We start from the raw sequence: 112,767 nt of genomic DNA, 5'->3' as shown, positions 1-112,767 counted from the left end.
CTGGTCAAGCTAGATCCTGCCTCGGCTGCAGCCTTGCGGTTGTTCATCCTCACCGGCGCCCGGCTGCGGGAAATCTTGCACCTCACCTGGGACATGGTGGACCTAGAGCGCGGCCTTCTGCTGCTGCCCGACAGCAAGACGGGCCAGAAAACAATCATCCTAAATGCGCCCGCCCAGATGGTGCTGGCCGATCTGCCTCGTACCGATCGATACGTTATTCCAGGCAAACCTCGGGCACTGAAAAACGGCAAGATGGAAAGCCGACCGCGCGCCGACCTCAAGCGGCCCTGGCAGATGATCCGCAAACGCGCCGGCCTGGCCGCCCAGGCAGACAACCCCGGCTTCAGGGTGCGCATCCACGACCTGCGGCACACACATGCGTCGATAGGCGTCGGCGCCAATCTCGGCTTACCTATCGTCGGCAAGCTGCTCGGCCATACGCAATCACGCACGACTGAGCGGTACGCGCATCTTGAAGCGGACCCGTTGCGCAAGGCCTCGAACGCCATAGGCAAGCGCATTTCCGAAGCCATGGGAGATGAGCAAAAGCCAAAGTCCGCTGAAATTGTTCAGATACGGCCCGCTCGATAAATGGCGAAGAAGCCGACAAAAGATCGCGAGCTGACTCTACCTGACGAGTACGCCCCGGCTGGCTCTTATGAGATTGACGGTGCCGTGGCCAAAATCCGGCTTCACCAGAGGTGGGAGACGAGAGCGGCGGCGCACGCCTTCGCGCGCCGCGCGCTGTTTGTTGCAACGATGAAGGCTATTGATTCCAGCGAGCTCAAGCTTCACGGCGAGTGGATAGACGTATGGGAAGAAGGCCATGCCCTTGTCATGAAGGCCTCCGTCGCGATGCCTGCTGTTGTAAACTTCCTCGCACGGGATAAGCGAAAAAAAGACAACTTGGCCAAACACGGCGCAGCGGCGCTAGAGGCACCACTTAGGCAGATGTGCGCCTACCTATACCCGAGCCTACCAGCGCCGGACCGGGCCACCTGGGCCACTGATCAGGCCCGCAACCTTGTCGCGACGCGCTATCTGTTAGAGCAGCTAGAGGGCCATATGCTGACCATGCGCGACATGCTGGCCGCGAGCAGGGAGAATGCCGGCAAGCCAGAAAAGGCGGCGTTTGTTCTTGCAATGGCAGAGGCGTGGGTCTTTCTGACAGGCAAACTGCCCGGGTCGAATCCTGACCCGAGCCGGACGCCCTTCTTGCGCTTTGTTGAGGCGGCGTGGGCAGACGTCGGCCCCGAACAGGACAGTTTTGTCAGCGCAACTCGTGGCGCAATCAACCACTTGAGAAAACAGCCCGATACCCTAGCCGGCGATTACCGGCCTTCGTGGCTAGGCGAAGGATAACGGACTCAGCCGCATTTCTTCCGGGGTCCGTCATCCCGGAGTGTCAGTGCAAGCCGGTAGCCTCTTGCGGATAGTCCAACCCGCTAGAGGAACCAAAATGCAAGCCAAAGTCGAAAACACCGCTGCAATGCTTCGCACTGAAGGCGCGGCGAAATTTTTGGGCCTTACTGCCTCAACCCTCGAAAAATTGCGCCTGACTGGCAACGGCCCTCGTTATGCGAAGCTCGGTCGCTCGGTCGTGTATGACCCCACCGATTTGTTTTCTTGGGTAGAGCAGAGAAAGCGGTCTTCCACTTCGGTTGCGGCGTGAGGTGCTGCGATGGATATGCAAGACAAAGCCGCCGGCCTGGCAGGGCTCGGCGGCTCGGTAGATAAGAATGCTGTCGCGGCATCTTTCTACTCCAACCACTGCTCAACCGCAATCCAGATCGATGATGGCTCGTACGCAATTGCTGTAGTCGCGGCGCGCTTTCGAGTTCCTCCAGCCACCGCATTCGAGGTCTGCCGCTTGGCAGGTTTGGGGGTGCGCTAATGGTCGCTCGTCCGCACCTGCCCTCTCTGACCGCTGAGCGCGCGAGAACGCTTCTGATCTACGATCCTGAAACCGGCGCGCTGAATTGGCGCGTCGCTAGACCCGGGACTTTTAGTGGCGCCCTCGCAGGTACGCGAACCAGCGAGGGCTACACGCAGGTCGAAATCGACTATCGCCTGTATCGGGCGCACCGTGTGATCTGGTTGATGCAGACGGGCAAATGGCCAAAGCATCACGTCGACCACAAGAACGGTATGCGCGCCGATAACCGATGGAAGAATCTACGCGAAGCGACACCGCTTCAGAACGCTCGCAATCGCCGCCCCGGCAAGAGCAACAGCAGTGGCCGCATCGGTGTTACGCAAACCGCCAGCGGCCGATGGCAGGCGTTCATCGGTATCGATCTACAGAACCTGGTCCTGGGGACATTCCCGACCTTCGATGAAGCTGCCGCCGTTCGGGCTGCCGCCGAACTCCTGCACTACGGGGAGTTCGCGGCCCAACCTCTTGAGGCCGCAGAATGAGCCGCGAATTCTCGAAGATCAGTCCGAAAGTCTGGCGGTCGAAAAGGTTTCGGGCGTTGCCGACAGACGATGCTCGCTTTCTCCTGCTTTATTTACTGACCAGCGAGCATCAGACCAGCGCCGGCTGCTTTCGAATGCCGGACGCATACGCGGCGTCAGATTTGGCTTGGCAGGTCGACAAGATGCAAACGGCGCGACGCCATCTCATCGAAGGCGGCCTAATCGCCTTCGATGCCTCCACAGACGAGTATTTTGTTATCGGCTGGTTCGAGCACAACAAGCCCATGAACACGAGCCATCAGAAGTCGATCGTTCGCGTCGTGTCGGATGTCGAGAGTGACCCTGTCCGAGAAATCGCTGAGGCCGAGCTGCAGCCCGCTCTCATTCCAAGCACGGTTGAAACGCTGAGCGGCGCCAGGCTGGGCAATTCGACTTATATGCAGAGGAGGGCTTCATGAGGATAGACCCTGCGGACACCGTGTCGAGACAGTGTCGACATAAGGAGACTGAGACGGAGACAGTTACACGAGACGGAGAAGAGACTGGAACCGATACTGATAAGGAGATTTTTACAAAGACCGTCAAAATCGCGAACGAAGGCATTCCCTCATCGTCGGCAAGGGGCTTGGGAGGGAAGAAAGGGCGCAAGCCTTCAACGGCAGCGCTCTACGGCCTCAGAAGCACCAACAGGGAAAGACGGTGCTACGAATGGCCGGAGCCTTTCTACCCTCTACGGAACTGGCTTCGTAGACACGGCGTCGATGTCGGCGCCCTCAAAAGCGACCGGCAGGCGCTATGCCTGGCCAAATCGCTCGGCCGCCAAGGTAAGAAGATGCCGCACCGGCTCGCGCCTCTGTTCCCTGCCCTGTTGAAGATCCAGCGGACACTCTGCCCGACGAAAGGCGAGGCCCGAATGCCCATGTCGGACCGAAAAGTTGTGGGGACGTTCGGCCCAGCCTCGCCGGTTCGCTCAGTCAGCATTGCGGCGTATTTGGCCGAAAAGGCATCTGCGCAGGATGGGGGCAATCATGGATAGATCAAAGCCCCTCACCCTTCAACAGGCGGCCGGCATAGCTGGCGTTTCACCGGACACGATTGCCAGGTGGTGCAAGCGATACGGGATTGGGAAGCAGCTTCATCGCAATGCTCCTTGGCGGGTAGATCCGGCTGGACTGGCAATCGTTATATCGGCAGACGCTAGTCGTCTCGCTTTGTATCAAGCAAACCTATGAGCAGCTTTTCAATCAGCGAGAGGCTCGATCTCGCGCAAAACGTACGCCTCTCGAACAACCTCGCCATTTCGGAGGATACGTTTCACCGAAGTCGAGGCAACGGCGTTGACCCCGACCATCTCCCGGTTCCAACGCTCAAGGTCGTCCGCCGTCCACTTAGGAGCGACTTTCCCCTTGATGGTGCCTTGGCCAGCATCAAGTTTGAACTCGAACTGATGGGCCGCAGGCAGCACACCGCTTAACTGTCCTCGAATGTCGCTGTCAGCTTCTTCCACTGACGTTGCGATAGCGCGTTCAGTAGCGCGCGTCACAGCCTCTGTTCCGAAGCTGAACTCATTTTCGCCTGTCACCAGCCTTAGGGTCGCTCCGTTGTGACGCATATGTTCGAAGAATTCCCGAGCAGTCGTAAGAACCCTTTGATCAATGCGCTCAACAGCGCTGCGAAACTGCTCTTCGTCGGGTTCACCAAACGCGTCCAGTAGCTCGGTTGTATCGTCCACCACGGACTTGAGGGTGGAGTCGAAAATCTGCTGCTGTGGCTGTACCTCCTCAAGGATGAAGCCGAAAGAACCACGCACTACGTTAGTGATGTGCATAGTCGCAGCGCCCTTGTTCGCTACCAGCCCGCGTTGCCCAAGCCCTGTTGTCTGCTGGGCCAAGACCTTTGCGATGAGGTCTTGAAATTTCGCTACGGCGTTCGTCCCAAATTCTGTTTCGATCCCAATTGACCCGACAACCGGACGACCTCCGAAGAACAAGGCAGCCGTTGCGTGAGCTTCCACGGGCTCGGCCCCTAGACGGGCGATACTGTCGTCAATCTCGCGCAGGCGCGATTCAAGTCCAATCCGTGTCAGAATGTCCTGGTCGGTTAGCCTGTCAATCAGACTGATTACGGCCGCACGATCAGCTTGGCCATAATCGCGCTCTGTCTTCTTCAACAAGTTCATGGTGCAGCAACTCCGCCAGCAGCGGGCGCCGGCCCAAGGATGGCCGTGGCCATTGCGTCATCGGCTACATTCTCCATCCTGACCTTTAACATACCCTTCCACAAGCCGTCGCCTCTGCGATGTGAGAACAGGCCGATATAGTATCGAGCCATGTCGATGGAAAACTCGGGGTGTCCGTGCAGATCGACAAGCAAGAAATCCACCTGAAAGCTCTGCTTTATCCGGGCTCGGTCAAAGAGCGCGGCGTGCGCTCTTGAAAACGCAGCCCAATCCGCCGGCTGTTGAGCCCCTTGCGGTCGATAGAAGAAGGCAACGGTATCCAGATCGGACGGCACTTTGTCTTCAACGAAGCTACCGTCCAGCCACTGAAATCCAGCAACAAAGCCGATACCGCGAAGTTCTTGGCGATGAGCCAGCCAGCCCCTCAGAATTGCCTGCCGATGTGGCGTGGTCCCAAATGTAGTAACGACTTCCAAGGATGTCACTTCGTATGGGCTCAGATCTTCCGCCCGTCCGCCAGGGCCACTGGCGCCTACAAAAGGGGGCAGTACTCCGTCATTTGTGAAGGGAGGTATTGGCATTCAACGCATCGCCCCAAGTTTTGCGGAAGATGCATGATATTGCTGAACTTGCGGAACGCCAACATTGATCGGCACTGCTAGATTTCGTGTGTTCGCCACAGGAGATCGAACTATGCGCCTCAGCGCAGCGATGATCGAAAACATCCGGCTTCGGATTTCGCCAGAAGAGAAGCACGCACTGCGCGCCGCAGCTCTGAAGCGCGGCCTCACGCTGTCCGAGTACATTCGCGAAGCAGCGACGGAAGCCTCTCAGCGATCGGCGGCCTAAGATGTCTTACGTCGCGGCGCCGCCCGTCACCCTGATGCAGCTCTGGCGCCTTCATAAGGCGGAATGTCGGGCCATCGGCTCAATCGTGGCCGATGCGCGCTCCGGCGCGCTGCCAGGGGTCAAGCCTCTGGAAAGTGGCTTCGGGTTTGCAGTGATCGATACCGACGCGACGTTTGCCGCAATGCAAAAGCTTCCCTCTCATTTTGTCCGCAGATAGGAATATAATCCTGTGCCGTACATTTCGAACGTATACAGCCTTCCCCCTGGAAGCACCGTAACCCCCAACACGCCGATCGAGTCGGCAAAATTTAATACGCTGATTAACGATCTGGCGACCGCACAGAACACGGCCCGCCCCGTCCTCGGCGGCGGCACTGGAGGGCAAACAGCGGTTGCGGGAAACGATGGATTGAATACTCAAGGCAGCAGCATGGCGTCCGCTGCGACCACAAACTTGGCCGCAGCAACCGGAGTGTTCCTTGATATAACCGGCACCACGACAATCAACAGCTTCGGCACGGTAGCTGCGGGCGCGGAACGCGTCCTGACCTTCACCGGCATTCTAACGCTCACTTACAACGCCACCAGCATGATTTTGCCTGGTGGGGCGAGCATCACGACTGCGGCAGGAGACACCGCAACCTTCCGCTCCCTCGGCGGCGGCAACTGGCGATGTGTGGACTATCTGCGGGCGAATGGCGCCAACCCGGCCAACACAATTACCAACGCGACAGTCGTTACACCCACCCTGACGCTTAAGCAAAGCGCCGCACCCGCGCCAACGGCAGAGGGTGATATCCAGTGGGACACTGACGACAACGTTGTACTGATCGGCGACGGCGCAACGGCAAAGACCTTTGTTCCATTCCCGGCTTCCGTCGTAGCGGGGGATATCTTCTATGCATCAAGCGCCAAGGCGCTCACACGGCTTGCGAAGGGAACAGCAGCCCAAGTGCTGCAGATGAACACCGGCGCGACCGCTCCGCAATGGACGACTGTGCCGTTCACCAAATCGTACGAGAGCACGCAGCAGACCATCACTGCCGGTGGCACGCTTACACTGGCCCACGGGCTCGGCGTTCAGCCGAAGCTCTATATGGCGGTTCTCCAGTGCACCACTGCAAACATCGGGTACTCGATCGGCGACGAAGTTGCCATCAACCCGATGTTGAACACCACCGACGCCAATGTCCAAGCTCTCAGCATGGTCCCTGACGCTACGAACATCAATGTCCGGTTCGGGGCGAACTCAAGCTCCCTGAAAATTCTCAACAAAGGCGGCACAGGTTTAACCGACATCACCAACGCTAGCTGGCGACTTGTCATAAGGGCGTGGGCATAATGGCAAACGGCAAAATCTCCGGCGATCCAATCGAGGTAGACCTCCCAGATGGCACCGTAGCGGAGTTCCCTGCGGGGACCTCGCCGGAGACAATGCGGGCAGCGCTCCAAAGAAAGTTTCCGATGCAGGATGAAGGCCCTTCGAAAGGCCCACGCTACCCTGGTGTTCCCGAGGGCGGCCCCTGGAGCAAATACAAACAGGACGTACCGGCCATAGGCTCGGGACCTTGGCAGAAGTATCAAAGCTCCAACGCCCCGGAGCCGGGCACTGGCGCTCGACAGTTTCAAATCACGGCACCGAACGGGAAGAAATACCGGGTCACTGGGGACAGCGAAGAAGGCGCTATTGCCGCACTGAAGAAGCATCTTGCGACATCGCCGGCCGGCCCCTCGCATCCTGAGTTCGATGGTTCCAATATCCCCGGCTACAATCCCGAAACCGGAATGGTTGAACACACCTCGGCGATGGACAAGTTGGGGGCTGCATCGGCGGGCACACTCAGCGGCGTGCCAATTGTAGGACCGATGCTGATGAAGGGCGCCAGTGCCCTCTCTGCAGCCACGCAGGCGCCGTTCTCGGACGAGAGCTTCGGGCAGTTGTACGACGACAGCAATAACCGTGCCCGCGAGGTGATGGCGGACAATCCCAAAACTACCTTCGGAGGTAACGTCGTGGGTGCGGTCGCCGGAACCCTTCCGGCGATTGCAGCCGCACCCGAGGCATTTGGGGCTGGTGCGGCGCCATTAGCGGTCCGTTCTGCAGTCAGTGCTTTGACTGGGGGCGGCATAGGCGGCGCGGACGCCGCCGTCAGGTCAGGTGGTGACCCGCATGCGATAGGAACCGGAGCGCTTGCAGGCCTGGCTACAGGGCTTGTAGCGCCCGGCCTTTCGGGTCTCCTGGGGGCCGGTTATCGCGCGACTGCCGACTTCATTTCACGCCGGGCCGGTGCCACTATCGGCGAACTGACGCCGCAGGCTATCAGCCAGCTCTCAAAGGCGATGCAGGCGGACGGCATACCGGCGGCAGAGGTCCAGCAGCGGCTTGCGCAGCTCGGCCCCCAGGCAACCCTTGCGGATCTCGGTCCCAATCTTCAGCAGCAAGCTGCCGGTTTGGTCGCGCGCCCCGGCCCAGCCCGAAGCATTGTACAGGATGCCATCAGAAGTCGGGATGCCGGCGCCAACAGTCGGATAACAGGCGCCGTGGACGACGCTCTAGGACCGGCCCCCATTCCCTCACGAATAGACGCCGGAATTCGCGCCGGTCAGCGCAGCTTGTCGCCAGCCTATGAAGCCGCTCTGCGGGATGCCCGGGCTGTCGACACGCAGCCGATTGCCGATGCGATTGACAGCCAGATTGTAAACCTTCGTGGGGATGCTCAGTCCGCACTCCAGCGTGTGCGCTCGATGCTGAACATTCACGGCACGGAGGTACTTGATCCGCATCCCGCCGCGCTCCTCCAAACCCGCCAGGCAATCGATGGGATGCTGGATGGCGTCACTGAGGGGAATGTTCGCCGAGTGCTCTCCTCTGCTCGTCAGCAAATTGACGATCAACTGGCGCAGTCTGTACCCGGGCTGAAGCAGGTCGATGCGCAGTTTGGGGAGTTCGCTCGGCAGCGTGAGGCATTGGAGAGGGGCCAGACGGTCCTGGACAGCGGCAGAGGCACGCCTAGGCCTCAGGAGCTAGCCGACGAGGTCCAGGCCGCCGCACAGCCTCAGGGGCGTGCCGTAGGGCCTTCTGCGGCTGCTGTGCGCCTTAGGGAAGGTGCAAGGGCTGAGATCGACCGTATCGTCGGGACGAATGCCAATGACCGGGTTGCCCTCCAGCGGCTTATCAAGGGCGAAGGCGATTGGAACGCTCAGAAGCTGGCGACGCTGTTCGGTGGTGAGAGGGCGCAGCGGATCCTGAATGTTCTCGATGCCGAACGGGTGTTTGCCGATACCAGCAACTTCGTCACCCGCAACTCTGCAACCGCCGCCCGCCAGGAGTCGGCCCGGGCATTGGGCGGTGAGACAGGGAGAGGCTTTGGCGTTCGCGAAGGCTACATGGCTGGCGGCACGTTAGGGGCTGCCCGATCAGCCGGGGTCACCGCCGTGGAGCGCATCGTACAAGCCCTTCGTGGTGCTTCCACAGACGCCAATCACGCCGCCCTTGCTCGTGGCCTCATGTCCAACAGCGAATCTGAGATTGCCCGTGCCCTGATGCGGGGGACACGTTCGCCGCGCCTGACCAATGAGATGATGACGGTGGCGAAGGCTCTAATGCTTGGCCCGGCCGCCACGCTGCTCGGGCCTGCCGTCAACGCGAGTGGAAGATAGGCGATGGGCTATCAAGACGGACACCGCGACGATAACCGCCAAGGTCACGATTATCCACGTACCGGTGGGGCCAACCCGGAGTGAAAAGGCGCTGGTGCTTTGATAAACGGCTACGAGAGCAGCGATAAAGATCAATGCGGTGAGAAGCTGAAGAGCTCGGATCATCCCGGCATTATGGAGCAAATCCGATGACAGGTGAAGGCGCCGCAGAAATCTGCATGTCGCTGGCAGCGGACGTTCGCGCCGTTAGATCATCGGCAAGTGGCTCGACGCTGGGTATGAGCCAACTGGTAGCTCAACTTTTGACAGCGCCTGCATCTACCCCGCTAGATGCGTTGGCACTCACAGCACTTGCGCGCCGGCTTCTGTCTCATGTGGTTGGCCAGTTCGGAGACGATATCGAGGCGCTGGATGACGACGAAACAACGACCGCATATGCCGCCATGCTCCTGTCCCGGGCCATCGCAATCCTAGAGACCGAAACGGGCTACAGCGCCGAAGGCTTCACTGGCGAGACCGACGCTACCAACTGAGTTTGAAAACAATCAGGAGCAACCAGATGCAGACCGTAAAGACGCGCGTGGTGAACCTTGAACGTCGGCTGGGCGACAGCAACGGCGCCGGGCTGTTTTGTGTTGTAAGCGGTGGTCCGTCCGATGACGAGATACAGGCTCTCCTGAAGGCACATGGCATCGATGATGCCAACCCGAACAACATGATTCTGATTTTCAAGACGATTTATGAGGGCAGGGACGGTGGCTTGGCTGCGATACAGCCCAAAGCAGCCCTGCTCTACTCGGAAGCCAGAACGCTTGCGGGGCAGGCTAGATCGAAATGGGCGAATTGATCTGATGGCGAAGGCAGGTGGTGCCAGACCCGGCGCAGGGCGTCCGAAAGGGAGCTTAAGCCAACGTCACGTCGAACTGTTGGCCGGCGCTGTGTCCGAAGGCATTACCCCTGTCGAGTACATGTTGGGCATCATGCGCAATGAGAAGGAGGACGAAAAGCGAAGAGCCTGGGCCGCAGAGAAGGCCGCGCCTTACATCCACCCGAGACCAGCCCCGATCGCTCGGCCGATCGAGATAGCGCTACCCGATACCAGCACGGTGGAGGGGATCAACGAGGCGCTCGCCTGCCTTGTCACCGCTACAGCCGAGGGCAGAATCGCTCCATCGGAAGCTCAAAGCATCTCGGCGCTGATCGAGGCTCAGCGGAAAGCTATTGAAACCGGCGATTTGCTAGAACGCCTGGAGGCCCTTGAAGCTTCAATGGCACGGAAGGAATAGCGATGCTCCGATATCACCAGCGGCTGCAGGATCTTGAGCGGCGACGTAGGCATACGCCTGATCGCCCGGCTAAGACCGACCGCGACGCGATTGTGGCCGAGGCCCTCGCGGGACAGATGTCATCGCTGGTCGGGTTGAACATCCAGCAGCGGGCTGCCGTTGAAGCTGCGTTCCGGGCCGATCTTTAGGCAGCGAGCCATATCCACGTTATTGCTGAAGCTTCCGACGAGTCCGAAGAAGCCTTTGACCGCGTGTTAAAGAAGGTAGTGAAGTCTACAGCACCACCTGAAATGCCGGCGCCGAAAGATAGGCCGGCCAAATAGCGGGACTCGATTCGACTCGAATCACTTTTTCAGGCAATAGCGCAAGTTGACGCGGTGCCGGAACGGTTAACGGGTGGCCCTTGAAAAGCCTAGCAGGGAGTGATGTCCCTAGTGGGTTCGACTCCCACTCGCGTCTCCAGGGGTAGTCTTGGGAGCAGTGCATAACGGGGCGAGAGCATCACACTCGCCCCACCTATCCCCTCCTGTAAACCACTTGTTCACACAGAATCGGGCCTATATAGGTGTACAGTAGTCAGCGGCTACATCACCGGGCTTGCCCGAGTCGTTGGCTATTGTGGGGATAAACCCCACTGGAGACGCGAGTCGAAATCAGAGCCTCACGATTCGAAAGAGTCGTGGGGCTTTGTTTTTACAAGTCCTGTAGCTGCCATTCCCCTACGGCTGGGTAGCGCCTTGGCATGGGCCTGTTCCCGATCATCAGTCTCTAGCAGGCATTGGGTCCACTCAAACGGGTCGTTTGTAGCCCACACCTCGTAAGCCGCCATCCATTCCTCCCTCGGATCACTTTGGCTCGTACCCGTACTGCTTAAGGCGCTTCCTCGCCTTTTCGATTTCCTCTGTTGTGAAGAGTGGATGCCATTTCGGCTGTTCCACTACTAGCGCCTCAACGGTCAGTTCGAGCCGTCCCATTCTATGCAGTGCCTCATAGCCATCTGAAGGGCGTGCAGCATTGATTAGGGTTTTAGCCGTCGCTTGCCCATGCCTATCGCTTAACATCTGCAGGAAAATAGTTGCGTGATAGCCAGCCTCTTTCGCCTTCCGGTAGATATCGAACATGGCAGTTGTAAATTTGGGATATGGATCTTCCGCCATCATTTCCCTCGTCGTTTGTAGACTGCGACGTTAAAATGTCGTGCAGTTCACTGTGTTGCCAAACCGATTGCAAGTAGTCGTTTTCGGCTGACTGTTCTGCATGCCGGCAAGAGCCGCATTCGCTCTGGCGGATGCCCTGCCGCGCCCGGAAATCGCCTCGTTCTGGATGCACTGCGCCATGGCCGGGGTGCCTGGCTCAAAGCCATAGGTGACACATCTGTTTCGGAAATAGGTCGCCTGTTCCGCCTCGGGTGTGGTTGCAAACCATGCTGGCGAACCAGGCCTGCCGATGCCAGAACCGGAGCAGCCGCTTACGAGAATGGTGGCCACTGTCACAACAATACTGATCTTGCGCATGCTGGTTTCTCCCTCGGCGCACTGAACGTCAAAAGCTTCGTGACTGCAAGGAGCTAAGATGTGACGACCGTCTCCACTTGTCCGAGGCTCAATTCCTATGCGAAACTTTGGCGATTGAAGTTGGAGGGGTCGATAGATGTCTCGTCACTATTTGTTCCCAAACGAGGGCGAACCGCTCCGCATGTCTCTAAGGTTGGTGCAGGGGCTGGTCTTCGGGAAGGATTTTCTTCCGCAGTTTGCCAACACTAAGCAGCGCGTACTCTCCGCTGCCTTGGAAATCGTAGACGGGAAACCTACTCGGATCAGCCGCACAGAAGGCTCGATCTGGGCATTTGACAGCGCTGGGGGTATTCGGGATGGGCTCCATGAAGCCATGACCCTGGTGATGCAGTCTATCGAGGATCCGCCGAGCGGCGGAACCGTAGTTGAGCTGCGCCCAAGGGCAGGCAAACAGAAGCTGCAAAGAGAATTTCGCTGGGAACCCTCCAAAGCCGATATCGAGCGGGTGCTTGCTGATATCTGGCCCAAAAAGAAGACCGATCGATTGAAGTCTGTCGGAGGCATTGCGCAGCGCCGGCCGCAGATGACCTTCGAGGCACGGCACGCCCTCGACGAGGTCTCGTCAACGTTCTGGAAGATTTCAAACGCAATCGAAGCGCTCAAGGAGCCCAGTCAGAAAGCGTTTGCTTTTGCCGCGCGGGAGCGAGCGCACACCGAAGTTGAATATTCTCATCTCTACCACGCGGTAGCCGAGATGTCAGATTGGCATCTGGAGGTGGAAAAGCGCCATCGGACCGGCAAGGGAGTCTGGTACGCCGTAATCGAGGTTCTGCGGTGGAAAGACCACACCGGAGACCCGATCGAGCGACATCATGAACGCTGCGAAAGTCGCGACAAGGCCGTCGCGGCTGCTCGCCGATTGTTGGCTCTACACTCGGATAAGTTCAACGCAGACACCACCGTTGAGGCCGAGACAATGACTGATCTGGAGTGGACGGCGCGCGCATATCCAGAGTGAGCGCGATTGAGTCTCCGTCGTTCTACTTCTTTCTCAGTCTTACGCCGGCGCCTCCTCCGTTCTCAGGGATGAATTCTATCCCTGCCACTTCAAGGGCAGACCTGATAGCCAGCTTTGCGTCATCGGAGATTTGCCGCCGACTTTTCTCAAAATCCACGATTGTCGACAGGCCCAGGTTTGAGGCTTGGGCGAGCGCCGGCTGGGTCCACTCGATAAGCGCTCGACCGGCGCGCGATTGACTTGGCGTTATCATTTCAACATTTTCTGTTGACGGGAATTGGCTTAGAGCGTATCAACATAAACTGTTGATTGCAACCCAGCCGGAGAAATCAAATGCCGAACACCTCTGTTCGGGCTGCCGCCGAAGGCATGCCCAATGTCAACCGCCGCAACCTCTTGCTTGGTGCGGCTGCTATCTCGACCGTTGCCGCCGTCGCGACGGTCACACCTCAAGCTCATGCCGCGCCGACCAGCCTGGAAGAGGCAATCGCCGCCTGTCAGCGGGCCGAACAAAACTACGGGGTCGTTGTGGCTCGGGAAAACGCCATCGCCAATGAATTGGACGACAGGCTCTTCCCGGAGTGGACGCCACCGGGCGGACTCACTTCGATCTGGTGGCACCATCGGCCCAAGGGCTTCCGGTCGTCCGCCGACCTCGAAGCCGAGATTGCCCGCAAACTAGCAAACGTTGAGCAGTCGTGGTCGTCGGGCTTGATGAACCGCGCCGCATACAATCGGTGGAAGACCACTCTTGCCACTGAAGGCCGCGAGGGGGTGGCATCGCTGCGCCAGCAGGAAGCCGTCATTGAAGCAAGCGGCTACCGTGACGCTATGCAGCAGGCTGACGAAGCCATCGCTGTCTGGAACACTGCATTCCAAGACTTGATCCGACATCCCTGCGGGACGATGGCCGAAGTGAGGGCGAAGTCAGCGGCTCTCATTCACGGCTACCAAGCCCTCGGCGTTGCAATCGATGACGTTGAGTTTGTCGCCTGTCTGGCATCCTTCGCCGGGGAGGGCTGACCATGGGCGTGGTCCTCGCTTTCCGTCCGAAGCCGGCGCCGGTCGGCGAACTGGACGAAATCATCGCATGGCTCAAGCCTGCCACTGACTGGCGGTCTGGCCGGATGCAGATCGAACTGGCGTATCATTTCCGCATGGTCGCCGATTATCGCCGGATACTCGCGACCGACATCTACGGCAAAGACAGCCCTGAAGCTGTCGGTGCCAGCGAGCTTTCCGAAAAGGCGTTTCGCGTCTGGCAGATTGAAGGCCTGAAGCAGATATTCATCCCGGCCGACTGCGTTCGCCATCTTCGCTGGAAGCAGGAATGGTTGCGGCGCAACGGCGGCGGCTCGCCTGAAACCGCGCTTGCCATCGCCCGCGACGAAGCCGCCTTCTCGGGGCGCATCGCCCTTTACGCGCGCCAGCAAGCCACGCGGCGGGGCAACAGGCTGGCGGTGCCGCTATGAACGCGCACGTTCGGCTATCAGACCCGACCGTCCGGCGCTCGATCGAAGACGAGATAGAGCGGCTGATTTCCCTGCTCGACTTTGTAGAGCCGGACCCGGATCTCGAACCTTATCTGGCTGGCGGCGCCGAAGTCGTCGGCACTGACGACAGGGAAGGGGACAGCAGCGACGACGAAGAGGGAGCCGACGCGGAATATAGCCTCGGCTGGACCGAATCGGGCAGCCAGGGCCGCGACGCTTGGGAGAGCGCCGGCTGCCAATACATTGCCGGGATCGACGGCGAACAGTGATCAACGGCACTTTCCCAAGATAGCCCGCTGCCTCACGGTCGCGGGCCATTTTGTTAGCCCGCGTTATGCGCGTCTCGCCGAGTATCTCGCACAACTGTGGAACGCGTGTGTGATGTCGTCACGGGAAATCCCGATGTCGCTGAGCATGTCGTCTGGTGACTCGCTGAGCTCGTCGGTTGCCTTCAACTGCGCCTTCTGTTCAGCTCGATGATGGAGCCAATCGGCAAGAGGACCAACTACGACAAGAGGAAGGTTCAGAAGCATAGGAAGGTTCACAAGCATCGGAGTACTCCCTTCACCGCTGCAGGAAACTACACGCTGCAAGCTAGGCCGATGCGTCGATGCGTCTGTGACAAAATTCACAGATGCCTGACGGACGGGCTTTTCATTTAGTGGAGCCTAACAGCGTGATCAGCGGGCATAACTCTAGATTGGGCGATTATATATTTGACAAACCCAAGCGGGTCCTCCGCCGGGATGGTCCCCGGTTAACCGAAGCGCAGGATCGCGCAACGCCGGGTTCAGGGCGGGTCCTGTGCTCGGTCTGGAGTTAGACCGAATCAGATAATATTCGATTCAATTGGGTCCGAGACTCCAACAAGGAGCCGTACCCGGTTTCCACAGGGGTAGACATTCCCTACGGCTGGTCAGGCCAGCTTGGATTTAACTCGTACCCTTGGGCACGAAGAAACACGTCCATCTGAATCTATGATAGGCCTCGTACTTCGTGTGGGGAATTATCGTCCGGTAGAACGTCATGAGGCGCTCACAGAGATGGTAGCGGTCATCAGCGGAGGCTTGGGCGCGTCCCTTGGGGATAAACCACTCTGGCTCTTGAGGCTCGTTCAGATAGGCGGGACGGGGCAGGCGGACGTAGTAGCCGTCTTCGGTCTCTCTCACAGCGCTAGCGTCTATCGGGTAGCAATCTTTGTTGCCGCAGCAATCATATAGCATCACCGGGTCTTTTTTGCCGGTATACCAATCGTGAGCATCTGCGTCGGCGGCCAAGAGAAGCCATGCCAGCGCGGCCAATCCCCGCTGTTTCATGATACCCCTCAAATTTGAGGAGGATGGTATATTAGCTATCGATAATTGTCAGCAGGGCCGCCTGTTGGGTTTGTCAAATATACAATCCCCCTAGATTGGGGATTAGCGACGGATGATCAAACGGCGGCTTCTGCGCGAGGAGGCTTCGCCGATGAACGCCATGCTCCCTAGCCTACCTTGATGCTCGCTGCCGGCGGCTTCTGCCGACCTTCGCGCCAATGTCTCACTTGCAGATAGGCAGCGGCTGCATGGTCGCAGCGTGCTCGGGATGGGCCATTGGCTTTCAAGAGCACTTCCGCAGCGCTTTGGGAGAGACCGTGCTTCTGGGCAAAAAAGTTCGGGTCGTAAGGGTGTTTGTCCGAGGTCGGATCGATGCTCTCTAATTGTCTACCCATGGCGCGGCTCCTCCATTCTAGCGCCACAAACACCCCGCCCCGTAAAAGGTTCCGGAACCATTTTAGCGCAAGCTAATTGAATCGCCGGGTGTGGGTGTGTTAATGCGTTTGAAGTTCATCGAGCCTTTGTTGCCGACCCTTGTAGATAAGCCTCCCGAAGGCAACGACTGGATTCACGAAGTCAAGTTCGACGGCTACCGCTCTCAGATCATCATTGACCACGATGTGCGCATCTTCACGCGCAACGGCCATGACTGGACGGCGAAATATCGGGACCTGGCCGGCGCCGCGAAAAGGCTGGGCGTTGAAAACGCCATCATCGACGGCGAAATAATCGTGCTCAATGAAGCCGGCCTTTCGGACTACCAAGCGTTGCGCAAGGCAATCACCCGCCGCCAGCACGACCTCTATTTCGTCGGCTTCGATCTCTTGCACCTCAACGGGCACGATTTGCGAGATATGGACCTCGAAGACCGGCGCGAAATCCTGGAAGGAATCATTCTCCCCGATGATCGAATTCAATTCAGCCAAGCGTTGCCCGGAGACGCCAAGGCCATCTTTCATCTAATTGACGAAGCCGGCCTTGAGGGCATGGTATCGAAGCGCCGCGACAGCAAATACCGTAGTGGCCGGTCCACCAGCTGGCTGAAGATCAAGAGCTACATGGTGGAAGAATACGACCTTCTCGGCGTCGAGCGAGAGCCAGGTAAGCCGGCCTTCGCCCTCATGGCCGACCGCGCAACCGGACAATATGTCGGCTCGGCCTTCATCAACGCGCGGGGCGCAATTCGAGACCGCCTATGGAAGCGCGTCCAGGAGCACGCCGGGCCTTCTCCGAAGGGAATGAAGCGGCCGGCGACGCAGTGGGTCAAGCCGGGCCTGATCGGCCGCGTGAAGCACTTGCGTGGAGAGGACGATTTGCGGCACGCTTCCCTGCAAGACTTCCGAGAGGAGGAGTAGAGACGTGTCGGCCGATCGATTGAAGGTCCGGGATGCCGGCGGGGATGGCTACCAAGTGCTCGATTATGACGGCGAGCCCATAGCCATTTGCGCCACCATCGTTGACGCTGCGAGGTTCGTGCACGGTCGAGCAGCGCGGTTCTGGCTAGACTGGGACCGCACCGTCATCGCTGGCCAAACGGCGCCAGGCGACTTTAGCCCAAGCTTCCTCGGCTCAGATGCAGTCGGGCGGATTCAGGCCGAGCGGCATGGACAGAGCGCCGGCAGTTGGTTCTGGTCCATATCCACCCATGACAATCGTTGGCGTAAGCATGGTGGACAGCGGGGCCGAGAGCCGAGCAAGGAGATGGCAGTGGTTGCGCTGGAGCACGAGTTCACCCGCTACCTTGCCGAAACACCGCCGGGCCCTTCGCCCTATGCCCTGGCCAAGGGTCTCTAATGCGGACACGAGATCGTAAAAACCGTACATTAGAATTCCATTGAATCCGCCATCAGACGCATTATGAATCCGCCAGTCACCATTCTGTTTCCAGCCCTTGTATGGGAGGTTGCACCATGGATAAGCGGGTTGTTACGGTCTCATCTCTCGACTGCGATATTGTTCGCAGCGCCTTCAGAAAATCCGTCATCGAAGAGAACATCCCCGAAGACCGGTGGCGAGAACACGCCGCGCTCTTGATCCGCGACTTTACAGGCAGCGACAGCGATGACATCGATCCCGAATTGCTGGAGTGGATCACACGGAAGTAGGGGCCAGAATGCGGGCTTCTCTCAAGAGCGACGACCAATTGTGTGGACCCAGAAAGGCGATTAGCTCGCTGGCCTGTGCGTAGGTAATTCCAGTTTCGCTGACAAGACGGCGAGCAGCACCATCCGTCGCCGGTGGCTTTCTTTGCTCGTCAACCATGATGGCAGTCCTTCCGTATCGCCTAACGGGGTGTAACACGGAATGGTTCCGAACGCTCAGTGGCTCGTGTAATTGCCGTCAACGACGCCGCCGAGATTCTCGTTAAGGCTTCCCTTTATGATGGCTACGCCCTTGCCATGCGAGTCGGCGGCATCGCAATACGCAGCGATAGCGATGCTCAGTTGCCCGTCTCGACCCGCAGCCATCCACCTTTCGGTCGAGACGTGGACGAATATCCCAGGTCCGCTGAAACCGGTAGCGTCGCTGCGCCTAATGCTGTCTATCGTGTTATCCCATGAAGCAAGCACGGCTTTCGCGTTGATCTTTGCGCAGCCCTCGTAGACTGGGGCATTGACGCCCGAAGAAGCGGCGCTGGCCGTCGGACTCTCGTCATGGCCTTTGAACATCCAAACAAGGCCGAACGCGACAATAGCGACGGCTGCAATCCTGGCTCGTTCGCCCATACTTCCCCTCCGTTCCCCAGGGCAGCATCGCGCCGGTAGAGCGCGAACGCAAGCCGGCTCCCGAGGGTCTTGGCGAGGCTCCAATCGCCGCGCTATATCGGCCGCATGGGCAAAGGCTGGACTTTCCAATCGCTGATCGATGACAAGATGACGGTGACGGCTCACTGTCACAATATCGCGTGCCACCATAGCCAGGCGCTCGACCCAAGCTTCGCGATCGGTTCGGGCCTGATGCCCCAGCGATGGCCGATGATCTCACTCCGAAGCTGAAGTGCGCCAAGTGCGGCAGCAAGAAGGTTGGGCTGATCTACTCGCCTGACACCACGCCGAACGCCTATCGTAAGGCCAGCCAATGACCGATAAGCCGGTGACCACGTACAGTTTTCAGTTACGGTTCGGCGGCTTGTAGCTCTCCCACCGCGATAGACGGGTCTCGATGTCGAAGCGGGACGCCTCGAAGTTGGTGCCGACCTTGTTTTTACCGTCGAGCCGATACATCTCGTCCTCGACATCGTCGACAGGCTGGGTCGATCGCACCACCCGCAGCCATAGCGATCGTGCTCGATCGCAAACGTCCTTGACCCGGCTCATTTCTTCCTCCTGTTTCCAGCGCTGCTAGCTCAGAGCAGTAAGTGAATTGCCAGAAGCTCGACGATCAGCAAAACGGCGCACACCGCGCCCCCAAGGGCATAGCCTCGCCAATATTGGCGAACATCCTGATCGGTTTGAAACGTTTCTACCCAAAGCCCGTCAGGGGCAATGCCAAGGCAAATGGGGATCGGCATCGTGGCCGGCACGATTGCAGCAGGCGCTAAAGCAGCTTGACCCGACATGCAGGCGGCCCTCTCGACCGCGAAGAAGTCTGCATATTAGTCCTCGCTAACCAATGGCGCAACGGCTGGCTTTGTGGCGCCACTGACGGCGCTGCGCTTAAAGTTGTACGGGCTTAATTAAGCCGTCGCTCATACGCAGCGTTCATTGTCATTGAGCTGACGGCTGGAGCGTCCCCTCCAGCCACTCCCAGCTTGGCCCGTTGCCGTGGCTCTCACTAAGCCGGCAGCGGGCTTTTTGTTCTCCAGCCCCCTTAGGCCCCTGCACAGCAAAAAATATTGTCGGGGGTCGAGATTCCATCTCGCGGTGCCCCGGCGGTGCCCCGACCGATCTACCGCTAGGCGGGCCTGGTCAGGCGGTGGTTTAACTATTTGAAAACATTAGAAGATGACTGGTGGAGCCAATCGGAATCGAACCGACGACCTCTTGAATGCCATTCAAGCGCTCTCCCAACTGAGCTATGGCCCCACTCCGGCAGTCAGCCGGCGCCGTTGCCGGCGTAGAGGTCCGGAGCGGTTTCAACACCGCGCCGTTTAGTGCAGGCGGCTTCTAACCCCGCCTTCCCTGAATATCAAGCCTGCAAGAACCGCTTTTTCGTCACAGCTCAAGAAAGCCTGCGGGCGCATATGCCCGCGGCCGATCAGACCTCGTCGTCGTCGTCGCCGACGCCGATCATGTCGGCGACATCGTCATCTTCTTCTTCTTCGTCGGCAAGGAACGTATCGTCCTCGTCGTCGCCGAGGTCCACATCGTCCTCGTCGTCGCCCAGATCCGGAAGGTCGTCGCCGGCCTTGACGTCTTCGTCGGCCTCTTCAAGCGAGACGACTTCAACGCCTTCTTCTTCCTCGGCGTCTACTTCCTTCTCGGCCACTTCCTCTTCCTCTTCGATGGCGGCGATCTTGCCTTCCTCGAAGTAGGAACGCGGATAGGTCTTGCCCGTATAGGGCGAGACGATCGGGTCCTTGTTCAGGTCGTAGAATTTTCGACCCGTCTCAGGGTCGACACGCTTTGTGCCAAGTTCGTTTTTTGCCACGGCAAGCCTCGTCAGTAAAAGAGTGGTCCCCATAACCACAGTTTACCGCGCTGTCAAAGCGAAAAGCCGGCGTCACAAAACCAAGTACTGAAAGGCCCCGCGCCAAGTGACGACCATGGGGATGACCATTTGTGCCCGCCGTGATACGAGACCGCCGCAACAAATGAAAAGCGCCGGTGCGCCGGCATTCCGTCCAGGGAAATTCCATGTCTCACGCCGCCGCTGCCAAGCCGGCCACCGCCCGCAAATCCCTAGCCCTTTCCGGCACCGCCCGCGTGCCGGGCGACAAGTCGATCTCGCACCGTTCCATGATGTTCGGCGGCCTGGCCTCCGGCGAAACCCGCGTCAGCGGCCTGCTGGAAGGCGAGGATGTGATGCGCACGGCCGCCGCCATGAAGGCGATGGGCGCGCATATCGAGAAGCGCGGCGCCGAATGGGTGATCCGCGGCACCGGTAATGGCGCGCTGCTGCAGCCCGAAGGCCCGCTCGACTTCGGCAACGCCGGCACCGGCTCGCGCCTCACCATGGGTCTTGTCGGCACTTATGACATGGAAACGACCTTCATCGGCGACGCTTCGCTGTCCGGACGGCCGATGGGCCGCGTGCTCGAACCCTTGCGCCAGATGGGCGTGCAGGTGCTGAAGGCGACGCCCGGCGACCGCATGCCGATCACGTTGCATGGGCCGAAGCACGCTGCACCCATCACCTACCGCGTGCCGATGGCCTCGGCGCAGGTGAAGTCGGCCGTGCTGCTGGCCGGTCTCAACACGCCGGGCATTACCACCGTCATCGAGCCGGTGATGACGCGCGACCACACCGAAAAGATGCTGAAGGGTTTTGGCGCCAATCTCTCGGTCGAGACCGACGAGCGCGGCGTGCGCCACATCTTCATCGAAGGCCAGGGCAAGTTGACCGGTCAGACCATCGCCGTGCCTGGCGATCCGTCCTCGGCCGGCTTCCCGCTGGTCGCGGCACTCATCGTGCCGGGCTCGGACATTGTCATCGAAAACGTGCTGATGAACCCGACCCGCACCGGCCTTTTGCTGACGCTCCAGGAAATGGGCGGCCAGATCGACATCTTGAACCCGCGCAATGCCGGCGGCGAGGACGTCGCCGATCTGCGCGTGCGCTACTCCGACCTCAAGGGCGTCACCGTGCCGCCCGAGCGGGCGCCGTCGATGATCGACGAATATCCGGTGCTGGCTGTTGCCGCGAGCTTCGCCGAGGGCGAGACGCTGATGCAGGGGCTGGAAGAATTACGGGTGAAGGAATCCGACCGATTGGCCGCGGTTGCCAACGGGTTGAAGATCAATGGCGTTGACTGCACCGAGGGTGAAGCTTCGCTCGCGGTGCGCGGCAAGCCCGGTGGCAAGGGGCTCGGTGGCCATCCCAATGGGCAGGACACGACCGTGCAGACCCATCTCGACCACCGTATCGCTATGAGCTTTCTGGTGATGGGCCTGGCGACGGAAAAGCCGGTGACCATCGACGACGCCGCCATGATTGCGACCAGCTTCCCGGAGTTCATGGGGCTGATGAAGGGTCTGGGCGCGGAGATCGGGTGATCAAGACTGAATTAGACCCGGCGTAAAGGAAGTATTGATCTGCAGCCCATATTTTTCTGACCGATGCAGTGCGCTTCACGGGTGGCATAGGTTGTTTTTGGTCGAAGGAAGGCTCAGCGCCGTCAAAGATCTCGCGGATGGTCGTTTTGCGTATTCGCGCGGTCCGAAAAAGCCTGCCGCAATCTTGACCCGAGAGCAACTCGACGAGGTTCAGCGCCTTAATGGCGTGCGTCAGATATTGCCGTACTGCTTTCTGGTTCTCGGTAGCGTTGTCATCTTTGTCCTCAACAAGGATCAGATGCCCTTGACTGCATCCGTGGCAGTCGGTGCGACAGTTGCCGCTATTAGCGCTTTTGTCGTCATCACAATGACGATGCGAATTGGTAAGATATTGGACGGGGCCGCCTCGCAAACCGACTTGCCAGATCGTATTCCCTTCGCAGCGTTCTTTGGGAGCTCGTTGCGGTCCAGCAGTGATCTCCGAGTACGCATGGGCAAATGGTTTTGGGGTTGTACGTGCGTAGCCTCCATCGTCGTCCCGATAGCAAAATATCTAAAGTCCGAGAACATAGGCTGGACCGACACCCTCGCCATGTTCGGATTTGCGATATTTTCCTATGTGTTGTTCAGAGCGTTTTCGGCAGAGCGCCGACGCAGGAAGACTGTCGCAATTACTGACAGGGACTGATCGATAGCCGCCAATTTCGTCCTTGATTTAACGGCCCGCCTCAGCTTCAAGCAGCGGTATGATAGCCGCTAACGAAGAAGCTGGTTTCACCATCGCCATCGACGGACCCGCCGGCGCCGGCAAGGGCACGCTCGCCCGCAGGCTGGCCGACCACTACCGCCTCAACCTGCTCGATACCGGCCTGACCTACCGCGCCGTAGCGCACACGCTGATCCGGCACGCGCTGCCGCTCGACAATGTCTCGGCGGCCGAAACCGCCGCCCGTCAGGTCGATCTGGCAAAGCTCGATCGTGCCGTGCTGTCGGCGCATGCGGTTGGCGAGGCGGCGTCGAAGGTCGCGGTTTACCCGACCGTGCGGCGCATCCTGGTCGAAAAGCAGCGCGACTTCGCCAAGACGCCGCCGGGTGCGGTGCTCGACGGGCGTGACATCGGCACCGTGGTGTGCCCAGACGCCGACATCAAACTCTATGTGACGGCGAGCGCGGAGGTGCGCGCGCAGCGCCGGCTGGCGGAGATCGAAAGCATCGGCGGCACCGCCAATTTCACCGAAATCCTCGCCGATATCGTGCGCCGCGACGAGCGCGACATGGGCCGCGCCGACTCGCCACTGAAGCCGGCGACGGACGCGCACTTGCTTGATACCTCCGAAATGGCTATAGAGGCCGCGTTTCTGGCGGCCAAAGCGATCATCGACGACGCCCTGGCCAAGAGAGATAAAGCCTGATTGAAGGTTTTCGTCGAGTTTCCGTTGCCGGAAGCGAAGAAAATACCCATATCGGGCACGAACCAGCCTGCCAGCATTCTTCATGCGCCGGAATTGCCGCTTAGGCGGCCCAGGGCTTTTGTAGCCCGGAACGCCGGCAGGCCAACGCAACGCTAACCCACGGCGCCCGTCCCGCTTCAGATGCGGGGCACTCCAGGAGAAAATATGTCAGCTGCAAATCCCACTCGCGACGATTTCGCGAGCCTGCTCGAAGAATCATTTACCACCGGTCACTCCGGCGAAGGTCAGGTCGTCAAGGGCACGATCCTGGCGATCGAAAAAGACATGGCCATCATCGATGTCGGCCTCAAGGTCGAAGGCCGCGTGCCGCTGAAGGAATTCGGCGTCAAGGGCAAGGACTCGACGCTCAAGGTCGGCGACACGGTCGAGGTCATGGTCGAGCGCATCGAGAACGCACTGGGCGAAGCCGTCCTGTCGCGCGACAAGGCCCGCCGCGAAGAGAGCTGGGTCAAGCTCGAAGAGAAGTTCACCAAGGGTGAGCGCGTCGAAGGCGTCATCTTCAACCAGGTCAAGGGCGGCTTCACCGTCGACCTCGACGGCGCCGTGGCCTTCCTGCCGCGCAGCCAGGTCGATATCCGCCCGATCCGCGACGTCTCCCCGCTGATGCACAACCCGCAGCCCTTCGAGATCCTCAAGATGGATCGCCGCCGCGGCAACATCGTGGTGTCGCGCCGCACCGTACTCGAGGAAAGCCGCGCCGAACAGCGTTCGGAAATCGTGCAGAACCTCGAAGAAGGCCAGGTTGTCGAAGGCGTCGTCAAGAACATCACCGACTACGGTGCGTTCGTCGACCTCGGCGGCATCGATGGCCTGCTGCATGTCACCGACATGGCATGGCGCCGCGTCAACCATCCGACCGAAATCCTCAACATCGGTCAGACGGTCAAGGTGCAGATCATCCGCATCAACCAGGAAACCCACCGCATCTCGCTCGGCATGAAGCAGCTCGAGTCGGATCCGTGGTCCGAGATCGGCACCAAGTTCCCGATCGGCAAGAAGATCAAGGGTACCGTCACCAACATCACCGACTACGGCGCGTTCGTCGAGCTGGAGCCGGGCATCGAAGGCCTCATCCACGTTTCGGAAATGTCGTGGACCAAGAAGAACGTGCACCCCGGCAAGATCCTGTCGACGACCCAGGAAGTCGACGTTGTGGTGCTCGAGGTCGATCCGGCCAAGCGCCGCATCTCGCTCGGCCTCAAGCAGACGCTCGAGAATCCGTGGCAGGCTTTTGCCTCGAGCCATCCGGTCGGCAGCCAGGTCGAGGGCGAGGTCAAGAACAAGACCGAGTTCGGCCTGTTCATCGGCCTCGAAGGTGACGTGGACGGCATGGTGCACCTCTCCGACCTCGACTGGACCCGTCCAGGCGAGCAGGTCATCGAAGAGTACAATCGCGGCGACATGGTCAAGGCGCAGGTGCTCGACGTCGACATCGACAAGGAGCGCATCTCGCTCGGCATCAAGCAGCTGGCCAAGGATACGGTCGGCGAAGCCGCGACTTCGGGCGAACTGCGCAAGAACGCGGTCGTCACCTGCGAAGTCATCGGCGTCAAGGATGGCGGTCTGGAAGTGCGGCTGGTCGACAGCGGCATCGAGACCTTCATCAAGCGCTCCGACCTCAGCCGTGACCGCGACGAGCAGCGCCCCGAGCGCTTCACCGTCGGCCAGAAGGTTGACGCTCGCGTCATCGCCTTCGACAAGAAGACCCGCAAGCTGCAGGTCTCGATCAAGGCGCTGGAAATCGCCGAAGAGAAGGAAGCGGTCGCACAGTACGGCTCGACCGACTCCGGCGCTTCGCTGGGCGACATCCTGGGCGCCGCGCTGAAGAAGCAGGGCAGCTAAGCCGCTTCGCGCACCGCGTAAGCACCTGCCGCGCCTCGCGCGGCCTGAACCAAGAAAACCCGCGGGCTGCAAGGCTCGCGGGTTTTTTCATACGCGGTGAGAGCTGGCTGGCGGCGGCCTTACGAGGCGGTTGGCACAAGACAAAGACGGTGGAACCCCTTCAATTCGGCACGGGCGGCTGTAGGTTCGGGCGCATGTCGTTTGCCGGCATAGACGTGGGATGTCACGCCCTTCGGGCAAAAGAGAAGCATTGCGCATGAAGGTCGTCGAACTCTATCGCTATCCGGTCAAGAGCCTGCGCGGCCATGCCGTGCCTAGCGCCGATATCGAGATCATGGGCATGGAAGGCGACCGTCGCTGGATGGTCGTCGACAAGGACGGACAGTTCCTCACCATTCGCCAGATACCGGCAATGACGACGATCGATGTCGAGCATCGCGGCACGGGCATCCTGCTGAAGCATGACAGGCATGGCACGCTCGTCGTCGAGGCTCCAGGCCCAGGCGCCGCGCTGCGCCAGGTCAAGATCTGGAAGGACATGGTTGTTGCGCGGTCGGGCGATCCAGCCGCCGGCGCCTATCTCTCGGCGATTCTTGGCCGGCCCGTCGATCTCGTCTATTTCGACGATCCGAAAAACCGGCCGGTCGACCCGGAATTCGGCCAGCCTGGCGACTACGTCAACTTTGCCGACGGTTTTCCGCTGCTGATCGCCACGACGGGCTCGCTGGAGCATCTGAACAGCCATCTTGCCGCGCCCATCAAGATGGCGCGGTTTCGCCCGAACATCGTCCTCGACGCGGAAGGCGCATGGCCCGAAGACAGCTGGAAGACGATCCGCATCGGCTCTGTCGAGCTGCGGATCGCAAAGCCCTGCTCGCGCTGTGTCATCACCACCCGCGATCCGCACAGCGGCGAGCAGCCGGACCCGCGCGAGCCGTTGCAGACGCTTGGGCGTCTCCACCGCTCCGCCAAGGGCGGCATCATCTTCGGCCAGAATGCGATTCCGAACAACGCCGGCACGATCTCAATCGGCGACGCAGTCGAGGTCGTGGAGGCGGGTGTCTCGAACCTGACATAGTCGCGGGGTCTTCTAATTCCGTGGAAGCGTCGGCGGCCGCCATGCTCGCCAGGTCGGCAAAGGCCGCTAGTGGAAGCCAGACGATCGGAGGCCCCATGACCCGCATCGGTTTTGTCGCAGCATTCCTGTTGGCCGGCACAGTGGCGGCGTCACCGGCATTGCCACCCTACTGGCAGCGCAAGGCCGAGATCGACGCCATCACCGACAGCGGCGATGTTGCGCGCAGGCTGGAAAACCATGGCCCCATCGACATGATCGCGCATGTCGGAGACGACCACTACCAGGTAGGCGCCGGCGGCTGCACGCTCGAAGTGTTTGTCGTCAACGACACCAGCGGCGAACAGATGCCGGGGCCGCGCAAGTTCAAGCTGCAGATGGGCGAACTCGTCTGCAAATGAGCTGCCCCGCGGCGTCGCCTCCTCAGGCGCGGCCGTAAAGTGGCACCAGCGTGCCGCTCATCGCCAGATTGGCCGGTGATGCCAGATAGGCGATGGCTTCGGCGGCAGCTTCCAGGCTGACCCATTTGGTGACATCGGCATCCGGCATGTCGGCGCGGTTGGCCGGCGTATCGAGCGTCGAGGGCGCAATCGCGTTGACCAGTATGCCCTTGTGCTTCAGCTCTTCCGCCATTGCCACAGTCATTGCCGCCACCGCGGCCTTGCTGGCGGCATAGGCGACCATGCCGGCGCCACGGCGCGGGTCGAGGCCGGCGCGGGCCGTGACATTGACGATGCGGCCCGCAATGGCCGAGCCAAGCATGGAGCGCACCGCGGCGCGGCAGCACAGGAAAGCGGTGCGCGCGTTGGTGTCCATCATTTCGGCAAAGGAAGCGGATTCGATCTTCTCAACCGGTGCCGCGGCAAAGCCGCCGGCCAGATGGATGGAGGCCCACAGATCGGGAACGCTGTCGTAGAAGGCATCGACCTTGGCGGGATCGGCGAGATCGACATTATGCGCCAGCCGGACGCGCTCATCAGCCGTGAAAGGAAAATGCGACGGGGCCGACGCGTGCGCATTGGGCACGTGGCAGATCGCGCCGTCGGCCAATAATTTGCCGACGACCGCAGCACCAAGCGCGCCAGTGCCGCCGGTGACCACGATATGCCTGCCCTGAAGTGTTTCCGTCATCCTGGACCGCTCCTGTAATTTTTTATGATTATGTCGTTGTTTCGCCGCGCCCGACGCAGAGCGTCGCCCCTTTTGCACGATCACTCAACCGCCATCTCGACATGGCAGTGTTGCGTCTTTGCATCGCTCGAAGCTGCCGGCACCCCGCTTTGCCGGCGCATGGACGTACGGCGAATGGCAAGGCGTCAATCGATGGTGATTTCGATGACGTGCGGTAGCCCGGTTGCGTGTGCGCGTATGAGCGCATCGGCAAGATCAGCAGTACCGGCAAGCCGTTCGGCGGCAATGCCGTAAGCCTCGGCCAGCTTGCAGAAATCCGGCGGCGCCGGCGACACGCCGACTGGTTCGACGCCGACATCGAGCATCGAAGTCTCGATCTCGCGATAGCCTCTGTTGTTCCAGACGACGAAGATGACCGGCGCCGGAGCATCGAGCGCCGCGCCCAGTTCCGGCAGGGTGAACTGGAAGCCGCCATCGCCAGTGAGACACACCACCGGCACGCCGGGCATGGCAAGCGCGGCGCCGATCGCCGCCGGCGGCCCATAGCCGAGTGCGCCGAAGCCGGTGGCGGCGTTGAACCAGCCGCCCGGCCGGTCGTGGTCGTAATAGAGATTGGCGGCGTAGATCGGCTGTGTCGAATCGCCGACGATGATGGCACCCGGCAAGGCGTCGCGGATGGTTTCCACCGCATGCACCTGTGCCGCATAGGCCGGGCTCAGTTCGGCAAAGGCCGCTTTTCGTGCCACGTCGGCGCGGCTCTCGCCGTCCTTCGCTGCGACATGATCAGGGCCCATCGCGGCAAGCAAGGTTTCGATCGCCTCAGCGCAATCGGCCTGGATGCCGACGCTCACCGGGCGGCGGGCGAGCTGGTCGGCGCCGATATCGATGCGGATCAGATTGGCCGGCAAGACAAAACCGCCGTCGCTGTAGCCGTCATAGTCGGTCGGGCCGAATTCGGTGCCGGCGGCGATGACCAGATCGGCGCCGGCCATCAGCGCACGCACCGCTTTCAGGCTGGGGCTGGCAGGCACGCAAAGCGGATGCGCATGCAGCAGGCCCCGTGCATTGGCCGTCTGGACGACAGGCGCTCCCAGCCGCTCGGCCAGGCGCTGCAAGGGCTCACCGGCGCGCTTGGCGCCGCCGCCGGCCAGGATCAGCGGCCGGCGCGCGGCGGCGATCAGTCTGGCGGCTTCGGCAATGGCCGCGCCATCCGGCGCAGGTGGCGCCGCATTGGTGAGCAGAGCAGTGATGCCGTCGGCCGGTTTGACCATGACATCGGTCGGGATTTCGATATGCACAGGCCCCGGTCGCGAAGACGAAAACAGCGCGAAGGCCTGCGCCAAAGCGCCGGGCAACTCGCCGGCCTCGGTGACGCGCTGCGAAAACAGCGCCACCTTTTCCATCATGCCGCGCTGGTCCGGCAGTTCGTGCAGGAAGCCCAGCCCCTTGCCCAGCGTCGGCATCGCGTTGACGCCCGAAATCACCAGCATCGGCACGGAATCGGCGCGCGCCTGGCCCATGGCGGTGATGGTGTTGGTCAGTCCCGGTCCGGTGATGACGAAGGCAACGCCCGGCCTGCCGCTGGCGCGCGCATAGCCGTCGGCCATGAAGCCTGCGCCCTGTTCGTGGCGCGGGGTGATGTGACGGATCTTCGAGCGCGCCAGGCCGCGGTACAGCTCGACCGTGTGGACGCCGGGAATGCCGAAGACGGTGTCGACGCCATGCGCCTCGAGCAGCGTGATGAGGGCTTCGCCGAGCGTTGTCATTTGTCTTTTCCCCTTTCCGGTGCGAGGCCGAGCTCGGCCTCTATGGCTTTGACGCCGATCGCCGCCAATTCGCCAGGCGAGAACATCTCTGCGGCCAGACAGCCTTCGATCCAGAGCCCGTCGATGATCGCGTTGATCGCGATGGCATGGCGGCGCAGCTCATTTGCGTCCGGCCTGCGCTGTTCGGCGGCAAGCACTTCGGCCACGACCGCTTCCACCTCGTTGCGAAAGCCGAGATAGCCTTCGCGGTGCGCTCGGGCGAGCGTCGGATCCGCGCCGGCGCGGCCGATGAAGGTTGCCCAGAGCGAAAACACCCGCGCATCGATGATCGGCGCGTTGAGGTTGGCGGTGACGAAGGCCGCAAGGCGTTGGCGCGGCGAGGCGTTCTCCATGAGCAATGCCGCCTTCGCCTGCTCGGTCATGCGGCCCATCAGCGTTGCATAGGCTTCTTGCAGCAATTCCTCCTTGCCGGGGAAATAGTGCCGGATCAGCCCGGCGGTGACGCCGGCGCGCAAGGCGATGGTGCGCAGGCTGGCGCCCTCCAGCCCATGTTCCGCCACGCTGTCCAGGGTCGCGTCGATCAGGTCCTGCCGCCGCCGTTCCTCGCCCTCGCGGCGGAACTTGCGGCGCTCATTCATTGGCGCAGGATGGGCCGCGTCAGGCATGTCGGCCCACCTTCGCAGGCGATGCAGAGCGCATCCGCGTCGAAGATTTCAACCGTGCAGCCGGCTGCTTCCATCGCGGCTTTGGTCCTGGGAAAGCCTGCGACGGCAATGACCTTGTGCGGGCTGGTTGGCAGCACGTTCAGGCTGAGGCCGTTGGACGCGGCAAACTCTTCGGCGTCGCCCTCGACCAGCCGGATGCCGCGTGCCTTCAGCAACTGATAGAACGGAGCCGGCAAAAGCGGTGAATAGACCAGCGCGAGGTCGTCGGCCAGCGGGCTGATCACCGACATCAGATGCAGGCACGCCTCCTCGCCCTGCCACAGCGGCAGATCGAAGCCGTAGACGGAAATGCCAAGCGGCGCCAGCAGATTGGACACCTGCTGGATGCCTTCCTGGTTGGAGCGCACACCACGCCCGATCACCAGCGTGCTGTTATCCAGCCATACGCAATCACCGCCTTCGACCTGGCCGGGAGCCTCGACACGGCCGAGGATAGGAATACCCAGGCGTGTATAGGTTTCCTCATGCAGCGATGGCTCGCTCTCGCGCAATGGCTTGCCCATGGACAGGATCAGCGCGCCGCGGTCGGTCATCAGCGACGGGTCGTGGGTGAATACCGAGTCCGACAATCCGTCGGCCTTGTCATCGATCCATTCGATTTCGGCGCCGGAAGCCCTTACCAGTTCAGCGAGAGCCGCGTGCTGCGATGCCGCTTTCGCAGGATCGAAACCCGGGCCATAGTGCCAGGTAGCCCTGTCGGCGCCGCGCATGGCATTGGCGGCCGACCGCATCAGCACACGCCGCAACGGCGCCGCCATGGACTGTGATCCGAAAGCGCTCATCGATGTCCTTTTCGAGGTGAAAAAAATGGGAAAAATTTCATCGAACGCTATTTATACACTTGCACAATAAGGCCGCAAGTGCCGTAATGGGCGGGATTGACGGGCTCGCGCTGTTGGGTCCATGCTGAAGTCTGGAGTGGGCATTACAGCGTATGTTGATTAGCCGGATAGACGTTCGACGATCTGCCGTCGGCCATGTGGTAGAGGTCACCCGGTGAGCGCGGTGGGAGTCGCCACAGCCCCATCCGGCAAGGCGCAGAATAGTGCGGCCGAAGCCATCCATGTCGAGAACCTGCACAAGAAATTCGGCCAGCTGCATGTGCTGAAGGGCGTTTCGCTGTCGGCGCGCGACGGCGAGGTGATCGCCATCATCGGCGGCTCGGGCTCCGGCAAATCGACGCTTTTGCGCTGCATCAACTGCCTGGAAAACCCGACCAGCGGCATCATCCGCGTCAATGGCGAAGAGATCAAGCTCAAGGCCGACAGCCACGGCCACACCGTGCCCGCCGACCGCCGGCAGATCGAGCGCATCCGATCCAAGCTCGGCATGGTGTTCCAGAACTTCAACCTGTGGAGCCACATGACGCTGATCGAGAACGTCATCGAGGTTCCGGTGCATGTGCTGGGCGTCAAGCGTGACGTGGCGATCAGGGAAGCCGAGAAGCTGCTGGCGCGCGTCGGCCTCGCCGAAAAGCGCGACGTCTATCCGGCCTATCTCTCCGGCGGCCAGCAGCAGCGCGCGGCGATCGCCCGCGCCTTGGCCATCAACCCGCGCGTCATGCTGTTCGACGAGCCGACATCGGCGCTCGACCCGGAACTGGTCGGCGAGGTGCTGAAGGTGATCGGCGACCTGGCGCGCGAGGGGCGCACCATGGTGCTGGTGACGCATGAAATGAAATTCGCCCGCGAGGTCGCGACGCATGTCGTCTACCTCTACAACGGGCTGGTCGAGGAAGAAGGGCCGCCGGAGCAGATCTTCGGCGCACCGAGATCCGACAGGCTGAAGCAGTTCATCCGCAACATCGGCTAGGAAAGCCGGGACGGAAGAAAACCGGGAACCAACAACAAACTGGGAGTCGTGACTATGAAGACTGTACTGAAAACATTCGCCGCAGCGCTGCTGCTCGGCGTCGCCGCCATGGGCGTGGCCAAGGCCGATCCGGTCAAGATCGGTGTTAGCGCCGAGCCCTATCCGCCCTTCTCCTCGCCGGATGCCTCGGGCAAATGGGTCGGCTGGGAAATCGAGTTCATCGACGCCGTCTGCGCCGAGGAAAAACTCGATTGCGTCATCACCCCTGTCGCCTGGGACGGCATCATCCCGGCGCTGACGACCAAGAAGATCGACCTCATCGTCGCCTCTATGTCGATCACCGCCGAACGCGAGAAGACCATCGACTTCTCGGACAAGTACTATAACACGCCGACCGCCATCATCGGCCCGAAGGACCAGAAATTCGGCGCGACGCCAGACGACCTCAAGGGCAAAGTGCTCGGCGTGCAGGTGTCGACCACCCATGCGGCCTATGCCAAGAAGCATTTCGGCCCCACGGCCGCCGAGATCAAGGAATACCAGACGCAGGACGAAGCCAACAACGATCTGGCCGCAGGCCGCCTCGACGCCGTGCAGGCCGATTCCATCGCGCTCGACGCGTTCCTGAAATCGGACCAGGGCAAAGCCTGCTGCGACCTGAAGGGCATGGTGGCTCCCGATGACGAGGTGCTCGGGCCGGGCGTCGGCGCCGGCGTGCGCAAGGAAGACACCGAGCTTAAAGACAAGATCAACGCCGGTATCAAGGCCATCCGCGCCAACGGCAAATATGCCGAGATCACCAAGAAGTATTTCGATTTCGACATCTACGGCGACGAACCACAGTCGAACTGACATCGTCCACGCATGAGCAGAAACCGCTGACAACAATGGGCAGCGGCTGACGCCAGCAATTCGGGGGCGACGCTGATCGACGCACTTCTTTCGGCCTCGGCGGCCGGCATCATAGAGCTTCTTTCACCCTACCCGCCGGGTTGGGGCGGCACGCTGTTGCTTGGACTACTCCATTCGATCGAGATCGCGGTCGGCGCCACGGTCCTCGGTCTTCTGATCGGCACCGGCGGCGCCTTCGGCAAGCTCTATGGCGGCCCGGTCGTGCGCGACCTGCTCGCCGTCTATACGACCGTGGTGCGCGCCGTACCCGAACTGGTGCTGATCCTGCTGCTCTATTATGCCGGGACGGACCTGATCAACCAGGCGCTGACCGCCATGGGCTACCAGCGCGTCGACATCAGCGGCCTTGCCGCGGGCATCGCTGTGCTCGGCTTTGTCCAGGGCGCCTATTCGACCGAGGTTATCCGCGGCGCGATCCTGGCCATTCCGCAGGGCCAGATCGAAGCTGCCCGTGCCTATGGCATGTCGCCCGGCCTGATGCTGCGGCGCATAACGCTGCCGGCGATGCTGCCCTTCGCCATACCGGGCCTCGCCAATCTGTGGCTGATCGCCACCAAGGACACAGCACTTCTGGCGGTCGTCGGCTTTTACGAGCTGGCGTTGGCGACGCGGCAGGCCGCGGGCGTCACCAAAGCCTATTTCACCTTCTTTTTCGCCGCGGGCGTGCTCTATCTCATCCTGTCGCTGGTCTCCAACCTGCTCATCGGCCGCGTCGAGGCCTGGTCGCGGCGCGGCATGCCTTCGCTCAAGGAATCGCGCTGATGGCGGGAGAGGCGACCATCATCAACGCTGCCGCACGGACGTCGCTATGGCTGCAGCCGCATCGCATCATGCTGATCCTGATCGCCGTCGCGCTGGTTCTCGGTGCAGCCTTCTTCATGCGCTGGGACTGGCTGCCGCAATATTATGAAATGGGACTGCTGGGCATCTGGCGATCGCTGTGGATCCTTGCCGTCACCTGCTTTCTCGGCTTCCTGCTCGCGGTGCCGCTCGGGTTGGCGCAGGCTGCCGGCTCGTTCTGGTTCGCCGCACCCGCCAAGACATTCTGCACCGTCATCCGCGGCACGCCGCTGCTGATCCAGCTATGGCTGCTCTATTACGGGCTGGGCTCGCTGTTTCCGCAATATCCGTGGATCCGCGAATCCTGGATGTGGCCGTATCTCAGGCAAGCCTGGCCCTATGGCGTGCTGGCGCTGACCTTGTCCTTCGCCGGTTACGAGGGCGAGGTAATGCGCGGCGCCTTTGCCGGCGTGCCCAAAGGACAGCTCGAGGCTGCCCGCGCCTTTGGCATGAGCCGTTGGAAGATTTTCCGCCGCATCTGGCTGCCGCAGGCCATCTACCGGGCGCTGCCGACGCTGACCGGCGAAACCGTGCTGCAATTGAAGTCAACGCCGCTGGTGGCGACGATCAGCGTCATCGACATCTTCGCCGTCTCGTCCAAGGTGCGGCAGGACACTTACCTCACCTACGAGCCCTTGCTGCTCCTGGCGCTGATCTACATGACCATCACCGGTATTCTGGTGTTTGCCTTCAGCAAGATCGAGGCGCGGATTCCGAACAAGATTGGGTAGTGAAATGGTGAATGGTAAAATAGTGAATGGTGAATAGTCGGCGGAAAGGGGTCGCAATTTTCGCGCCCTCGCCTAAGACGGCCATTCACTATTCACCATTCACCGTCATTAAGGCTCACCATGCAACTCTCTCTCGACCAGGCAACCGGGCTTTGCCGGATGGCAGCTCTTGGCGCCGGCGCCAATGAAGAGGCGGCGCAGTCGCTCACTGCCTCGATCATAGCCGCCGAGGCGGAAGGGCTTTCAACCGTCGGACTGACGCACTTCATCGATTACCTCGAAGCCCTGGAAGCCGGCCGCATCGACGGCAATGCCGATCCGGTGATTACCCGGCCGGCGCTCGCCGTCTATCTCTCCGATGCGCGCGGTGGCCTGGCGCATACCGGCTTCGACCGCACCATCGACGACCTTGCCAAGGCGGCAAAGCTGTTCGGTGTCGCCATCTTCTCGCAGAAGAACGCCTATACGTGCGGCGCGCTCGGTTATTTCACCGGGCGTCTGGCCCAACTGGGACTGGTCTCTTTCGCCGCCACCAACGGGCCGGCGGTGCTGGCCGGCTCGGGCTCCGTCAAGCCGGTCTATTGCACCAATCCGATGTCGTTTGCGGCTCCCGCAGCCGACGGCGCGCCGCTGGTCATCGACCAGTCGTCGAGCGCCACCGCCTTCGTCAACATCCGCAAGGCGGCCGAGGACCGCAAGAAGATCCCCGAAGGCTGGGCGCTGGACGCCAGCGGCAATCCGACCACCGATCCGGCCGCGGCCATGAAAGGCGCCATGCTGGCCTTCGGCGGCCAGCGCGGCGCCAATATCGCGCTGATGGTCGAAGTCTTGGCGGCCGGCCTGTCGGGCGCCAACTGGTCGCTCGACGCCCCTTGGTTCACCGGCGGGCCGGACAGCCCGGGAACCGGCCTGTTCGTGCTGGCCGTCGAGCCAAAACTGCTCGATCCGGATTTCGAGCAGCGCATGAAAGACCAGCTCGACCGGCTGCGCCGGCGCTTTGGCGTGCATGTGCCGGGCCGCGCCCGCGCCGAGGCGGCGGAGAAGGCGCAGGCGCGCGGCATCAACGCCCCCAAGGCCGTGGTGCAGCGCATTTCCGAATTCGCCGAGCGCTATTCAGGCTGAAGCAGTCCTGCGACAGCGAATTTTTCCGCGCCCTGCTGAACCTTTCTGCCGAACCCGGCGACCAATAGCTGCCGGGTCGGGTTTGCCCGGTCGGTGTCTTCTGTCGAATGCGTTTAGGGCCGGGGCGGGCGTATGCCGTCTCAGGTCAGCCGCCTCGAGCCCTGTCTCGACCGTTGCGTCACCCGGAAAACCCCGCTTCGGCGGGGTTTTCTGCGTCTCATACCAGGCGCGCTAAACATGATGACGAAAGTTAACTTTTGTTAACTTGACTTGCCGGGAACCATCGGGCGTTTGCAAGGGGTCATCACAACAACAGGAGCTACGATGTCCGTAACCACCGACGCTTCCCGCGGCAGACTGATCATCCCGGCGTTTGGCCGCCTGTATTCGTCGCTGCATGACGGCGTGGAAACCCTGCTTCGCGTCGTCGCCGGTGGGTTTCTCACCATCCATGGCTCGCAGAAGATCACCAACCCGTTCGGCGCAGCCGAGATGGTCGAGGGCCTCGGTTTCTATCCCGGTGCGTTCTGGTCCCTGCTTTTGTCCTGCACCGAATTCTTCGGCGGCATTTTGATCGCCATCGGCCTGTTGACCCGGCCGGCCGCGTTCGCCGGCATGTTTGTGCTGCTGGTCACAGTCTGGTTCCACTGGATCACGGTCGGCCAGGGGTTTTCCGGCGCCGAAAAGTCGCTTCTGTGGGCGGCGATCCTGCTGTTCTTCGTCGTCCGCGGCGGCAATCGCCAATCGGTCGACGCGCGCATCGGCAAGGCCTTCTGAAAGGTGCTTTACTTGGACGCAATTCCGGACGGAAAACCGCTTCACACTTTTCCTGGAATTGCTCAGAAAGGAGGGTGGCAGCGACGACGCGTCACCCTTTGCCTTTGAGCCAAAACGGACTATGAAACGGCTTCAGCCAAGCTTTCGAGCGCCGGAGCCAGCCATGACCGAAATCCTGCAAATCCCCAAGCTCGTGGTCGTCTTCGGCGGCTCCGGCTTCGTCGGCCGCCACATCGTGCGGGCGCTGGCCAAGCGCGGCTACCGCATCCGGGTGCCGGTGCGCCGGCCCGATCTTGCGGGCCATCTGCAGCCGCTCGGCAATGTCGGACAGATCCAGCCGGTACAGGCCAATGTGCGCGTGCGCTGGTCGGTCGACCGCGCCGTACAGGGCGCCGACCACGTCATCAACCTGGTCGCCATCCTGCATGAGACCGGCCGGCAGAAATTCAACACCGTACACGAATTCGGCGCCCGCGCCGTGGCCGAGGCAGCGCGCTCGGTCGGCGCCGGCCTCACCCATATTTCGGCGCTGGGCGCCAACCTTAACGCCGAGTCCGACTATGCCCGCACCAAAGCGCTCGGTGAAAAAGCAGTGCTGGAAACCATCCCCGACGCCGTCATCTTCCGTCCCTCGATCAATTTCGGGCCGGAGGACAGCTTCTTCAACCGTTTTGCGGACATGGCGCGCTATTCACCGGTGCTGCCGCTGATCGGCGGCGGCCACACCAAATTCCAGCCGGTCTATGTCGGCGATGTCGCCGAGGCGGTGGCGCGCTCGGTCGAAGGCAAGGTCCAGGGCGGCCAGATCTACGAGCTCGGCGGGCCGCAGGTGCTCACGTTCAAGGAATGCATGGAAGAACTGCTCACCGTCATCGAGCGCAAGCGGCTGCTGGTGCCTGTGCCGTGGTGGGTGGCCAATCTGCAGGCCTCGATCCTCGGCCTGCTGCCCAATCCGCTGCTGACCAAGGACCAGGTGCTGCAGCTGCGCGAGCACAACATCGTCTCGGAGGCGGCCACCAAGGCCAACCGGACCCTTGCCGGCCTCGACATCCAGCCGCAATCGATCGGCACCATCCTGCCGAGCTACCTCTGGCGTTTCCGCGCCGCCGGCCAGTTCCAGCGCAAACCCGCAGGGATCGCGTAACCAAGGCGTCACGCCCTAAACGCGTCGTGTCACCTGCATCGGCAGGCCGCCCTGCGGCTGCGTCGTCAGCTTCTGCACCGGCCAGGGTTTGGTTTCGGCCGTCACATCGAAGCGGAAGCGCGATAGCATGATGGCGAGCGCAATGATCGCCTCCTGCATGGCGAAACTGGCGCCGATGCAGATGCGCGGCCCGGCACCGAACGGCAGATATTGGAAGCGGTCGATCTTCTCGCGATTTCCTGGATGGAACCGCTCCGGCATGAAGGCGTCGGGCCTGTCCCACAATTTTCTGTGGCGGTGCACGACCCAGGGCATTACCAGCACGGCGGCGCGCTTGGGCAGCACCAGATCGTTCCAGGTCTCCGTCTCGATCGGCTCGCGGTTGATCGACGGCGCCGGCGGATAAAGCCGCAGCGCCTCCTCGAAGGCGGCGCGGGTGAAGGGCATGGCATCCAGCCACTTCGTCGGGTCGGGCTCGCGCGCCAGCACCGCATCGATCTCGCGCTCGATCCTTTCGCGCTCCCACGGCGCTTCGGCCAGGCAGTAAAGCGTCCAGCCCAGCGCCCGCGCAGTCGTCTCGTGGCCAGCGCCGATGAAGGTGATGATGTTGTCCTCGACCTCGGCGCGCGTCAGCCCGTCCGGGCCTTCGGCCCTGAGCAGAAGCGTCAGGAAATCCTGCGGCGCGGTGTCGGGGTCGCGCTTCAACCGTTCCTCGCGCATCTTGACCGTGTCGGTGACGATCTTGCGGAAATAGGCCATGGTCTTGCGGCCGCGGATGCGGGTCAGCCGCGGCAGCCATTCGGGCGCGCGCAACAGATCGAGCGGATCGACACGGCCCATGGTCTCGAACAGGCGGTCGATCTCCTGCGCGAAACTGCCGGGCTCGCCCGAGATCTCGCCGGAAAACAGCGTTTCCGCCAGGATGTCGTAGGTCAGCAGCGTCATGTCATGGGCGATATCGGACATGCCGCCACTTTCGTAGCGGGTGACGAACTGCATCGTGCGGCGCAGCATCGGCTCGGCAAAGCCGAAGATGTGGCGCGGCGTGAACACCGGCGCCATCGCCTTGCGCGAGCGCTTCCACACCTCGCCCTCGGCGGTCAGCAGGCCGTCGCGCAGGATCGGGCGCAAGATCATCTGGCGCACCGTCGCCATCTTGTAGTTCTTGGCGTTGTCGATCAGCACGTGTTTGATGAGGCCGGGATCGTTGGCGACGATCAAATGCCCGCCGACGCCATTCGCCGAAATCCAGGGTTCGTTGTAGGTGTGCTCGCCCCACAGTTCGAGCGGATTGCGGTAGACGATCCGCATCATCTCAAGCGTCGAAGGCGGCGTCGTACGCGGCTTGGGCGCCGGTGGCACGAAGGGAGCGGGCTGCGTGTCCATGAGGTACTCCGCTGATGCCTCAATGTAGTGGCTGGCAATCGGGGCGTCCATGTGACCGAAGGGCAGACCGGAACCCTGCATCGCGGGCATGCTTCGACTGACGGTCTGTTCATCGGATCGTGACCGCCTGTGAAACGGCTGCGCCTTGTCCAGCTGGCCACTCTGCAGTAGGGGACAGTCACCAACAGATACTGCCAACCGCCCAGGAGAGCCCGCCTTGAAGCACCAGCTGAACATCATCATCGGCAGCACGCGGCCCGGCCGTGCCGGGCCGGTCTTCGCCCACTGGCTGGAGGGTTTTGCGCGCGAACACGGCAAATTCGAACCGGTGCTGACCGACATCGCCGCATTCCAGCTGCCGGTGCTGGACGAACCGCATCACCCGAGGCTCGGCAATTATCAGAACGACCACACCAAAGCCTGGTCGAAGGCCATTGATGCCGCCGACGCCTTTGTGTTCGTGGCGCCGGAGTACAATTATTTCGTCGCCCCGGCGATCGTCAACGCCATCGACTACCTCCTCCGCGAATGGAAATACAAGCCAGCCGCCATTTTCAGCTATGGCGGCGTCTCCGGCGGCCTGCGCGCCGCGCAAGCACTCAAGCCGCTGCTGACTTCGGTCGGCATCATGCCGATCCCCGAAGGCGTCGCGCTGCCGCTCTACCAGAAACTGCTGGAGAGCGACGGCTCCTTCAAGGCCAGCGAGCAGGTGCAGGGCGGAACCAAAGCCATGCTTGACGAGCTGTCGCGCTGGAGCGAGGCGCTGAAGCCGATGCGGGAGGCGTAAAGCAGCCGGTTTTCGGCCCGGCTTGCTCATGCCATAAAGAGGTGGAATGGTCGGCAGGTGACTGAGCCGGGGGCGGTTCGACTTGCGGTTTTTGTTTGCCTTGCTGCTGATGCTTGCGACCACCGCTATCGCCGTGGCGGAGCGGCGCGTGGCGCTGGTCATTGCCGATGACGACTATCGGCTGGTGCGCAAGCTCTCCAATCCGGTCAATGACGGCGAGGCGATGGAAGCGGCGCTGAAGAAGCTTGGCTTCGAGGTCGTTCTCGAAACCAACCGCGATCTCAGGCGTATGCGCCGCGCTCTCGACGATTTTCGCGAGGACGCCAAGGGCGCCGATGTGGCGCTGGTCTATTTCTCCGGCCACGGCGTCGAAATCTCCGGCGACAACCGGCTGTTGCCGGTCGACGCCGACGCCTCCTCGCTCGACCAGCTGGAAAAGACCAGCCTGCCGCTGGAAGAGGTGCGCGATGCCGTGGCAGCCACTGCCAAGGTCGGGCTGATCGTGCTCGATGCCTGTCGCAGCGATCCGTTCTCTGGGACTGGCGGCGACGGGCGCGGCGCGACATCGCTGATCAAGGATCTGGTGGACCAGGTCAAGCCGGGTCTCGGGCGCATCGGCAAGGCGGAAAACATCCTGTTCGCCTTCTCGGCAGCGCCCGGCGAGACGGCCGCCGACGGAACCGGCGCGAATTCGCCCTTTACAGCGGCGCTGACGAAGTATCTCGGCACGGATGGGCTCGAAATCCGCTCGGTGCTGACGCTGGTGCAGCAGGAGGTCTATGACCTCAGCCGCGGCAAGCAGTTGCCCTATGTCGAGAATGGACTGCCGAAGCTGTTCTTTGCCTCGGCGGCCAAGGAGCAATTGCCGGAGCGCGAACGGCTGCTGCTCGCTATGGCCGATGTGACGCCCGAGATGCGCGGTGCGGTCGAACGGGTCGCCAGCGATGCCGACATGCCGCTGGCGCCGCTCTATGGCGCGTTGATCAGCACCGATACCAGCCATCTCTCCGGCGAAAGCCTGGACGCCCGGCTGCGCGAGGCCGCCGGCGCTTTCGTCAAGGTGCGCGACGACATGAAGACCCTGGCCGCCGATGATCCGGCGGTGACGGCGCTGCGCCGGCAGGCCGAGGAGCAGCTGTCGCTCGGCGCCTTCGATGGCGCACGCACGATCCTTGCCAAGGCCGCCGACATCGACAATGTCTCGCGCAACGCATTGAAGTCCAAATTCGTCAGCCGCACACTGTCCGAGGCCGCGACGCGCTTTCTGTCAGGCGGCGCGGCGCGCGCCGGCCTCGACTATGCCACCGCCATAAAGGACTATGAAACGGTGCTGTCGCTCTATGGCGAGGCCGGGCAGACCTCGCTCAGCCTGGAACAGGCCGATCGGCAGAGCCGCACGCTGGAAGAACTCGGTATCCTCTATACGACCGTCGGCAATGTCGAAGCAGCCGGCCGCGCCTTCACCGCACTGCTGGCCAATCTCGAGCAGCGGGCGCGTCAGGAAATCGACCCCAGCGTCAAACGCGATCTCGCCATCAGCCATATCAAGCTCGCCAACATAAAGATGGCGCAAGGCGACCTGTCGGCTTCGCTGGAAAACTATGAGGCGGCCAGGGACATGCTGCGGGATCTGACCGCAAAGGTCCGTGACAAAAAAGACTGGCTCGGCGATCTGGCCACGGCGAACGACAAGATCGGAAATGTGCTGGCGACGCAAGGCGATGTGGCTGCGGCAGCCCAGGCCTATCAGCAAAGCCTCGCCATCAAGCAGCAATTGGCCGATGCCGAGCCGAACAGCGTCTATTTGCTGCGCGACCTGACCATTACCTATGACGAAATCGGCGATCTTGCCCGCACCGCCGGCCAGCTGGATGGCGCCCAAACGGCATTCGAAGAGAGCCTGAGAATTCGGCTGGCACTGGCCGAGAATAAACCCGATGACCCCAGGCACCAGCACGCTGTCTCCGTCAGCTACACCAGGATCGGCGACGTTCTGCGCGAGCGTGGCGACGCTGCCGGTGCGCTCGACGCCTACAACAAGAGCCAGGGGATCGCCGAAGCGCTTGTGCGCCGCGACTCAAACAACACCGATTTGAAGCGCGACCTGTCGGTCGGTTACGCCAAGATCGGCAAAGCTTACAGCGACCAGAAGGATTGGCCGCTCGCGCTGGAGTCCTTCCAGCAGGCGCTGGCCACGGCGCGCGACCTTGCCGCCATCGATCCCGGCAACACGGACTGGCAGCGCGACCTGTCTGTATGTCTCGAACAGGTCGCCGAGGTACTTAGAGAGCAGGGCGATGCCAGTGGTGCTTTGCAAAACTATCAGGACAGTCTTGCTATAGCCGACCGGCTGGCAAGGCTGGATCCTGCCAATTCGAACTGGCAGCGCGATATGTCGATCACCCTGCAGAAGATCGGCTATCTGGAAACCGACCGACGTCACTTTGAGGGCTCCAAGGCGGCCTTCGAGGCCAGCCTCGCCATTGCCCAGAAATTGGCCCAGTCCGATCCGGACAATGCGATGTGGCAAATCGATCTGGCGCGAGCCTACGTCGCCTATGCCTATGTGGCGAGGGATCCGAAGGCGGCGCTGACCAAGGCGCTCAAGCTGACGCTGGAGCTCGACCGTACGGGACGGCTGGCGCCCGGAGACAAATTCATGATCAAATATTTGCGCAACCTTCTGGCCCATTCCAACGCCCGAAAAAAATAGCCGGATGCCGGTTGGGGATTTAGGCTGGAAATCCCTGCAAACCTTGGAAAAACCGCCTTTAGCGCCTATATCTAGGCAATATCAGAAGCGCGATTCGGGGCCGATTTTTCGCGCTGCATAAGCGGCATCTAGACAACAGGTTTTCATGAGCGATCAGAGCGACAACACCAACGGCGCCGAAGCCGAATACGGCGCCGATTCCATCAAGGTTTTGAAGGGGTTGGACGCCGTCCGCAAGCGGCCGGGCATGTATATCGGCGACACTGACGACGGCTCGGGCCTCCATCACATGGTCTATGAGGTGGTCGACAACGCCATCGACGAGGCGCTGGCCGGCCATGCCGACCTGGTGACGGTGACGCTCAATCCCGACGGTTCGGTTACCGTTATCGACAATGGCCGCGGCATTCCGACCGATATCCACACCGGCGAAGGCATTTCGGCCGCCGAAGTGATCATGACGCAGCTGCATGCCGGCGGCAAATTCGACCAGAATTCCTACAAGGTGTCAGGCGGCTTGCACGGCGTCGGCGTCTCGGTGGTCAATGCGCTGTCGGCCTGGCTGAAGCTGAAAATCCGCCGCAACGGCCAGATTTTCGAGATGAGCTTCACGCATGGCAATTCCGACGCGCCGCTCAAGGCCACCGGCAGTTACGAGCAGAACAAGCAGCCCGGCACCTATGAAGGGCGCAGCGGCTCCGAAATCACCTTCTTCCCGTCGTCCGAGACCTTCACCATGGTCGAGTTCGATTTCGGCACGCTGGAGCACCGACTGCGCGAACTCGCCTTCCTGAATTCCGGCGTGCGCATCATTTTGACCGATGCCCGCCATGCCGACGTCGTGCGCCACGAGTTGCACTATGATGGCGGCCTGGAGGAGTTCGTCAAATATCTCGACCGGGTCAAGAAACCGCTGATCGACAAGCCGATCGCCATCAAGGCCGAGCGCGACGGCATCACCGTCGAAGTGGCGATGTGGTGGAACGACAGCTACCACGAGAACGTGCTGGCCTTCACCAACAACATCCCGCAGCGCGATGGCGGCACCCATCTGGCCGGTTTCCGCGGCGCGCTGACGCGCCAGATCACCGGCTATGGCGAGTCCTCGGGTCTGACCAAGAAGGAAAAGGTGGCGCTGATCGGCGACGATTGCCGCGAAGGGCTGACAGCGGTGCTATCGGTCAAGGTTCCGGATCCGAAGTTTTCCTCGCAGACCAAGGACAAGCTCGTTTCCTCAGAAGTCCGTCCGGTGGTCGAAGGCCTGGTCAACGAGGCGCTCGGCACCTGGCTGGAAGAACACCCGACCGAAGGCAAGGTGGTCATCGACAAGGTGATCCAGGCGGCCGCGGCGCGCGAGGCGGCGCGCAAGGCGCGCGACATCACCCGCAAGAGCTCGCTCGGCGTCACCTCGCTGCCCGGCAAGCTGGCCGACTGCCAGGAACGCGACCCGGCGAAATCCGAAATCTTCATCGTCGAGGGTGACTCGGCCGGCGGCTCGGCCAAGGGCGGCCGTTCGCGGCAGAATCAGGCGATCCTGCCGTTGCGCGGCAAGATCCTCAATGTCGAGCGCGCCCGTTTCGACCGCATGCTCGGCTCCGAGATGATCGGCACGCTGATCACCGCGCTCGGCACCTCGATCGGCAAGGATGAGTTCAACGCCGACAAATTGCGCTACCACAAGATCATCCTGATGACCGACGCCGACGTCGACGGCGCTCATATCAGGACCTTGCTGCTGACCTTCTTCTTCCGGCAGATGCCGGAGCTGATCGAGCGCGGCCATCTCTACATCGCCCAGCCGCCGCTCTACAAAGTGACACGCGGAAAAAGCTCGCAATACATCAAGGACGAAAGCGCTTTCGAGGAGTTCCTGATCGGCTCCGGGTTGGAGGAAGCTTCGCTGACGCTCGCTTCCGGCGAGGCGCGGGCCGGACAGGATCTGCGCGGCTCCATCGACGACGCACTGGCGGTGCGCCAGCTGATCAACGGCCTGCACACGCGCTACAACAGGGGCGTGGTCGAGCAGGCGGCGATCGCCGGCGCGCTCAATGCCGATGTGCTCAACGATCTTGGCCGCGCCAACGCCATGGCCGAACGCGTCGCCCAGCGTCTCGACATCATCGCCGAGGACACCGAGCGCGGCTGGACCGGCCGCCTGTCGACGTCCAATGAAGGCGTCGGCGGCTATGTCTTCGAGCGCACGGTGCGCAGCGTCAAGGAATTCGCGCAGCTCGATGCCGGGCTGATCAATTCGGCCGACGCACGCCAGCTCGACCGCTATGCGCCGCGCCTCACCGAGGTCTATGGCGAGCCGCCGGTGCTGCGCCGCAAGGATGTCTCCGAAACCATTTCGGGGCCGCTGGCGCTGCTCAACGCGGTGTTTGCGACCGGCCGCAAAGGCTTGACCATGCAACGCTACAAGGGCCTCGGCGAGATGAACGCCGAGCAGCTGTGGGAAACCACGCTCGACCCGAATGTGCGCTCGCTGCTGCAGGTCAAGGTCAATGACGCGACCGATGCTGACAGCTTGTTTTCGCGGCTGATGGGCGACGAGGTCGAACCGCGGCGCGAATTCATCCAGGACAACGCGCTGTCGGTAGCCAATCTGGATATTTGAGGACGGGCGCCTCGCTATCGCTTCGTCGGGAAGGCTTCGGCCAATCTCCACCGATGAACCGCTCTCGACACCGCCGCTCAGCCTGGTTCCAGTTTGCGGCCGAGATCGACAGCGTCGCGCAGCACTTGCAGATGCGAGCGCGGCGCGGCGCCTGCTGGCGGGGCGACTTCGCCGCCGGTTGCCGTCGATGACCAATAGAGCGTGTGGGTGAAGACGCGGCCGAGCGAGCCGTGCAGCTCGACCTGGATATTCTCGACGCCGGGGCCGAAATTTTCCGTCATCGGTCCCGAGATCGGATCGCCTGTCGCCCAGCCATTGCCGCGATCGAAGACGTTGGTCCAGCGCGTTGCCGCAAACACCGCGCCATGATGCACCGCGCGCTGCGCCTTGCCTGCGGCGCTGTGACCTTCCTGATATAACACGGTGCCGCCGGCCTTCCCGCCATCGGCAATCGGCGGGCACGCCGAGAACAGCCGCTCGGCAAGGCCGCGCCGGAATTCGGCGAGATTGTAGGTCACCAGAAACTCGCTGTGGGAGAGCGGGCTGCCAAGGGTGACGAAATCGCTGATCTTCCACGGCAACGGATGGTCGGCGTCCTTGGCCCGCAGTTGCTGGTAGAGCGCCCACTGCCCGCGCCGAAATCCAGCTAAGTCGTTGACGACAGCAGGCCAAGTTGAACCATCGGAACCAAGCGTTACGTTGTCGACGGCCTCGACCGCTTCCAGTTTGGCCTTGTCGCGGACCGCTTCCAGTTTTCGCGGCCGGAACTCGGCCCACAAGATCTGCAGCAGATCATAGGCGATGATCGACCCCAGGCTGTGCGAGACCAGCACAATACGGTCGTAGCTGTCGTCCTTCGTGAGCGTCTTGAGCAGCGTCAGGCCGCGGTCGCGGATCAGCGCCCGCTTCTCGATCGTTGCCGCCTCGGCGCGCACATAGGCGGCGACGTCGCCGAAATAGGGAAGGGCGAACTGATCCACTGCCCAGATGATAAAAGAGGCGAGAGCGGTGACCACCAGGCTGGTGGTCAAGGAGGCCGACAGCGCCAGCACAAGCGCTGCGCCGAGAATGATGATGACGATCAAAAGCGTCGCAAGATAAAGCTTGCGGGCGTCGGGCGGGATATCGGCGGGCTTGCGCCACAACAGGTTGGTCACCCAGGCGGCCAGCCGGCCCCGCGTCGTGCCTTGCGTGATGTCGGCCCAATAGAGTTCGTAGAAATCAGTGCGGCGTCCATCGACATCGTAAGGCGTGGTGATGCGGCGCAACTCGTGCGACTTGGTCCGGCTGTCGGGCGTGATCCAGCTCTGATTGATCCTGGCGCCGGCGGGGTCGGCCGGATCAGGGGTCCGGGCGTAAGGCGGAGCACGGGTGGGATCGCTGCTCCAGACCGCGTGGACAAAGCCGCGCAGCGTATCCATCGGCCGCTGTTCTCCCATGCCATGCACGATCACCACCGCCTGGCTGGGCTTGTGCGGCGCTTTTTTGGAAGCCGGCGATGCGACAGCTTTGGGCACCAACGTCTCCGTTGACGGCAATCCCGTTCGACTGGACGGGATTGTTTCCATGCTACCCCCGGATGCTTCCCCGAGCCAACAATACACTGCGGCCGATGCAGAACTCCGTGAACCAATCCACAGTTTTGCGGTCTTGGCGCGTGCGTACGCGCCAATAGTTCCATTCCCGGCAAACAAAATCATTTTCATTGCCCGCCGGAACGGAAGTCGCTGAGAGACATTGTGAAACCAGATCACGATTTCTCAAGGAGGCTTTCATGGGACGCGGTATTTTGCTCTGGTTGCTCGGTATTCCGATCCCGATCATCATCCTCATCATGCTTTTCGTACGGTAGGAGGCGTCGATGCAGCCCACCGTATCGGCTATCGACCTATCCGCTTCGGAAGAATCCTCCGCCACAGCCGTCAGCTGGGGGCCGATCATCGCCGGCGCCTTCGCGGCCTCGACGCTGACCTTCATCCTCATGCTGCTCGGCTCGGGGCTGGGGCTAACCATGGTCTCGCCATGGTCCGGCTCCGGCGCGTCACTGACCACCTTCGCGGTGTCCGGAGCGATTTGGCTGATCATCGTGCAATGGCTGTCCTCCGGTGTCGGCGGCTACCTCGCCGGACGCCTGCGGACCAAATGGGTCGGCGTTCACACCGACGAGGTCTATTTCCGCGACACCGCGCACGGCTTCCTCGCCTGGGCGTTGGCGACCTTGCTGGTCGTCGGCGTGCTCGGTTCGGCGCTTTCCTCCGTGCTGGGATCGGGCGTCCAAGCGGCTTCCACAGTGGCATCAGGCGCCGCCATGGGCGCATCGGCTGGCGCGTCCGCCAATGCCGGCAGCGCATCGGCCGACAATGCGACGTCCTATCTCGTGGATTCGTTGTTCCGGCCCGCCGATGCCACCAAGCTGGTGGCGGCCAATCCGGACAGCGATGCGGCAGCGGTCGGACAGGCCTCGCGCATCCTGATCGCCAGTGCCGCGGCAGGCGAGATTTCGACTGACGACAAGACCTATCTGTCGCAGCTGGTCGCTGCCCGCACCGGTCTCTCGGAGGCCGACGCCAAGGCGCGTGTCGATGCACTGGTGGCCAAGGTCGAGGACGCGAAGGTCAAGGCAAAGCAGGCCGCCGACACCGCCAGGAAAGGCAGCGCCACCTTCGCTCTGCTTGGCGCCCTGTCGCTGGTTATCGGCGCCTTCATCGCCAGTGCTGCCGCAGCACTGGGCGGCAGGCAGCGCGATGACGAGGAAGCGGTTTTTCTGACCAACCGCTGAACCGGCCACGCCGTTCAACATAAAAAAAGCCCGGCGAAGCCGGGCTTTTTGTTGTTTGAAATTCCGCCGGGATCAGTGATCCATCGCCTTGACGATTTCCTCGGTCATCTTCTTGGCGTCGCCGAGCAGCATCATGGTACCGTCCTTGTAGAACAGCGTGTTGTCGATGCCGGCATAGCCGGAGCCGAGCGAACGCTTGACGAACAGGCAAGTGCGCGCCTTGTCGACGTCGAGGATCGGCATGCCGTAGATAGGGCTGCTCTTGTCGTCACGGGCCGACGGATTGGTGACGTCGTTGGCGCCGATGACATAGGCGACATCGGCCTGCGCGAATTCGGAATTGATGTCTTCCAGCTCGAACACCTCGTCATAGGGCACGTTAGCTTCGGCCAGCAGCACGTTCATGTGGCCGGGCATGCGGCCGGCGACCGGGTGAATGGCGTATTTCACGTCGACGCCATTGGCCTTCAGCTTGTCGGCCATTTCGCGCAGCGCATGCTGGGCCTGGGCGACCGCCATGCCGTAGCCCGGCACGATGATGACCTTCTGCGCGTTCATCATCAGGTAAGCGGCGTCGTCGGCCGAGCCCTGCTTGACCGTGCGCTCGATGCCGTCGTCGGCAGCCGCAGCCGTCTCGCCGCCGAAGCCGCCCAGGATGACCGAAATGAACGACCGGTTCATGCCCTTGCACATGATGTAGGACAGGATGGCGCCGGACGAGCCGACCAGCGCGCCGGTGATGATCAGCGCCAGATTGCCGAGGGTGAAGCCGAGCGCGGCCGCCGCCCAGCCGGAATAGGAATTCAGCATCGAGACGACGACCGGCATGTCGGCGCCGCCGATCGGGATGATGAGCAGCACGCCGAGCAGCAGCGAGGCGGCGACGATCAGCCAGAACACCAGTTTGGCCTCGGTGGTAACCAGCAGCACGATCAGCACGATCAGCGCGATGCCGAGGACGGCGTTGATGATGTGACGGCCACCGATCATGATCGGCTTTCCCGACATGCGGCCGTCGAGCTTCAGGAAGGCGATGACCGAGCCGGTGAAGGTGATGGCGCCGATGGCGACGCCGAGGCTCATCTCGATCAGGGCCTGGGCGTGGATGTCGCCATTGGTGCCGATGCCGAAGCTTTCCGGCGCGTAGATGGCGGCAGCGGCCACCATGACGGCGGCGAGGCCGACCAGCGAGTGGAAAGCGGCGACAAGCTGCGGCATCGACGTCATGGCGATGCGGCGCGCGGTGACGGCGCCAACGCCGCCGCCGATGGCCAGGCCAAGCACGATCAGGCCGAAGCCGCCGGCCGAAGGCACGGCCAGCGCCAGCGTGGTGGCAATGGCGATGCCCATGCCGATCATGCCGTACAGATTGCCCTGGCGGCTGGTGGTCGGATGCGACAGGCCGCGCAGCGCCATGATGAACAGGACGCCGGAGACCAGATAGAGGAAGGACGCGAAGTTGGCGTTCATGGCGCTCTACTTGTCCTTCTTCTTGTACATCGCCAGCATGCGCTGGGTGACCAGGAAGCCGCCGAAGATGTTGACCGAGACCAGCATCAGCGCGACGAAGCCGAAGCCGGTGGCAATGCCCGAGGCCGAGATGCCGACGGCCAGCAGCGCGCCGACGACGATGACCGAGGAGATGGCGTTGGTGACGGCCATCAGCGGCGTGTGCAGTGCCGGGGTCACCGACCAGACAACGTAATAGCCGACGAAGATCGCCAGCACGAAGATGGCGAAGCGGAAGACGAAGGGATCGATGGCGCCACCCGACAGGGCGTGCGCGGCATCACCCGCCGCCTCGGCACCACCGGGCGCGTTGGCCAGGTTCTGCACCGCCAGCCGGACGGCGGCACTCGCCTGATCAAGCTGATCGAGGGCTTTCTGCAAGCTCTGGTCCATCATGCGATCCCCTTCGGCTTGGCGGCTTTTTTCGGCACGGCCTTCTTTGGCGCGGCATCGGCGACCATAGTCTTGGCCGGGATCGCCGCAGGTTCGACATGATCCTTTTCCGTCGCCTTGGCGAAGGCCGGATGCACGACGCGGCCAGCATCGGTCAGCATCGTCGCCTTGACTAGGTCATCGTCGCGGTTGATGGCGAGCGTCTTCGTTGTCTTGTCGACCAGTGTTTCGAGGAAGGCGAACAGGTTCTTGGCGTAAAGCAGCGAGGCCGATGCGGCGACGCGGCCGGGCACATTGAGGTGTCCGACGATCTTCACATTGTTGGCGGTAGTAACCACCTGACCTGGAACGGCGCCTTCAACATTGCCGCCGCGCTCGACGGCGAGGTCGACGATCACCGAGCCCGGCTTCATCGAGGCGACCATCGCTGCCGACACCAGTTTCGGCGCCGGCCGGCCGGGGATGAGCGCCGTGGTGATGACGATGTCCTGCTTGGCGATGTGCTCAGCGGTGAGCGCTGCCTGCTTGGCCTGATATTCCCTGGACATTTCCTTGGCGTAGCCGCCGGCGGTCTCGGCCGCCTTGAACTCCTCGTCCTCGACGGCGAGGAATTTTGCGCCGAGTGAGGCGACCTGTTCCTTGGCGGCGGGACGAACGTCGGTGGCGGTGACGACGGCGCCGAGGCGGCGCGCGGTGGCGATCGCCTGCAGGCCGGCAACGCCGACGCCCATGATGAAGATCTTCGCCGCCGGCACAGTGCCCGCTGCCGTCATCATCATCGGCAGCGCCCGGTCATATTCCGATGCGCCGTCGATCACCGCCTGGTAGCCGGCAAGATTGGCTTGGCTCGACAACACGTCCATCGACTGGGCGCGGGTGATGCGTGGCATGAACTCCATCGAAAAAGCGGTGACGCCGGCCTTGGCCAGCGCCGCGACCGCAGCATCGTTGCCGTAGGGATCCATGATGGCGATGACCGCAGCACCCGATTTGTAGCCCTTCAACTCGGCATCCGTCGGCCGGCGCACCTTCAGCACCACATCGGCTTTGCCGGCATCCGCGGCCTTGCCGATCGCGGCACCTGCCTTGGCAAATTCCTCGTCGGGAATGCGCGACCTGATGCCGGCGCCGGTCTCGACGATCACGTCGAACCCCAACGCCGCAAGTCGCTTCACCGTATCGGCCGAAGCAGCAACACGCGGCTCGTTAGCGTCGAGTTCACGAGGGATGAAAACCGTCTGTCCCACCGCATGATCCTTTCGGCTGGAACCTGTTTGCGCAACATGGCGGCCGGAGTCCGGCGGCCTTCCGGCAAAGGGTCTGAAAGTCTATCGGAGAATGAAGGCGCCGACGGCCAGGATCAGCACGAACAGGATGGTCGCCGAGAAGAAGCCGCCTGCAAAGAAGCCGAAAGCCATGGCCAGGAGCAGGGCGCCGCAAAACAGCGAACCGTATTTGGCCAGCGCCAGAAAGCCGTGATAGGTGCGGTCGTGCTCCGCATAATCCATCTTCGCGCCCAGTTCGACAGGACCGGTCGGCGTGTGATCAGCCATAGGAATACCCCTTCGAAGACATCTTTGAGGCACATAGCGAAAAGCCGGGCCAAGAGCAATGGCGCTATTGCCGCACGACCAGTGACAACAGCCTCAAAGGAATGTTGAAACCCGTCAGCACGGCTGCGCTGAAGCCGGTTTTGCGGCCGCCTCAGGCGACCTCGCCAATGCCATTGCAGTTGGACCGATGATTTCACGTTCCTGGCGACAGGATGAGCGACTATCATCGCTTGATGCTCCCGCCGAACGGTGATGCGTCATGATCTCGCCGACACGGATATTTGACTGGAACGGCACCGGCATCGCGTGGGGTAGGACCGGCTCCGGTCCGCCCGTCGTGCTGGTCCACGGAACGCCGTTTTCCTCGCATGTCTGGCACCGGGTCGCTCCGGAACTGGCCCGTGACCACACACTCTATTTCTACGACCTGCCGGGCTATGGGCGGTCCGAGAAACGGACGGGTCAGGATGTTTCGCTTGGCATTCAGAACAAGGCGCTGGCGGCAATGCTTGCCTTCTGGAAGCTCGACCGGCCGAAGGTCATTGCCCATGATTTCGGCGGCGCCACGGCCTTGCGCGCGCACCTGATCGACGGTTGCGACTATGAACGGCTGCTGCTGGTCGACCCGGTTGCCGTGCGTCCTTGGGGCTCGCCCTTTGTTCAGCATGTCCGGCAACATGAGGCCGCTTTTGCGGGGACGCCGGATTACATCCAGGCGGCGATCTTGAAGGCCTATATTTCGGGTGCAGCCTACAGGCCACTATCGGATAGCGAGCTTGAGCCCTACATCGCACCTTGGATGGGACCTGTCGGCCAGCCGGCCTTCTATCGCCAGATCGCCCAGATGGACCAATGCTTCACCGACGAGGTCGAACAGCGCTACCGAGAATTTCGCTGCCCGGTGTCGCTTCTGTGGGGACAGGAGGACCCCTGGATATCGCCGGACAGTGGCAAGACGCTCGCCGCCCTGCTGCCGGATTGCGCCCTCACACTTGTTCCTGACTCTGGCCATCTCATGCAGGAAGACGCCCCGGAAACGATAGTGGCTGCGGCGCTTCGCTTTTTCGCCGGCTGACGTTTCTCTCAACCGGCCAGATGCGGGAACAGGCCGAGCAATCCGACGACGATCAGATAGAGGGCGACGATGTAGTTGAGGAGCCGCGGCATCACCAGGATCAGCACGCCGGCAATCAGCGAGATCAGCGGGGTGAGCGCAAGCTGGGAAATGTGCATGTAGGGTTCCTTTCGGTGGGGAGCGTCGGAGTCGTGTCTTCCAGAACGCCCAAGCGACCGGAAAGCTCCTCACACCGCGCGCCAAATTGCGCAGGCTCGGCTGATTACGCAGCTTCGCGGAAATATTTGGCTGTGGGCAGGATGGTCAGCGGTGCCAGCTCGCCGGCTGGCGCCTTGGCAAACAGCATGCGCCGCTCCAGCGCCGTCGACTGGAAGAAGGGGAAGCGCTGCAGCGTCGGCGCCATATTCTGCTCGCAGATCGATTCATAGAAGAAGATCGGCATGGTGAAAGGCGGATAGAGGCGCGGCTCGCCGACCTGCACCGAGCCGAAGATGCGATGGTAGAACGCCGTGTGCTCTTCGCGGATCATCGAAATGCAGCTGGTGGCGTTGAAGAAGGTGTTGGCGATGACTGCGAGCCGCAGCGTGACATAGGGCAGGGCCCGGTTGGCCGACGACATTTGCGGATCGATCGCCAGCCGGCTCGGGTCGATGAAGGTTTCGCCGCGCGCCAGCCGCAGCAGCAGCCGGTCGCCGAAAACCGTCATGATCGGCGCTTCGGGGGTCTCGCGGGTCAGGTGATGGAGCCTGACCGTGCTGACGAGCTCGCCGTCCATGAAGACGCCGAAGCAGTAGCAATTGCGCGCCTCGTCAAGATGATCGGCAAGCTTCTGTTCAACGATGGTGTCAAGCAGGCCGTGCGTGTGAAAAGCCTTGTAGCGCAGTCGGTAGACTGCTTCGAGATCCTCGCCGCTTTCGCAGCGCCGGTATTCGATGCGCTCCAGAACGTCGAGTACATTGCGGGCGAACAGGGAAATCGGCTGGGATTTGCCTGCCGCACCCGAAGGCAGGCCTGACTGATGCGTGTCCATTACTTCCCCTCGTACCACCGCCGCACGAGAACAATACCGGACGACCGAAGGAACAAGAAGATGAAACTTAAATCGTCTGCGTTTACCGAATATTAACCTTAACGATTGGTTAACGCCTAGACAATACAACGCCTTTTAAATCGGCGTTTCAAGCGCAATTTAATCGCGACAAAATTCAGGGTTTGGCGAGTTTTGCCACCGGCCGCAATTCCGCGGCGAAGGGCCAGGTCACATTAGACATGGTTTCGATGCCCGACGCGCTCAGTGCCGCGCCGAACAGGAAGCCCTGGACGAGATCCGGCTTCACCGAATGCACCAGGATCTTTAGCTGCTCGAAGGTTTCCACGCCTTCGATGGTGACGGTCAGCCCGAGCACCCGGGTCAGGTCGACGACGCCCTTCAACAGGTCAAGCGAACGCTTGTTCTGGGTCACGTCCATCAGGAACGAACGGTCGATTTTGATCTTGTCGAGCGGCAGCTTGTGGAGATAGCTCAGGCTCGAATAGCCGGTGCCGAAATCGTCGAGCGCAATGCGCACGCCAAGCTGCTTCATCTCCTCGATATACTGGCGCGTCAGTGACTTGTCGTCGAGCAGGGCGGTTTCGGTGACTTCGATCTCGAGACGGCCGGCGGCCAGCCCCGAACTGGCAAGGGCATCGCGCACCTTCTGGACGACGTCGCGGTTGCGGAAATCCTTGGCCGAAAGGTTGACCGAGACGCTGGTCTGGCCGGGCCATTTGGCGCATTCGACGCAGGCCGCCTCGAGCACGAACGTGCTGATCTCGGAAATGATGCCCATTTCTTCGGCCAGCGGAATGAAGACGCTGGGCGAAACCGGCCCGAGATCGGGATGATCCCATCGGCACAGCGCCTCGCAGCTGGCGATGCGCATGGTGCTCATCGCCACGATCGGCTGATAGACCACCCGCAGCGCCTTGCCTTCAACGGCGGTGCGCAGGTCCGCCTTCATCAGCTGGCGGTTGCGGAACGCCGCATCCATCGCGGCCTCGAACAGCCGCCAGTTGTTCTTGCCGAGCTCCTTGGCCTTGTAGAGCGCCAGATCGGCCTTGACGATCATGGCGTCGACATCGGTGTCCTCGACCTTGGACAGCACAGCACCGGCGCTGGCCTGGATGCGCAGGCCGTGGCCGGCGACATCCACCTCGCCCTGCAGATCGGCGAAAATCTGGTCGAGCAGGCCGGCCAGATGGCTTTCATCCTCGACCCGGTCGAAGAAGATCATGAACTCGTCGCCACCGAAGCGGCTGACATTGACACCTTGCCCGGCGACGGCCGCCAGGCGTTCGGCAACGGCGTAGATCAGCCCATCGCCAACCGGATGGCCGAGCGTGTCGTTGACGCTCTTGAAATCGTCGAGATCAATCACCGCCAGCGCGCACAGGCGGTCGCGGCTGCCCGACGCCATGGCTTCGCCGACCAGCTCATGGAAATAGGCGCGGTTCGGCAGGCCGGTAAGGCTGTCATAGCGCGCCATGAAGCGGATCTTTTCTTCCGCCTCGACGCGGGCGGTGACGTCCTCGAAGGTGATGACGCCGAGGTCCTGATTGCCTTCGCGCGCCGAGAACTCGAAGTACTGGCCATTGGAGAAGGAGACCAGCACCTTGCGGTCGCGACCCTCGCGCAGCGCGCGCGTCAGCTGCGCCTCGACATAGCGGCAGTCCTTCGGCGCCAGCATGCCGCCGGCGACGCCGCGCAGCAGCAGGGAATGGATCGACCGGCCGAGCAGCTGGTCCGGCGAGCGCAGCGACATCAGATGCGCGGCTTCGGCATTGCCGACGACGACCTTGCCGTCGGGGCCGAGCATGACCAGGCCATGCGACATGGTGTTGAGCGCGCGGTTGAAGCGCTCGGCGAGCCTGGCGGCCGTCTTTCGCTCCGAAATGGCGTTGAACAGCACCGTGCGAACGTGGCTGGCCATGCGGGTGATGATGAAGATGAACGGCACGATGTAGAGGCCGAGGATGAAATCGCCGATATGGCCCTTGAGCATCAGCCCGACCGCGATCGGCAGCACGACTGTGAAGGCCTGCACCGCGACCATGGTCTTGGAGCCGTAATTGCGGCCGACGATGGTCACCGTCGAGCCCATTATGACGGCAATGGCAGCGCTTTCCCCGAAGACGTCGGGAACGAGATAGATTGAGGTAAAGCAGAAAAACCCCATGAAGAAGGCCTGGATGGTGCCGCCAACCAGGTAGTAGCGCTCCCATTTCTTGGCCTGTTCATAAGTCTCGAAACTGCCGACGCGCAGGCCTTTGCGGATGCCGTAATAACGGTAAAGGCCGGCGGCAAGCATAAGCGCAGCCAGTGCAAGATAGGCCGGGTGCCCTGAGGTGAAGAAAACGAGAATACCGATAAGGCCGTGGCAAAACGCGCCAATCAGCAGGATCCCGGGATCGTTGAACAACGATCGCACGAACCCAGCATAGACGTCCTCACCTATCTCTGCGGCTTTGTTTTCTTGCATGGCCTGCGGTGTCGCACGAGCCGCAGTCATGGCATAATCGCCTTAAGAAAGGTTTAGAGATGCCGTTTCGGCGTCTGCCGTCAAGTCGGCTGTCCCGGCGTAAACCGCGAAAATTCTTGTTCAGGTAAACAAGGCGTCACTCCGCGGCCTGAAGTTCAGGCCGCGCCGGCGTGTTGGCCAGCCGCTCGACAAGCCTTTTGCGCTCGCCATCGGCCTTTTCGGCGCTGGCCTGCCTGACATGGCCGTAGCCGCGAATGAGCGCCGGCACCGAGGCCAGCGCCACGGCGGCCTCGATCCTGCCTGGGGCAAGTGCTGCCGCGACAAGCTCGAGATCGGCCTCATAGCGGGCCAGAAGCTGTCGCTCCATGCGCCGCTCGGCGCTGTAGCCGAACACATCGAAAGCCGTGCTGCGCAGGCCTTTCAGCGCCGCCAGCAAACGAAAACCCTTCATCATCCACGGCCCGAAGTTTGATTTCTTCGGCTTGCCGTCATTGCCGCGCCTGCCCATGATGGGAGGCGCAAGATGAAATTCGAGTTTTTCGTAGCTCTGGAACTGCTTTGACAGTTCCGTGGCGAAGGAGCCGTCGGTGTAGAGCCGCGCCACCTCATATTCGTCCTTGATCGCCATCAGCTTGAACAGGTTTTTGGCGGCAGCCTCGGTCACCGCGGTCGAGCCGGGCACGGCCTTTGCCTCGGCGGCACGCAAAACCGCCAGCTTTTCGGCATAGCGCCGGCCATAGGCGGCGTTCTGATAGGCGGTGAGGAAAGCGACACGGCGAGTGATCACATCGTCCAGCGTCTCGGCGATCGGCGCGGCCTTGCCGGGCTGCGCAATGAGGCCGCGCACGAACTCCGGCTGATGCGCGGCGCGACGGCCCCAGCGGAATGCGGCGATGTTCATCGCCACCGCTTCGCCGTTCAATTCGATAGCCTTTTCAACGGCTTCGGCCGACAGCGGCAGCCCGCCATGCTGGAAAGCGAAGCCGAGCATGAACATGTTGGCACCGAGCGAATTGCCGAACAGTTGCGTGGCGGTTCGCGTCGCGTCGAAGAAATGCGCCTTGTCGTCGCCGGCGGCAGCGCGGATCGCCTTCTTCAGCCGCTCGATCGGCAGCGAGAAATCCGCCGAGCGGGCGAATTCGCCGGGCATGATCTCGGCGGTGTTGGCAAGGAAGATGGTATGGCCTTCCCGCACCGCGCCAAGCACCTTCTTGGCGCCGGACACAACGAGGTCGCAGCCCAGCACCAGGTCGGCCTTGCCTGCCGAAACGCGGATGGCATGGATATCGTCCGGGGTGCGGGCGATGCGGACATGGGTGAACACCGAACCGCCCTTCTGGGCGAGGCCGGCCATGTCGATCATGCCGCAGCCCTTGTCCTCGAGATGGGCGGCCATGCCGAGCACCGCGCCGATGGTGACGACACCGGTGCCGCCGACGCCGTCGATGATCGCCGCCCAGCCCTCGTTGCCAAGCGGGAATTCAGCCGGGACCGGCACGCCGTCGAGCGGATCGGTCCGCCCGGCAATGCCTTCAGCCTTGCGGATCTTGGCGCCGTGCACGGTGACGAAGGACGGGCAGAAGCCGTTGACGCAGGAGAAATCCTTGTTGCAGCTCGACTGGTCTATTCTGCGCTTGCGGCCGAACTCGGTCTCGACCGGTTGGATCGAGACGCAGTTCGACTGCACGCCGCAATCGCCGCAGCCCTCGCAGACCAGCTCGTTGATGAACACCCGCTTGTCGGGGTCGGGGAAGGTGCCACGCTTGCGGCGACGGCGTTTTTCGGCCGCACAGGTCTGGTCGTAGAGCAGCACCGAGACGCCTTTGACGTCGCGCAGCTCGCGCTGGACGAGATCGAGGTCGTCGCGGTGATGGATGGTGGCGCCGGCCGGGAATTCGGCCTTGCCGGCATATTTGTCCGGTTCGTCGGTGACGATGGCGATGCGCTCGACGCCTTCGGCACGCACTTGCCTGGCGATCATGTCCACCGTCAGGCCACCCTCATGCGGCTGGCCGCCGGTCATGGCGACGGCGTCGTTGTAGAGGATCTTGTAGGTGATGTTGGCGTCGGTCGACAGCGCGAAGCGGATCGCCAGCGTGCCGGAGTGGTTGTAGGTGCCGTCGCCGAGATTCTGGAAAATGTGGCTGCGCTTGGAGAACGGCGCCTGGCCGACCCATTGCGCGCCCTCGCCGCCCATGGCGGTGAAGCTGACCGTGTTGCGATCCATCCACAGTGCCATGAAGTGGCAGCCGATGCCGGCGGCACCGATCGAGCCGTCGGGCACCTTGGTCGAGGAATTGTGCGGGCAGCCGGAGCAGAAGAACGGCGTGCGCGAACCAATATCGCTGGCATCGGCAAGCATCGCCTGGAACTGGCGCAGCTTCGCCACCTTCGCGGCGATCTCTTCCGAGGGACCGATGGTGCGCAGAATCCGCTCGCCCAGGGCAATGGCGATCTCGTTGGGGTCGAGCGCGCCCTTGGCCGGGAACAGCCAGTCGCCGCGCTCGTCCTTCTTGCCGACGATGGCCGGCTGGGTGGCGGTGCCGTAGAGGTTCTCGCGCAACTGCACCTCGATCAGCGAGCGCTTCTCCTCGACGACAACGATGGTGTCGAGGCCACGGGCGAATTCGGAGATATGCTGCAGGTCGAGCGGCCACGGACAGCCGACCTTGAACAGGCGGATGCCGATGCGGTTGGCGGCGGCCTCGTCGACGCCGATGTCTTCCAGCGCCTGGCGGACATCGAGATAGCTCTTGCCCAGCGTGATGATGCCGAGCTTCGGGCTGCGGCCGCCGGAATAGACGATGCGGTTCAGCCCGTTGGCGTGGATGAAGGCGGACGCGGCGGCGCGCTTGTGCTCATGCAGCCGCTCCTCCTGGCCGAGCATGTCGATCTCATGGCGGATGTTGAGACCGCCGGGCGGCATGTCGAACTCCGGTACGACGATGTTCAGCCGTTCGAGCGCGGCATCGACGGAGGCGGTCGATTCGATGTTGTCCTTGACGCATTTGATCGCCGCCCATGTGCCGGCAAAACGCGACATGGCAAAGCCGTAGAGACCGTAATCGATGATCTCCTGGACACCGGCCGGGTTGAGGATCGGCACCATGGTGTCGACGAACAGGAATTCGGTGGCGTGCGCGTTGGTCGAGGATTCGGCCATATGGTCGTCGCCCATCAAGGCGAGCACGCCGCCATGCTTCGACGATCCCGCGAGGTTGGCGTGGCGGAAGACATCTCCCGAACGGTCGACGCCCGGCCCCTTGCCGTACCAGACCGAAAACACCCCGTCATGCCTGCCTTCGCCCAGCAATTCCGTCTGCTGCGAACCCCAGCAGGCGGTGGCGGCAAGCTCCTCGTTGAGGCCGGGTTGGAAGACGATATCGGCCTGCGCCAGCTGTTTTTTCGCTCGCCACAGCTGCATGTCCAGGCCACCGAGCGGTGAGCCGCGGTAGCCGGAAACGAAGCCAGCCGTGTTGAGGCCGGCGCGGCGGTCGCGCTCGCGCTGCATCAACAGCATGCGTATGACCGCCTGCGCGCCGGACAGGAAGATGCGCTCCTTGCCAAGATCGAACTTGTCGTCGAGCGCGACGTTGTGCAGCGTCATCAGGCATTTCCTCTGCGGAGGCGACGGCGGGGGGCGCGGCCAACGTAGGAGTGAGATGGCGCAGTCTTTCTCCGCTTGCAAGGCAGGTCAAACGAAATCGAAAGTGCCAGGCAAAGCGCAATGAACGGTCGCCCGTTATCGCTGCTCCCGCACGAAACCGATCCTCAGCGGCTGTGCGGCGACCGAAAATTTCTACTGAGTCGCGTCGGGCAAAGACACGTCAGCCTTTCGAGCAATCAGGCTTGGGCTCGCCCGGCAGCTTGCCGTCGGGATGGCCGGCAAGGTCGGGATTGGCCGTATAGAGCTGATCAACCACCAGCGGCCGGTCGGGCAGGATCGACTGGTCTTCCGTCGAGATCAGCGTGGTGTCGATCTTCTGCAGGAACGTGCCGTCAGGACCCCTGATGCTGATGGAGATCGCATAGGGCTTGTCCTTGACGATACAGGTCAGCGCCGGGCTTTCCAGGCTGACCTTGTCGAGCTTCGGCCAGACCTTCTGCTCGACCACCAGGGGAGGGCCGCCGGCGGGGTTCTGGAAGCTGGCGACCGCCACCTGGCCCTCGCCCATCGGCTGCAGGGGCCGCAGCGTCACGACATAGGTCGCCCGGGCGAGACGGTAGTTGAAGACCACGACCTTGCCGGAAACCTCGAACAGCTTGCCATCGCCGCCGGTGTCGCGGCAGGCGCCGAGCGCAACGGCGGCAATGAGTGCTGCGCCGACAAGGATCGAGCGGAAGAAACCACTACGCATTCTTGACCTCATGAGCCGCCGTGCGGCGGCGGCGATAGTGACGGCTTGCTTTCTGGCGGTTGCCGCACACCGCCATGTCGCACCAGAGGCGGCTGGAATTGCGGCTTCTGTCGACGAACAGCCAGCTGCAATTGGGACAGATCCTGAGCCTGGCAACCGTGTCGTCGCGCAGCAGCGACAAGGCTGAAACCGCCAGCGCCGCCTCAAAGGCGATCGGTGTCGCCGGATCGCCGAACGGCTTGCCCGGCGCGCCGATTTCATCTGGGCTGCGCTCAAGACCGCCGGCGCAAGCCTTGAGAAAGACAGCCAGATCGTTGGCGGCAAGCACACCTTTCGACACCGCGCCGCGAAACAGGCGGTCGGTCGTCTCACGGATCGAAAGCACCACCGGCGCGATCCTGTTCGGCGACGGCGCTTCCAGCCGCCTGCCGCCAAGCTCGGCGCCGCGAAAGCCGCTGGCGGCCTCGGCAAAGCGCGCGATCTCGGCCGGATCGGCAAACCGGTCGAAGGTTTTTTCGGGATCGTTGCGCAGCACCACGGTGTTGGCCGTGTCGAGCGCAAGCATGCCGCCGGTGAAGCGATGCGGGGTCCAGGATACCGTCATGTCAGAAATCTAACCGATAAATCGCGTTTGACAAGTTAGATTCCACGATGCAAACCTTGGCCCGGGCGCGGCCTCCGCTGCCTTTTTGTTTGAGCATGTCGTCGCCCCAAAAACCGCTTTGCACTTTTGGGCGACATGCTCTGAGGTCTGTCTATGCTCTATTTCTTCCAGCAGGTGCTGAACGGGCTGCATTCAGGCGCGCTCTATGCGCTGCTCGCCTTTGGCTACGTGCTGACCAACGGCATCCTGCACCGGACCAATCTCGCCTATGGTGCACTGTTCGCCTTTTGCGGCCAGACGATGATCCTGACCGTGGCCTTCGGTTATCAGGTATTGTGGCTGACCTTGCTGGCGGCGGTGGTGCTCGGCGTCGTCACCGCTTTCCTCTATGCCGCGCTGATCAGCCATGTGCTGTCGCGCAGCGTCTTCGAACCGCTGGCCTACCGAACGCCCAATGCGATCGTGGTGACGACCCTCGGCATCCTGCTGGTGCTGTCGGAAGCAAGCCGCATTGCCGCCGATACGCATGACTGGTGGCTGCCGCCGATGTTGGCGCAACCCATTGTTTTTGCTCAGGACACCAGCTTCAAGGCGACGCTGACGCTGATCCAGCTCATCGACTGCGCGATTGTCCTGACGGCAATCATCCTCGCCGCATGGGCGTTTGCCCGCTCGGGCTTCGGCCGCCGCTGGCGCGCCGTCTCCGACGATCCCCACACGGCAGCCTTGTGCGGTGTGGATGTGCGCAGCGTGTTCCGGCATGCGGTGCTGTTTAGCGGCTTCTGCGCCGCGCTGGCCGGCGTCATGGCCGGCCTCTACTACGGCAACATCAGCTTCGGCTCCGGCCTCGTCTATGGGCTGAAAATCCTCTTCGTCACCGCGGTGGGCGGCTATCTCTCGCCGCCGCGCGCGGCGCTCGGCGCGGCCGCCTTCGGCATGGCGGAGTCGTTATGGGCCGGCTATTTCCCGATCGAATGGCGCGATGGCTGGATGTATCTGTTCCTGGTCGCAGCACTCGTGCTGATCGGTCCCGGCCGCGACCAGCAGAAGATCGCCTGATCGCCGCATCCGGCATCAGACTTTGGTTGCATGACGCAGCAGCCGGCCGGCACTTTATCCCCTGCCTCAAGTCACAACGGCGTTGATCGCGCCCCTGCCATGTTGACCCGCCGAACCACGCACGGCATACCGTTGGGCCACAGCGGCGCGACGGAAAATAAGGGGAGCCGGCGCGCCTTCGACATAAGGGAGGAATGCATGGCAGGGCTGCTCGCTCTATCCAGAACGATTGACCGTATGAACGAGTTCATCGGCAGATGGATATCGTGGCTGATCCTCCTGGCAATCCTGGTCAGCGCCGCCAATGCCGTCATCCGCAAGATGTTCGACATCTCGTCCAATGCCTGGCTGGAACTGCAGTGGTACCTGTTCGGCGCCGCCTTCATGCTGGCCGCAGCCTACACGCTGAAGCAGAACGACCATATCCGCATCGACATCGTCTACGGCATGTTCTCGCGCCGCGTACAGCACTGGATCGACCTGCTCGGCCATCTGTTCTTCCTGATGCCGTTCGTGACGCTGATGGTTATCTATTTCGTTCCCTATGTATCGCTGTCGTTCCGCAGCGGCGAAATGTCGAACAATTCCGGCGGCCTGATCATCTGGCCGGCCAAGGCGATCCTGCTCGTCGGCTTCTTCCTGCTGGCGCTGCAGGGCATCTCCGAGATCATCAAGAAGATCGCCATCATGCGCGGCGACATGGACGATCCCAATCCGTTCATATCGGCGCATGAGCAGGCCGAGCTCGAGGCGAAAGCCCTTGCTGAAGAAGCCAAGGCGCTCGCCCAGGAGGCGCGCCCATGATCGAGTTCATCGCCCAGAACATGGCGCCAATCATGTTCGCCTCGCTGGTCATCTTCCTGCTGATCGGCTACCCCGTCGCTTTCTCGCTCGCCGCAAACGGCCTGATGTTCTTCTTCATCGGCGTCCTGCTGTCGCCCTATTCGGGCGGCTCGATCAATCTGGCCTGGCCGCTGCTGCACGCGCTGCCCGACAATTTCTACGGCAGCCGGGTGATGTCGAACGACACGCTGTTGGCCATTCCGTTCTTCACCTTCATGGGCATCGTGCTCGAACGATCCGGCATGGCGGAAGACCTGCTCGACACGATCGGCCAGCTGTTCGGGCCGATCCGCGGCGGTCTCGCCTATGCGGTGATCTTCGTCGGCGCGCTGCTGGCCGCAACCACCGGCGTGGTGGCGGCGTCCGTCATCGCCATGGGGCTGATCTCGCTGCCGATCATGCTCCGCTATGGCTATGACCGACGGCTGGCATCGGGCGTGATTGCGGCATCCGGCACGCTGGCGCAAATCATTCCGCCCTCGCTGGTGCTGATCGTTCTGGCCGACCAGCTCGGCCGCTCGGTCGGCGACATGTATGCCGGCGCGCTGATCCCGGGCCTGGTCCTGACCGGCCTTTACACGCTCTACATCCTGATCATGTCGATCGTCCGGCCGAACTCCATGCCGGCGCTGCCGCTGGCGGCCCGCACTCTCGGCCACGGCGTGCTGTCGCTGTTGGCGGCGCTGCTGGTGACAACAGCGGTCTCCTACGCTGCCTACCGCTATCTCGCGCCGGCGCATGGCGACAATGCCGACATCCTCGGCGCCAGCGTTGGCGTGATCCTGATCTACATTGTGGCAATCGCCGACAAGGGCCTGAACATCAACATGATGTCCAGGCTGGCGCAGCAGGTGATCATCGTTTTGATCCCGCCTCTGGCGCTGATCTTCCTGGTGCTGGGCACCATCTTTCTCGGCATCGCCACCCCGACGGAGGGCGGCGCCATGGGCGCGGTCGGCGCCCTTGCCATGGCCGCGATGAAGGGGCGGCTGTCGCTGGATGTCATCAAGCAGGCGCTCGCGTCGACGACGCGGCTGTCGTCCTTCGTGCTGTTCATCCTGATCGGCGCGCGGGTGTTCTCGCTCACCTTCTACGGTGTCAACGGCCACGTCTGGGTCGAGCATTTGCTGACGTCGCTGCCGGGCGGCGAGGTCGGCTTCCTGATCGGCGTCAACATCCTGGTCTTCGTGCTCGCCTTCTTCCTCGACTTCTTCGAGCTCGCCTTCATCATCGTGCCGCTGCTGGCGCCGGCCGCCGACAAGCTCGGCATCGACCTGATCTGGTTCGGCGTGCTGCTCGGCGTCAACATGCAGACCTCCTTCATGCACCCGCCTTTCGGCTTTGCATTGTTCTACCTGCGCTCTGTCGCCGCCCGCGTGCCCTATCTCGACCGCCTCACCGGCAAGCAGATCGCGCCGGTAACCACCGGCCAGATCTATTGGGGCGCGGTGCCCTTCGTCTGTATCCAGGTGATCATGATCGGGCTGACCATCACCTTCCCGCAAATGGTAATGCGCTACAAGGGTGCGGCCGTCGATCCGGGTACGATCGAGCTCAAGTTGCCGGACATGCCAGGCCTTGCGCCTCTCGGCACACAACCGCCGGCCGATGGTGGCGCATCACCCGCGGCGCCATCGTCGAACGATTTGTCGCAACCGCCGAACTTCGGCGAGACGCCACCCGCCAAGCCGGCGGCGCCGGCGACCGACCTGTCTCAGCCGCCGAATTTCAACTGATGGCTTTATCTGTTTGTTTTGACGCAATTCCGGACGGAAACCGCTTACACTTTTCCTGGAATTGCTCTGAGTGAGGACGTCATGAGAGCCGTGCGCCTGGAAGCCGTGGGCAGCATTGCGCTGCGGGAAGTCGACAAGCCTGTTGCGGGACCGCAGGATGTCCTGGTGCGCATCGAAGCCTGCGGCGTTTGCGGCACCGACCGTCATCTCCTCCACGGCGAATTCCCTTCGAGCCCGCCGGTTACACTTGGCCACGAATTCTGCGGCATCGTCGAGGCTGTCGGAGAAGCGGTTTCCGGCATCGCGGTGGGTGACCGCGTTACCGGCGACCCCAACATCTCCTGCGGGCGCTGCAGCCATTGCCGGGTCGGCCGCGTCAATTTGTGCAGCAATCTCAGGGCCATCGGCATCCATCGCGACGGCGGCTTCGCCGACTATGTCGTGATGCCGCAGAGCCAGGCTTTCCTTCTGCCTGCGAACCTCAAGCCAACGCATGGCGCCTTCTGCGAGCCGCTGGCGTGCTGCCTGCATGCTGTTGACCTCGCCGGCATCAGGCCCGGCGCTTCTGTGGTGGTGCTTGGTGGCGGCGTGATCGGCCTGCTTACTGTGCAATTGGTCAGGCTCGCAGGAGCGTCGACAATCATCCTGTCGACGCGGCAGGCCTCCCGCCGGGTGCTCGCCGAAGAACTCGGTGCAACGGCGACGGTCGACCCAAGTACCGTTGACCCGATCGAGGCCATCGTCGGCCCGGCCGGCCTTGTGCCCGGTGGGGTCGATGTGGTGCTCGAATGCGCCGGTGTCCCCGACACCGTCGAACAATCGATGCGGCTGGCGAAGTCCGGTGGCACGGTGGTGATTGTCGGCGTGATGCCGCAAGGCATGAAGGTGCCCTTCGAACCGTTCGACCTCTTGTTTCGCGAACTGAAGGTTCTCGGCTCGTTCATCAACCCCTTCACCCACAGGCGGGCGGCGGACCTTGTCGCGTCCGGGGCGATCGAGATCGACAAGCTCATCTCAAGGCAGGTCGGCCTGGAGGAAGCCCCCTCTGTGATCGCCAACCCGGCCGCGCCCGGCGAGGTCAAGGTGCTGGTGGTGCCGGGCAAGGGTTGAGCCGCTCGGCATCAGGCAAAGAAAAACCCCGGGCGGAGCCGCCCGGGGTCCTTTGAACGTGGCCAGATCGCCTACAGCTTGCCGTTGCGCTGCTGGACCATCATGAAGGTGTCGTAATTGTATTCGGCCACCTGGGCCCAGAGATAGTGCTCCTTGCGGAAGCCCTTGATCGAGTCCCAGATCTTCTTGAACGGTGCGTTGCTGGCTTCCATTTCGGCGTAGACTTCATTGGCCTTCTCGAAACAGGCGGCCATGATGTCCTGGCTGAACGGTCTGAGCTTGGCGCCGCCCGCCACCAGCCGCTTCACCGCCGCAGGATTGAGATGGTCGTATTTCTGCAGCATGTTGGCGTCCGCCGCCTGCGCGGCGGTGTGCACCAGCGACTTGTAGGCAGGCGACAGCTCTTCGTACTTGGCCTTGTTGAACAAGAGATGGACGGTCGGTCCACCTTCCCACCAGCCGGGATAGTAGTAGTAGGGCGCGACCTTGTAGAAGCCGAGCTTCTCGTCGTCATAGGGGCCGACCCATTCGGCGGCGTCGATCGTGCCTTTTTCCAGCGCCGGATAGATGTCGCCGCCGGCGATCTGCTGCGGCACGACGCCGAGCTTCGAGACAACTTTGCCGGCAAAGCCGCCAATGCGCATCTTGAGGCCGGACAGGTCGGCGACGGTGTTGATCTCCTTGCGGAACCAGCCGCCCATCTGCACGCCGGTGTTGCCGCCGGGCAGGCCGAAAAGACCTTGCGTGGCGAGGAACTCGTTGAACAGGTCGATGCCGCCGCCATGGTAATGCCAGGCGTTCATGCCGCGTGCATTGAGCGAGAACGGCACCGCCGCGCCGAGCGCCCATGTCGGGTCCTTGCCCCAGTAATAGTATGACACCGTGTGGCAGGCCTCGACGGTGCCGGCAGTGGTGGCGTCGGCGGCCTGCAGGCCGGGCACCAGTTCGCCGGAGGCAAATACCTGGACCTGGAAATTGCCGTCGGTCGCCTCCGACAGCATCTTGGAGAAGACTTCCGCGCCGCCATAGATCGTGTCGAGCGATTTCGGGAAGGATGACGCCAGCCGCCACGTCACTTTCGGATTGGACTGGGCGATTGCCGGCGCGGCAAGCGTGGCGGCAGCCGCCGCGGCGCCCACGCCGGTGACCCCTGCCTTGCGGATGAATGAACGACGATCCATGCAGTTCCTCCCTATTGGACCAACAAACCGATATCAGGACATCTCCTCACGCCCCGGTATCGATTTGCCCGAAACAATACACGGGCAAGGGGTCGAGTCCAGCGTGGCAGCGGGATTTGACGGCGGCACCAGCGACAAATCCGCAGGCTTGGCGCCCGGCCTGCAACTATAGTCTAACGTTTATGGCGTGGCCCATGCGAGACAACGAAACTTGCCATGGAAAAGCGCCTTCGGATCGCCTATTTTGCAGGCACAATAGCTAATTGCTTCGCGCCAAAAGGGAATCTGGACCCAAAATGCACCAGCCGCTCGTCGCCATCTCGACCGACGTCCGTCAGTTCGACAACTACACCTGGCATGCCGCCCCGCAGCAATATATCGAGGCGGCACTTTCCGGCGCCGGCGTGTTCCCGCTGCTCGTGCCGTCCTTCGGCGACCGGCTCGATTTCGATGAGCTGTTGTCGTCGGTCGACGGCGTCATGGTCACCGGCTCGAAATCCAACGTGCATCCCTCGCTCTATGGCGGCGACGCCAGCGAGGCCAACGGCCCATACGATCCGGCGCGCGATTCCACCACGCTCCCGCTGATCCGCAAGGCGATCGAGCGCGGCGTACCGCTGCTCGCCATCTGCCGCGGCATCCAGGAGTTGAACGTGGCGCTGGGCGGCACGCTCGGCACCGAGATCCAGGAGCGCGAAGGCTCGTTCGACCACCGCGCGCCGGTGAGCGACAACCAGGACGAACGTTTCGCCATCCACCAGACCATTTCGATCAAGCCGGGCAGTTGCCTGGCCGGTGTGTTCGGCGCCGGCGACATCAAGGTCAATTCGCTCCACCGTCAGGCGATCGACCGGCTCGGCTCGAAACTGCAGGTCGAGGCTGTCGCCGGTGACGGCACGGTCGAAGCAGTTTCGGTGAAGGACGCCCGCGCCTTTGCCGTGGGCGTGCAGTGGCACCCCGAATATTGGGTCAAGTCGGACAGCAACTCGGCCAAGATTTTTCGCGCTTTTGGCGATGCGGTGCGCCTGCATGCGGCGGCGAAAGCCGGCGCGCGGGCTGCGGCCGAATAATCGATCGTATCAGTTGCCGGATTGATCTGGACTGTCGGCTGTCGCCAACGACAGCAGCGGCGTGGCCGGAGCGTAGGATTCGTAACCGTCGCCGTCGGCAACCGAGAAGGTGACGATCGGGTCGATGCCGTCTGTGCTGAAAGCCACCGTGCCGTCCTGCTCTTCGCGCCAGAACTTCGCCCGCTCGATGCCGGGCAGCAGCCGGCAGCAATTCGGCGCCACCGTCAACAGCGACAGGCCATCGTTAATCGCGGCACCGCGAGTGACAGCGCAGTCGCCTTCGTCGCCATTGGCGACCAGCCTGAAGCTGGTGGATCGGGTGACCTCACCGGCAGCGCTTTGGCCAGCGCCACCGTGAAACAGCTGAACGCCGCCGAACAGCGCGGCGGCGGCGACCAATACGGAAAGTGTCTTCATTCTGGTACTCATCCACGCATACCCTGGATGAATAATCATTTCGAAGGGTTAAGCTGACGTTAATAAATGTGGCCGTAGCGCCCCGGCGTTAACCGGATGCCTTCACATGGGCCGTTTCCGGTACCGGGGTCAGCGGCCGGCGTTCGCTGAACCAGGACACCAGATTGTCGACGCACAGATCCGCCATGGCGCGGCGCGTGTGGTGCGAGGCCGAACCGACATGTGGCAACAGCGAGGTGTTGGGCGCTTCGAGCAAGGCCTTGGGCACATTCGGTTCGTCGGCAAAGACGTCGAGCCCGGCGGCGGCGATGGTGCCGTTGGCAAGCGCTGTCGCAAGAGCCGGCTCATCAACCGTGCTGCCGCGGCCGATGTTGACGAACACGCCATTGGCGCCAAGCGCCGCCAGGATTTCGGCATTGACCGCCTTCTCGGTGGAAGCACCGCCCGGCACCACGGAAATCAGCGTATCGACCGCTTCGGCAAGGCCTTTCAGCGTCGGGTGGTACTGGTAGGCGAGGCCTTCGACCTTGCGCCGGTTGTGGTAGGCGACCGGCAGCCCAAAGGCTTCCAGCCTCCGGGCAATGGCAAGACCGATGCGGCCCATGCCGAAAATGCCGACATGACGGCCGCGCAAGGTCAGCCGGCTCAGCGGATAGTTGCCCTTCTTCACCCAGCTGCCGTCGCGCAGCCATTTCTCGGCCGTGTACAATTCGCGCACGGTGTTGAGCAGAAGGCCGATCGTGGTGTCGGCGACCTCTTCGGTCAGAACATCCGGCGTGTTGGTGACCATGATGTTTTTCTTGGCCGCGTGAACGGCGTCCACCGAATCATAGCCGACACCGAAGGAGGCGATGAGTTCGAGCTTGGGCAATGCATCCATCAATGCCGCATTGACGCCGGCGAAGGAGGCAATGGCGCGCACGTCACGGCGCATTTCGTCGGTGACAAGTGCGGGATCGGCGCGTTCGATCTTGACCCGTCTGAAGGTGCGGTCGATGCGCTCGACCGCATGGTCGTTGAAATGCCCCGGCACCAGAACGGCGACGGAGTTCAATTGTTCGACCTTGGTCATACACGCTCCACCGGCTTGCCGGTCGACTGGCGCACATGCAGTTCCGGCTTGATCAGTTCCTGCGACGGCCGTACCGCCTGTCCATTCAACTTGTCGAGCAGCGCGCTGGCGGCGCGGCGGCCGACCTCGCGCTGGCCGTTCCAGACGGTGGTGAGTGCCGGTGTCGCGATTGCCGCCTCCTCGAGATCGTCATAGCCGGTGACCGAGATATCGGCGCCCGGCACCAGGCCTGCGCGGGCAATGCCGTTCATCAGGCCGATGGCGACGAGATCATTCCAGCAGCAGGCGGCGGTTGGCTTGTCTTTGAGCGCCAAAAACTGTCCAGCCGCCTCGAATCCGCCCTGCTTGGTGCGCGGCCCGGCAATGCGCCAGGACGGCCTGACTTCCAGCCCGGCGGCCTCCATGGCGTTGAGATAGCCCTGGTAGCGGTCGCGCCCGGTCGAGGTCTGGTCGGTGCCGCCGATCATGGCGATGCGCTTGTGGCCGAGCGAGATCAAATGATTGGTGGCAAGCGCTGTGCCATAGGCATCGTCGCCGCGGAACACCGGCACGTCGGCGCCCTCGACGGTGCGCGCGATCAGCACCGCCGGCAGGCCGTTTTCCTCTGCCATGACGATGTCGGAAGCCGGCGTGCCGATGGCCGGCGACATGATGACGCCGTCGGCGCCGAGCTGCAGCAGCGTGTCGATGAAGGTGCGCTGCTTTTCCAGCTGGTCGTAATGGTTGGACAGGATGAAGGTCTGCCGGCTGCGGTCAAGCTCGCTCTCGATCGAGCGCAGGATCTCGGCAAAGAACGGGTTCATGATGTCGTGCACAACGACGCCGACAATACCCGAACGCGAGGTGCGCAACGAGGCAGCGCGGCGGTTGTAGATATAGCCGATGGCGCGCGCATGTTCCTTGATGCGGTCGCGCGTGGCGCCGGCGACCAGCGGGCTGTCGCGCAATGCGAGGGAGACCGTGGCCGTGGACACGCCAAGCGCATCCGCGATCGTCGAAAGCTTGATCTTTTGTGCCAGCCCTTCGCTCCCCGAGTTTTTTAAATTTTTTAAATGCGGCGTTATGCCATCGGATTCGGAGCAAATCAAAGTTTTTTCGCCAGGGCCTCCGCCTCGACGTCGACAGTCGTGCGATTGCGCAGCCGCAGACGGTGCTCGCGATGGATGATGTAGAGGCCGCTGGCGACGATGATGGCGGCACCCACCAGGGTCCAGCGGTCGGGGAACTGGTGGAAGATGATCCAGCCGGACAGGATCATCCAGACCATCTGCGAATAGGGGTACGGGGCGAGCGCCGTGGTGGTCGCCAGGCGGTAGGCCTGCACCAGCATCCAGTGGCCGCCGGCGCCGAACACGCCCAGCATCACCAGGATGAACCAGTGCCAGCCATCCTGCGGCAGCGCGTGCGAGAACGGCAGCATGGGCAGAAGCAGCACGGCCGGCGCCAGCGCCGAAAACAGGATCAGGCTCTCCGAGCTTTCGCTGGCCGACATGCGCCGCGTCATGATGACGTAAAAACTGTTCGACAGCATCGAGCCGAGCGCGAAGAGATGTCCGACGCCGAAAACGCCGACGCCCGGCCTTGTGATGACGAGCACGCCGACAAAGCCCGACAGGATCGCCAGCCAGCGCCGCCACCCCGCCCATTCGCCAAGTAGCGGTCCGGCAAGCGCGGTGATCACCATCGGACCGAAGAAATAGATCGAGGTGGTTTCGGCCAGTTGCAGGGTCTTGAGCGCCATGACGTTGCACATGGTCGAGCCGAACAGCAGCCCGCCGCGCAGGATATGGGCTGGCAGGTTGTTGGCGCGGAACCGCGACGGCTCGCGCCAGCCGCGCAGAAAGACGCCGACGAGCAGGACATGGACGGTGAAGCGGGCCCAGGCCACGATCAGCGCCGAGACGCCGGCCAGCACCAGGTATTTGCTCGACGTGTCGAGGAAGGTGAAAAACACATAGGTCGAAAGCATGAACAGCATCGCCGCGGGCGGCGTTGCGCTTTCGTCTGATCTTGCGGGAACGTTCAATGTCAGGCCGGGCAGGGAGGATAGAAGCCTACCTTTGCGGCAATCGCCTGTGCCCGGCAAGCCAAAAGCGACTGGCACAACAGGCACGGCGCACAGGCTCAGCGCACTGCACCCCAACTGCCTACGAATTAGGCATGCATGCGGGCGCCCTTGGTGATCTTGTCGACGAGTTTCTTGTCGGCACGCAACCCTATGCCGACGATCCTTGCGTCCTCCGGGGCGAATTCGGCAAAGACGGCGCGGTTGGCCGCATCAAAGCCGGTTGCAAACATCTCTTCGACATAGGCTGACGTCGTCACGCCGCGTTCCAGCGCCCTCCGGTGGATGCCATTGAGCGTCGACCCATCGGCCGAGAGCACGATGACCGGCTGGATCGACAGCGGATTGTAGAGATTGCCGGCGCGGTCGCGATAGGGTTCGCCGATGATGTCAGGGAATTGCGCGACGATGCCGCTGGTCAGGAACGCGGTGACGTTGAGCTTCTGCCAGCCCGCGAGATCGTCCCTCAGCACGATTGCAAATTTTGTATCGAACACCAAAATGAGGACTCCGGAGTTGGCCCGCAAAGGGCAGGATAGGCGATGGCGCAGGGTCTAAACGGTGAGGCGACACAAGGTCTTGAACGTTCGTGCGCGGATGAGGACCGGATCGTTTCAGCGCCGAGCAGCACCGGCATCGAGCGCATTGAGGCGCATTTCCATGGCAACGCCTTCGACCTGCACCGCCACGACACGCTTGCCGTCGGCGTGACGCTTTCCGGTGTGCAGCGCTTCCACTATCGCGGCGTCGTGAACCACAGCCTGCCCGGCCAGGTGATCGTGCTGCATCCAGACGAAGTGCACGATGGCGGCGCCGGCACCGAGGACGGCTTGCGCTACCGGATCCTCTACCTGGAGCCGTCGCTGCTGCTCGACTGCCTCGACGGCGCGCCGCTGCCTTTCGTCGGGGATGCCGTGGTCAGCGATCCCGCCTTGCGCGGCACGTTGCTGTCGGCTTTGGCGCCGCTCGACGAAGAACTGGACGAGCTGTTCGTCGCCGATTTCGTTGCGGAGCTGGCGCAGCATCTCAGGCGTCATGCCGGACAGTCGGCAAAGCCGATGGGAAAGACGGCCTGGCATGCGGCGGCGCTGGCGCGACACTATCTCGAGGAGAATGCCGAGCGGGCAGTCCGTTCCGACGAGCTGGAGGCGATCACCGGGCTCAACCGCTATGCGCTGTCACGTCATTTCCGCGCGACCTATTCCACCAGCCCGCATCGTTTCCTGCTGATGCGCCGGCTGCAAAAGGCAAGGCGTATGATCGAGGTGGGCGAGCCGCTGGCCGAGATCGCCGTTGGCGCCGGCTTCAGCGACCAGAGCCATTTCAACAGGCATTTCAAGAAAGCATTCGGCCTGACGCCCGGCCGCTGGTCGGCACTGGTGCGCGGACCTTCGGTGGCGGCTTAGCTCAAGACGTGCTGATCAATCGTCGATGTCGGTCTCGTCATCGACGAGCACCAGTTCTTCGTTCGACAGATTGGCTTCGATGCGGGCGAGCAGCTTGAACAGCGTCTTCTGTTCTTTCTTGTCGAGGCCTTTCAACGCCTGCTTTTCCGTCTTCTTCACCGATTTCTCGATGGCGTGGATGATTTCGCGGCCGGTGTCGGTGAGGAAGATATGCGCCTGGCGGGCATCCGCAGAAGAGGCTCGCTTTTCCAGAAAACCCTGCGCCTGCAAGCGGTTGATGGTCTTGGTGATGGTCGGCGGGCGCACGCCGAGGCGGCCGGCGAGATTGCCGGGCGTCTGGCCGTCCTCGCGGTCGAGCGTCAGCATGATCTGGTCCTGGCCGGCATAAAAGCCGTGCGCCAGAAGCCTTGCCGCCAGCGCGGTCCTTGCCAGCCTTGCCGCCGAATGCAGCCGGCTCATCGTTGCAGTCTTGTCCGCCTTGGCCATGGTGATCCCTCTTCGGCCGTACCGGTGCGTGCAGCATAGACGCAGCCGGCCGGTTGGCAATCGACGATCAAAAAGATTCCGGCTTTCGAAACAGCTTTGCCGGCAAGCATTTGTGGTGCCCACCGTGGTGATGCCAGATGTTTATTTCAGTTAGATGACAAACGAGTTTCCACCAAGGCGATTGCAGTGGGTTGAGACGGCGCGGCTCTGCACAGGTCAACGAAGAGGCGTTCAGGCGACACGCTGGATGGTCGGCATCCCTACCACACCGCCTGTTCGGGGGAGGTTTCGGTCGACCCACCCGCTCCGTCACCCTCTGGGTCAAACGCCCAGGCGGTTTGCCCCGTGCAAAAACCCGGCACACATCCTATATCAGGCCGACAATCCCTTCTTGCGGCCCGGAATTTCGCGGCCCAGTCATTCGAGGCAAGACATGAGCGATGCACAGACGACGCAGATCCCCGTGACCGTCCTTACCGGCTATCTCGGCGCCGGCAAGACGACCCTGCTCAACCGCATCCTGTCGGAAAACCACGGCAAGCGTTACGCTGTCATCGTCAATGAATTCGGCGAGATCGGCATCGACAACGAGTTGATCGTGGAATCCGACGAGGAAATCTACGAAATGAACAATGGCTGCGTCTGCTGCACGGTGCGCGGCGACCTGATCCGCGTCGTCGAAGGCCTGATGCGCCGCCCCGGCCGTTTCGACGCTATCGTCGTCGAGACCACCGGGCTCGCCGACCCCGTGCCGGTGGCGCAGACCTTCTTCATGGACGACGACGTCCGCTCCAAGACCAAGCTCGACGCTGTCGTGGCGCTGGTCGACGCCAAGCATCTGCCGCTCAGGCTCAAGGATTCCAGGGAGGCCGAGGACCAGATCGCCTTCGCCGATGTCGTCGTGCTCAACAAGACCGACCTGGTCACGCCCGAAGAACTTGCCAAGGTCGAAGCGACCATCCGCGCCATCAACCCGGCGGCCAGGATCCACCGAACCACGCGCGCCGGCGTGGCGCTGTCCGAAGTGCTCGACCGCGGCGCGTTCGACCTGTCGCGCGCCCTGGAGAACGATCCGCATTTCCTCGAAGCGCACGATCATGATCACGACCACCATGACCATGATCACCACGATCATGACGGCCACGATCATCATCACCATGATCACGCGCACCCCTCCGACATTCACGACGTGACGGTGCAGTCGGTGTCGCTGCGCGGCGGCGAGATGGACCCGAAGAAATTCTTCCCCTGGATCGAGAAGGTCACCCAGATGGAGGGCCCCAACATCCTGCGGCTGAAAGGCATCATCGCGCTCAAGGGCGACGACGAGCGCTATGTCATCCAGGGCGTGCACATGATCATCGAAGGCGACCACCAGCGCGCCTGGAAGGATGGCGAAAAGCACGAGAGCCGGCTGGTGTTCATAGGCAGGGAACTCGACGCCGAGCGGCTGAAGAAGAGCTTTGACGCCTGCCAGGCGGCTTGATTATTTGGCAGAGGCAATCGTCTCTAACGTGGCGCTTCCAGTTCTCACGGTTGGCGCCGCCCCTCATCCGCCTGCCGGCACCTTCTCCCCGTATAGTGACGGGGAGAAGGGGACTGGCCGCAATGCCGACGCCTATTTTGCAACGCTGGCGATAGGCGAAACCATCGGCGACAGCGTCTTTCTCCCCGTCATTATACCGGGAGAAATGTCCGGCAGGACAATGAGGGGCAGCGCCATCATTGGCGACTAGAGACAGGCAATTGTTCCGACATCGCGACCTCATGGTTGCCGGACGTGCAAACGTCGAGTAAGCCGCCCTCTGCACTTTCATTGAACAAAGATAGCCATGCCCACAGTTGCCCCGCTTGATCTCGATGGCCATTGCCTTGCCGCCGTCTTCCTCGACAACGTGCCGCATTTTGCGCTGGCCGATGGCGCCGTTCATCGGCTCGACAATGGCCACAAGACAATTCAGGCCAATGACGGCCTGCTCTCCACCTTCCATGATGCCGCCAATGACCGGCTGATCACCGGCGGCGAGGACGGCAAGGTGTTTGCCGTTACCGCAGGCGGCAATGTCGGCGAACTGGCGAGCGCCGGCAAGAAATGGATCACCAGTGTTTCCGCTGGGCCGCAGGGCGCGATTGCCTATGCCACGGGCAAGACCGCTTTTGTGCGCTTTGGCGATGGCAGGACCAAAGAATTCTCACATCCGCGTTCGGTCGAGGGGCTAGCCTTCTCGCCCAAGGGCATGCGCTTCGGCGTCGCCCGCTACAATGGCGCGACGCTGCATTTCCCGGCCGCCGAGGGCAAGCCGGTGGAACTCGAATGGGCCGGCGCCCATACCGGTATCACCTTTTCGCCCGATGGCGCCTTCCTGGTCACCACCATGCAGGAAAACGCGCTGCATGGCTGGAAGCTTGCCGACGGCAAGCACATGCGCATGACCGGCTATCCCGGCAAGGTCAAAAGCCTGTCGTGGAGCGTGAAGGGCAAATGGCTGGCGAGCTCCGGCGCGCCGGCGGCAATCGTTTGGCCGTTTTCGGGCAAGGACGGCCCGATGGGCAAGGCGCCGCTGGAGCTCGGCACGCGCGGCAACGCCATGGTGACATCGGTCGCCTGCCATCCAAGCCAGGATGTCGTGGCCGTCGGCTATGATGACGGCATGGTGATGGCGGTGCGCTTTGCCGATGCCAGGGAGGTGCTGCTGCGCCGCCCCGGCAAGGGCGCCATCACCGCGATGATGTGGGACAAGGAAGAGCGCCGGGTCGCCTTCGGCAGCGCTGCCGGCGACTGCGGCGTTATCGACATTTCGGCCTGAACTCAGCGGACCCGAGCGGCCAGCCGAAGCGGCTTTCGCCGCAGCGACAGCCCGTCGTGCATGTTGAGCGACAAAAGGGTGATGTTGACGGCACCGGCCGTCAGTTCGATCGCCTGGACGATTGTGAACAAGGTGTCGAAACGCCCGGCATCGGCAAGGCTGCTGAGCAGGACAGCTGAGGGCACCAGCACCAGCAGCCCGTTGGCGGCGATGATGCGCATGCGCCGTTTCTTGCGGGCGACGACCGGGCTCCTCCACCCCTTGCCGAGCGAGAAGCCGGACGCGCCGGCGACGATCATCGCCGGGATGAGCACGGTCATACCGGCCAGCACACAGTTTTTGACCGTTGTGACCGCGGCCGCGTCGCCGAACAGCTCAACTGTGGCTGTCGACAGCCAGAAGACCGAAACTGTGATGAGCGCGATGGCGCCCGCCGCTGCGTGAATCCAGGTTTTCATAGTCATCTCCATAGCAAGCTATATATCATTGCATAGCATGCTATTCAACTGTTATCTGGCGGACATGGCATTTCAGAAGGAACGATCCGCCGGATTCCTGGCCAACCACATGGCACGGCTGTTCGCCAACGGGCTGCAGCAGCGCATCCGGCCGCTCGGTCTGGCGCCGGCTCAGTTCATGGCGCTGCTGGCTCTGTGGGATGAGGATGGCTTGACGCAACGTGAACTCGTGCAGCGGCTCAGCGTCGAGCAGGCGACGATGGCCAACACGCTGATCCGCATGGAGCGCGACGGGCTGATCGAACGACGCTCACACCCCGAGGACGGGCGCTCGCAATCGATCCATCTCACCGCAAAAGCCGTTGCCCTGCGCGAACCAGCGACACAGGCGGCGCGTTCACAGAACGAAGCAGCTTTGGTCGATCTAAGCGAAGATGAGCGGCTGGTGTTTCTCGACCTGATGCGGCGCGCCATCGCGTCGATGCAGTCGGATTGACCGCAGATCAAGAAGAGCTATTCGGCCCCGCACGAGACCTTGCCGGTGACTTCAACCGGCTTGCCATCCTGGTCCTTGTCCGCTGCGGCGTCATAGATGGCGAGCGTATAGCCCCCGTCATAGACGCCTTCGTCGGTGGTCTTGGTCAGGATCGTCAGTTCGACCGAGTTGATGTGCTGCGCGACCTCATGCTCGTTGTAAATGTTCAGCCGCAATTCCTTGTCGTCCAGCCAGTACTGGGTCAGGTTGGAATCCTCGAACACGGTCTTGCGCAGGCTGTCGCCCTCGGGACGGCCGAGAATTTCGAGATCGCCACGAAAGTTGAAGGTCGGCCCGCCCATGCCCCGGGTGACTCCGGCTTCGACCTCGAATTTTGCTGCCTTGTCATCGGCGGAGCACCAGATGCCACCGCTCGCAAAGGCCGCGCCAGCCGACAGAAGCAACGTCGCCGTGCTGATGATCGCTCGCATTTTCTCCCCCAAAACCAAATGCCTAACCGTATTGGCACCGGGCTTGGCCTCAAGGTCAAGCACCAGCCCGATACCGCTGAACCAATGCACGGCAGCCCGGCGGCCAATTGCGGTTTGAGATGGCGATTGGCTAGAGTGCTGGCCGAGAGGGATTTTCATGCATTCAACCGACCATTCAGGCCTATCGATCGGCGGCATCAGCCGTGACCGCATCGCCAGGCTGCGCGAGAGTGAGGCAGAAGCCTTCCGCAAGGCGCGGCCGAAATCGGCAGCCAAGGCCGGCAACGGCCTGCCCGGCTTCTTCGGCGGCGTGCCGATGCACTGGATGAACGACTGGCCGACGCCGTTCCCGATCCTGGTCGACAGCGCCAAAGGCGCCACCATCACCGACATTGACGGCAACAGGCTCGACGATTTCTGCCTCGGCGACACCGGCTCTATGTTCGGCCACTCGCCGCCGCCGGTGGCGCGCGCCATCCGTCGCCAGGCCGGACGCGGCCTGACCTATATGCTGCCGTCGGAGGATGCGCTGGCCATCGGGCAGCTGTTGCAAGAGCGCTTCGGCCTGCCGTTCTGGCAAATCGCCACCACAGCCACCGACGCCAACCGCTTTGCGCTGCGCGTGGCCCGCGCCGTGACGGGCCGTGAAAAAATACTGGTCTTCAACGGCTGCTATCACGGCTCGGTCGACGAGACGATGGTGCGGCTGGTCGACGGCAAAGCTGTAAACCGGCCGGGACTGGCGGGCGAATTCCGCGACCTGACCAGGACCGCGAAGGTTATCGAATTCAACGATGTCGCCGCACTGGAAGCGGCGCTCAAGGACAAAGACGTGGCCTGTGTCATCACCGAGCCGGTGCTGACCAATTCCTGCATGGTGCTGCCCGATCCGGGTTTCCACCGTGCCTTGCGCGAACTGACGCGCGCGGCCGGAACGCTGCTTCTGATCGACGAGACCCACACAATCTCCACCGGCCCCGGCGGCTACACCAGGAAATATGGGCTGGATCCCGACCTGTTCGTGCTGGGCAAGCCGATCGCCGGCGGCGTGCCGGCGAGTGTGTGGGGCATGAGCGAGGGGCTCGCCAACCGCTACGCCGACTACAACAGAACCAAGCAACCCGGATATTCCGGTATGGGCACGACGCTATCGGCCAATCCTTTGCAATTCGCGGCCATGCGCGCGACGCTGGAAGAAGTGATGACGCAGGAAAATTATGACCGGATGGACCGCCTGGCGCTCCGGCTCGACGCCGGGCTGACCGGGGTCATCGACCGCCACAACCTGCCCTGGCATGTCGCCCGCGTCGGCGCTCGCGTCGAGTTCATCTGCGCGCCCGGTCCGCTGCGCAATGGCGCCGAGGCCGAGACTGCGCATGCGCCGGAGCTTGAAGCGGCTGTTCACGTCGCGCTGGTCAACCAGGGCGTGCTGATCGCACCCTTCCACAACATGATGCTAATCTCGCCGGCCACCACCGGCGCCCAGGTCAACCGGCTGATCACCGCCTTCGCCACGGTTGCGGCAAGGCTGACGGCATGAGACAAGCGACTGAACGGGCAGCTAACGAACGGGCCGCCAAGCCAACCTTGAGTACAGCAATCATGACTTCACCTTCGGGCTCGACGCCCGCCGAGGCGCAAGCCTTTCTCGACGCCCATCCTGAAATCGAGGCTTTTGACATCGTCTTGACCGACGCCAATGGGGTCGGTCGCGGCAAGATTGTGCGTCGGCATGAGCTGAAAAGCATTTATGAGGGCGGCCGCCACATGCCGATCTCGATCCTCGGCCTCGACATCACCGGCGAGGATGTGCACGAGACCGGACTGATCTGGACGACCGGCGACGGCGACCTCAGGGCATGGCCGATCCCCGGCACGCTGGTGCCGCTCTATGGCACCAGCCCGCCCCGCGGCCAGCTGCTGATGGCGATGTACCATCTCGACGGGAAGCCTATGTCGTCGGACCCGCGGCTGGCGCTGGCCAGGCAGGTCGACATATTGGCCGCAAAGGGCCTCTATCCCGCCGGCGCCTTCGAACTCGAATTTTTCCTGCTTGCCAATGAGCGCGATGCCGACGGCAAGGTGAAGCCGGCCGACGCCGTGCTCGACGGCCGCCGCTCGGCCAAGACGGAGGTCTATTCCGTCGACCATCTGCACGGCATGGAGCCGCTGTTTTCCGACATCTATGCCGCGGCCAAGGCGCAAGGCATTCCGGCCGAAACGGTGATTTCCGAATATGCGCCCGGCCAGTACGAACTGACGCTGAACTACCGCAAGGATGTGATGCGAGCGGCCGACGATCTCGTCATGCTGAAGCGGCTGGTGCGGGCGCAGGCGCGTCGCCACGGCGTCACCGCCTGCTTCATGGCCAAGCCGATCGAAAAATACGCCGGCTCCGGCATGCATTTCCATGTCTCGCTGCAGGACAAGGCCGGCCGGAACGTCTTTGCCGAGGCCGGCGGCGAGAGCTGGTCGCTGCCGCTGCTGCAGGGGCTCGGCGGCCTGATCCAGACCATGGCGGAATCGATGCTGGTGTTTGCGCCGCACGCCAATTCCTGGCGGCGCTTCGTCTCGCAATCCTATGCGCCGGTGGCGCCGACCTGGGGCGTCAACAACCGCTCGGTGGCGCTGCGCGTGCCGGCTGGCGATGCGAAGAACCGGCGCATCGAACATCGGCCGTCGGGCGTCGACGCCAATCCCTACCTGATCGCCGCAACCGTGCTGGCCGGCATCATCAAGGGACTGGACGAAGGTCTCGACCCCGGTCCGGAGACCACCGGCAATGGCTATGAAGCCGCCGTCACGCGCACGACCATGCCGGTCGACTGGCGCGCCGCGATCGAGGCGGCGCGGGCATCGAGCTTCCTGAAAGAGGCGCTGGGCGAGGATCTGCATCGCACCTTCGTGGCGATCAAGCAGTCCGAATATCTGCGCGTCGCCCGCACCGTCAGCGAGCTGGACTACCACCTTTACCTCCACGAAGTTTGACGGCCTGTTGAGCAGGCGGCGATCACTTTTTCGCCGCCTGTCTCAAATGAGGTAGCGCTTAAATCCGTGAGAACATATCATGAACAAATGAGCGCACTCATCGTCCGTGAAAAGCTGGCAATCCTGTCAGACGCCGCCAAATACGACGCCTCTTGCGCCTCGTCGGGCTCGGCGAAAAAGGATTCGCTCAAATCCGGCGGCATCGGCTCCACCGAAGGCATGGGCATCTGCCACTCCTATGCGCCGGACGGCCGCTGCATTTCGCTGCTGAAAATCCTGCTCACCAATTTCTGCATCTACGATTGCAGCTATTGCATCAACCGCTCGTCCTCGAATGTGCGGCGCGCCCGCTTCAGCATCGACGAGGTGGTGAAGCTGACCATGGATTTCTACCGACGCAACTACATAGAGGGCCTTTTCCTGTCCTCAGGCGTCATCCGCTCGCCGGACGAGACCATGGCCGAGATGGTCGAGGTGGCGCGGCGGCTGCGGCTCGACGAAAAATTCTCCGGCTATATCCATCTGAAAACCATTCCGGAAAGCTCGGCCGAATTGGTCGAGCAGGCCGGGCTTTATGCCGACCGGCTGTCGATCAATGTCGAACTGCCGACCGATGAAGGCGTCAAAAAACTGGCCCCAGAGAAGAAGCCGGAAACGATCCGTCTCTCGATGGCCAGGCTGCGCAGCAAAATGGAGGAAAGGGCCGAACCGACACTGAGGACCAAGAAGCGCGAACGCTTTGCGCCGGGCGGACAATCGACGCAGATGATCGTTGGCGCCGACAAGACATCCGACGATGGCATATTGCACACCAGCGAGCGCCTCTATGGCAGCTATCATCTGCGGCGGGTCTATTATTCTGCCTTCAGCCCGATTCCGGATTCGTCATCATCGCTGCCGCTGAAAAAGCCGCCACTGATGCGCGAGCACCGGCTCTATCAGGCCGACTGGCTGATGCGCTTCTACGGTTTTTCGCAACCGGAAATCCTGGCCGGCAGCAGCGACGGCATGCTCGACCTCGCCATCGACCCGAAGCTAGCCTGGGCGCTGCGCAACCGGGGCCGGTTTCCGGTCGACATCAACCGCGCCGACCGCGAGGCACTGCTGCGCGTGCCCGGCCTCGGTACCAAGGTGGTGGCGAAGATCCTGGAAACCCGTCGCCACCGACGCATGCGGCTGGAAGATGTCGGACGGATATGCCACTCGGTCGCCAAGCTGCGGCCCTTCATCATTGCAGAAGGCTGGTCGCCGGGCGGACTGACGGACAAATCTGGCCTGCGCGACACCATCGTGCGCTCGTGCGAACAGCTGTCGCTGTTTTGACCATGCAGCCGGCTCAGCTCAACCTTGCCAGATACAGTGTGCAGCTCTCCAGCGAGACCGATTTTGCAGGCTGGCGCGACGCGGCGCGGCGGCTGGCGCTGAACGAAGTCCGGCCCGAGGACATCGCTTGGGGTGTGGAAGCGGGTGCCGAACTAGTCGATTTGCCTTCTGTGCCAGATGGCGCGCAACTCACCGTACCGCGCGAGTTCATCGCCCAAGCCGAAACCGCCTTCTGCCACTCCGACCCCGACCGGTTTGCCTTTCTCTACCGGATGCTGTGGCGTCTGCGCACCGAGCCGAAACTGCTGGCGATCGCATCGGATACCGACACCAGGCGGCTTGAAGCCATGGAAAAGGCGGTGCGGCGCGACAGCCACAAGATGCATGCCTTCGTGCGCTTCCGGAAGATCGGCGAGGGCAGTGAGGAGCGTTATGTCGCCTGGTTCGAGCCGGAGCATTTCATCGTCGAGCGCAACGCGGATTTCTTCGTCAGGCGTTTTACGGGTATGCGCTGGACCATCCTGACGCCCTATGCCTCCGCCGACTGGGACGGCGAAAGGCTGGTCATCGGGCCGGGCGCCGCCAAGGCAGATGCACCGGCGCAAGACGACACCGAGGCGCTGTGGCTGACCTATTTCGAGAACATCTTCAACCCGGCGCGGCTCAAGGTGAAAGCCATGCAGAAGGAGATGCCGAAGAAATATTGGCGGAACCTTCCCGAGGCCTCGCTCATTCCAGATCTGATCGCAGGAGCGGACGAGGCCGCCAGGGATATGATTGCCAGAATGCCGACAACGCCGGCGCCGCACCACGCCAAGGTGCAGGCGAAACATTGGCCAAAGCGCGAGCCTGCCGAGGCGCAGGATGATGACGCCAGCACCATTTCCGAACTGCGCGAAGCCGCGCAAGGCTGCCGCCGCTGCCCGCTCTGGCGCGACGCGACGCAAACCGTGTTCGGCGAGGGGCCTGACAATGCCAAGGTGGTCTTCGTTGGCGAACAGCCGGGCGACCAGGAGGATCTCGCCGGCAAACCGTTTGTCGGCCCGGCAGGCAAAGTCTTCGATGCAATCCTCGATGACGCCGGCGTCGATCGGCAAAAAGTCTACGTCACCAACGCGGTCAAGCACTTCAAGTTCGAGCCGCGCGGCAAGCGCCGCATCCATTCCAAGCCGAATGCCGGCGAGGTTCAGGCTTGCCGCTGGTGGATCGGCAAAGAATTGGACCTGATCAAGCCAGACCTAGCCGTGGCGCTCGGCGCAACGGCGGCGCTGTCGTTGCTGGGCAAGGCTATTCCGGTGACGAAGATGCGCGGGCAGGTGATCGAGCGGGAAGATGGGCTGCGCGTGTTCGTCACCATTCACCCATCCTTTATCCTGCGCATCCACGAGCCTGCGGAGAAGGACGCTGAGCGCGAGCGGTTTTTGCGGGATATGAAAGAGGTGAAGCGGTTGATGGTGGCGTGATTAGGCTGTCTGTCAGCGCCGCCCCTCATTGTCCTGCCGGACATTTCTCCCCGTATAGTGACGGGGAGAAAGACGCTGTCTTCGGCGCTTCGCCAGTCGCCAATGTTGCAGGAAGGGCGCGAAGGCGCGTAGCTTTCCTTCTCCCCGTCACTATACGGGGAGAAGGTGCCGGCAGGCGGATGAGGGGCAGCGCGAACGTTGCGTTAAAGGCACTGCCCGCGCCCTAACGAATGAGGATCGCCCTCAAATCATTCACATTCGTGCCCGTGGGCCCCGGTACAAACAGGTCGCCCACAGCATTGAAAGCCGTCCAGGCATTGTTTCCCGCCAGCATCGCCTTGGCGTCCACACTGGCCGCTCGCATACGCGATACCGTCGAGCCATCAGCGAAGGCGCCGGCATTGTCTTCCGAACCGTCGATGCCGTCCGTGTCGGCGGCCAGGGCATGGATGTTGTCCGCACCGCTGATGCCGATGGCGAAGGCGAGCAGGAATTCGGAATTGCGGCCGCCCTTGCCCTTGGCGCGCAAGGTGACCGTGGTTTCACCGCCCGACAGGATCAGCACAGGCTTCTGGAACGGCCGGTTACGCGTCGCCACTTCGCGTGCAATTGCGGCGTGCACGCCGCCGACCTCGCGCGCCTCGCCCTCGATGGAATCGGAGAGAATGACGGCCTCGATGCCTTGCCGTTTTGCCTCGGCGGAAGCCGCTTCCAGCGATACGCCGGCCGAAGCGATGAGATGCACTTCATTGCCGGCAAAGCGCTCATCCCCAGGACTTGGTGCATCGGCCTCCGCCGAGTTGATGTGCTCCATCACGGCATCCGGCAACTTCATGCCATAGGCCGCTATCGAGGCCAGCGCGTCCTCGCGGCTGCCGGTGTCCGGCACGGTAGGACCGGAGGCAACGAGAGCCGGGTTGTCGCCGGGAATGTCGGAGACCACCAGCGACACCACTTTGGCCGGCCAGGCGGCTGCAGCCAGCCGGCCGCCCTTGATGGTCGAGACATGCTTGCGGATGGTGTTCATGGCCGCGATCGGCGCGCCGGAGGCGAGCAGCGCCTCGTTGACGGCGATCTCGTTGGCCAATGTCAGGCCGGCGGCGGGAGATGGCAGCAGTGCCGAGCCGCCACCGGAGATCAGCGCCACGACCAGATCGTCAGCCGTCAGCCCCTGCACCTTCTCGAGCAGGCGGCGCGAGGCTTCGAGACCGGCTGCGTCCGGCACCGGATGCGCCGCCTCAATGATCTCGATGCGCTCGCATTTGGCGCCGTAGCCGTAGCGGGTGACGACCAGCCCTTCGATCGGGCCGTCCCAGACCTTCTCGAACGCCGCCGCCATCTGCGCCGAACCTTTACCGGCGCCGATGACAATGGTGCGGCCTCTAGGTTTCGCCGGCAGATGATCCCGGATCGTGCGTTCCGGATCGGCGGCAGCAACGGCGGCGTCGAAGATGGAGATGAGGAAGGATTTGGGTTCGAGCACGGTCATTCCGCAGCCAGCGCCAGTCCACGCTTGTCGACGCCGAGATGATCGCACAACGCATCGACGACGACGCCATGGTCCTGGCGCTCCGGCAGGCCGGAGACCGTAATCGCGCCAATAACGCCGGCGCCTTTGACCGTCACCGGAAAACCGCCTCCGGCCAGCACATAGTCGACAATGTCCAGCCCTTCGCCGATCTTGAAAGTGCGGTCGGGACGCTGCTGCTCCAGCACCATGCGGTAGGTGCTCTTGAGGTAGCGCTTCACCACATTGATCTTGCGCCGCGCCCAGTCCGGATTGGAGGCATTCGAGCCCGGCATGGCAGCGTAGAACAGGGGGCGATCCCACAGCCTGATGTCGACAATGATCGGCAAATTGTCAGCAAGCGCCCGCTTGCGGATCGCGACGCCAATCTTGAAGGCCACTGCCTCGTCGAAGGCCGGGAAGACCAGCGTCTCTTCCTGCTTCTGGATCAGAGCGATGTCGTCCGCAGCGGCCATTTTCTTTCTCCGAAATCGTCACACGTCGTGTGTACGACAAGCTCCGCCCGGTCAAGCTCCCGTTGCGGCGGTCGTCCTGCCCCGCCAGCGTCGACCCCCACTCCGTCGAGCTTCGCTCGACACCTCTCCCCCGATCGACGGGGTAGAGGAAGGGCGCCAAGCTGTCCGAACCGACGCCCGTCCTGTGAAGCAGAGGCCCCTTCCTCTCCCTCCGGAGGGGGGAGAGGTGGCGCCGCGCAGCGGCGACGGAGTGGGGGAACCACTTGGCAACCAGGCGCAATCATCATCTTGTCCAGCGCAAAGATCGACCCCACTCCGTCGAGCTGCGGTCCTCTCCCCTGGGGGCGGGTCTTACCCCGCGATCATGTCACTCTTCGCGGGCCTTCCCGCAACATAGACCTCGCGCACCGCGCGGTCGTCGCCCAGCGTCTGCAGCAGGAACAGTTCCTCGGCCAGTGTCTCCACCGTCTCCATCCGCAGCCGCATCGCCGGCGTGGCGCGGGCGTCGAGCACGGTGATGTCGGCATCGGTACCTTCATCCAGCGTGCCGACTTTCTCCGCCACCGACAACGCTTCGGCATTGCCGCGCGTGATCTGCCAGAAGGACTGGAGCGGGTTCAGCTTCTCGCCATTCAGCGCGATCACCTTGTAGCCTTCGTCCATGGTGCGCAGCATCGAGTAATTGGTGCCGCCGCCGACATCGGTGGCGGCCGCTATGCGCAGCGGCTTGTCGCGGCGGCGAAAGCGTTGGTAGTCGAACAGGCCGGAGCCGAGGAACAGGTTCGAGGTAGGGCAGAATACCGCCACCGAGCCCGAGTCCGACAGCGCATCGGCCTCACGTTCGCTGAGATGGATGCAGTGGCCGAACAGGCTCTTTGGCCCCAGCAGCCCGTACATCTCGTAGACATCGGTATAGTCACGCGCCTGCGGATAGAGCTTTTGCGTGAAGGCGATCTCGGCGTGGTTTTCCGACAGATGCGTCTGCATGTGCAGATCGGGATGCTCGCGACAGAGCGCGCCGGACATCTCCAGCTGCTCGGGCGACGAGGTGATGGCGAAGCGCGGCGTGATCGCATAAAGCTGGCGCCCCTTGCCATGCCATTCCGCAATCAGCGCCTTGGTATCGTCATAGCCGGATTGCGGCGTGTCGAGCACGCCTGCCGGCGCATTGCGGTCCATCATCACCTTGCCGGCAATGTTGAGCATGCCGCGCGCATGCGATTCGGCGAAGAAGGCCTCGGCCGAGGCCTTGTGCACGGAACAGTAGGCGGCGACCGTCGTGGTGCCGTGGCGTACCATTTCGTCCAGGAACAGCCGCGCGATGCGGCGGCCGTGCTGGGCGTTGGAAAATTTGGTCTCTTCGGGAAAAGTGTAGGTGTTTAGCCAGTCGAGCAGTTCGGCGCCGTAGGAGGCGATCACCTGCATCTGCGGAAAATGCACATGCGCGTCGATGAAGCCCGGCAACAGCAGATGCGGCCGATGGTCGATCTTTTTTACGCCCTCGCCGGCCTGTTTCTCGACCTGCGCATAGGGGCCGGCCGCTATGATCCGGCCGTCGCGGATCAAAAGGCCGCCATCCTCCTCGTAGCGCCAGGCGGCATGGTCATCGATCGCTTCGGGCCAGCGCAAAAAGCTCAGCGTGCGGCCGCGCAGAAGTGTGGAGGTCATGCTTATTTCCCTGCGCCTTCGAACCAGGCGACCAGCAGCGCCCGCTCCTTGTCGCTGATCTGGGTGATGTTGGCCGGCGGCATGGCGTGGCTGCGCCCGGCCTGCAGATAAATCTCGCGGGCATGCTCGGCAATGCCGGCATCGGTGTCGAGCATCACGCCCTTGGGTGCGTGGTAGATGCCTTCATAGACCGGCTCTGCGGCATGGCACATAGAGCAGCGGCCAAGCACGGTGTCGCGCACCGCGGGGAAATGCGAAGAGGCGATATAGACCTCCGCCGCGGCGGATGCCTTGGGCTCGCCGGTCAGCACTTTCGGCGCCGTCGACAGCCAGATGATGATGACGAAAAGCACGGCGGCCGCCATCCAGGTCCAGTGCGGGTTGCCGGCACGCTTGTGCACGGTGTTGAAATAGTGCCGGATCAGCATGCCGATGATGAACACCAGCGAGGCGATGACCCAGTTGAACTCAGTCGCGAACGCCAGCGGATAGTGGTTCGACAGCATCAGGAACAGCACGGGCAGCGTCAGGTAGTTGTTGTGCAGCGAGCGCTGCTTGGCGATCTTGCCGTATTTCGGATCGGGCTTGCGCCCGGCGATCAGGTCGGCGACGACGATCTTCTGGTTTGGAATAATCACCATGAACACATTGGCCGACATGATCGTGGCGGTGATGGCGCCCAGATGCAGGAAGGCGGCGCGGCCGGTGAACAGATGCGTCAGCCCCCAGGCGATGAACACCAGCACGCCGTAGAGCACCAGCATCAGCCCGGTGTCGCTTTTGCCCAGCGGCGAGCGGCAGAGCAGATCGTAGACTACCCAGCCGACGCCGATGGTGGCCATCGACAACAGGATACCGACCGGCACCGACATCGGCAGCACATTGGGATCGATCAGGAACAGGTCGGCGCCGGCATAGTAGACTACGCACAGCATGGCGAAGCCGGACAGCCAGGTGGCGTAGGATTCCCATTTGAACCAGGTCAAGTGTTCCGGCATTTCGGCCGGCGCCACCAGGTATTTCTGAATGTGGTAGAAGCCGCCGCCATGCACCTGCCATTCCTCGCCGAAGGCGCCGACCGGCATGCCGGGGCGCTGGCGCAGGCCAAGATCGAGCGCGACGAAATAGAACGACGAGCCGATCCACGCGATGCCGGTGATGACGTGCAGCCAGCGCACGGCAAAGCTCAGCCAGTCCCAGAAAATCGCGAAATCCATCATGTGAAATCGTCCCTGCCGTTCGGTTGACTTTACGGTGTGGTACGCAAACGAAAAGAGGCGAGGTGTACGATGACTTTCAAAAAAAAATGGAAAATACTAGGCTGACCACACACGCAGCCACATAAGAGCCACGAACCAGCATGGCCTATCTCGACAACATCGCCGTCTTCGTTCGCGTCGTCGAGCTCGGCAATCTGTCGGCTGCAGGCCGCGACATGCGCATTTCGCCGGCGGTTGCGTCCAACCGCATCAAGGAACTGGAAAAACACCTTGGCGTGCGGCTGTTCAACCGCACGACACGGCAGTTGATGCCGACAGAGCACGGCACGGTGTTTTACTCCGGCGCCAAGCAGGTACTGGAGGCGATCACGGAAGCCGAGGCAGCCGTCTCGGCGCTCTCCGGCCAGCCGCGTGGAACCATCCGGGTCACTGCGCCGCTCGGCCTCGGCCGGCGGCTGGTGGCCTCGGGCATTCCGGATTTCCACGACAAATACCCCGATATCGAGGTGCGGCTGAGGCTCTCCGACCACAATATCGACATCATGAAAGAAGGCATCGACGTCGCCTTCAAGCTCGGCATCATCGAGGATTCCAGCCTGCGCATGCGCGGCATCATGGAATGCGAGCGGGTGCTGGTCGCGGCGCCGAAATATCTGGAAGCGCGCGGCGAACCGCTGGAGCCGCAGGAACTGATCGGCAAGAAGCATGATTGCCTGATGCTGCGCTATTCCGGCGCGCGCGAATATGTCTGGACGCTGCAGACGCCGTCCGGCCCGCAGAAATTCGAAGTGCACGGCCCCTACGACACCGACGATGGCGACGTGCTGACCGGCTGGGCGCTGTCGGGACGCGGCATCATCAATAAGCCGCGCTTCGAGGTCGAACCCTTCATCCGTGACCAGCGGCTGAAGGTGATCCTGGCCAGCACGCCGCCGACCCCGGTGCAGTTCGCTGCCGTCTATCCGCACAAGAAGCTGCAGGATCCCAAGGTGCGGTTGCTGCTGGACTTCATGGCCGAGCGCTGCCAGCGGCTGATTAAGGATTTGCTCGCAGGCAAATAGGCTGGACGGCACGTGATGGGCCGTTGGCCCAGTCGCAAGGGTTGCCTTACACGCAGGCGACTTTAGGTTTGCATACTCCGCCTCGATGGCCCCGCGCCGACTGACGAGCAAACCACAATGCATCTCGCCGTTTCGCTCAACATTGCTTCCAGGCAGCCGATCGCGTTCAGCGATCTCGCCGATTTTGCCAAGCAAGCGGAAGCGGCCGGGCTGGACATGATCGTCCTCGAGGACTCCATGCCGGACAGCGGCGGGTCGAGCCCTTTCGAAGCGACGACCTTGCTGGCGGCGCTGGCGACGGTCACGAGCCGGCTCGGCCTCGTTGCTGCCGCCTCGACGGTCACCCACCAGCCTTACAATCTGGCGCGCCGTTTTGCCTCGCTCGACATCATCAGCCATGGCCGCGCCGGCTGGCACGCGACCATGGCGCAGGCGCCACGCGAGGCCGCCAATTTCAGCCGTCCCGAGGGGTTTTCCGCTGCCGAGTTCCGTCGCCGCACCGAAGAATATATCGGCGTCGTCCAGGGCCTGTGGCAGGGCTGGGACGCGGACGCGCTGCTGTTCGACAAGGTCGGCGGCCACTTCCACGATCCCAGCAAGATGCATCTGCTCGACCACAAGGGCGAGTTCTTCTCGGTGCGCGGACCGCTGAACGTCGCGCGCTCGCCGCAGGATACGCCAGTGCTGGTGCTGTCGGATGTGTCGGAGGGCGATCTTGATCTTGCCTCCCGCACTGCCGATGTCGTCATGCTTGCCGAGGCTCAGGACGGCAAGGCGCACTACGACGACCTCAAGCGCCGCGTCGCCGCATGCGGGCGCGATCCTGATGCGGTGAAGGCGCTTGTGAACGTCAGCGCCAATGGACCAGATATCAGTCCCGGTAGGTTGGAAGAGCTGTTCCGCTCGAAGAGCTGCGACGGGTTTAACATCGCGACGCCGCCTTCCGCGTTCGACGGTTTCGTCGGCCGCGTGCTGCCCGAATTGCAGCGGCGCGGCCTTGTCCGGCGGGATTATCCCGGAACGACATTGCGCTCGTATCTCGGACTTGCTGGAGCAGCGCAATGAGCCGCCAGATGAAACTCGGCGCCTTCCTGTGGGCGACGGGCCACCACATCGCCGCGTGGCGCCACCCGAAGGCGCATGTGACGGCCGGCATCGACATCGACCATTACATCCAGCTGGCGCGCACGGCGGAAGCGGCGAAGCTCGACATGATCTTTTGCGAGGATGCCGCGGGCTTACGCGAAGCCAATGTCGGCATTGCCAGCCAGACCTCGCGCTCGATCGGCTTCGAGCCGATCAGCCTGCTGTCGGCGCTTGCCGTCCAGACCAGCCACATCGGTCTCGTCTCCACGGCCTCGACCAGCTACAACGAGCCCTATGGCCTGGCGCGTACCTTCCTGTCGCTCGATCACTTGAGCGGCGGCCGCGCCGGTTGGAACCTGGTCACGTCGGCGAGCCCCATCGAAGCCGCCAATTTCGGCGCGACCGGCCTCAAACCCCACGCCGACCGCTATGAGCGCGCGCGTGAATTCGCCGAGGTGGTGTCAGGACTTTGGCAAGGCGGCAGCTTTCAAGGCCATAACGGCCAGAGTTTCTCGGTACGCGACCCGCTCGACCTGCCGCACTCGCCGCAGGGCGCACCCGTGATGGTACAGGCGGGTGCCTCGGATGTCGGCCGCGATCTCGCCGCCCGTACCGCCGATGTGGTGTTCACCGCCGCGCAGACCTTTGAGGAAGCCAAGGCTTTTTATGACGATCTCAAGGGACGCATGGCGGCCTATGGGCGCGAGCCCGACGACATCAAGATCATGCCCGGTGTGTCGCCCGTGGTGGCGGAAACCGAGGTCGAGGCGCGGGAGAAGCACGAGGAGTTGCAAGCGCTCATCCCCGACGATGTCGGTCTTGCCTTGCTGTCCAGCTATCTCAGCATCTCCGATCTTTGGCGCTATCCGATCGATGGACCGATGCCCGAACTGCCGGAGACCGAGGGCATGAAAAGCCGCCAGGCGCTGGTTGTCGAGCAATCGCGCCGCGACGGCCTTTCCATCCGCCAGCTTGCCCGTCATTTCGCCGGAGCCCGCGGCCATTGGCGCATCGTCGGGACGGCGGAACAGGTCGCGGATGAATTGCAAGCGCGGTTCGAAGGCGGCGGCGCCGACGGCTTCAATGTCATGCCGTCATACTTCCCTGGCGAACTCGATGCCTTTTGCGACCTCGTGGTGCCGGAACTGCAGCGGCGCGGCCTGTTCCGCCGAGAGTACGAGGGCAGCACGCTACGCGAGCATCTGGGGTTGAAGCGGCCGGCGTAGCTATGGCGAAAAGTTAGCCGGCTATTTCTTTGTCTCGTTGGACCGGATGGTCGATATTTGACGTCGCGCTGTGAACGGCCAGCGCCGTCACGATCTCCGCTGCAGCAAGCGCTGCGATCACCGGAGGGCGCTTGTCCTTGACCTCGTCGCCGCCGATTGGCGAAACGAGGCGGGCGAATTCGGCTTCCGAGCCATCCGCCGATTTCAGGAACCAGTTCCTGAACGTCACCTTCTTGGTCTTCGAGCCGATCATGCCGACATAGGCTGCGTCTTCGCGCTTCAGCGCTTCGGCAACGATGAGGAAATCCAGCGCGTGGTCGTGGGTGAGGATGGCGAAGGCGGTGCCGGCAGGCGCTTTGCGTATCTCGGCCTCTGGCATCGGCGTCAGCCGCGTCTCGACGGTTTCCGGCATGCCTTCCAGCGCCTCAGTGCGTGTCTCGATGACGACGCCGTGCACGGGAAGAAGCGCAATGGTCGAGACCAGCGCCTGGCCGACATGGCCGCCGCCGAAGATATAGACATGCGGCAGATGGGCTTCTTCGGCCTCCGCTGCTGCGATCAATTCGGCTGCGAGCGCGGCATCGACGAGCCGGATCGACACTTCGACGCGTCCGCCGCAGCACTGGCCGATCTCCGGCCCTAGCGGCACGTCGAGCGTGGCGCAGACTTCATCGACCTCGATACGGGTTCCCCTCCCCCTCGAGGGGAGGGTGGCGGCGAAGCCGCCGGGGGGGATCGTTGCGGCAGTGCGCGGCGCCCTTGCGGTGCCTCCTGAGAGGACCCCCTCTGGCCGCTCTGCGGCCATCTCCCCCTCAAGGGGGGAGAAAAGCATCTGCCTGGCCTTGTCGATCGCCATATATTCGAGCTGGCCGCCGCCGATCGTGCCAAAGATCGCCGACGCCGAGACGAGCATAAAGGCGCCCTTCTCGCGCGGCGTCGAGCCCTTGGTGCCGGCCACTTCGACCAAAGCAAGCCGGCCGGCGCTGCCGAGAAAAGCTCTAAGGCTTTGCACTTTCGAGTTCATCGTCTGCATTCCCACCTGGGAAATATAGCGTTTCTGGACCGAATTTGCACGTTTGGGCTCAATCAGGCCGGTTTTGCGGCTCTCAGCCGTTCGATCGCCATCAGCACGCGTTCCGGTGTCGCCGGGGCGTCGAGACGCGGACAAATCTTGTGGTCGGCAACGCTGGCTACCGCGTCGGACAGCGCATGCAGCACCGACATGCCGAGCGGGAAGGGCGGTTCGCCGACCGCCTTGGAGCGGTGCACCGTCGGCTCGTTGGCTTCCGGCCAGTCGGCTAGCGTCACGTTGAAGATCTTCGGCCGGTCGGACGCCAGCGGGATCTTGTAGGTCGACGGCGCGTGCGTGCGCAGCCGGCCCTTGTCATCCCACCACAGTTCCTCCGTCGTCAGCCAGCCCATGCCCTGAATGAAGCCGCCCTCGATCTGGCCGATGTCGATGGCACGGTTCAGCGAGCGGCCGGTGTCGTGCAATATGTCGGTGCGCTCGACGACATATTCGCCGGTCAGCGTGTCGACCGAGACCTCCGAGCACGAGGCGCCATAGGCGAAATAATAGAAGGGACGGCCCTCGCCCTTGTCGCGGTTCCAGTGGATTTTCGGCGTCTTGTAAAAGCCCGTCGCCGACAGCTGGATGCGGGCCATATAGGCCTGCTTGACGAGGTCGGCGAAGGCAATCTCCTGATTGCCGATGCGCACGCGGTTGGGCAGGAACAGCACCTGGTCGCGCGGCACCTGGTATTTTTCGGCGGCGAAATCGGTCAGCCTATCCTTGATCTGGCGGGCGCCGTTCTGTGCCGCCATGCCGTTGAGATCGGTGCCGGACGACGCTGCGGTGGCCGAAGTGTTCGGCACCTTGCCGGTGGTGGTCGCGGTGATTTTCACCTGGTCGAGATCGATCTGGAACTCTTCCGCCACCACCTGCGCCACCTTGACATAGAGGCCTTGCCCCATCTCGGTGCCGCCATGGTTCAGATGCACCGAACCGTCGGTATAGACATGCACCAGCGCGCCGGCCTGGTTGTAATGCGTCGCGGTAAACGAGATGCCGAATTTCACCGGCGTCAACGCCAGCCCGCGCTTGATGAAGCGGCTGTTGGCGTTGAAGGCCTGGATGATCCTGCGGCGGCTCGCATACTCCGCGCTCGTCTCCAGTTCGGCGACGATGCGATGGATGATGTTGTCCTCGACCGTCTGGTGATAGGGCGTGATGTTGCGGCCCCCCTCTTTATCAACACTGGTGCCGTAGAAATTCTGCTTGCGGATTTCGAGCGGGTCCTTGCCGACGGCAAAGGCGACCTCGTCGATGACGCGTTCGGCGCCGACCATGCCTTGGGGGCCGCCGAAGCCGCGAAAGGCGGTGTTCGACACGGTGTTGGTGTAGAGCGGCGCCGACTGCGCGTGCACCGCCGGCCAGAAATAAGTGTTGTCGCAGTGAAACAGCGCACGGTCGGTGACGGGGCCTGACAGGTCCGACGAGAAACCGCAGCGCGCTGCAAACATGAAGTCGACGCCCAAAATGTTGCCGTCGTCGTCGAAGCCGACCTCGTAATCGACGAGGAAGTCATGACGCTTGCCGGTGGCGATCATGTCGTCGTCGCGGTCGGGCCGGATCTTTACCGCGCGATGGTGTTTCTTGGCAGCAATCGCCGCGAGGGCGGCAAACTGGTTGCCTTGCGTCTCCTTGCCGCCGAAGCCGCCGCCCATGCGGCGGATTTCCACCGTGATGGCGTTGCTCGGCACGCCCAGCGCATGGCTGACCATGTGCTGCACTTCGCTCGGATGCTGGGTCGAGGAATAGATGGTGACGTCCTGGTCTTCGCCCGGAATGGCCACCGCGATATGGCCTTCGAGGTAAAAATGCTCCTGGCCGCCAATGCGCATCTTGCCCTTCAGCCGGCGCGGCGCCGCCTTGATCGCGGCAGCGGCATCGCCGCGCTTCAAGGTGAGCGGCGGCGTGACCAGTTTGTCCTTGCGCGGGTCGAGGTCACCGATGTCGGTGACGAAAGGCAATTGGCTGTATTCGACCTTGGCCAGCCGGGTCGCGCGGCGCGCCTCCTCGCGCGTCCGGGCAATGACACAAAAGATCGGCTGGCCGTAGAACTGCACCTTGTCGTCGGCCAGCACCGGCTCGTCATGACGGCCGGTCGGCGAGATGTCGTTTTCGCCGGGCACGTCTTTTGCCGTCAGCACATCGACAACCCCCGGCGCCGAGCGCACCGCCGACAGATCCATTTTGGTGATCGTCGCATGCGTTGCCGTCGACAGGCCGAGGCAGCCATGCAGCATGCCTGCCGGCTCCGGCATGTCGTCGATATAGACGGCGCTGCCGCTGACATGCTTGTGCGCGGAATCATGACGCTGGTCGGTGGCGACGCCGCCGGAAATCTTCTGTGCCTTGAGGTTGGGAGAAGCGTGCTTGTTCATCAGGCCGCCTCGTTGCGTGACACCTGGAACGGCGCCTTGCTGCCGGTGGTCTCGGCAAAGAAGCGCAGCAAAAGGTTCTTCGCCGCCAGCGCCCGGTACTCGGCCGATGCCCGCATATCGGTCAGCGGGGTGAAATCGCCGGCATATTCAGCCATCGCCGTTTCCACCGTTGCCTCCGTCCACGGTTTGCCGAGCAGCGCCTTTTCGACGCCGAAGGCGCGCTTCGGCGTCGCCGCCATGCCGCCATAGGCGATGCAGATGTCGGCCACCGTGCCGTCCTTGGCGAGGTCGAGGAAAAAGGCGCCGAGGGCTGCGGTGATGTCCTCGTCGCGGCGCTTGGTGATCTTGTAGACGGCAAACTTTGTGCCCTTGGCCGGCACAGGAACATGCACAGCCTCGACGAATTCGCCCGGCTGCCGGTCCTGCTTGCCATAGGCGATGAAGAAATCCTCAAGCGCGATGGTGCGCCGTTTCTTGCCCCGGCGCAGCGTCAGTTGCGCGCCGAGCGCGATCAAAGGCGGCGGCGTGTCGCCGATCGGCGAGCCATTGGCGATGTTGCCGCCGATCGTGCCCATGTTGCGCACCTGCTCGCCGCCGATGCGGTCGAACAATGGCCCCAACGCCGGGATGCGCTTCGCCAGTGTCGCGAAGGCGTCGGTGTAGGTGACGCCGGCGCCGATGGTGATGACGTCATTGTCTTCGGAGATTGCGCACAGACCGTCGAGATTGCCGATAAAGATTACCGGCGAGATGTCGCGCATGTGCTTGGTGACCCACAGGCCGACATCGGTCGAGCCTGCGACAACCGTGGCGCCGGGCTCCTTGTCCAGCACGGCGGCAAAATCGTCGACGTTGGCCGGCACGATCAGCCGCTGCTTGCCGGCGCCGATCTCTACGCGGGCGCCATCACGCATCGCTTCGAGCCTTGCCGTGATCGCCTTGCGCTCCGCTGCCAGCGGATCCTTTGCCGCCTTGGCGTAGGTGGAGATGGCGCGGGCGGCGCGCATGATCGCCTCGTAGCCGGTGCAGCGGCAGAGATTGCCTTGCAGCGCCTTTTCGATCGCCGCGTTCGACGGGTCCGGCGACTTCATCCACAGGCCGTAAAGCGACATGACGAAGCCCGGCGTGCAGAAGCCGCATTGCGAACCGTGGAAATCGACCATCGCCTGCTGCACCGGGTGCAACTGGCCGGGCGCACCGCGCAAATGCTCGACCGTCACGACATGGGTGCCGTCGAGCGAACCGAGGAAGCGGATGCACGCATTGACGCTTTCGTAGACCAGCTTGCCGGCCGAGAGTTTGCCGACCAGCACTGTGCAGGCGCCGCAATCGCCCTCGGCGCAGCCTTCCTTGGTGCCGCGCAGCGAGCGCTCAAGCCGCAGCCAGTCGAGCAAGGTCGTCTCTGGCGCCATTGATGGCAGCGCGACATCCCTGCCATTGAGGATGAAACGGATCTCGTTGCGTATGGTGACCTTGGCCATGCGTCAGCTCCCCCTGTAGGTCGAGTAGCCATAGGGAGAGATAAGCAATGGCACATGATAATGCACTGTTGCAGCCATGCCGAAGCGGATCGGCACGCTGTCGAGGAAGGCCGGTTCCGGCAGTTTTGTTCCCTGGCCGCGCAGATAGTCGCCGGCCGCGAAGATCAGTTCGTACTCGCCGGTGCGAAACTCCGCGCCTGCCAGCAGCGGCGCATCGCAGCGTCCGTCGGCATTTGTGACAACGGTCTTCAGATGTGTCCGAGCCTTACCCTCGAGGTGATAAAGCGCAATCGACAGGCCCGCCGCCGGCTTGCCGGTCGCGGTGTCGAGCACATGCGTCGTCAGACGTCCGCCATCGGCTTTCGACGTTTCTGCCACTGGCGCCTCCCATTTCCAAAATGAACTGGCCCGGTACAATCGAGCAAAGCAATGAATTGTGCGCCAATTAAAGGCGATGCATAAGTCCCGGTCGAGCGGAGCGGCACAAAAACACTTTCAAAAATTTCGAGGGAATGCGTAGGCACCCCTTTCGACTATCCTGATCACAACTTCCGGCGGTGTCCGGCAGGGAGGGGCAATGCGTTACTCTAGAGACATGCGCGGCTATGGAGCCAATCCGCCGGATCCGAAATGGCCTGATGGCGCACATGTGGCGGTGCAGTTCGTCGTCAATTACGAGGAAGGCGGCGAGAACTGCGTTCTGCACGGCGACAAGGCCTCGGAAGCCTTCCTGTCGGAGATCGTTGGCGCCGCCCCCTGGGTCGGCCAACGCCACTGGAACATGGAATCGATCTACGAATATGGCGCGCGCGCCGGCTTCTGGCGGCTGCTGCGCCTGTTCAGCGAGGCGCAAGTGCCGGTGACCTGCTACGGCGTCGCCTCCGCCTTGGCGCGCTCGCCCGATCAGGTGGCGGCGATGCAGGAGGCCGGCTGGGAAATGGCCTCGCACGGGCTGAAATGGATCGACTACCGCGACCATAGCGCCGAGGATGAGCGCCGCGACCTCGAAGCGGCGATCAAGCTGCACTACGAGGTGACCGGGCAGCGGCCGACCGGCTGGTACACCGGCCGCACCTCGGTCAACACGGTGCGGCTGGTCGCCGAAGAGGGCGGCTTCGATTATGTGTCGGACACCTATGACGACGAACTGCCCTACTGGTTCGAGCACAGCGGCGGCACGCAGCTTGTCATCCCCTATACGCTCGACGCCAACGACATGCGCTTCGCCACGCCGCAGGGTTTCAATTCGGGCGACCAGTTCTTTGCCTATCTCAAGGACAGCTTCGACACGCTCTATGCCGAGGGCAAGGCCGGCCGGCCGCGAATGATGAATATCGGCCTGCATTGCCGCCTCGTCGGGCGGCCGGGCCGGGTGGCGGCGCTGAAGCGCTTCGTCGATTATGTGAAATCGCACGACAAGGTCTGGCTGGCGCGCCGCATCGATATCGCCAGGCACTGGCAGGAGCATCACCCCTACCAGCCGCCGGCGCTCAAGCCATCGAAGATGGAATTCGAGACCTTCGTCCACACATTCGGCGGCGTCTTCGAACATTCGCCGTGGATCGCCGAACGCGCCTTTGAGCTGGAGCTCGGACCGGCACATGACAGCGCCGGCGGCCTGCACAATGCGCTGTGTCGCGTTTTCCGCGCCGCCAGCGAGACCGAACGGCTCGGCGTGCTCAACGCCCATCCGGATCTTGCCGGCAAACTGGCCAAGGCGAAGCGCCTGACGGCGGAATCGACCAGGGAACAGGCGTCCGCCGGCCTCGACGCGCTGACCGACAAGGAGCGCGAGCTGTTTTCAAAACTCAACGCCGCCTACGTCACAACCTTCGGCTTTCCCTTCATCATTGCGGTGCGGGGCAAGACCAAGGAGGAAATCCTCACCGAGTTCGAGGCGCGCATCGGCAACAGCCGTGGCGTCGAACTCGATACCGCCTGCAAACAGGTCGAGCGCATCGCGCTGCTCCGCCTGAAAGACATGCTCCCGCTCTAATGACTGAGGGTCAGGACCCCATGGATATGATCAAGACTAACCAGAAAACCTACTATGCGCCGCATGGCGGCCATCCTGGCCAAAATGAGCTTCTGACCGGTCGCGCCGTCTTCACCGAGGCCTATGCCGTCATCCCCAGAGGGGTGATGCAGGACATCGTCACCAGCCCGCTGCCGTTCTGGGACAAGACCAGGGCCTGGATCATCGCCAGGCCGCTGTCGGGTTTCGCCGAGACATTTTCGCAGTACATCGCCGAGGTTCTGCCTGGCGGCGGCAGCGATCGGCCGGAGCTGGACGATGGCGCGGAAGGCGTGCTGTTCGTTGTCGAAGGCGAATTGACCGTTTCGCTCGCCGGCAAGAAGCACGTGCTTCAAGCGGGGGGCTTTGCCTTCCTGCCGCCGGCCAGCGGCTGGACGGTGCGCAACGAAGGCCGCGACGCCGTGCGCTTCCACTGGATCAGGAAGGCCTATGAGGCCGTCGACGGCATCGATACGCCGGAGGCCTTGTTCTCAAGCGACCAGCAAGTGGCGCCGTCGCCGATGCCCGGCACCGAGGGCCGCTGGGCGACGACCCGTTTCGTCGATCCGGCCGACATGCGCCACGACATGCATGTCACCATCGTTACGCTCGAGCCCGGCGCCGTCATTCCGTTCGCCGAGACCCATGTCATGGAGCACGGGCTCTATGTGCTCGAAGGCAAGGCCGTCTACCGCCTCAACCAGGACTGGGTCGAGGTCGAGGCCGGCGACTTCATGTGGCTGCGCGCCTTCTGCCCGCAGGCCTGCTACGCCGGCGGCCCCGGCAAATTCCGCTATCTGCTCTACAAGGACGTCAACCGGCACGCCAAGCTTGGCGGAGCGGGCATTGGCGGTCGCGCGCGGTGACCCGCATCACAGCGCGGCCGCTGACCCGCGAAAGCTTTGCCGGCTTCGGCGACGTGATCGACATGGGCGGCGACAACCACTACCCGATCAACGGCGGCAAGGCGGAACGCTACCACGATCTCGCCACGGCTGAGGCGGCGGGCCCGAATGCCCGCGTGCTGGTTTCGATGGTGCGGAGCACGCCTTACGAGCTGCCGCTGAAGCTCACCATGGTCGAGCGCCACCCGTTCGGCAGCCAGGCCTTCATCCCGCTGTCGCCGCGTCCCTTTCTGGTCGTCGTCTGCCATGACGGCAAGGACGGACCCGGCCAACCGCACGCCTTCATCACAGCGCCCGGCCAAGGCATCAACTATCCGCGCAATCTCTGGCACGGCGTGCTGACGCCGCTCGGCGAAGCCCAGGATTTCGTCATTGTCGATCGTGGCGGCGACGGGTCCAACCTCGAAGAATTCCACTTCTCGCACCCCTACGAGATCCATCTCCCCGACGAGACCTGAGTAAAATGACCGACATATCGCTGATCGACCGCCTGCTCGACGTCATCGAGCACGACATCGTGCCGAAGACGGCGGAGGGCGTCGCTCATGGCAACAAGCTCTTCGGCGCCGCGATCCTGCGCAAGGACGACCACTCGCTGGTGCTGGCCGAAACCAACAACGAGATTGAAAACCCGCTCTGGCACGGCGAGGTGCACTGCCTGAAGCGTTTTTATGAAATGCCCAAGGCCGAACGTGTCGATACGAAAGACGCCATCTTCATCGCCACGCACGAGCCGTGCTCGCTCTGCCTGTCGGCGATCACCTGGACCGGCTTCGACAATTTCTACTATCTGTTCAGTCACGAGGATTCGCGCGACTCATTCGCCATTCCGCACGACCTGAAGATCCTAAAAGAGGTCTTCACCCTCGACCCCGGCGGCTACAATGCCGAGAACGCCTACTGGAAGAGTTTTTCCATCCGCAGGCTGGTACGCGCGCTGCCCGAGGCCGAGCGTCAACGGCTTGAGGCGCGGATCGGCAAGATTTCGGGGCGTTACGACGAGCTTTCCGGCGTCTATCAGGACAGCAAGGCTGAGAACGACATTCCGCTGAACTGAGGTCGTGAAGCGCGCTACGGCCAGGTCGCAATTTCCGCTGCTCCAGTCGCGAATGGCGATTGAAAATCGCGGGCTGGCGGGGCGTTATGCCAGCCTATGAAAACCGTCACCGAATTTCCCCGCAAGGTCGTCGAATTCCCCGATATGGGCATCGTCATGCCGGATGGTTGCCGGCTGTCGGCGCGGGTGTGGATGCCGCAGGATGCGGGCGATGATCCCGTGCCGGCCATCCTCGAGCATCTGCCTTACCGCAAGCGCGACGGCACCATCTTTCGCGATCAGCTGACGCATCCCTATTTCGCCGGCCATGGCTACGCCTCGATCCGCGTCGACATGCGCGGCAATGGCGATTCCGAAGGGCTGATGGATGACGAATATTCCGAGCAGGAATTGCAGGATGCCTGCGACGTCATCGCCTGGGCGGCAGCGCAGCCCTGGTGCAATGGCAATGTCGGCATGATGGGCATCTCCTGGGGTGGCTTCAACTGCCTGCAGGTGGCGGCCAAGCAGCCGCCGGCGTTGAAGGCGGTCATCAGCCTGTGCTCGACCGTCGACCGTTATGCCGACGACATCCACTACAAGGGCGGCTGTCTGCTGACGGAGAATTTCGGCTGGGCCTCGACCATGCTGTCCTATTCGTCGCGGCCGCCGGATCCGCTGATTGCGGGCGACAACCGCTGGCGCGACCTGTGGCTGACGCGGTTGGAGAACCAGTCTTTCCTTCTGCCGCTCTGGCTCAGCCATCAGCACCGCGACGCCTATTGGAAACGCGGCTCGATCTGCGAGGATTTCTCCGCCGTGAAGGCTGCGGTGCTGTCGATCGGCGGCTGGCATGACGGCTACCGCAATACGATCTCGCACCTTGTCACCAACATCCAGGCGCCGGTGAAGGGCATTGTCGGGCCGTGGATCCACAAATACCCGCACTATGCCGGACCAAAACCCGCCATCGGCTTCCTGCAGGAGGCGCTGCGCTGGTGGGACCGCTGGCTGAAGGGCGCCGAAACCGGCGTCGAGGCCGATCCGGACTACCGCGCCTATGTGATGGACAGCGTGCGCCCCGCGCGCTGGCACCCGGAGCGGCCGGGCCGCTGGATCGCGGAGCAGGAGTGGCCGTCGCCGAACATCAAGGTCGAGGCGATCGAACTCATCGCTGCCGGCGCCAAGCCGTCGATCGTTGCGACACCGCAAAGCTGCGGGCTTGCCGGCGGCGAATATTTTCCCTTCACCTTTGGCCCGGAACTTCCGGGAGACCAGCGCCCGGACGATGCGCTGTCGGTCTGCTTTGATCAGCCTGTGCTGGCCGAGGCCATCGACATTGTCGGCGCGCCCGAGCTTGGGGTCCGGCTTTCTTCTGATCGACCGCAAGCAAACATCGCGGTGCGGCTGTGCGACGTGCACCCGGACGGCGCTTCGGAGCTGATCTCCTACGGCGTGCTTAACCTCACCCACCGCAACTCGCACGAATTCCCGCAAGCGCTGGTGCCCGGAGAGATCGTTTCGGCGCGTGTCGTGCTCGACCAGTGCGCCTACCGCGTGCCGGCCGGACACCGCCTGCGTATTGCCGTCTCCAACGCCTACTGGCCGATGATCTGGCCGTCGCCTGAGCCCGTGCGGCTCGACCTTTCGGCGGCGACGCTGAGACTGCCGTTGCGCCCGCTGGCGAAAGGCGACGAGATCTCGTTTCAGTCTCCCGAAGGCGCAACGCCCTGGGCAACCGAGACTGTCCGGGCGGCGAATTCGGAGCGTCATGTCGACCGCAACGAAAAAACCGGCATCGTCACGCTGTCGATAACCGACGATTTCGGCGCGGTGCGCGATCTTGCGCACGGGCTGGCCAATGGTAGCATCGCCCGCGAGACATGGGTCATCCATCCCGACGACCCATTGTCCGCCTCGGGAAAAACCCACTGGACGCAGACCCTGTCGCGAAATGAATGGTCGGTGCGCACCGAGACTTCGGCCGAAATGCGCTGCGACGCGCAAAACTTCATCGTCAGCGCCAGAATCGAAGCCTATGAGGGCGAAACGCTGGTTTTCGAACGCGATTTCGAAAAGACGATCCCGCGCGCCCTGCTCTGAGCGCCAACCCGACTGGTCCAGCTGCGACGTGCGATTTACGCCACGGCATGTCGCATTCGGTCTTGCTTATGGCTTTGCCCTTCGGTCAATATCCCCTTGGTAACAACAAACAAAAAACGACCACAAGGTCGAACCAACAGAGTGAGGAACTCAAATGTCTAACGAACTCGAATATCTGAGCCGGCGCGTTGCGTCCGGCAAGCTGAGCCGTCGTGATTTCCTCGGCCGCGCCGCAGCACTCGGCGTCACCGCACCCTTCGCCAATATGCTGCTTTCGAGTGCGGCGCGCGCGGAGGGTCCGGTCAAGGGCGGCACGATCAAGGCCGGCCTGGTCGGCGGTGAATCCACCAACAGCCTCGATCCGGCGCTGATGATGACGCAGGTGCCGTTCGCCTTCGGCAAGTGCTGGGGCGAAATGATCGTCGAGCTGTCACCCGAGGGCAAGCTCGAGAACCGCATCGCCGAAGAGATCGGCTCGTCGGACGACGCCAAGGTGTGGACGCTGAAGATCCGCGACGGCGTTGAGTTCCACAACGGCAAGACCGTGACCGCCGAGGACGTCGCTGCCACGCTCGAGCGCCATTCGGACGAAAAGTCGAAGTCCGGCGCGCTCGGCTACATGAAGGGCATCGAGACCATCAAGGCCAGCGGCAAGGAAGTGGTGCTGACGCTGAAGGAGGCCAACGCCGACCTCCCCTACCTGCTCAGCGACTATCACCTGATCGTGCAGCCCAATGGCGGCAAGGACAAGCCCGATGCCGGCATCTCGGCCGGTCCGTACGTGGTCAAGACCAACGAGCCCGGCGTGCGCCATGTCGGCGAGCGCTTCGCCAATTACTGGCAGGGCGACAAGATGGGCCATGCCGACCAGATCGAAGTCGTCGTCATCAATGATGCGACGGCGCGCACGGCGGCCCTGCAGGGCGGCCAGGTCAACATGATCAACCGCGTCGAGCCGAAGATCGTCGACCTGATCAAGCGCGTGCCCGGCGTCACCATCCGCAACCATGCCGGCCCCGGCCACTATGTCTTCATCATGCATTGCGACACGGCGCCGTTCGACAACAACGATCTGCGCATGGCGCTGAAACTTGCGATCGACCGCGAGGAGATGCTGAACAAGGTGCTGCGCGGCTACGGCTCGCTCGGCAACGACTTCCCGATCAATTCGTCCTATCCGCTGTTCACCGAGATCGAACAGCGCAAGTACGATCCCGACAAGGCCAAGTTCCACTACAAGAAGTCGGGTCATGACGGCACCGTGCTGCTTCGCACCTCCGACGTCGCCTTCCCAGGCGCGGTCGACGCCTCGCAGCTCTTCCAGCAGAGCGCGGCCAAGGCCGGCATCAAGATCGAGCTCAAGCGCGAGCCCGGCGACGGTTACTGGAACGAGGTCTGGAACAAGCAGCCATTCTGCGCCTCCTACTGGGGCGGCCGCTCTACGCAGGACCAGATGTACTCGACGGCCTATCTGTCGACCGCCGACTGGAACGATACCCGTTTCAAGCGTCCGGATTTCGACAAGATGGTGCTGGCGGCGCGCGCCGAACTCGACGAGGCCAAGCGCAAGCAGATGTACCACGACATGGCTGTCCTGGTGCGCGACGAGGGCGGCCTGATCCTGCCGATGTTCAACCAGTTCATCGATGCCACCGGCGCCAAGGTCGGCGGCTGGGTCGACGATCCGCATCAGGAGCTGATGAACGGCTACGCGCTGGCGAAGTGCTGGCTCGAAGCCTGAGCCCGGCTTTGCGGATATGTCCTCACCCATCTTGAAACTGATTGCCCAGCGCGTTGCGCTGGGCATCGTCCTCCTGCTGGCCGTTTCGGTCCTGATCTTCGCCGGTACGCAAATCCTGCCCGGCGATGTCGCGCAAGCCATCCTCGGACAGTCGGCGACGCCGGAGTCGCTCGCCAATCTGCGCGAGCAGCTCGGCCTCAACCAGCCGGCTTACATCAGGTACTTCCATTGGCTCGGCGGTGCGCTCACCGGCGATCTCGGCACGGCGATGTCTAGCGGCCAGGATATCGCGACCTCGATCAAGGGGCGGCTGTGGAACACGCTGTTCCTCGCCTTCTGGGCGGCGGTCGTGGCCGTGCCGCTGGCCATCATTCTCGGCCTGATCGCGGTGCGTTACCGCAATGGCTGGGTCGACAAGCTGATATCCGGATTGGCGCTCGCCTCGACGTCCTTCCCGGAGTTCTTCATCGGCTACGTGCTGGTCTTCTTCTTTGCCGTCAAATATCAATGGTTTCCGGCAATTTCCACGGTCTATGACGGCATGCCGTTCGGCGAGCGCATGCAGGCGATCGCCCTGCCGGCCGCCGCGCTGACGCTGGTTGTGCTGGCCCACATGATGCGAATGACCCGCGCGGCCATCCTCAACGTCATGCAGTCGGCCTATGTCGAGACGGCGGAACTGAAAGGCCTGTCGGCCTTCAATGTCATCCGCAAGCACGCTTTCCCCAATGCCATCGCACCGATTATCAACGTCGTCATGCTCAACCTCGCCTACCTCATCGTCGGCGTCGTCGTGGTCGAAGTGATTTTCGTCTATCCGGGCATGGGGCAGTATCTGGTCGATCACGTCACCAAGCGTGACGTGCCGGTGGTGCAGGCGGTCGGCCTGATCTTCGCCGCCGTCTACATCACCTTGAACATCATCGCGGACATTGGAGCGATCGTCGCCAATCCGCGCCTCAGACATCCGAAATAAGGGGGCGGGCATGCTCGATATCAGACGCATCCCCATCCCCGCACTGATCGGCATCGTGCTGACGACGATGTTCGTCGTGGCAGCCGTGTTTGCGCCATGGATCGCGCCGCACGGCAATGCCGAGATAGTCAGCGACGTTCCTTGGGAACCGATGTCTTCGGCGCATTGGCTGGGCACTGATAATCTTGGCCGTGATCTGTTGTCGCGCATGATCTATGGCGCCCGCATCACACTGTTCATCGCCGTGCTCGCCACCGCGCTGTCGTTCTCGCTCGGCGCCATTCTCGGCTTTTCGGCGGCGGTGTTCGGCGGTTGGTTCGACACGCTGTTGTCGCGCCTCGTCGATCTCCTGATGTCGATCCCGACGCTGATCATGGCGCTCGTCGTGCTCTCGGTGCTGCCGACCAATCTGGTGACGCTGATCCTGGTGATGGGCGTCCTCGACTCGACCCGCGTCTATCGGCTGTCACGCGCTGTCGCCGTAGACATCAACGTCATGGACTATGTCGAAGCCGCCAAATTGCGCGGCGAAGGCAGCGGCTGGATCATCTTCCGCGAGATCCTGCCTAACGCGCTGTCGCCGCTGGTTTCCGAACTCGGCCTGCGCTTCATCTATGCGGTGCTGTTCCTGTCGACGCTGTCCTTCCTCGGCCTTGGCGTGCAACCGCCGGATGCTGACTGGGGCGGCATGGTCAAGGAAAACAAGGACGGCATCGTCTTCGGCATCGGCGCCGCGCTCATTCCGGCGGCGGCAATCGCCGCACTGGCAATTTCGGTCAACCTTGTCGCCGACTGGATCCTCAATCGCACGACAAGCCTGAAGGGAGGACGCGGGTGATGGCTGACACCAAAGCAAAGCCCGGCCTGCTGCTCGATATCCGCAACCTGCGCATCGAAGCGACAGTGTTCCCGCCCGGCGAGGCGCCGAAGAACATCGTGCTGGTGGACGACGTCTCGCTGACGCTGGAAAAGGGCAAGGTGCTCGGCCTTATCGGCGAGTCCGGCGCCGGCAAGTCGACCATCGGCCTGTCGTCGATGGGCTATGGCCGCGGCGGCGTGCGCATAACCGGCGGCGAGGTGTTCCTCAACGGCCGCGATATCCTCAAGGGCGGCAAGGAAGGCTTCCGCAAGCTGCGCGGCCGCGAGGTCTGCTACGTCGCGCAATCGGCCGCCGCCGCCTTCAACCCGGCGCACAAGCTGATGGACCAGGTGGTGGAAGCCACGCTGCTGCACGGGACGGCGACACGGGCCGAGGCCGAGAAACGCGCCGTGGCGTTGTTCAAGAAGCTCAGCCTGCCGAATCCCGAAACCATCGGCGAACGCTTTCCGCACCAGGTCTCCGGCGGCCAGCTGCAGCGCGTCATGACGGCGATGGCGCTGTGCTCGGAGCCCGACCTGATCGTCTTCGACGAGCCCACCACCGCGCTCGACGTCACGACGCAGATCGACGTGCTGGCGGCAATCAAGGACGCCATTCGCGACACCCATGTCGCGGCGCTCTACATCACCCACGACCTTGCCGTTGTCGCCCAGGTCTCTGACGAGATCATGGTGCTGCGCCACGGCAGGCTGGTCGAATGGGGCGGCACCCGCCAGATCATCAAGGAGCCGCGCCAGGAATATACCAATGCGCTGGTCTCGGTGCATGAGATCGAGCACGCCGAGCAGAAGCCCGGCGCGACGCCGTTCCTGTCGGTCAAGAACGTCACCGCCGCTTATGGCGGCAGCAACGTCAAGGTGCTGAAGAACGTCTCGGTCGACATCTATCCGGGCCAGACGCTGGCCGTCGTCGGTGAATCCGGCTCCGGCAAGTCGACGCTGGCGCGCGCCATCACCGGGCTTTTGCCGCCTGAGGAAGGCACCGTCACCTTCGACGGCAGGCCGCTTGCCAACCGGCTTGCCGACCGGCCGAAGGAGGATCTGCGGCAATTGCAGATGATCTACCAGATGGCCGACGTGGCGATGAACCCGCGCCAGACCGTCGGCACCATCATCGGCCGGCCGCTGGAGTTCTATTTCGGCATACGCGGCCGCGAACGCGACAAGCGCGTCGCCGAACTGCTCGACGAGATTGAGATGGGCAAGGGCTTCCTCGACCGCTATCCGGCCGAACTGTCCGGCGGTCAGAAACAGCGCGTCTGCATCGCTCGCTCGCTTGCCGCCAAGCCGAAGCTGATCATCTGCGACGAGGTGACATCGGCGCTCGACCCACTGGTGGCCAACGGCATCCTCAAGCTGCTGCTCAACCTGCAGCAGCACGAGAAGGTCGCCTACCTGTTCATCACCCACGATCTGGCAACGGTGAAGTCGATCGCCGATTCGATCGCTGTGATGTATCGCGGCGAGGTGGTGCGCTACGGCGCCAAGAGCAAGGTGCTGACGCCGCCCTTCGACGCCTATACCGACCTGCTCCTGTCCTCGGTTCCCGAGATGGAGATCGGCTGGCTGGAAAAGGCGATCAAGGGACGGCGTATGGCGAGCGCGGGCAACTAGGCGGCCGGCTTCCGCCTCTCTCAAGACATCTGGGGCTTGGCCTGGCCGGCCGCCCCGGATGCTGACCTCTCCCGCAAGACCGCATGGAGCCGCCGATGGCGCTCAAGACCAAGCTTCTCCTCATTATCCTCGATGGCGTGCCCTACCGGAACTGGCGCCGGCTGATGGGCAATCTCGAGGGATGGGTGCAATCGGGCGAGGCGCAGGTATGGAAGATGCGCTCGGTGCTGCCGTCGACATCGGCCTGCTGCTATGCCTCGATCCACACCGGGGTCACACCGCAGGAGCATGGCATCCTGTCCAACGAGAACCGTTTCCTGGTCAACAAGCCGGACATCTTCTCCGAGGTCAGCAAGGCCGGCGGCAAGACCGGGGCGGTGACGCATTCCTACTGGTCCGAATTCTTCCGCTCCTACCCGTTCGACCTGGTCGAGGACATGGAATATGACGAGCCGGATGGGCCGATCACACATGGCCGCTTCCACACCATGACCGGCTACAATTTGCGCAACCAGATGACGCCGAGCGATGTCGACCTGTTTGCGACGCTGACCATGCTGACCCGGCGCCATGATATCGATTACGGCATCCTGCACACCTGCACGCTGGATTCGATGGGCCACCGCTTCGGCCATGACTGCCATGAAATGGACCATGCCTGTTATGCTATGGACGGCATGCTCGCGGCCTTCCTGCCCGGCTGGCGGCAAGCCGGCTATGAGGTGATCGTCACCGCCGACCACGGTCAGACCGACCGTGGTCATCATGGCGGCCATGACGACGAAATGCAGGATTTCGCGCTGTATTATTTTGGGCAAGGCAAGGGACCGGATGCGGACACTTTGCTCGATCAGCTGCAGCTGGCGCCAACGGTGCTGAAGCGGCTGGGTGTGCCGGTGCCGGATACGATGAAGGCGAAGCCGTTTCTGGGGTGAGCTGGGCGCGACGCCTTTCCCTTCTCCCACAGGGGGCCTGTTGCGTTATTAGACTTTGGACGCCTGGAGGGACTGCAGGGGCGCAGCGAGGTGCTTTACGGCGCGGGTTTGCGGCCGGATAGGATAGGAGTTGGCGTATTCGGTGGGTTCGGGGCGCAGTGCGACCCAGGATCAGGTGGCCAGCGTCACCCAGCGGCGCATGTTGAAGGCCATGGCCGCGATGAGGACCTGTCCTGCCGCCTTGGCCAGGCCGCGATAGCGGATGGCGCAAAGTCGCATGCGGTTCTTCAAGGTGGCGAAGGTCGTCTCGACGGCAAAGCGTTGCCGGGCGATCAGCTGGTTGAACTGCTTCAGGCGAGCCGGCAGGCGCGGATGATGCTTGTTGGCTCGCCGCATCAGCCGCGGCTTGATCCCGCGCTGCCTCAGCGACAGCTCGCGCGCCTTGGTGTGATAGGCCGCATCCGCCAGCACCGCGCCTTCGTCGCCACAGATCAGATGATCCGCTTCGACCGTGTCGTTGACGTTGGCCGCTGTCGTCCTCACCCGGCGGATCAGACCAGAACCCTGGTCGACACCGACATGGGCCTTGTAGCCGTAGGAGGAGCCAGGCTTGCCCTGCCGGCGTGTAAAGCCGGCATCGGGATCGCCGACCTCGCCCACCTCCTGCGCGGCTCCACTGGGTGGCCGTGCCGCCGCCGTCTCGATCACCGTGGCGTCGAGCATCGTGCCGCGCCGCAGGATCAGCCCGGCTTTGTCCAACTGATGGTCCAGTTCGCCAAACAGCTTCTCCAGAAGCCCAGCCTCGACGAGAAGACTGCGAAAGCGGTTGAGCGTGGTGTGGTCGGGCACCGTCTCCTCGAGCGTCAACCCAACGAAACGGCGAAACGACAGCCGATCGGCGAGCGCCTCCTCCAGTTCGCTGTCCGACAGCCCGTACAAGGATTGCAGCAGAAGCGCCTTGAACATCACCAGCGAATTGTACGCAGGCCGCCCTGGCCCAGCCGGCGAGCGCAGCCGCGCCAGGATCTTCTCGAAGCGATACCACTTCACCAGCGACGACAGCCGGTCCAGCCGACCGCTCCGACCAAGACCCTGTGGCAGCAGAGCCTCCACAAAACTGAACTGACCGCTCGGCTTTGTCGTCATCGCAAAATCCCCGTTTCAAAAACAGGGAATCACATCCACCCAATTTTGCAACAGTCCCACAGGGGGAGAAGGGAAAAAGGCGCACCACTGGCAACACTCCCTCTGTTCGGTTAGCTTCGCCAAAATTCCTTGGCGGAAGGATGAACCTTTTTGGACCGATCGGCGACAGAGCAGACAGGAGCCAGGCGGCTCGACCGGCCATGACGGCAGCGACGGAGACTGATCGCGCGCTTGTCGACCGGGTCGCGAAGGGCGACCGTGCCGCTGTTCGGCTGCTGTTCATGCGTCACCACGCGCGGGTCTACCGCTTCGTGGCGCGCCAGACGGGATCGGAAATGATGGCCGACGATATCGCAAACGAGGTCTTTCTTGAGCTGTGGCGCCAGGCGCCCGGCTTCGAAGGACGCTCGGAAGTCTCGACCTGGCTGCTCGGCATCGCCCGCTTCAAGGCGCTGTCGATGTTGCGCAAGAAAAAAGAAGACTGGATCGACGATGACGATGCGGCGCAGGTTCCCGACAGCGCCGACACGCCGGAAGTCGCGACCATGAAGGAAGACAAGGGCGCCGCCTTGCGCCGTTTCGTCGATGCCTTGCCGGAAGAACACCGCTCGGTGATCGACCTTGCCTATTACCACGGACAGTCGGTGACGGAGATCGGCGAGGTGCTCAACATCCCGGTCGCCACCGTCAAGACCCGTATGTTCTACGCCCGCAAGAAACTCGGCGAAGCCTTGAAGGCGGCCGGTTACGACAGGGGGTGGCCATGAGCAATCCTGAAGATATGAGCGCCGCTGAAAAAATGTCGCGCCGCGACGAAATGGAAACGCTGCTGCCGTTCTACCTGAACGGCTCGCTGGAAGGCTCCGACCTCGAAGCCGTCGAGGAATGGCTGGCGAGCGATCCGGCCGCGATGGCAGCCCTTGGCGAGGCCGAGGCCGAATTCTCAGGCACCACCGCCGCCAACGAAGCGATCCGGCCGCCGGCCGATGCGCTCAGCCGCTTTGCCAAGGCGCTCGACGCCGAGGCCGGGCCGGCACGCGCGCCGGCAGGCCGGTCCTGGCTGGCGCAGGCGCTCGACCGCTTCATGGCGGTGCCGGTCGGTGTCGCCTGGGCGGCGGCCGCTGTCTTGCTGGCGCTCGTCGTGGTGCAGTCCTACGTGCATACCGGCGGCAAGGGCAATGATTTCGAGATTGCCGGCGCCGAGGACGAGCTGGCGAAACTGCCGTTCGCACTGGTCAAGTTCAAGCCGGAGGCCAAGATGTCCGACATCGCCGCCTTCCTCGACCAGAACGGGCTGAAGATCGCCGGCGGGCCCACCGCTTCGGGCGTCTTCCGCATTGCCCTCCCGGCCAAGACCGGAGCAGACTATACCAAGTTGCTCGGCCTTATTGCCGCCCAGCCTTTCGCTGAGACTGTGATCGAGGGAAGGAAACCGGTTGATGGCAGCTAAGGCGGTCATTCGATTTGCAATCCTTGCGGCGGCGATGACAATCGCCGCCGTGCCCGTCTCGGCGCAGACCAACGCTCCCAATGCCGGCCGCACAAAGACCGACTGCACCGACGCGGCCGGTGCGGCGGCTGCCGACTGCCCCAAGGACGATAAGGGTGCGAATGGCGGAGGGGGCGGCGGCCAGGGCGCTGTCGTCCTTCCGGCGCTGATCGTCGACCTGTTTCCCAATCCGCCCGCTTCCGCGGCGCCCGTACCGACGCCACGGCCGTCGGCGCCGCCTGCCGACACCCAGGCTGGACCGCCGGCCGGTGGGCCTATCGTTTCGCCAACCGATCTTGTCGCGACCGCTCCGCGGCGTGCCATCGCCGGCGCGTTCGTGCCCGACGAGGTGCTGGTGACCGTCGATGGTGACGCCGGCGCTGTCCAGCAGATCGCCGCCTCCTTCGGCCTCGAAGTGCGCTCTCAGCGCCAGTCGCGGCTGCTCGGCACCACGCTGGTGCGCTTCGGCATTCCCGACGGCCGCCCGGTCGGCACCGTGCTGGCGCAGCTGGCCGCCGATGGCCGCACCCAGCGGCGCGAGCCGAACCATATCTATTCGCTGCAGCAGGCGGCCGGCATCGTCAACTATGCCTTCGAGCGCATCCAGCTCGACAACAAGCAAGCCAGCGGCGAGAATGTGCGCGTCGCCGTCATCGACACCGGCATCGACGACACCAATCCCGCGCTGGCCGGCGTCATTGCCGACCAGTTCGACGCCATGCCCGAAGTGCCGATCGAAAAGCGCGACCATGGCACCTCGGTCGACGGGCTGATCGCCGGTGTCGGCGCGCTCGAAGGCATGGCGCCCGGGGCCAGGATCTATCATGCGCGCGCCTTCGAGGATGGCAGGTCGACCATGGATGTCATCCTGTCGGCGCTCGACTGGGCGGCGGAGCAGAATGTCAGCATCATCAATATGAGCTTCGTCGGCCCGAAGAACGATTTGCTCGCCACCGCTTGCCGCAATGCGCGCGGGCTCGGCATCATCCTGGTTGCGGCGGCCGGCAACAACGGGCCGAAAGCGCCCTATGGTTACCCGGCCGCCTATCCCGGCGTCATCGCGGTGACCGCCACCGACGCCAAGGACGGGCTGATGCCGCAGGCCAATCGCGGCGCCTACGTCTTCATCTCGGCGCCCGGCGTCGAGATGGTGGCGCCGAGCGGCGCCGGCTCGGACGTGGTCACCGGCACCTCGTTTGCCGCCGCGATCGTCTCCGGCGCCATCGCCAATCTGATCCACGCCGCGCCCGAGCGCTCGGCCGACGACATCGAAAAGGCGCTGGCCGCCACCGCCCGGGATCTCGGTCCGAAGGGCCGCGACAAGGATTTCGGCTATGGGCTGCTGGACATCAAAGCGGCCGAAGCGGCGAAATAGTGCGGTCTCTTCACATGGCCAGTGCGCGCAGAGACATTTGACGTGTCCTGTCGAGGTAGTCGGTCAAATGCGCTGTGAGTTCGCGCGCGTCATCCTCGGCGCCGTGGATGAAGCTCGATTTCCGGCGACGCAGATATGGCAGACCCACCACATAGACCCCGGGAACGTCAGCAACGCCTCGATCGTGCTTCAGGTCGCCCTTGCGATCGAAGATCGGCAAATCCAGCCATGAAAAATCCGGCCGAAAACCGGTGGCCCATAGCACCGTGCGAACGTCTTCGCCGAGTTTGAGTTTCAGTTGCGGCGCCGCGTCGATTGCAGTGGGGGCAAAACGCTCGATGGGACCGACGCCGGACGGTGCATTCGCCTCTGCCCATTCGTCGATCGATGCGAGCAGCCGGTT

General features: G+C 62.7%; 109 protein-coding genes, 2 tRNA genes and 1 pseudogene (1 of these 112 only partly in view). 68 read left to right on the top strand and 44 right to left on the bottom strand.

The window, feature by feature from the left end; translation table 11 throughout:
- The 6 genes from AC04SH_RS06130 to AC04SH_RS06105 form a co-directional block, all read left to right on the top strand.
- Positions 1 to 591, top strand: the final stretch of a protein-coding gene (locus AC04SH_RS06130) for a site-specific integrase (RefSeq protein ID WP_488574346.1). The gene continues 750 nt to the left of window position 1, outside the view; the window shows 591 of its 1,341 coding nt (coding positions 751-1,341); its start codon lies beyond the left edge, outside the window; it ends in the stop codon at positions 589 to 591.
- Entirely contained in the window at positions 592 to 1,362 is a 771-nt protein-coding gene (locus AC04SH_RS06125; protein ID WP_488574345.1) for a hypothetical protein, read from the top strand. It abuts the gene before it with no gap.
- A gap of 97 nt (positions 1,363 to 1,459) precedes the next feature.
- Entirely contained in the window at positions 1,460 to 1,672 is a 213-nt protein-coding gene (locus tag AC04SH_RS06120) for a helix-turn-helix transcriptional regulator (protein ID WP_488574344.1), read from the top strand.
- Between the two features lie 221 nt (positions 1,673 to 1,893).
- Positions 1,894 to 2,418, top strand: coding sequence for an HNH endonuclease (locus AC04SH_RS06115; RefSeq protein ID WP_488574343.1), 525 nt, complete (start codon positions 1,894 to 1,896; stop codon positions 2,416 to 2,418).
- Positions 2,415 to 2,876 (top strand): hypothetical protein, encoded by a 462-nt coding sequence (locus AC04SH_RS06110; protein ID WP_488574342.1) that lies wholly within the window; start codon positions 2,415 to 2,417, stop codon positions 2,874 to 2,876. The genes AC04SH_RS06115 and AC04SH_RS06110 overlap by 4 nt, the downstream gene beginning before the upstream one ends.
- A complete protein-coding gene (locus AC04SH_RS06105) occupies positions 2,873 to 3,454 on the top strand; it encodes a hypothetical protein (RefSeq protein WP_488574341.1) in 582 nt (193 codons plus the stop codon). The genes AC04SH_RS06110 and AC04SH_RS06105 overlap by 4 nt, the downstream gene beginning before the upstream one ends.
- A gap of 204 nt (positions 3,455 to 3,658) precedes the next feature.
- Here the strand turns inward: AC04SH_RS06105 and AC04SH_RS06100 are convergent, their stop codons facing one another.
- The gene (locus AC04SH_RS06100; protein WP_488574340.1) at positions 3,659 to 4,597 is read right to left on the bottom strand and encodes a hypothetical protein; all 939 of its coding nucleotides are present in this window, start codon (positions 4,595 to 4,597) and stop codon (positions 3,659 to 3,661) included.
- Complete coding sequence (locus AC04SH_RS06095) at positions 4,594 to 5,178, bottom strand: DUF6932 family protein (RefSeq protein WP_488574339.1); 585 nt, start codon at positions 5,176 to 5,178, stop codon at positions 4,594 to 4,596. The genes AC04SH_RS06100 and AC04SH_RS06095 overlap by 4 nt, the downstream gene beginning before the upstream one ends.
- Positions 5,179 to 5,290: 112 nt before the next feature.
- Here AC04SH_RS06095 and AC04SH_RS06090 point away from each other — a divergent pair, with 112 nt between their 5' ends.
- From AC04SH_RS06090 to AC04SH_RS06055, 8 genes are all read left to right on the top strand, one after another.
- The gene (locus AC04SH_RS06090; protein ID WP_488574338.1) at positions 5,291 to 5,446 is read left to right on the top strand and encodes a plasmid mobilization protein; all 156 of its coding nucleotides are present in this window, start codon (positions 5,291 to 5,293) and stop codon (positions 5,444 to 5,446) included.
- Position 5,447: 1 nt separating this feature from the next.
- Positions 5,448 to 5,663 (top strand): hypothetical protein, encoded by a 216-nt coding sequence (locus AC04SH_RS06085; RefSeq protein ID WP_488574337.1) that lies wholly within the window; start codon positions 5,448 to 5,450, stop codon positions 5,661 to 5,663.
- Positions 5,664 to 5,675: 12 nt separating this feature from the next.
- Positions 5,676 to 6,788 (top strand): hypothetical protein, encoded by a 1,113-nt coding sequence (locus AC04SH_RS06080; protein ID WP_488574336.1) that lies wholly within the window; start codon positions 5,676 to 5,678, stop codon positions 6,786 to 6,788.
- Between the two features lie 122 nt (positions 6,789 to 6,910).
- The gene (locus AC04SH_RS06075) at positions 6,911 to 9,106 is read left to right on the top strand and encodes a hypothetical protein (RefSeq protein WP_488574335.1); all 2,196 of its coding nucleotides are present in this window, start codon (positions 6,911 to 6,913) and stop codon (positions 9,104 to 9,106) included.
- 188 nt (positions 9,107 to 9,294) lie between these two features.
- Positions 9,295 to 9,639 carry a hypothetical protein gene (locus tag AC04SH_RS06070; protein WP_488574334.1) on the top strand — a complete coding sequence of 115 codons (345 nt, stop codon included), beginning with the start codon at positions 9,295 to 9,297 and terminating at the stop codon, positions 9,637 to 9,639.
- Positions 9,640 to 9,665: 26 nt separating this feature from the next.
- Positions 9,666 to 9,953, top strand: a complete 288-nt coding sequence (locus tag AC04SH_RS06065; protein ID WP_488574333.1) for a hypothetical protein — start codon at positions 9,666 to 9,668, stop codon at positions 9,951 to 9,953.
- A gap of 4 nt (positions 9,954 to 9,957) precedes the next feature.
- The gene (locus tag AC04SH_RS06060; protein ID WP_488574332.1) at positions 9,958 to 10,392 is read left to right on the top strand and encodes a hypothetical protein; all 435 of its coding nucleotides are present in this window, start codon (positions 9,958 to 9,960) and stop codon (positions 10,390 to 10,392) included.
- 371 nt (positions 10,393 to 10,763) lie between these two features.
- Positions 10,764 to 10,854 (top strand) — tRNA-Ser (locus AC04SH_RS06055).
- A 383-nt stretch (positions 10,855 to 11,237) separates the two neighbouring features.
- Here AC04SH_RS06055 and AC04SH_RS06050 read toward each other — a convergent pair.
- Positions 11,238 to 11,549: a hypothetical protein gene (locus AC04SH_RS06050; protein ID WP_488574331.1), complete on the bottom strand. Its 312-nt coding sequence runs from the start codon at positions 11,547 to 11,549 to the stop codon at positions 11,238 to 11,240.
- A 30-nt stretch (positions 11,550 to 11,579) separates the two neighbouring features.
- Positions 11,580 to 11,906 (bottom strand): hypothetical protein, encoded by a 327-nt coding sequence (locus AC04SH_RS06045; RefSeq protein ID WP_488574330.1) that lies wholly within the window; start codon positions 11,904 to 11,906, stop codon positions 11,580 to 11,582.
- 136 nt (positions 11,907 to 12,042) lie between these two features.
- On the opposite strand from AC04SH_RS06045, the gene AC04SH_RS06040 reads away from it, so the two are divergent.
- The 7 genes from AC04SH_RS06040 (at position 12,043) to AC04SH_RS06010 (ending at position 17,838) form a co-directional block, all read left to right on the top strand.
- Positions 12,043 to 12,924, top strand: coding sequence for a hypothetical protein (locus tag AC04SH_RS06040; RefSeq protein WP_488574329.1), 882 nt, complete (start codon positions 12,043 to 12,045; stop codon positions 12,922 to 12,924).
- A 333-nt stretch (positions 12,925 to 13,257) separates the two neighbouring features.
- Entirely contained in the window at positions 13,258 to 13,947 is a 690-nt protein-coding gene (locus AC04SH_RS06035; protein WP_488574328.1) for a hypothetical protein, read from the top strand.
- Between the two features lie 104 nt (positions 13,948 to 14,051).
- Positions 14,052 to 14,396 (top strand): hypothetical protein, encoded by a 345-nt coding sequence (locus AC04SH_RS06030; protein ID WP_488574327.1) that lies wholly within the window; start codon positions 14,052 to 14,054, stop codon positions 14,394 to 14,396.
- Positions 14,393 to 14,686 (top strand): hypothetical protein, encoded by a 294-nt coding sequence (locus tag AC04SH_RS06025; protein ID WP_488574326.1) that lies wholly within the window; start codon positions 14,393 to 14,395, stop codon positions 14,684 to 14,686. The genes AC04SH_RS06030 and AC04SH_RS06025 overlap by 4 nt, the downstream gene beginning before the upstream one ends.
- Positions 14,687 to 16,230: 1,544 nt before the next feature.
- Positions 16,231 to 17,088 (top strand): ATP-dependent DNA ligase, encoded by an 858-nt coding sequence (locus tag AC04SH_RS06020; protein ID WP_488574325.1) that lies wholly within the window; start codon positions 16,231 to 16,233, stop codon positions 17,086 to 17,088.
- A 4-nt stretch (positions 17,089 to 17,092) separates the two neighbouring features.
- Positions 17,093 to 17,527, top strand: coding sequence for a hypothetical protein (locus AC04SH_RS06015; protein ID WP_488574324.1), 435 nt, complete (start codon positions 17,093 to 17,095; stop codon positions 17,525 to 17,527).
- Positions 17,528 to 17,643: 116 nt separating this feature from the next.
- Positions 17,644 to 17,838, top strand: coding sequence for a hypothetical protein (locus AC04SH_RS06010; protein ID WP_488574323.1), 195 nt, complete (start codon positions 17,644 to 17,646; stop codon positions 17,836 to 17,838).
- 213 nt (positions 17,839 to 18,051) lie between these two features.
- Here the strand turns inward: AC04SH_RS06010 and AC04SH_RS06005 are convergent, their stop codons facing one another.
- The 5 genes from AC04SH_RS06005 to AC04SH_RS05985 all read right to left on the bottom strand — a co-directional run bounded on the left by AC04SH_RS06005 (position 18,052) and on the right by AC04SH_RS05985 (position 20,323).
- The gene (locus AC04SH_RS06005; protein ID WP_488574322.1) at positions 18,052 to 18,459 is read right to left on the bottom strand and encodes a hypothetical protein; all 408 of its coding nucleotides are present in this window, start codon (positions 18,457 to 18,459) and stop codon (positions 18,052 to 18,054) included.
- A gap of 384 nt (positions 18,460 to 18,843) precedes the next feature.
- Positions 18,844 to 19,050 carry a hypothetical protein gene (locus AC04SH_RS06000; RefSeq protein ID WP_488574321.1) on the bottom strand — a complete coding sequence of 69 codons (207 nt, stop codon included), beginning with the start codon at positions 19,048 to 19,050 and terminating at the stop codon, positions 18,844 to 18,846.
- A 29-nt stretch (positions 19,051 to 19,079) separates the two neighbouring features.
- On the bottom strand, positions 19,080 to 19,292 hold the full coding sequence (locus AC04SH_RS05995) for a hypothetical protein (protein ID WP_488574320.1): 213 nt from the start codon (positions 19,290 to 19,292) through the stop codon (positions 19,080 to 19,082).
- Between the two features lie 390 nt (positions 19,293 to 19,682).
- Positions 19,683 to 19,758 (bottom strand) — tRNA-Ala (locus AC04SH_RS05990).
- Positions 19,759 to 19,930: 172 nt separating this feature from the next.
- A complete protein-coding gene (locus AC04SH_RS05985) occupies positions 19,931 to 20,323 on the bottom strand; it encodes a TIGR02300 family protein (RefSeq protein WP_181056631.1) in 393 nt (130 codons plus the stop codon).
- 206 nt (positions 20,324 to 20,529) lie between these two features.
- Here AC04SH_RS05985 and aroA point away from each other — a divergent pair, with 206 nt between their 5' ends.
- The 6 genes from aroA (at position 20,530) to AC04SH_RS05955 (ending at position 26,678) form a co-directional block, all read left to right on the top strand.
- Positions 20,530 to 21,888 carry a 3-phosphoshikimate 1-carboxyvinyltransferase gene (gene aroA / locus AC04SH_RS05980; protein ID WP_488574319.1) on the top strand — a complete coding sequence of 453 codons (1,359 nt, stop codon included), beginning with the start codon at positions 20,530 to 20,532 and terminating at the stop codon, positions 21,886 to 21,888.
- A 91-nt stretch (positions 21,889 to 21,979) separates the two neighbouring features.
- Entirely contained in the window at positions 21,980 to 22,576 is a 597-nt protein-coding gene (locus AC04SH_RS05975; protein ID WP_488574318.1) for a hypothetical protein, read from the top strand.
- A gap of 58 nt (positions 22,577 to 22,634) precedes the next feature.
- The gene (cmk, locus tag AC04SH_RS05970) at positions 22,635 to 23,300 is read left to right on the top strand and encodes a (d)CMP kinase (RefSeq protein ID WP_488574317.1); all 666 of its coding nucleotides are present in this window, start codon (positions 22,635 to 22,637) and stop codon (positions 23,298 to 23,300) included.
- A gap of 204 nt (positions 23,301 to 23,504) precedes the next feature.
- The gene (rpsA, locus tag AC04SH_RS05965; RefSeq protein WP_112563700.1) at positions 23,505 to 25,202 is read left to right on the top strand and encodes a 30S ribosomal protein S1; all 1,698 of its coding nucleotides are present in this window, start codon (positions 23,505 to 23,507) and stop codon (positions 25,200 to 25,202) included.
- A gap of 256 nt (positions 25,203 to 25,458) precedes the next feature.
- The gene (locus AC04SH_RS05960) at positions 25,459 to 26,280 is read left to right on the top strand and encodes an MOSC domain-containing protein (RefSeq protein WP_488574316.1); all 822 of its coding nucleotides are present in this window, start codon (positions 25,459 to 25,461) and stop codon (positions 26,278 to 26,280) included.
- Positions 26,281 to 26,375: 95 nt separating this feature from the next.
- Positions 26,376 to 26,678: a hypothetical protein gene (locus tag AC04SH_RS05955; protein WP_488574315.1), complete on the top strand. Its 303-nt coding sequence runs from the start codon at positions 26,376 to 26,378 to the stop codon at positions 26,676 to 26,678.
- A 22-nt stretch (positions 26,679 to 26,700) separates the two neighbouring features.
- On the opposite strand, the gene AC04SH_RS05950 is transcribed toward AC04SH_RS05955, so the two are convergent.
- The 4 genes from AC04SH_RS05950 to AC04SH_RS05935 form a co-directional block, all read right to left on the bottom strand.
- Positions 26,701 to 27,408: an SDR family NAD(P)-dependent oxidoreductase gene (locus tag AC04SH_RS05950; protein WP_488574314.1), complete on the bottom strand. Its 708-nt coding sequence runs from the start codon at positions 27,406 to 27,408 to the stop codon at positions 26,701 to 26,703.
- 185 nt (positions 27,409 to 27,593) lie between these two features.
- Entirely contained in the window at positions 27,594 to 29,174 is a 1,581-nt protein-coding gene (locus AC04SH_RS05945) for a 5-guanidino-2-oxopentanoate decarboxylase (RefSeq protein WP_488574313.1), read from the bottom strand.
- The gene (locus AC04SH_RS05940; RefSeq protein WP_488574312.1) at positions 29,171 to 29,839 is read right to left on the bottom strand and encodes a TetR family transcriptional regulator C-terminal domain-containing protein; all 669 of its coding nucleotides are present in this window, start codon (positions 29,837 to 29,839) and stop codon (positions 29,171 to 29,173) included. Before AC04SH_RS05940 ends, AC04SH_RS05945 begins: the two co-directional genes overlap by 4 nt.
- Entirely contained in the window at positions 29,809 to 30,681 is an 873-nt protein-coding gene (locus AC04SH_RS05935; protein ID WP_477232018.1) for a dimethylarginine dimethylaminohydrolase family protein, read from the bottom strand. The genes AC04SH_RS05940 and AC04SH_RS05935 overlap by 31 nt, the downstream gene beginning before the upstream one ends.
- A 214-nt stretch (positions 30,682 to 30,895) precedes the next feature.
- Here AC04SH_RS05935 and AC04SH_RS05930 point away from each other — a divergent pair, with 214 nt between their 5' ends.
- The 7 genes from AC04SH_RS05930 (at position 30,896) to AC04SH_RS05900 (ending at position 37,237) form a co-directional block, all read left to right on the top strand.
- Entirely contained in the window at positions 30,896 to 31,711 is an 816-nt protein-coding gene (locus AC04SH_RS05930) for an ABC transporter ATP-binding protein (RefSeq protein ID WP_488574311.1), read from the top strand.
- A gap of 54 nt (positions 31,712 to 31,765) precedes the next feature.
- The gene (locus AC04SH_RS05925; RefSeq protein ID WP_488574310.1) at positions 31,766 to 32,563 is read left to right on the top strand and encodes a transporter substrate-binding domain-containing protein; all 798 of its coding nucleotides are present in this window, start codon (positions 31,766 to 31,768) and stop codon (positions 32,561 to 32,563) included.
- Between the two features lie 108 nt (positions 32,564 to 32,671).
- Complete coding sequence (locus tag AC04SH_RS05920; protein ID WP_488574623.1) at positions 32,672 to 33,385, top strand: ABC transporter permease; 714 nt, start codon at positions 32,672 to 32,674, stop codon at positions 33,383 to 33,385.
- On the top strand, positions 33,385 to 34,194 hold the full coding sequence (locus tag AC04SH_RS05915; RefSeq protein WP_488574309.1) for an ABC transporter permease: 810 nt from the start codon (positions 33,385 to 33,387) through the stop codon (positions 34,192 to 34,194). The genes AC04SH_RS05920 and AC04SH_RS05915 overlap by 1 nt, the downstream gene beginning before the upstream one ends.
- 120 nt (positions 34,195 to 34,314) lie before the next feature.
- Positions 34,315 to 35,316 (top strand): Ldh family oxidoreductase, encoded by a 1,002-nt coding sequence (locus AC04SH_RS05910; protein ID WP_488574308.1) that lies wholly within the window; start codon positions 34,315 to 34,317, stop codon positions 35,314 to 35,316.
- Between the two features lie 324 nt (positions 35,317 to 35,640).
- The gene (locus AC04SH_RS05905; protein ID WP_488574307.1) at positions 35,641 to 36,093 is read left to right on the top strand and encodes a DoxX family protein; all 453 of its coding nucleotides are present in this window, start codon (positions 35,641 to 35,643) and stop codon (positions 36,091 to 36,093) included.
- 163 nt (positions 36,094 to 36,256) lie between these two features.
- Positions 36,257 to 37,237, top strand: coding sequence for a complex I NDUFA9 subunit family protein (locus AC04SH_RS05900; protein ID WP_488574306.1), 981 nt, complete (start codon positions 36,257 to 36,259; stop codon positions 37,235 to 37,237).
- 15 nt (positions 37,238 to 37,252) lie between these two features.
- Here the strand turns inward: AC04SH_RS05900 and AC04SH_RS05895 are convergent, their stop codons facing one another.
- Complete coding sequence (locus AC04SH_RS05895) at positions 37,253 to 38,623, bottom strand: cytochrome P450 (protein ID WP_488574305.1); 1,371 nt, start codon at positions 38,621 to 38,623, stop codon at positions 37,253 to 37,255.
- 217 nt (positions 38,624 to 38,840) lie between these two features.
- Between AC04SH_RS05895 and AC04SH_RS05890 the strand changes: the two genes are divergently transcribed.
- The 3 genes from AC04SH_RS05890 to gyrB all read left to right on the top strand — a co-directional run bounded on the left by AC04SH_RS05890 (position 38,841) and on the right by gyrB (position 44,740).
- Entirely contained in the window at positions 38,841 to 39,410 is a 570-nt protein-coding gene (locus AC04SH_RS05890; RefSeq protein ID WP_488574304.1) for an NADPH-dependent FMN reductase, read from the top strand.
- 82 nt (positions 39,411 to 39,492) lie between these two features.
- Positions 39,493 to 42,123, top strand: a complete 2,631-nt coding sequence (locus AC04SH_RS05885) for a caspase family protein (protein ID WP_488574303.1) — start codon at positions 39,493 to 39,495, stop codon at positions 42,121 to 42,123.
- 145 nt (positions 42,124 to 42,268) lie between these two features.
- Positions 42,269 to 44,740: a DNA topoisomerase (ATP-hydrolyzing) subunit B gene (gyrB, locus tag AC04SH_RS05880; RefSeq protein ID WP_488574302.1), complete on the top strand. Its 2,472-nt coding sequence runs from the start codon at positions 42,269 to 42,271 to the stop codon at positions 44,738 to 44,740.
- Positions 44,741 to 44,817: 77 nt separating this feature from the next.
- Here the strand turns inward: gyrB and AC04SH_RS05875 are convergent, their stop codons facing one another.
- Entirely contained in the window at positions 44,818 to 46,257 is a 1,440-nt protein-coding gene (locus AC04SH_RS05875; protein WP_488574301.1) for a hypothetical protein, read from the bottom strand.
- 344 nt (positions 46,258 to 46,601) lie between these two features.
- Here AC04SH_RS05875 and AC04SH_RS05870 point away from each other — a divergent pair, with 344 nt between their 5' ends.
- Entirely contained in the window at positions 46,602 to 47,519 is a 918-nt protein-coding gene (locus AC04SH_RS05870; RefSeq protein WP_488574300.1) for a hypothetical protein, read from the top strand.
- A gap of 72 nt (positions 47,520 to 47,591) precedes the next feature.
- Here the strand turns inward: AC04SH_RS05870 and AC04SH_RS05865 are convergent, their stop codons facing one another.
- From AC04SH_RS05865 to AC04SH_RS05850, 4 genes are all read right to left on the bottom strand, one after another.
- Entirely contained in the window at positions 47,592 to 48,989 is a 1,398-nt protein-coding gene (locus AC04SH_RS05865; protein WP_488574299.1) for an NAD(P)(+) transhydrogenase (Re/Si-specific) subunit beta, read from the bottom strand.
- A 6-nt stretch (positions 48,990 to 48,995) separates the two neighbouring features.
- Complete coding sequence (locus AC04SH_RS05860) at positions 48,996 to 49,424, bottom strand: proton-translocating transhydrogenase family protein (RefSeq protein ID WP_352555873.1); 429 nt, start codon at positions 49,422 to 49,424, stop codon at positions 48,996 to 48,998.
- Positions 49,421 to 50,668, bottom strand: a complete 1,248-nt coding sequence (locus tag AC04SH_RS05855) for a Re/Si-specific NAD(P)(+) transhydrogenase subunit alpha (protein ID WP_488574298.1) — start codon at positions 50,666 to 50,668, stop codon at positions 49,421 to 49,423. Before AC04SH_RS05855 ends, AC04SH_RS05860 begins: the two co-directional genes overlap by 4 nt.
- Before the next feature lie 81 nt (positions 50,669 to 50,749).
- Positions 50,750 to 50,974: an aa3-type cytochrome c oxidase subunit IV gene (locus AC04SH_RS05850; RefSeq protein WP_112563740.1), complete on the bottom strand. Its 225-nt coding sequence runs from the start codon at positions 50,972 to 50,974 to the stop codon at positions 50,750 to 50,752.
- A 259-nt stretch (positions 50,975 to 51,233) separates the two neighbouring features.
- On the opposite strand from AC04SH_RS05850, the gene AC04SH_RS05845 reads away from it, so the two are divergent.
- Positions 51,234 to 52,049, top strand: a complete 816-nt coding sequence (locus AC04SH_RS05845) for an alpha/beta fold hydrolase (RefSeq protein WP_488574297.1) — start codon at positions 51,234 to 51,236, stop codon at positions 52,047 to 52,049.
- A gap of 8 nt (positions 52,050 to 52,057) precedes the next feature.
- On the opposite strand, the gene AC04SH_RS05840 is transcribed toward AC04SH_RS05845, so the two are convergent.
- The 6 genes from AC04SH_RS05840 to AC04SH_RS05815 form a co-directional block, all read right to left on the bottom strand.
- Entirely contained in the window at positions 52,058 to 52,207 is a 150-nt protein-coding gene (locus tag AC04SH_RS05840) for a DUF3096 domain-containing protein (RefSeq protein WP_080680904.1), read from the bottom strand.
- Between the two features lie 104 nt (positions 52,208 to 52,311).
- Positions 52,312 to 53,079, bottom strand: a complete 768-nt coding sequence (locus tag AC04SH_RS05835; RefSeq protein ID WP_477232001.1) for an N-acyl amino acid synthase FeeM domain-containing protein — start codon at positions 53,077 to 53,079, stop codon at positions 52,312 to 52,314.
- A 175-nt stretch (positions 53,080 to 53,254) separates the two neighbouring features.
- Complete coding sequence (locus AC04SH_RS05830; RefSeq protein WP_488574622.1) at positions 53,255 to 55,567, bottom strand: putative bifunctional diguanylate cyclase/phosphodiesterase; 2,313 nt, start codon at positions 55,565 to 55,567, stop codon at positions 53,255 to 53,257.
- Between the two features lie 136 nt (positions 55,568 to 55,703).
- Positions 55,704 to 59,174: an indolepyruvate ferredoxin oxidoreductase family protein gene (locus tag AC04SH_RS05825; protein WP_488574296.1), complete on the bottom strand. Its 3,471-nt coding sequence runs from the start codon at positions 59,172 to 59,174 to the stop codon at positions 55,704 to 55,706.
- Between the two features lie 220 nt (positions 59,175 to 59,394).
- Positions 59,395 to 59,937 carry a hypothetical protein gene (locus tag AC04SH_RS05820; protein ID WP_488574295.1) on the bottom strand — a complete coding sequence of 181 codons (543 nt, stop codon included), beginning with the start codon at positions 59,935 to 59,937 and terminating at the stop codon, positions 59,395 to 59,397.
- Entirely contained in the window at positions 59,918 to 60,529 is a 612-nt protein-coding gene (locus tag AC04SH_RS05815) for a CGNR zinc finger domain-containing protein (RefSeq protein WP_488574294.1), read from the bottom strand. The genes AC04SH_RS05820 and AC04SH_RS05815 overlap by 20 nt, the downstream gene beginning before the upstream one ends.
- A gap of 153 nt (positions 60,530 to 60,682) precedes the next feature.
- Between AC04SH_RS05815 and AC04SH_RS05810 the strand changes: the two genes are divergently transcribed.
- The 4 genes from AC04SH_RS05810 (at position 60,683) to AC04SH_RS05795 (ending at position 65,277) form a co-directional block, all read left to right on the top strand.
- Complete coding sequence (locus AC04SH_RS05810; protein ID WP_488574293.1) at positions 60,683 to 61,588, top strand: branched-chain amino acid ABC transporter permease; 906 nt, start codon at positions 60,683 to 60,685, stop codon at positions 61,586 to 61,588.
- A 198-nt stretch (positions 61,589 to 61,786) separates the two neighbouring features.
- On the top strand, positions 61,787 to 62,392 hold the full coding sequence (locus tag AC04SH_RS05805) for a TRAP transporter small permease subunit (protein ID WP_203277661.1): 606 nt from the start codon (positions 61,787 to 61,789) through the stop codon (positions 62,390 to 62,392).
- Positions 62,389 to 64,167, top strand: coding sequence for a TRAP transporter large permease (locus AC04SH_RS05800; protein ID WP_488574292.1), 1,779 nt, complete (start codon positions 62,389 to 62,391; stop codon positions 64,165 to 64,167). The genes AC04SH_RS05805 and AC04SH_RS05800 overlap by 4 nt, the downstream gene beginning before the upstream one ends.
- Before the next feature lie 81 nt (positions 64,168 to 64,248).
- On the top strand, positions 64,249 to 65,277 hold the full coding sequence (locus AC04SH_RS05795) for a zinc-dependent alcohol dehydrogenase family protein (RefSeq protein ID WP_488574291.1): 1,029 nt from the start codon (positions 64,249 to 64,251) through the stop codon (positions 65,275 to 65,277).
- A 71-nt stretch (positions 65,278 to 65,348) separates the two neighbouring features.
- On the opposite strand, the gene AC04SH_RS05790 is transcribed toward AC04SH_RS05795, so the two are convergent.
- Positions 65,349 to 66,458 carry a TRAP transporter substrate-binding protein gene (locus AC04SH_RS05790; RefSeq protein WP_477231993.1) on the bottom strand — a complete coding sequence of 370 codons (1,110 nt, stop codon included), beginning with the start codon at positions 66,456 to 66,458 and terminating at the stop codon, positions 65,349 to 65,351.
- Between the two features lie 296 nt (positions 66,459 to 66,754).
- Between AC04SH_RS05790 and AC04SH_RS05785 the strand changes: the two genes are divergently transcribed.
- Complete coding sequence (locus tag AC04SH_RS05785; protein WP_192255070.1) at positions 66,755 to 67,528, top strand: gamma-glutamyl-gamma-aminobutyrate hydrolase family protein; 774 nt, start codon at positions 66,755 to 66,757, stop codon at positions 67,526 to 67,528.
- A gap of 9 nt (positions 67,529 to 67,537) precedes the next feature.
- On the opposite strand, the gene AC04SH_RS05780 is transcribed toward AC04SH_RS05785, so the two are convergent.
- From AC04SH_RS05780 to AC04SH_RS05760, 5 genes are all read right to left on the bottom strand, one after another.
- Positions 67,538 to 67,945, bottom strand: a complete 408-nt coding sequence (locus tag AC04SH_RS05780) for a hypothetical protein (RefSeq protein ID WP_488574290.1) — start codon at positions 67,943 to 67,945, stop codon at positions 67,538 to 67,540.
- 88 nt (positions 67,946 to 68,033) lie between these two features.
- Entirely contained in the window at positions 68,034 to 69,017 is a 984-nt protein-coding gene (locus AC04SH_RS05775) for a 2-hydroxyacid dehydrogenase (RefSeq protein WP_488574289.1), read from the bottom strand.
- A complete protein-coding gene (locus tag AC04SH_RS05770; protein ID WP_142867994.1) occupies positions 69,014 to 70,036 on the bottom strand; it encodes a LacI family DNA-binding transcriptional regulator in 1,023 nt (340 codons plus the stop codon). Before AC04SH_RS05770 ends, AC04SH_RS05775 begins: the two co-directional genes overlap by 4 nt.
- Before the next feature lie 65 nt (positions 70,037 to 70,101).
- Entirely contained in the window at positions 70,102 to 70,986 is an 885-nt protein-coding gene (locus AC04SH_RS05765; RefSeq protein ID WP_488574288.1) for a DMT family transporter, read from the bottom strand.
- A gap of 185 nt (positions 70,987 to 71,171) precedes the next feature.
- Positions 71,172 to 71,579, bottom strand: coding sequence for a DUF2000 family protein (locus tag AC04SH_RS05760; protein WP_488574287.1), 408 nt, complete (start codon positions 71,577 to 71,579; stop codon positions 71,172 to 71,174).
- Between the two features lie 45 nt (positions 71,580 to 71,624).
- Here AC04SH_RS05760 and AC04SH_RS05755 point away from each other — a divergent pair, with 45 nt between their 5' ends.
- The gene (locus AC04SH_RS05755) at positions 71,625 to 72,488 is read left to right on the top strand and encodes an AraC family transcriptional regulator (protein ID WP_488574286.1); all 864 of its coding nucleotides are present in this window, start codon (positions 71,625 to 71,627) and stop codon (positions 72,486 to 72,488) included.
- A gap of 15 nt (positions 72,489 to 72,503) precedes the next feature.
- Here the strand turns inward: AC04SH_RS05755 and AC04SH_RS05750 are convergent, their stop codons facing one another.
- Complete coding sequence (locus AC04SH_RS05750; RefSeq protein ID WP_112621551.1) at positions 72,504 to 72,974, bottom strand: MarR family winged helix-turn-helix transcriptional regulator; 471 nt, start codon at positions 72,972 to 72,974, stop codon at positions 72,504 to 72,506.
- Positions 72,975 to 73,407: 433 nt separating this feature from the next.
- On the opposite strand from AC04SH_RS05750, the gene AC04SH_RS05745 reads away from it, so the two are divergent.
- Positions 73,408 to 74,460: a CobW family GTP-binding protein gene (locus AC04SH_RS05745; RefSeq protein WP_488574285.1), complete on the top strand. Its 1,053-nt coding sequence runs from the start codon at positions 73,408 to 73,410 to the stop codon at positions 74,458 to 74,460.
- Positions 74,461 to 74,806: 346 nt separating this feature from the next.
- Complete coding sequence (locus AC04SH_RS05740; protein WP_488574284.1) at positions 74,807 to 75,781, top strand: WD40 repeat domain-containing protein; 975 nt, start codon at positions 74,807 to 74,809, stop codon at positions 75,779 to 75,781.
- Positions 75,782 to 75,783: 2 nt separating this feature from the next.
- On the opposite strand, the gene AC04SH_RS05735 is transcribed toward AC04SH_RS05740, so the two are convergent.
- The gene (locus AC04SH_RS05735) at positions 75,784 to 76,239 is read right to left on the bottom strand and encodes a hypothetical protein (protein ID WP_488574283.1); all 456 of its coding nucleotides are present in this window, start codon (positions 76,237 to 76,239) and stop codon (positions 75,784 to 75,786) included.
- A 64-nt stretch (positions 76,240 to 76,303) separates the two neighbouring features.
- Between AC04SH_RS05735 and AC04SH_RS05730 the strand changes: the two genes are divergently transcribed.
- On the top strand, positions 76,304 to 76,735 hold the full coding sequence (locus AC04SH_RS05730; RefSeq protein WP_488574282.1) for a MarR family winged helix-turn-helix transcriptional regulator: 432 nt from the start codon (positions 76,304 to 76,306) through the stop codon (positions 76,733 to 76,735).
- Positions 76,736 to 76,752: 17 nt separating this feature from the next.
- On the opposite strand, the gene AC04SH_RS05725 is transcribed toward AC04SH_RS05730, so the two are convergent.
- Positions 76,753 to 77,205 carry a hypothetical protein gene (locus tag AC04SH_RS05725; RefSeq protein ID WP_488574281.1) on the bottom strand — a complete coding sequence of 151 codons (453 nt, stop codon included), beginning with the start codon at positions 77,203 to 77,205 and terminating at the stop codon, positions 76,753 to 76,755.
- Between the two features lie 157 nt (positions 77,206 to 77,362).
- Between AC04SH_RS05725 and AC04SH_RS05720 the strand changes: the two genes are divergently transcribed.
- From AC04SH_RS05720 to AC04SH_RS05705, 4 genes are all read left to right on the top strand, one after another.
- Entirely contained in the window at positions 77,363 to 78,745 is a 1,383-nt protein-coding gene (locus AC04SH_RS05720) for an aspartate aminotransferase family protein (RefSeq protein WP_488574280.1), read from the top strand.
- Between the two features lie 62 nt (positions 78,746 to 78,807).
- Entirely contained in the window at positions 78,808 to 80,193 is a 1,386-nt protein-coding gene (locus tag AC04SH_RS05715; RefSeq protein ID WP_477231982.1) for a glutamine synthetase family protein, read from the top strand.
- An 87-nt stretch (positions 80,194 to 80,280) separates the two neighbouring features.
- Complete coding sequence (locus AC04SH_RS05710) at positions 80,281 to 81,516, top strand: putative DNA modification/repair radical SAM protein (protein ID WP_488574279.1); 1,236 nt, start codon at positions 80,281 to 80,283, stop codon at positions 81,514 to 81,516.
- A gap of 2 nt (positions 81,517 to 81,518) precedes the next feature.
- Positions 81,519 to 82,979, top strand: coding sequence for a UdgX family uracil-DNA binding protein (locus tag AC04SH_RS05705; RefSeq protein WP_488574278.1), 1,461 nt, complete (start codon positions 81,519 to 81,521; stop codon positions 82,977 to 82,979).
- Positions 82,980 to 83,202: 223 nt separating this feature from the next.
- Here AC04SH_RS05705 and AC04SH_RS05700 read toward each other — a convergent pair whose 3' ends face one another.
- From AC04SH_RS05700 to AC04SH_RS05685, 4 genes are all read right to left on the bottom strand, one after another.
- Positions 83,203 to 84,468 (bottom strand): glycerate kinase type-2 family protein, encoded by a 1,266-nt coding sequence (locus AC04SH_RS05700; RefSeq protein ID WP_488574277.1) that lies wholly within the window; start codon positions 84,466 to 84,468, stop codon positions 83,203 to 83,205.
- On the bottom strand, positions 84,465 to 84,962 hold the full coding sequence (locus tag AC04SH_RS05695) for a heme-degrading domain-containing protein (protein ID WP_488574276.1): 498 nt from the start codon (positions 84,960 to 84,962) through the stop codon (positions 84,465 to 84,467). Before AC04SH_RS05695 ends, AC04SH_RS05700 begins: the two co-directional genes overlap by 4 nt.
- 351 nt (positions 84,963 to 85,313) lie before the next feature.
- A complete protein-coding gene (guaD, locus tag AC04SH_RS05690; RefSeq protein WP_488574275.1) occupies positions 85,314 to 86,630 on the bottom strand; it encodes a guanine deaminase in 1,317 nt (438 codons plus the stop codon).
- A gap of 2 nt (positions 86,631 to 86,632) precedes the next feature.
- Positions 86,633 to 87,850: a urate hydroxylase PuuD gene (locus AC04SH_RS05685; RefSeq protein WP_488574274.1), complete on the bottom strand. Its 1,218-nt coding sequence runs from the start codon at positions 87,848 to 87,850 to the stop codon at positions 86,633 to 86,635.
- Between the two features lie 140 nt (positions 87,851 to 87,990).
- On the opposite strand from AC04SH_RS05685, the gene AC04SH_RS05680 reads away from it, so the two are divergent.
- The 3 genes from AC04SH_RS05680 (at position 87,991) to AC04SH_RS05670 (ending at position 91,223) form a co-directional block, all read left to right on the top strand.
- Positions 87,991 to 88,911, top strand: coding sequence for a LysR family transcriptional regulator (locus AC04SH_RS05680; RefSeq protein WP_488574273.1), 921 nt, complete (start codon positions 87,991 to 87,993; stop codon positions 88,909 to 88,911).
- 117 nt (positions 88,912 to 89,028) lie between these two features.
- Positions 89,029 to 89,976, top strand: a complete 948-nt coding sequence (locus AC04SH_RS05675) for an LLM class flavin-dependent oxidoreductase (RefSeq protein WP_488574272.1) — start codon at positions 89,029 to 89,031, stop codon at positions 89,974 to 89,976.
- On the top strand, positions 89,973 to 91,223 hold the full coding sequence (locus tag AC04SH_RS05670) for an LLM class flavin-dependent oxidoreductase (RefSeq protein ID WP_488574271.1): 1,251 nt from the start codon (positions 89,973 to 89,975) through the stop codon (positions 91,221 to 91,223). Before AC04SH_RS05675 ends, AC04SH_RS05670 begins: the two co-directional genes overlap by 4 nt.
- A 13-nt stretch (positions 91,224 to 91,236) precedes the next feature.
- On the opposite strand, the gene xdhC is transcribed toward AC04SH_RS05670, so the two are convergent.
- The 4 genes from xdhC to uraH form a co-directional block, all read right to left on the bottom strand.
- Positions 91,237 to 92,247, bottom strand: coding sequence for a xanthine dehydrogenase accessory protein XdhC (gene xdhC, locus AC04SH_RS05665; RefSeq protein ID WP_488574270.1), 1,011 nt, complete (start codon positions 92,245 to 92,247; stop codon positions 91,237 to 91,239).
- A 62-nt stretch (positions 92,248 to 92,309) separates the two neighbouring features.
- Complete coding sequence (gene xdhB, locus AC04SH_RS05660; protein ID WP_488574269.1) at positions 92,310 to 94,670, bottom strand: xanthine dehydrogenase molybdopterin binding subunit; 2,361 nt, start codon at positions 94,668 to 94,670, stop codon at positions 92,310 to 92,312.
- The gene (gene xdhA, locus AC04SH_RS05655) at positions 94,670 to 96,151 is read right to left on the bottom strand and encodes a xanthine dehydrogenase small subunit (protein ID WP_488574268.1); all 1,482 of its coding nucleotides are present in this window, start codon (positions 96,149 to 96,151) and stop codon (positions 94,670 to 94,672) included. Before xdhA ends, xdhB begins: the two co-directional genes overlap by 1 nt.
- A 3-nt stretch (positions 96,152 to 96,154) precedes the next feature.
- Positions 96,155 to 96,529 carry a hydroxyisourate hydrolase gene (gene uraH, locus AC04SH_RS05650; RefSeq protein WP_488574267.1) on the bottom strand — a complete coding sequence of 125 codons (375 nt, stop codon included), beginning with the start codon at positions 96,527 to 96,529 and terminating at the stop codon, positions 96,155 to 96,157.
- Positions 96,530 to 96,728: 199 nt separating this feature from the next.
- On the opposite strand from uraH, the gene puuE reads away from it, so the two are divergent.
- From puuE to AC04SH_RS05600, 10 genes are all read left to right on the top strand, one after another.
- A complete protein-coding gene (puuE, locus tag AC04SH_RS05645) occupies positions 96,729 to 98,147 on the top strand; it encodes an allantoinase PuuE (protein ID WP_488574266.1) in 1,419 nt (472 codons plus the stop codon).
- Between the two features lie 26 nt (positions 98,148 to 98,173).
- A complete protein-coding gene (locus AC04SH_RS05640; protein ID WP_488574265.1) occupies positions 98,174 to 99,031 on the top strand; it encodes a bifunctional allantoicase/(S)-ureidoglycine aminohydrolase in 858 nt (285 codons plus the stop codon).
- Complete coding sequence (locus AC04SH_RS05635; protein ID WP_488574264.1) at positions 99,028 to 99,528, top strand: ureidoglycolate lyase; 501 nt, start codon at positions 99,028 to 99,030, stop codon at positions 99,526 to 99,528. The genes AC04SH_RS05640 and AC04SH_RS05635 overlap by 4 nt, the downstream gene beginning before the upstream one ends.
- Positions 99,529 to 99,533: 5 nt before the next feature.
- Positions 99,534 to 100,127 carry a nucleoside deaminase gene (locus tag AC04SH_RS05630; protein WP_488574263.1) on the top strand — a complete coding sequence of 198 codons (594 nt, stop codon included), beginning with the start codon at positions 99,534 to 99,536 and terminating at the stop codon, positions 100,125 to 100,127.
- A 96-nt stretch (positions 100,128 to 100,223) separates the two neighbouring features.
- Entirely contained in the window at positions 100,224 to 102,209 is a 1,986-nt protein-coding gene (locus AC04SH_RS05625; RefSeq protein ID WP_488574262.1) for a CocE/NonD family hydrolase, read from the top strand.
- Between the two features lie 154 nt (positions 102,210 to 102,363).
- Positions 102,364 to 103,950, top strand: coding sequence for an ABC transporter substrate-binding protein (locus AC04SH_RS05620; protein ID WP_488574261.1), 1,587 nt, complete (start codon positions 102,364 to 102,366; stop codon positions 103,948 to 103,950).
- A 16-nt stretch (positions 103,951 to 103,966) separates the two neighbouring features.
- On the top strand, positions 103,967 to 104,926 hold the full coding sequence (locus AC04SH_RS05615) for an ABC transporter permease (RefSeq protein ID WP_477410310.1): 960 nt from the start codon (positions 103,967 to 103,969) through the stop codon (positions 104,924 to 104,926).
- Between the two features lie 10 nt (positions 104,927 to 104,936).
- Positions 104,937 to 105,764, top strand: a complete 828-nt coding sequence (locus tag AC04SH_RS05610) for an ABC transporter permease (RefSeq protein ID WP_352555785.1) — start codon at positions 104,937 to 104,939, stop codon at positions 105,762 to 105,764.
- Positions 105,764 to 107,419 carry an ABC transporter ATP-binding protein gene (locus AC04SH_RS05605; protein ID WP_488574260.1) on the top strand — a complete coding sequence of 552 codons (1,656 nt, stop codon included), beginning with the start codon at positions 105,764 to 105,766 and terminating at the stop codon, positions 107,417 to 107,419. The genes AC04SH_RS05610 and AC04SH_RS05605 overlap by 1 nt, the downstream gene beginning before the upstream one ends.
- Positions 107,420 to 107,514: 95 nt before the next feature.
- Positions 107,515 to 108,354 (top strand): alkaline phosphatase family protein, encoded by an 840-nt coding sequence (locus AC04SH_RS05600; RefSeq protein ID WP_488574259.1) that lies wholly within the window; start codon positions 107,515 to 107,517, stop codon positions 108,352 to 108,354.
- A gap of 171 nt (positions 108,355 to 108,525) precedes the next feature.
- Here AC04SH_RS05600 and AC04SH_RS05595 read toward each other — a convergent pair whose 3' ends face one another.
- Entirely contained in the window at positions 108,526 to 109,500 is a 975-nt protein-coding gene (locus AC04SH_RS05595; RefSeq protein ID WP_477353341.1) for an IS5 family transposase, read from the bottom strand.
- A 200-nt stretch (positions 109,501 to 109,700) separates the two neighbouring features.
- Between AC04SH_RS05595 and AC04SH_RS05590 the strand changes: the two genes are divergently transcribed.
- The 3 genes from AC04SH_RS05590 to AC04SH_RS05580 are packed head-to-tail and all read left to right on the top strand — an operon-like array spanning position 109,701 to position 112,364.
- Positions 109,701 to 110,267, top strand: a complete 567-nt coding sequence (locus tag AC04SH_RS05590) for a sigma-70 family RNA polymerase sigma factor (RefSeq protein WP_352555779.1) — start codon at positions 109,701 to 109,703, stop codon at positions 110,265 to 110,267.
- Between the two features lie 14 nt (positions 110,268 to 110,281).
- Positions 110,282 to 110,950, top strand: a complete 669-nt coding sequence (locus AC04SH_RS05585; protein WP_488574621.1) for an anti-sigma factor — start codon at positions 110,282 to 110,284, stop codon at positions 110,948 to 110,950.
- Entirely contained in the window at positions 110,940 to 112,364 is a 1,425-nt protein-coding gene (locus tag AC04SH_RS05580; protein WP_488574258.1) for a S8 family serine peptidase, read from the top strand. Before AC04SH_RS05585 ends, AC04SH_RS05580 begins: the two co-directional genes overlap by 11 nt.
- Before the next feature lie 10 nt (positions 112,365 to 112,374).
- On the opposite strand, the pseudogene AC04SH_RS05575 reads toward AC04SH_RS05580, so the two are convergent.
- Positions 112,375 to 112,767: pseudogene (locus AC04SH_RS05575) on the bottom strand (hypothetical protein); the annotation flags it as partial.

The organism is Mesorhizobium sp. CNPSo 4688 (assembly GCF_057784295.1).
Note: the sequence above shows the minus strand (reverse complement) of the source record. Positions and strands in the feature narration are given on the sequence as shown.

Coding starts and splice junctions, on each gene's coding strand:
- AC04SH_RS05755 (WP_488574286.1), top strand. CDS start 71,625: ATGGCGCAGGGTCTAAACGGTGAGGCGACACAAGGTCTTGAACGTTCG.
- AC04SH_RS06020 (WP_488574325.1), top strand. CDS start 16,231: ATGCGTTTGAAGTTCATCGAGCCTTTGTTGCCGACCCTTGTAGATAAG.
- AC04SH_RS05915 (WP_488574309.1), top strand. CDS start 33,385: ATGGCGGGAGAGGCGACCATCATCAACGCTGCCGCACGGACGTCGCTA.
- AC04SH_RS05590 (WP_352555779.1), top strand. CDS start 109,701: ATGACGGCAGCGACGGAGACTGATCGCGCGCTTGTCGACCGGGTCGCG.
- AC04SH_RS06030 (WP_488574327.1), top strand. CDS start 14,052: ATGCAGATCGAACTGGCGTATCATTTCCGCATGGTCGCCGATTATCGC.
- guaD (WP_488574275.1), bottom strand. CDS start 86,630: ATGACCTCCACACTTCTGCGCGGCCGCACGCTGAGCTTTTTGCGCTGG.
- xdhA (WP_488574268.1), bottom strand. CDS start 96,151: ATGGCCAAGGTCACCATACGCAACGAGATCCGTTTCATCCTCAATGGC.
- AC04SH_RS05895 (WP_488574305.1), bottom strand. CDS start 38,623: ATGGACACGCAGCCCGCTCCCTTCGTGCCACCGGCGCCCAAGCCGCGT.
- AC04SH_RS06010 (WP_488574323.1), top strand. CDS start 17,644: ATGGATAAGCGGGTTGTTACGGTCTCATCTCTCGACTGCGATATTGTT.
- AC04SH_RS05835 (WP_477232001.1), bottom strand. CDS start 53,079: ATGGACACGCATCAGTCAGGCCTGCCTTCGGGTGCGGCAGGCAAATCC.
- AC04SH_RS05960 (WP_488574316.1), top strand. CDS start 25,459: ATGAAGGTCGTCGAACTCTATCGCTATCCGGTCAAGAGCCTGCGCGGC.
- AC04SH_RS05720 (WP_488574280.1), top strand. CDS start 77,363: ATGCATTCAACCGACCATTCAGGCCTATCGATCGGCGGCATCAGCCGT.
- AC04SH_RS05810 (WP_488574293.1), top strand. CDS start 60,683: ATGCTCTATTTCTTCCAGCAGGTGCTGAACGGGCTGCATTCAGGCGCG.
- AC04SH_RS05925 (WP_488574310.1), top strand. CDS start 31,766: ATGAAGACTGTACTGAAAACATTCGCCGCAGCGCTGCTGCTCGGCGTC.
- AC04SH_RS05730 (WP_488574282.1), top strand. CDS start 76,304: ATGGCATTTCAGAAGGAACGATCCGCCGGATTCCTGGCCAACCACATG.
- AC04SH_RS05840 (WP_080680904.1), bottom strand. CDS start 52,207: ATGCACATTTCCCAGCTTGCGCTCACCCCGCTGATCTCGCTGATTGCC.
- AC04SH_RS05830 (WP_488574622.1), bottom strand. CDS start 55,567: ATGCAAGAAAACAAAGCCGCAGAGATAGGTGAGGACGTCTATGCTGGG.
- AC04SH_RS05775 (WP_488574289.1), bottom strand. CDS start 69,017: ATGACCAAGGTCGAACAATTGAACTCCGTCGCCGTTCTGGTGCCGGGG.
- AC04SH_RS05600 (WP_488574259.1), top strand. CDS start 107,515: ATGGCGCTCAAGACCAAGCTTCTCCTCATTATCCTCGATGGCGTGCCC.
- AC04SH_RS06090 (WP_488574338.1), top strand. CDS start 5,291: ATGCGCCTCAGCGCAGCGATGATCGAAAACATCCGGCTTCGGATTTCG.
- AC04SH_RS06035 (WP_488574328.1), top strand. CDS start 13,258: ATGCCGAACACCTCTGTTCGGGCTGCCGCCGAAGGCATGCCCAATGTC.
- AC04SH_RS05795 (WP_488574291.1), top strand. CDS start 64,249: ATGAGAGCCGTGCGCCTGGAAGCCGTGGGCAGCATTGCGCTGCGGGAA.
- AC04SH_RS05815 (WP_488574294.1), bottom strand. CDS start 60,529: ATGACGGTATCCTGGACCCCGCATCGCTTCACCGGCGGCATGCTTGCG.
- AC04SH_RS05670 (WP_488574271.1), top strand. CDS start 89,973: ATGAGCCGCCAGATGAAACTCGGCGCCTTCCTGTGGGCGACGGGCCAC.
- rpsA (WP_112563700.1), top strand. CDS start 23,505: ATGTCAGCTGCAAATCCCACTCGCGACGATTTCGCGAGCCTGCTCGAA.
- AC04SH_RS05910 (WP_488574308.1), top strand. CDS start 34,315: ATGCAACTCTCTCTCGACCAGGCAACCGGGCTTTGCCGGATGGCAGCT.
- AC04SH_RS06095 (WP_488574339.1), bottom strand. CDS start 5,178: ATGCCAATACCTCCCTTCACAAATGACGGAGTACTGCCCCCTTTTGTA.
- xdhB (WP_488574269.1), bottom strand. CDS start 94,670: ATGAACAAGCACGCTTCTCCCAACCTCAAGGCACAGAAGATTTCCGGC.
- AC04SH_RS05715 (WP_477231982.1), top strand. CDS start 78,808: ATGACTTCACCTTCGGGCTCGACGCCCGCCGAGGCGCAAGCCTTTCTC.
- AC04SH_RS05995 (WP_488574320.1), bottom strand. CDS start 19,292: ATGTCGGGTCAAGCTGCTTTAGCGCCTGCTGCAATCGTGCCGGCCACG.
- AC04SH_RS05935 (WP_477232018.1), bottom strand. CDS start 30,681: ATGAGCGCTTTCGGATCACAGTCCATGGCGGCGCCGTTGCGGCGTGTG.
- aroA (WP_488574319.1), top strand. CDS start 20,530: ATGTCTCACGCCGCCGCTGCCAAGCCGGCCACCGCCCGCAAATCCCTA.
- AC04SH_RS05950 (WP_488574314.1), bottom strand. CDS start 27,408: ATGACGGAAACACTTCAGGGCAGGCATATCGTGGTCACCGGCGGCACT.
- AC04SH_RS05870 (WP_488574300.1), top strand. CDS start 46,602: ATGCAGCCCACCGTATCGGCTATCGACCTATCCGCTTCGGAAGAATCC.
- AC04SH_RS05850 (WP_112563740.1), bottom strand. CDS start 50,974: ATGGCTGATCACACGCCGACCGGTCCTGTCGAACTGGGCGCGAAGATG.
- AC04SH_RS05640 (WP_488574265.1), top strand. CDS start 98,174: ATGATCAAGACTAACCAGAAAACCTACTATGCGCCGCATGGCGGCCAT.
- AC04SH_RS05735 (WP_488574283.1), bottom strand. CDS start 76,239: ATGAAAACCTGGATTCACGCAGCGGCGGGCGCCATCGCGCTCATCACA.
- cmk (WP_488574317.1), top strand. CDS start 22,635: ATGATAGCCGCTAACGAAGAAGCTGGTTTCACCATCGCCATCGACGGA.
- AC04SH_RS06085 (WP_488574337.1), top strand. CDS start 5,448: ATGTCTTACGTCGCGGCGCCGCCCGTCACCCTGATGCAGCTCTGGCGC.
- AC04SH_RS06005 (WP_488574322.1), bottom strand. CDS start 18,459: ATGGGCGAACGAGCCAGGATTGCAGCCGTCGCTATTGTCGCGTTCGGC.
- AC04SH_RS06115 (WP_488574343.1), top strand. CDS start 1,894: ATGGTCGCTCGTCCGCACCTGCCCTCTCTGACCGCTGAGCGCGCGAGA.
- AC04SH_RS05955 (WP_488574315.1), top strand. CDS start 26,376: ATGACCCGCATCGGTTTTGTCGCAGCATTCCTGTTGGCCGGCACAGTG.
- AC04SH_RS05620 (WP_488574261.1), top strand. CDS start 102,364: ATGTCTAACGAACTCGAATATCTGAGCCGGCGCGTTGCGTCCGGCAAG.
- AC04SH_RS05860 (WP_352555873.1), bottom strand. CDS start 49,424: ATGATGGACCAGAGCTTGCAGAAAGCCCTCGATCAGCTTGATCAGGCG.
- AC04SH_RS05785 (WP_192255070.1), top strand. CDS start 66,755: ATGCACCAGCCGCTCGTCGCCATCTCGACCGACGTCCGTCAGTTCGAC.
- AC04SH_RS06045 (WP_488574330.1), bottom strand. CDS start 11,906: ATGCGCAAGATCAGTATTGTTGTGACAGTGGCCACCATTCTCGTAAGC.
- AC04SH_RS06110 (WP_488574342.1), top strand. CDS start 2,415: ATGAGCCGCGAATTCTCGAAGATCAGTCCGAAAGTCTGGCGGTCGAAA.
- AC04SH_RS05945 (WP_488574313.1), bottom strand. CDS start 29,174: ATGACAACGCTCGGCGAAGCCCTCATCACGCTGCTCGAGGCGCATGGC.
- AC04SH_RS06025 (WP_488574326.1), top strand. CDS start 14,393: ATGAACGCGCACGTTCGGCTATCAGACCCGACCGTCCGGCGCTCGATC.
- AC04SH_RS05865 (WP_488574299.1), bottom strand. CDS start 48,989: ATGAACGCCAACTTCGCGTCCTTCCTCTATCTGGTCTCCGGCGTCCTG.
- AC04SH_RS05905 (WP_488574307.1), top strand. CDS start 35,641: ATGTCCGTAACCACCGACGCTTCCCGCGGCAGACTGATCATCCCGGCG.
- AC04SH_RS06100 (WP_488574340.1), bottom strand. CDS start 4,597: ATGAACTTGTTGAAGAAGACAGAGCGCGATTATGGCCAAGCTGATCGT.
- AC04SH_RS06120 (WP_488574344.1), top strand. CDS start 1,460: ATGCAAGCCAAAGTCGAAAACACCGCTGCAATGCTTCGCACTGAAGGC.
- AC04SH_RS05680 (WP_488574273.1), top strand. CDS start 87,991: ATGGCCTATCTCGACAACATCGCCGTCTTCGTTCGCGTCGTCGAGCTC.
- AC04SH_RS05745 (WP_488574285.1), top strand. CDS start 73,408: ATGAGCGATGCACAGACGACGCAGATCCCCGTGACCGTCCTTACCGGC.
- gyrB (WP_488574302.1), top strand. CDS start 42,269: ATGAGCGATCAGAGCGACAACACCAACGGCGCCGAAGCCGAATACGGC.
- AC04SH_RS05750 (WP_112621551.1), bottom strand. CDS start 72,974: ATGGCCAAGGCGGACAAGACTGCAACGATGAGCCGGCTGCATTCGGCG.
- AC04SH_RS05585 (WP_488574621.1), top strand. CDS start 110,282: ATGAGCGCCGCTGAAAAAATGTCGCGCCGCGACGAAATGGAAACGCTG.
- AC04SH_RS06065 (WP_488574333.1), top strand. CDS start 9,666: ATGCAGACCGTAAAGACGCGCGTGGTGAACCTTGAACGTCGGCTGGGC.
- AC04SH_RS05675 (WP_488574272.1), top strand. CDS start 89,029: ATGCATCTCGCCGTTTCGCTCAACATTGCTTCCAGGCAGCCGATCGCG.
- AC04SH_RS05695 (WP_488574276.1), bottom strand. CDS start 84,962: ATGGCCGCTGCGGACGACATCGCTCTGATCCAGAAGCAGGAAGAGACG.
- AC04SH_RS05940 (WP_488574312.1), bottom strand. CDS start 29,839: ATGCCTGACGCGGCCCATCCTGCGCCAATGAATGAGCGCCGCAAGTTC.
- AC04SH_RS05825 (WP_488574296.1), bottom strand. CDS start 59,174: ATGACGCTGCACAACGTCGCGCTCGACGACAAGTTCGATCTTGGCAAG.
- AC04SH_RS05780 (WP_488574290.1), bottom strand. CDS start 67,945: ATGAAGACACTTTCCGTATTGGTCGCCGCCGCCGCGCTGTTCGGCGGC.
- AC04SH_RS05685 (WP_488574274.1), bottom strand. CDS start 87,850: ATGATGGATTTCGCGATTTTCTGGGACTGGCTGAGCTTTGCCGTGCGC.
- AC04SH_RS06040 (WP_488574329.1), top strand. CDS start 12,043: ATGTCTCGTCACTATTTGTTCCCAAACGAGGGCGAACCGCTCCGCATG.
- AC04SH_RS05615 (WP_477410310.1), top strand. CDS start 103,967: ATGTCCTCACCCATCTTGAAACTGATTGCCCAGCGCGTTGCGCTGGGC.
- AC04SH_RS05625 (WP_488574262.1), top strand. CDS start 100,224: ATGAAAACCGTCACCGAATTTCCCCGCAAGGTCGTCGAATTCCCCGAT.
- AC04SH_RS05845 (WP_488574297.1), top strand. CDS start 51,234: ATGATCTCGCCGACACGGATATTTGACTGGAACGGCACCGGCATCGCG.
- AC04SH_RS06070 (WP_488574334.1), top strand. CDS start 9,295: ATGACAGGTGAAGGCGCCGCAGAAATCTGCATGTCGCTGGCAGCGGAC.
- xdhC (WP_488574270.1), bottom strand. CDS start 92,247: ATGAACTCGAAAGTGCAAAGCCTTAGAGCTTTTCTCGGCAGCGCCGGC.
- AC04SH_RS05605 (WP_488574260.1), top strand. CDS start 105,764: ATGGCTGACACCAAAGCAAAGCCCGGCCTGCTGCTCGATATCCGCAAC.
- AC04SH_RS06060 (WP_488574332.1), top strand. CDS start 9,958: ATGGCGAAGGCAGGTGGTGCCAGACCCGGCGCAGGGCGTCCGAAAGGG.
- AC04SH_RS05705 (WP_488574278.1), top strand. CDS start 81,519: ATGCAGCCGGCTCAGCTCAACCTTGCCAGATACAGTGTGCAGCTCTCC.
- AC04SH_RS06105 (WP_488574341.1), top strand. CDS start 2,873: ATGAGGATAGACCCTGCGGACACCGTGTCGAGACAGTGTCGACATAAG.
- AC04SH_RS06125 (WP_488574345.1), top strand. CDS start 592: ATGGCGAAGAAGCCGACAAAAGATCGCGAGCTGACTCTACCTGACGAG.
- AC04SH_RS05595 (WP_477353341.1), bottom strand. CDS start 109,500: ATGACGACAAAGCCGAGCGGTCAGTTCAGTTTTGTGGAGGCTCTGCTG.
- AC04SH_RS05710 (WP_488574279.1), top strand. CDS start 80,281: ATGAGCGCACTCATCGTCCGTGAAAAGCTGGCAATCCTGTCAGACGCC.
- AC04SH_RS05580 (WP_488574258.1), top strand. CDS start 110,940: ATGGCAGCTAAGGCGGTCATTCGATTTGCAATCCTTGCGGCGGCGATG.
- puuE (WP_488574266.1), top strand. CDS start 96,729: ATGCGTTACTCTAGAGACATGCGCGGCTATGGAGCCAATCCGCCGGAT.
- AC04SH_RS05800 (WP_488574292.1), top strand. CDS start 62,389: ATGATCGAGTTCATCGCCCAGAACATGGCGCCAATCATGTTCGCCTCG.
- AC04SH_RS05700 (WP_488574277.1), bottom strand. CDS start 84,468: ATGACCGTGCTCGAACCCAAATCCTTCCTCATCTCCATCTTCGACGCC.
- AC04SH_RS05790 (WP_477231993.1), bottom strand. CDS start 66,458: ATGGATCGTCGTTCATTCATCCGCAAGGCAGGGGTCACCGGCGTGGGC.
- AC04SH_RS06000 (WP_488574321.1), bottom strand. CDS start 19,050: ATGAGCCGGGTCAAGGACGTTTGCGATCGAGCACGATCGCTATGGCTG.
- AC04SH_RS05805 (WP_203277661.1), top strand. CDS start 61,787: ATGGCAGGGCTGCTCGCTCTATCCAGAACGATTGACCGTATGAACGAG.
- AC04SH_RS05630 (WP_488574263.1), top strand. CDS start 99,534: ATGACCGACATATCGCTGATCGACCGCCTGCTCGACGTCATCGAGCAC.
- AC04SH_RS05610 (WP_352555785.1), top strand. CDS start 104,937: ATGCTCGATATCAGACGCATCCCCATCCCCGCACTGATCGGCATCGTG.
- AC04SH_RS05820 (WP_488574295.1), bottom strand. CDS start 59,937: ATGAGGTCAAGAATGCGTAGTGGTTTCTTCCGCTCGATCCTTGTCGGC.
- AC04SH_RS06075 (WP_488574335.1), top strand. CDS start 6,911: ATGCAGGATGAAGGCCCTTCGAAAGGCCCACGCTACCCTGGTGTTCCC.
- AC04SH_RS05740 (WP_488574284.1), top strand. CDS start 74,807: ATGCCCACAGTTGCCCCGCTTGATCTCGATGGCCATTGCCTTGCCGCC.
- AC04SH_RS05765 (WP_488574288.1), bottom strand. CDS start 70,986: ATGCTTTCGACCTATGTGTTTTTCACCTTCCTCGACACGTCGAGCAAA.
- AC04SH_RS05900 (WP_488574306.1), top strand. CDS start 36,257: ATGACCGAAATCCTGCAAATCCCCAAGCTCGTGGTCGTCTTCGGCGGC.
- AC04SH_RS06050 (WP_488574331.1), bottom strand. CDS start 11,549: ATGGCGGAAGATCCATATCCCAAATTTACAACTGCCATGTTCGATATC.
- AC04SH_RS05725 (WP_488574281.1), bottom strand. CDS start 77,205: ATGCGAGCGATCATCAGCACGGCGACGTTGCTTCTGTCGGCTGGCGCG.